The 115343-nt window shown below is 48.1% G+C and carries 85 protein-coding genes, 1 pseudogene and 1 CRISPR repeat array (1 of these 87 only partly in view); of the genes and pseudogenes, 59 read left to right on the top strand and 27 right to left on the bottom strand.

The genetic code is table 11. The features are described from left to right. The 6 genes from AOA63_RS09400 to AOA63_RS09375 all read right to left on the bottom strand — a co-directional run. On the bottom strand, positions 1–395 hold the beginning of the coding sequence (locus tag AOA63_RS09400) for an FAD-binding oxidoreductase (protein ID WP_139061548.1). The gene continues 2164 nt to the left of window position 1, outside the view; 395 of the gene's 2559 nt are visible here — the first part of the coding sequence; its start codon is at positions 393–395; the stop codon falls past the left edge of the window. A 5-nt stretch (positions 396–400) separates the two neighbouring features. Next, positions 401–829 (bottom strand): aconitase X swivel domain-containing protein, encoded by a 429-nt coding sequence (locus AOA63_RS09395; RefSeq protein WP_053959456.1) that lies wholly within the window; start codon positions 827–829, stop codon positions 401–403. After that, a complete protein-coding gene (locus AOA63_RS09390; protein WP_053959455.1) occupies positions 829–2031 on the bottom strand; it encodes an aconitase X catalytic domain-containing protein in 1203 nt (400 codons plus the stop codon). The genes AOA63_RS09395 and AOA63_RS09390 overlap by 1 nt, the downstream gene beginning before the upstream one ends. A 59-nt stretch (positions 2032–2090) precedes the next feature. After that, positions 2091–2867, bottom strand: coding sequence for an SDR family NAD(P)-dependent oxidoreductase (locus tag AOA63_RS09385; RefSeq protein WP_053959454.1), 777 nt, complete (start codon positions 2865–2867; stop codon positions 2091–2093). A 152-nt stretch (positions 2868–3019) separates the two neighbouring features. Then, the gene (hisD, locus tag AOA63_RS09380) at positions 3020–4999 is read right to left on the bottom strand and encodes a histidinol dehydrogenase (protein ID WP_139061547.1); all 1980 of its coding nucleotides are present in this window, start codon (positions 4997–4999) and stop codon (positions 3020–3022) included. Between the two features lie 79 nt (positions 5000–5078). Then, a complete protein-coding gene (locus AOA63_RS09375; protein WP_053959452.1) occupies positions 5079–6485 on the bottom strand; it encodes a purine-cytosine permease family protein in 1407 nt (468 codons plus the stop codon). A gap of 523 nt (positions 6486–7008) precedes the next feature. Between AOA63_RS09375 and AOA63_RS09370 the strand changes: the two genes are divergently transcribed. From AOA63_RS09370 to AOA63_RS09320, 11 genes are all read left to right on the top strand, one after another. Further along, positions 7009–7887: a MurR/RpiR family transcriptional regulator gene (locus tag AOA63_RS09370; protein ID WP_053959451.1), complete on the top strand. Its 879-nt coding sequence runs from the start codon at positions 7009–7011 to the stop codon at positions 7885–7887. 7 nt (positions 7888–7894) lie between these two features. Beyond that, positions 7895–9169 carry a Zn-dependent hydrolase gene (locus tag AOA63_RS09365; RefSeq protein WP_082343867.1) on the top strand — a complete coding sequence of 425 codons (1275 nt, stop codon included), beginning with the start codon at positions 7895–7897 and terminating at the stop codon, positions 9167–9169. Next, positions 9163–10488, top strand: coding sequence for an amidohydrolase family protein (locus AOA63_RS09360; protein ID WP_053959450.1), 1326 nt, complete (start codon positions 9163–9165; stop codon positions 10486–10488). The genes AOA63_RS09365 and AOA63_RS09360 overlap by 7 nt, the downstream gene beginning before the upstream one ends. Before the next feature lie 53 nt (positions 10489–10541). Beyond that, entirely contained in the window at positions 10542–12239 is a 1698-nt protein-coding gene (gene hutU, locus AOA63_RS09355; protein WP_053959449.1) for a urocanate hydratase, read from the top strand. A 776-nt stretch (positions 12240–13015) separates the two neighbouring features. Continuing rightward, positions 13016–14050: a BMP family lipoprotein gene (locus AOA63_RS09350; protein ID WP_053959448.1), complete on the top strand. Its 1035-nt coding sequence runs from the start codon at positions 13016–13018 to the stop codon at positions 14048–14050. A gap of 47 nt (positions 14051–14097) precedes the next feature. Then, positions 14098–15624 (top strand): ABC transporter ATP-binding protein, encoded by a 1527-nt coding sequence (locus tag AOA63_RS09345; protein WP_242848307.1) that lies wholly within the window; start codon positions 14098–14100, stop codon positions 15622–15624. Then, positions 15621–16736 carry an ABC transporter permease gene (locus AOA63_RS09340; RefSeq protein ID WP_053959446.1) on the top strand — a complete coding sequence of 372 codons (1116 nt, stop codon included), beginning with the start codon at positions 15621–15623 and terminating at the stop codon, positions 16734–16736. The genes AOA63_RS09345 and AOA63_RS09340 overlap by 4 nt, the downstream gene beginning before the upstream one ends. Beyond that, on the top strand, positions 16733–17656 hold the full coding sequence (locus AOA63_RS09335; protein ID WP_053959445.1) for an ABC transporter permease: 924 nt from the start codon (positions 16733–16735) through the stop codon (positions 17654–17656). The genes AOA63_RS09340 and AOA63_RS09335 overlap by 4 nt, the downstream gene beginning before the upstream one ends. A 9-nt stretch (positions 17657–17665) precedes the next feature. Further along, a complete protein-coding gene (locus tag AOA63_RS09330; RefSeq protein ID WP_053959444.1) occupies positions 17666–18562 on the top strand; it encodes a pseudouridine-5'-phosphate glycosidase in 897 nt (298 codons plus the stop codon). Further along, the gene (locus tag AOA63_RS09325; RefSeq protein WP_053959443.1) at positions 18555–19415 is read left to right on the top strand and encodes a carbohydrate kinase family protein; all 861 of its coding nucleotides are present in this window, start codon (positions 18555–18557) and stop codon (positions 19413–19415) included. Before AOA63_RS09330 ends, AOA63_RS09325 begins: the two co-directional genes overlap by 8 nt. A 436-nt stretch (positions 19416–19851) precedes the next feature. After that, a complete protein-coding gene (locus tag AOA63_RS09320) occupies positions 19852–21153 on the top strand; it encodes an acetamidase/formamidase family protein (RefSeq protein ID WP_197648384.1) in 1302 nt (433 codons plus the stop codon). 135 nt (positions 21154–21288) lie between these two features. Here the strand turns inward: AOA63_RS09320 and AOA63_RS09315 are convergent, their stop codons facing one another. The 3 genes from AOA63_RS09315 to AOA63_RS09305 all read right to left on the bottom strand — a co-directional run bounded on the left by AOA63_RS09315 (position 21289) and on the right by AOA63_RS09305 (position 25313). Beyond that, complete coding sequence (locus AOA63_RS09315) at positions 21289–22866, bottom strand: PucR family transcriptional regulator (RefSeq protein WP_053959441.1); 1578 nt, start codon at positions 22864–22866, stop codon at positions 21289–21291. Positions 22867–23025: 159 nt separating this feature from the next. Next, positions 23026–23847 carry an SDR family NAD(P)-dependent oxidoreductase gene (locus AOA63_RS09310; protein ID WP_053959440.1) on the bottom strand — a complete coding sequence of 274 codons (822 nt, stop codon included), beginning with the start codon at positions 23845–23847 and terminating at the stop codon, positions 23026–23028. Beyond that, positions 23847–25313, bottom strand: coding sequence for an NCS1 family nucleobase:cation symporter-1 (locus tag AOA63_RS09305; protein WP_053959439.1), 1467 nt, complete (start codon positions 25311–25313; stop codon positions 23847–23849). Before AOA63_RS09305 ends, AOA63_RS09310 begins: the two co-directional genes overlap by 1 nt. Positions 25314–25443: 130 nt before the next feature. On the opposite strand from AOA63_RS09305, the gene AOA63_RS09300 reads away from it, so the two are divergent. The 11 genes from AOA63_RS09300 (at position 25444) to AOA63_RS09250 (ending at position 38476) form a co-directional block, all read left to right on the top strand. Further along, positions 25444–26169, top strand: coding sequence for a maleate cis-trans isomerase family protein (locus AOA63_RS09300; protein ID WP_053959438.1), 726 nt, complete (start codon positions 25444–25446; stop codon positions 26167–26169). Between the two features lie 188 nt (positions 26170–26357). Beyond that, positions 26358–27680 carry an aspartate aminotransferase family protein gene (locus AOA63_RS09295; RefSeq protein ID WP_053960666.1) on the top strand — a complete coding sequence of 441 codons (1323 nt, stop codon included), beginning with the start codon at positions 26358–26360 and terminating at the stop codon, positions 27678–27680. Positions 27681–27951: 271 nt separating this feature from the next. Beyond that, complete coding sequence (locus AOA63_RS09290; protein WP_053959437.1) at positions 27952–28839, top strand: nitrilase-related carbon-nitrogen hydrolase; 888 nt, start codon at positions 27952–27954, stop codon at positions 28837–28839. 192 nt (positions 28840–29031) lie between these two features. After that, a complete protein-coding gene (locus tag AOA63_RS09285; protein WP_242848306.1) occupies positions 29032–30369 on the top strand; it encodes an NAD(P)-dependent oxidoreductase in 1338 nt (445 codons plus the stop codon). Further along, positions 30370–31626, top strand: coding sequence for an NAD-dependent dihydropyrimidine dehydrogenase subunit PreA (preA, locus tag AOA63_RS09280; protein ID WP_053959436.1), 1257 nt, complete (start codon positions 30370–30372; stop codon positions 31624–31626). 27 nt (positions 31627–31653) lie between these two features. Then, complete coding sequence (gene hydA / locus AOA63_RS09275) at positions 31654–33036, top strand: dihydropyrimidinase (RefSeq protein WP_053959435.1); 1383 nt, start codon at positions 31654–31656, stop codon at positions 33034–33036. A gap of 209 nt (positions 33037–33245) precedes the next feature. Then, positions 33246–35136: a CRISPR direct-repeat array (repeat unit 30 nt; unit sequence GTTTGTAGCCTACCTATGAGGAATTGAAAC). Positions 35137–35280: 144 nt separating this feature from the next. Continuing rightward, positions 35281–35520 carry a GNAT family N-acetyltransferase gene (locus tag AOA63_RS09270; RefSeq protein ID WP_171822671.1) on the top strand — a complete coding sequence of 80 codons (240 nt, stop codon included), beginning with the start codon at positions 35281–35283 and terminating at the stop codon, positions 35518–35520. A gap of 428 nt (positions 35521–35948) precedes the next feature. Further along, on the top strand, positions 35949–36593 hold the full coding sequence (locus AOA63_RS09265) for an FmdE family protein (RefSeq protein WP_053959433.1): 645 nt from the start codon (positions 35949–35951) through the stop codon (positions 36591–36593). A 14-nt stretch (positions 36594–36607) separates the two neighbouring features. Continuing rightward, the gene (locus tag AOA63_RS09260; protein ID WP_053959432.1) at positions 36608–37342 is read left to right on the top strand and encodes a sulfite exporter TauE/SafE family protein; all 735 of its coding nucleotides are present in this window, start codon (positions 36608–36610) and stop codon (positions 37340–37342) included. Between the two features lie 110 nt (positions 37343–37452). After that, positions 37453–37803, top strand: coding sequence for a DsrE family protein (locus AOA63_RS09255; RefSeq protein WP_053959431.1), 351 nt, complete (start codon positions 37453–37455; stop codon positions 37801–37803). A gap of 13 nt (positions 37804–37816) precedes the next feature. Beyond that, positions 37817–38476: a formylmethanofuran dehydrogenase subunit E family protein gene (locus tag AOA63_RS09250; protein WP_053959430.1), complete on the top strand. Its 660-nt coding sequence runs from the start codon at positions 37817–37819 to the stop codon at positions 38474–38476. A gap of 14 nt (positions 38477–38490) precedes the next feature. Here the strand turns inward: AOA63_RS09250 and AOA63_RS09245 are convergent, their stop codons facing one another. The 3 genes from AOA63_RS09245 to AOA63_RS09235 all read right to left on the bottom strand — a co-directional run bounded on the left by AOA63_RS09245 (position 38491) and on the right by AOA63_RS09235 (position 44104). Then, positions 38491–41898, bottom strand: a complete 3408-nt coding sequence (locus AOA63_RS09245; protein WP_053959429.1) for a TM0106 family RecB-like putative nuclease — start codon at positions 41896–41898, stop codon at positions 38491–38493. Positions 41899–42302: 404 nt separating this feature from the next. After that, positions 42303–42929 carry a response regulator gene (locus tag AOA63_RS09240; protein WP_053959428.1) on the bottom strand — a complete coding sequence of 209 codons (627 nt, stop codon included), beginning with the start codon at positions 42927–42929 and terminating at the stop codon, positions 42303–42305. Beyond that, a complete protein-coding gene (locus AOA63_RS09235; RefSeq protein WP_053959427.1) occupies positions 42917–44104 on the bottom strand; it encodes a GAF domain-containing sensor histidine kinase in 1188 nt (395 codons plus the stop codon). Before AOA63_RS09235 ends, AOA63_RS09240 begins: the two co-directional genes overlap by 13 nt. 251 nt (positions 44105–44355) lie before the next feature. Between AOA63_RS09235 and AOA63_RS09230 the strand changes: the two genes are divergently transcribed. The 12 genes from AOA63_RS09230 (at position 44356) to AOA63_RS09175 (ending at position 56121) form a co-directional block, all read left to right on the top strand. After that, complete coding sequence (locus tag AOA63_RS09230) at positions 44356–45243, top strand: FAD binding domain-containing protein (protein WP_053959426.1); 888 nt, start codon at positions 44356–44358, stop codon at positions 45241–45243. 36 nt (positions 45244–45279) lie between these two features. Further along, positions 45280–45786: a (2Fe-2S)-binding protein gene (locus AOA63_RS09225; protein ID WP_082343864.1), complete on the top strand. Its 507-nt coding sequence runs from the start codon at positions 45280–45282 to the stop codon at positions 45784–45786. Then, positions 45783–48137: an aerobic carbon-monoxide dehydrogenase large subunit gene (locus tag AOA63_RS09220; protein WP_053959425.1), complete on the top strand. Its 2355-nt coding sequence runs from the start codon at positions 45783–45785 to the stop codon at positions 48135–48137. The genes AOA63_RS09225 and AOA63_RS09220 overlap by 4 nt, the downstream gene beginning before the upstream one ends. Before the next feature lie 19 nt (positions 48138–48156). Next, positions 48157–49128, top strand: coding sequence for an XdhC family protein (locus AOA63_RS09215; protein ID WP_053959424.1), 972 nt, complete (start codon positions 48157–48159; stop codon positions 49126–49128). A 4-nt stretch (positions 49129–49132) separates the two neighbouring features. Next, positions 49133–49585 (top strand): CoxG family protein, encoded by a 453-nt coding sequence (locus AOA63_RS09210; protein WP_053959423.1) that lies wholly within the window; start codon positions 49133–49135, stop codon positions 49583–49585. Positions 49586–49604: 19 nt separating this feature from the next. Next, complete coding sequence (locus AOA63_RS09205) at positions 49605–50456, top strand: AAA family ATPase (RefSeq protein WP_139061546.1); 852 nt, start codon at positions 49605–49607, stop codon at positions 50454–50456. After that, positions 50444–51553: a VWA domain-containing protein gene (locus AOA63_RS09200; RefSeq protein WP_053959421.1), complete on the top strand. Its 1110-nt coding sequence runs from the start codon at positions 50444–50446 to the stop codon at positions 51551–51553. Before AOA63_RS09205 ends, AOA63_RS09200 begins: the two co-directional genes overlap by 13 nt. A gap of 18 nt (positions 51554–51571) precedes the next feature. Then, positions 51572–52594, top strand: a complete 1023-nt coding sequence (locus AOA63_RS09195) for an XdhC family protein (RefSeq protein WP_053959420.1) — start codon at positions 51572–51574, stop codon at positions 52592–52594. Further along, complete coding sequence (locus tag AOA63_RS09190) at positions 52569–53198, top strand: nucleotidyltransferase family protein (RefSeq protein WP_053959419.1); 630 nt, start codon at positions 52569–52571, stop codon at positions 53196–53198. Before AOA63_RS09195 ends, AOA63_RS09190 begins: the two co-directional genes overlap by 26 nt. A 246-nt stretch (positions 53199–53444) precedes the next feature. After that, the gene (locus AOA63_RS09185; RefSeq protein WP_171822670.1) at positions 53445–54263 is read left to right on the top strand and encodes a DUF4850 domain-containing protein; all 819 of its coding nucleotides are present in this window, start codon (positions 53445–53447) and stop codon (positions 54261–54263) included. A gap of 176 nt (positions 54264–54439) precedes the next feature. Further along, positions 54440–55675, top strand: coding sequence for an MFS transporter (locus AOA63_RS09180; protein ID WP_053959417.1), 1236 nt, complete (start codon positions 54440–54442; stop codon positions 55673–55675). Positions 55676–55782: 107 nt separating this feature from the next. Then, positions 55783–56121 carry a hypothetical protein gene (locus tag AOA63_RS09175; RefSeq protein ID WP_053959416.1) on the top strand — a complete coding sequence of 113 codons (339 nt, stop codon included), beginning with the start codon at positions 55783–55785 and terminating at the stop codon, positions 56119–56121. An 87-nt stretch (positions 56122–56208) separates the two neighbouring features. On the opposite strand, the gene AOA63_RS09170 is transcribed toward AOA63_RS09175, so the two are convergent. From AOA63_RS09170 to AOA63_RS09150, 5 genes are all read right to left on the bottom strand, one after another. Then, complete coding sequence (locus AOA63_RS09170; protein WP_053959415.1) at positions 56209–57429, bottom strand: MFS transporter; 1221 nt, start codon at positions 57427–57429, stop codon at positions 56209–56211. Next, positions 57422–60487 (bottom strand): WD40/YVTN/BNR-like repeat-containing protein, encoded by a 3066-nt coding sequence (locus AOA63_RS09165; RefSeq protein WP_053959414.1) that lies wholly within the window; start codon positions 60485–60487, stop codon positions 57422–57424. The genes AOA63_RS09170 and AOA63_RS09165 overlap by 8 nt, the downstream gene beginning before the upstream one ends. 32 nt (positions 60488–60519) lie before the next feature. Then, positions 60520–62169 carry a peptide ABC transporter substrate-binding protein gene (locus AOA63_RS09160; RefSeq protein ID WP_053959413.1) on the bottom strand — a complete coding sequence of 550 codons (1650 nt, stop codon included), beginning with the start codon at positions 62167–62169 and terminating at the stop codon, positions 60520–60522. An 83-nt stretch (positions 62170–62252) separates the two neighbouring features. Then, positions 62253–63143, bottom strand: a complete 891-nt coding sequence (locus tag AOA63_RS09155; protein WP_053959412.1) for an ABC transporter permease — start codon at positions 63141–63143, stop codon at positions 62253–62255. A gap of 16 nt (positions 63144–63159) precedes the next feature. Then, positions 63160–64119 (bottom strand): ABC transporter permease, encoded by a 960-nt coding sequence (locus AOA63_RS09150; RefSeq protein WP_053959411.1) that lies wholly within the window; start codon positions 64117–64119, stop codon positions 63160–63162. Between the two features lie 402 nt (positions 64120–64521). Here AOA63_RS09150 and AOA63_RS09145 point away from each other — a divergent pair, with 402 nt between their 5' ends. From AOA63_RS09145 to AOA63_RS09070, 16 genes are all read left to right on the top strand, one after another. After that, positions 64522–66447 carry a hypothetical protein gene (locus AOA63_RS09145; protein ID WP_053959410.1) on the top strand — a complete coding sequence of 642 codons (1926 nt, stop codon included), beginning with the start codon at positions 64522–64524 and terminating at the stop codon, positions 66445–66447. A gap of 77 nt (positions 66448–66524) precedes the next feature. After that, complete coding sequence (locus tag AOA63_RS09140; protein ID WP_242848305.1) at positions 66525–67142, top strand: OmpA family protein; 618 nt, start codon at positions 66525–66527, stop codon at positions 67140–67142. Further along, complete coding sequence (locus AOA63_RS09135; RefSeq protein ID WP_053959408.1) at positions 67139–68317, top strand: EH signature domain-containing protein; 1179 nt, start codon at positions 67139–67141, stop codon at positions 68315–68317. The genes AOA63_RS09140 and AOA63_RS09135 overlap by 4 nt, the downstream gene beginning before the upstream one ends. A gap of 15 nt (positions 68318–68332) precedes the next feature. Continuing rightward, positions 68333–71059, top strand: a complete 2727-nt coding sequence (locus AOA63_RS09130) for a DEAD/DEAH box helicase (RefSeq protein ID WP_082343863.1) — start codon at positions 68333–68335, stop codon at positions 71057–71059. Positions 71060–71344: 285 nt separating this feature from the next. Then, positions 71345–71821, top strand: a complete 477-nt coding sequence (gene brxF / locus AOA63_RS09125; RefSeq protein ID WP_053959406.1) for a BREX-3 system P-loop-containing protein BrxF — start codon at positions 71345–71347, stop codon at positions 71819–71821. Next, positions 71818–75528 (top strand): DUF6079 family protein, encoded by a 3711-nt coding sequence (locus AOA63_RS09120; protein ID WP_053959405.1) that lies wholly within the window; start codon positions 71818–71820, stop codon positions 75526–75528. The genes brxF and AOA63_RS09120 overlap by 4 nt, the downstream gene beginning before the upstream one ends. A 373-nt stretch (positions 75529–75901) precedes the next feature. Next, on the top strand, positions 75902–76585 hold the full coding sequence (locus tag AOA63_RS09115; RefSeq protein ID WP_082343862.1) for an IS66 family transposase: 684 nt from the start codon (positions 75902–75904) through the stop codon (positions 76583–76585). 53 nt (positions 76586–76638) lie between these two features. Further along, positions 76639–79476 (top strand): DNA methyltransferase, encoded by a 2838-nt coding sequence (locus AOA63_RS09110; protein WP_053959403.1) that lies wholly within the window; start codon positions 76639–76641, stop codon positions 79474–79476. After that, complete coding sequence (locus AOA63_RS09105; protein WP_053959402.1) at positions 79473–82199, top strand: DEAD/DEAH box helicase; 2727 nt, start codon at positions 79473–79475, stop codon at positions 82197–82199. Before AOA63_RS09110 ends, AOA63_RS09105 begins: the two co-directional genes overlap by 4 nt. After that, a complete protein-coding gene (gene pglZ / locus AOA63_RS09100; protein ID WP_053959401.1) occupies positions 82196–83992 on the top strand; it encodes a BREX-3 system phosphatase PglZ in 1797 nt (598 codons plus the stop codon). Before AOA63_RS09105 ends, pglZ begins: the two co-directional genes overlap by 4 nt. Then, positions 83986–84690 (top strand): hypothetical protein, encoded by a 705-nt coding sequence (locus AOA63_RS09095; protein ID WP_053959400.1) that lies wholly within the window; start codon positions 83986–83988, stop codon positions 84688–84690. Before pglZ ends, AOA63_RS09095 begins: the two co-directional genes overlap by 7 nt. 195 nt (positions 84691–84885) lie before the next feature. After that, positions 84886–86787 carry a WD40/YVTN/BNR-like repeat-containing protein gene (locus AOA63_RS09090; protein ID WP_053959399.1) on the top strand — a complete coding sequence of 634 codons (1902 nt, stop codon included), beginning with the start codon at positions 84886–84888 and terminating at the stop codon, positions 86785–86787. Positions 86788–87240: 453 nt separating this feature from the next. Further along, positions 87241–88329, top strand: a complete 1089-nt coding sequence (locus tag AOA63_RS09085; RefSeq protein ID WP_053959398.1) for an RNA polymerase sigma factor — start codon at positions 87241–87243, stop codon at positions 88327–88329. Between the two features lie 642 nt (positions 88330–88971). Then, positions 88972–90210, top strand: coding sequence for an MFS transporter (locus AOA63_RS09080; protein ID WP_053959397.1), 1239 nt, complete (start codon positions 88972–88974; stop codon positions 90208–90210). A gap of 956 nt (positions 90211–91166) precedes the next feature. Continuing rightward, a complete protein-coding gene (locus tag AOA63_RS09075) occupies positions 91167–92807 on the top strand; it encodes an APC family permease (protein WP_053959396.1) in 1641 nt (546 codons plus the stop codon). 288 nt (positions 92808–93095) lie between these two features. Next, positions 93096–93968 (top strand): phosphotransferase, encoded by an 873-nt coding sequence (locus tag AOA63_RS09070; protein ID WP_053959395.1) that lies wholly within the window; start codon positions 93096–93098, stop codon positions 93966–93968. A 247-nt stretch (positions 93969–94215) separates the two neighbouring features. On the opposite strand, the gene AOA63_RS09065 is transcribed toward AOA63_RS09070, so the two are convergent. The 3 genes from AOA63_RS09065 to AOA63_RS09055 form a co-directional block, all read right to left on the bottom strand. Next, positions 94216–95406, bottom strand: a complete 1191-nt coding sequence (locus AOA63_RS09065) for an MFS transporter (protein WP_171822667.1) — start codon at positions 95404–95406, stop codon at positions 94216–94218. Positions 95407–95678: 272 nt separating this feature from the next. Further along, positions 95679–96275, bottom strand: a complete 597-nt coding sequence (locus tag AOA63_RS09060; RefSeq protein ID WP_053959393.1) for a hypothetical protein — start codon at positions 96273–96275, stop codon at positions 95679–95681. A 222-nt stretch (positions 96276–96497) separates the two neighbouring features. Next, positions 96498–96854: a hypothetical protein gene (locus tag AOA63_RS09055; RefSeq protein ID WP_053959392.1), complete on the bottom strand. Its 357-nt coding sequence runs from the start codon at positions 96852–96854 to the stop codon at positions 96498–96500. 1108 nt (positions 96855–97962) lie between these two features. Between AOA63_RS09055 and AOA63_RS09050 the strand changes: the two genes are divergently transcribed. Both AOA63_RS09050 and AOA63_RS09045 read left to right on the top strand, forming a co-directional pair. Beyond that, positions 97963–98580 carry an MFS transporter gene (locus AOA63_RS09050; protein ID WP_139061542.1) on the top strand — a complete coding sequence of 206 codons (618 nt, stop codon included), beginning with the start codon at positions 97963–97965 and terminating at the stop codon, positions 98578–98580. Continuing rightward, a complete protein-coding gene (locus AOA63_RS09045; RefSeq protein ID WP_139061541.1) occupies positions 98511–99053 on the top strand; it encodes an MFS transporter in 543 nt (180 codons plus the stop codon). Before AOA63_RS09050 ends, AOA63_RS09045 begins: the two co-directional genes overlap by 70 nt. A gap of 553 nt (positions 99054–99606) precedes the next feature. On the opposite strand, the gene AOA63_RS09040 is transcribed toward AOA63_RS09045, so the two are convergent. Next, entirely contained in the window at positions 99607–100152 is a 546-nt protein-coding gene (locus tag AOA63_RS09040; RefSeq protein ID WP_053959389.1) for a GNAT family N-acetyltransferase, read from the bottom strand. Between the two features lie 499 nt (positions 100153–100651). Here AOA63_RS09040 and AOA63_RS09035 point away from each other — a divergent pair, with 499 nt between their 5' ends. Next, positions 100652–101095 (top strand): hypothetical protein, encoded by a 444-nt coding sequence (locus AOA63_RS09035; protein ID WP_053959388.1) that lies wholly within the window; start codon positions 100652–100654, stop codon positions 101093–101095. Positions 101096–101471: 376 nt separating this feature from the next. On the opposite strand, the gene AOA63_RS09030 is transcribed toward AOA63_RS09035, so the two are convergent. The 3 genes from AOA63_RS09030 to AOA63_RS09020 form a co-directional block, all read right to left on the bottom strand. Beyond that, the gene (locus AOA63_RS09030) at positions 101472–102881 is read right to left on the bottom strand and encodes a dihydrolipoyl dehydrogenase (RefSeq protein ID WP_053959387.1); all 1410 of its coding nucleotides are present in this window, start codon (positions 102879–102881) and stop codon (positions 101472–101474) included. 188 nt (positions 102882–103069) lie between these two features. Then, on the bottom strand, positions 103070–103321 hold the full coding sequence (locus AOA63_RS09025) for a hypothetical protein (RefSeq protein ID WP_053959386.1): 252 nt from the start codon (positions 103319–103321) through the stop codon (positions 103070–103072). Then, a complete protein-coding gene (locus AOA63_RS09020) occupies positions 103318–104574 on the bottom strand; it encodes a YeeE/YedE thiosulfate transporter family protein (protein ID WP_053959385.1) in 1257 nt (418 codons plus the stop codon). The genes AOA63_RS09025 and AOA63_RS09020 overlap by 4 nt, the downstream gene beginning before the upstream one ends. Before the next feature lie 197 nt (positions 104575–104771). Between AOA63_RS09020 and AOA63_RS09015 the strand changes: the two genes are divergently transcribed. Continuing rightward, positions 104772–105101: a hypothetical protein gene (locus AOA63_RS09015; protein ID WP_139061540.1), complete on the top strand. Its 330-nt coding sequence runs from the start codon at positions 104772–104774 to the stop codon at positions 105099–105101. 282 nt (positions 105102–105383) lie between these two features. Here AOA63_RS09015 and AOA63_RS09010 read toward each other — a convergent pair whose 3' ends face one another. Together AOA63_RS09010 and AOA63_RS09005 are read right to left on the bottom strand one after the other, a co-directional pair. Next, positions 105384–106022, bottom strand: coding sequence for a precorrin-2 dehydrogenase/sirohydrochlorin ferrochelatase family protein (locus AOA63_RS09010; protein ID WP_053959383.1), 639 nt, complete (start codon positions 106020–106022; stop codon positions 105384–105386). Further along, positions 106019–107563 carry a hypothetical protein gene (locus AOA63_RS09005; protein WP_053959382.1) on the bottom strand — a complete coding sequence of 515 codons (1545 nt, stop codon included), beginning with the start codon at positions 107561–107563 and terminating at the stop codon, positions 106019–106021. Before AOA63_RS09005 ends, AOA63_RS09010 begins: the two co-directional genes overlap by 4 nt. Positions 107564–107870: 307 nt before the next feature. Between AOA63_RS09005 and AOA63_RS09000 the strand changes: the two are divergent. Next, positions 107871–108353, top strand: a pseudogene (locus AOA63_RS09000) (nucleoside deaminase); the annotation flags it as partial. 249 nt (positions 108354–108602) lie between these two features. On the opposite strand, the gene AOA63_RS08995 reads toward AOA63_RS09000, so the two are convergent. Next, entirely contained in the window at positions 108603–110741 is a 2139-nt protein-coding gene (locus AOA63_RS08995; RefSeq protein ID WP_053959380.1) for an MMPL family transporter, read from the bottom strand. Between the two features lie 584 nt (positions 110742–111325). On the opposite strand from AOA63_RS08995, the gene AOA63_RS08990 reads away from it, so the two are divergent. The 4 genes from AOA63_RS08990 (at position 111326) to AOA63_RS08970 (ending at position 115184) form a co-directional block, all read left to right on the top strand. Beyond that, positions 111326–111805, top strand: a complete 480-nt coding sequence (locus tag AOA63_RS08990) for an NUDIX domain-containing protein (RefSeq protein WP_053959379.1) — start codon at positions 111326–111328, stop codon at positions 111803–111805. Between the two features lie 65 nt (positions 111806–111870). Beyond that, complete coding sequence (locus AOA63_RS08985; protein ID WP_053959378.1) at positions 111871–112542, top strand: HAD hydrolase-like protein; 672 nt, start codon at positions 111871–111873, stop codon at positions 112540–112542. Positions 112543–113308: 766 nt separating this feature from the next. Further along, the gene (locus AOA63_RS08975; protein ID WP_053959376.1) at positions 113309–114181 is read left to right on the top strand and encodes a DUF6671 family protein; all 873 of its coding nucleotides are present in this window, start codon (positions 113309–113311) and stop codon (positions 114179–114181) included. A gap of 79 nt (positions 114182–114260) precedes the next feature. After that, complete coding sequence (locus AOA63_RS08970; protein WP_053959375.1) at positions 114261–115184, top strand: LysR substrate-binding domain-containing protein; 924 nt, start codon at positions 114261–114263, stop codon at positions 115182–115184. The last annotated feature ends 159 nt before the right edge of the window (positions 115185–115343 follow it).

Here is a 115343-nt window from a genome sequence, read left to right as displayed (position 1 = left end):
AAAGGATTTAGGCGGTGGTTCACTGATGCGGTTAAGAGACCGGATTCCACGACAATATAGCGGTTTCTAAGATCGTGATAGAGCCAACTCTGAAGGCGGGTCAGGGCAATGACAACACCACCGGTTTTGGGGACCGTGCCACCGCACAAGTTCGTTCCCGAACCGCGAACGATGATAGGAAGGGATGAAAAAGATTCGAGGATTTTGAGAACCTGCCTTAAGGCGCTAGTTGAGGAGGGCAACACTACCAAGTCCGGATGTCCCGCCTGTCCCGTCGCATCATACCGGTAGGAAGTTAGGGCATCTGACTGAGCGATGAGAGCATCTTGGCCGACGATGGGCAAGAGCGCTTGCATAATCTTGCTTTTTTGTTCTGCCGAAATAGATGATGTCACAGAATTCAAGGCGCCATCACGCGGATTCTTTCCCTATCGGCATCGAGGTGGAGTGTTACGCCTGACTCGATCCAGTGGTAAAAGGCGGGATCGACGCGGTCGACCATCGGAATATCTAGAATAATACAACTGGCCACAAGTACTGTGTCGGGGTATTGCACGATAATAGCTTTGGGAGCATTCCCATTCATCGCTAACTGGAAGAGTCCGTCGGTTTGAACCACTGAGCTACCCTTGCCACTGGGGAAAATGACGATTTTGTCAGCGAGACTGCGGCCTTTCAAGGCATGACCTTCTTCTAAGACGATGCCTGTTTTGGGATCGCAGAGGTAAAAACAGATATCATCGGGAGAAATAATGCAAGGAGCCTCGGCTCTCCCACCAGAAATTTTGTGGCAAGAAAACTCTTTTGAATTGTTCACTGCGTTTACCATCAAATTTCCCCCTTTATTGCCGCAGCCACACACTCTTCGATACTGCGAATAACAAAATCCATCGACCGTCTGGCCGTATAATAAGCGCATTTGGGCGAGTCGGTGGCGCCGATTTTCCCGGCGAGATGAGCCCAAATGGGCTGGTCGACGCAGGAGTCTTGGAGAATGTGGCCACCCGCATCCTCAATAATTTGAGCAATACCGAGACGTTCGGCCAAAAGACGTGTATGGGCGGATGTGTTGATCCATAATTCGGTACGGAGTTTGTGTCCATGAATTAACTGGGCAATATTTTGAATTTGCCTGAGCGTGAGATGAGGACAACCGAGCATCACAAACTCAATAGGTCCTGGTTTCTTGGAAATCTGGTCATGGACCCGTTCTAAATCCTGATTGGTAATGACGACCGTATTCAGATTCTTTCGGTATCCGGTAGCTTGTTCCAGACTTTGGGCTTCGGGAGTCACGCCCAAAATGTGATACATGGGTACAGCTCCAGCGGTATTAAGTTCGGCCCCAAGATTCATCAGGGATTCGGGTGTAACGTCTTTGGGAATGCCCATAAAGACGGGAACTTCACCATGAATCTTTTTAGGAATAGCATAGCCAAGGAGTTGGTAGTCGAAATCAGACTGCAACCGCGCTTCGATTTGTACCAAGACCGTTCCATATCGGGCTTCGTCTAATAATAATCCGTATTCCGGAACACGTCCTGTAATGGCAGCACACAAGGCACTTTGAGCTGATTCACGGTTAGTCCTGGCTCCATAGACTGCATTTACGTAGGGGGTGGCACTGCTTTCCGAAAACGCGATGATTTCATGAAGACGGGGAATATTGTCAAACAAATAAGGCGTACAGCTGTAATTTAAAATGGCTCCGATATCCCGATAAGCTTGAGCTGTTCGCGCCATTTGCTCTAAATCCTGGGATTTCACCGTGGCCACAGTGGAAAAATAGGACAGATCAAATCCGGGATTGACGGTTGGAGAAACGCGGCATGCGGCTCCGAGATGGAGAAGCTTTTCGACAAACCACAAATCGGCTTCTTGGTTACTTAATGCGACATGTGCTCGGGAAATGGGTACCAGGCGTTGGGCGTCAAACGCTTCTCCAATGCCGACTTGTATCCGCATGGCTAAAGCGGTTCCTTCCCCGTACTTTCCCTCAAGCATGGCGATTTCTTCTTCGGTGAGAACCAATGTCAGGTCTCCTTCCTGTGGACGTTACAGTCGTCATTGCTGCTGTGGTTGGGCGAAGATTAGTGGCACAATCGCCCGCCATCAACCGGAAGTATGGTCCCGGTAATAAAAGATGCCGCGTCTGACGCTAAAAATGCGATGGCGTGCGCCACGTCAGTGGGTGTGCCTAAACGTCCTAACGGGATCATGTTAATCCACTGCCTCATTGCGTGCTCGGGATGACTAAAAAGCGCATCAAGCATGGGCGTCTCGACTAAAGTTGGGGCTATGGCATTGACACGGATGTGATGAGGAGCCCATTCTAGTGCCAATGTTTTGGTTAATTGGACAACAGCGCCTTTGCTAATGGCATAGACCGCATAGGGAACCATCCCTACAAAGCTCAATTCAGATGCCAAATTGATAATGACGCCCTGATTGCGGGGAATCATGAAGCGGGCTACCTGCTGGGCACAGAAGAAAACTCCCTTGACGTTGGTGTCCATGATGGTCGTCCACGTTTCTTCTGTCACGTCGAGAGCAGCCATAGGGATATCAACGCCCGCGTTGTTCACCAAAATACTGATGGGACCGATATGTTCTTCGATCTCTTGTACCATAAGGGCAATACTTCCGGGATTCTTGATATCACACAAAACTGTGTGGACGTGCTGACCTTGAGCTGCTAGACGTTTTTGCGCTGCTTTCAAACGATCTTCTGAACGCGAACAAATGACGACCTCGGCTCCGGATTCTGCTAATATTTTAGCTGTTTTCTCTCCAATGCCTTGACTTCCTCCTGTCACGAGAGCTATGTGATTTTTTAAAGACATAATCTCGGCTATCGCGTCATTCATGGAGTATTCTCTCTCCTATGCTAGACTTGATGGGAGTCCTTTAGTTTCTATCATCGTTTGTGACATCAAGAACTCGTCAATGATTTCATGGCGCTGAATTTATACCATAAGGTGGAAGCAGCTTTGGATAACCAATGACCAGTGGGCTCTCGTTAAATTCCCTTGACTCCCGGTGTCGTTCCTTGCCTGAACGCATTGGGCCGTAAGCAGGCATTCATGGCTTCACCGAGCGCACGGAAAACCGATTCCCACAGGTGGTGGGGATCGTGTCCCCGGCGGACCATGACATGAAGTGTAGCCAGAGCCCCTTGAGCGAAGCCGGACAAGACATTCTCCAAATCCGTGGTCAGCATATCTTCTACGTGTTCGAGCTGACGAACGGAAGGATCGTACTCGCATTGCAAGAAGGGGCGTCCTTCAAGACTGATAGCCACAAAAGACTCGGCTTCGTCGATGACGCCCACGGCAAACCCTGAGCCTTCAATGCCATAAAATAAATGTTCTTGAGCCATACGGTGGAAGGCAAGACCTAACGTAAGACCGACATCCTCGGCAATGACATGCATCAAGTGATATTCCTTGGCCTCTTGAGCGTGATATGTTACCGCCAGATTAAACTGTCCTCGCCAGGCAATCGTTTCAAGCATATGATTAAGGAATTGCAGTCCGGTTCGCACATGTTCTTTTAACGCCTCATCACGAGGTCCCCGGGATAGTTGCAGTTCAATAATTGATTCCCGTGTTCGTCTCTTGACATGGATCCGGTCCTTAGTGATTTCGTGCCAAAATATTCCTAGTTCTTGTTCGGGATGACTTGTATGTGTTGCTCCGCTCACCGCTAAGTCTCGACCGGTGACTGAGAGAGCGTGAGCCGTAAATCCTTCATATTCGGCTATCGTGACAATATCGGAAGCCATCTCGATAAGGGCATTTTTCGAAAGCCTTAGAACCGATGTGACATGTAAGAAATCACGAATGCTAAGAGCAGACATACTGCGAGCAAATCCTGCTGTGGGCAAGACGGCATTAGGTCCTACCATAAAGTTGCCTGCCGCAATGGGTGTAAAGGGTCCAATAAGAATTTCTCCGGCATGATGAATGTGGGGCACAACGCCATCAGGGTCGGCGACATGAAGCACCAGGTGTTCGGCGGCGAAATCGTTAACAAAGTCTAACGCTATGGAGAGATTTGGGGTGATGAGAATTCCTCCCTTTTGTGCAACCTGCTCGACAAATTGACGGCGGGGCTCGGGCAATCGTTCATAATATTCCTCAACAAAACGGGCTACTTGTTGGGCTAACGTGGCAGATGGCGTGACAAGAAATACGGTGGAGTCGGGTCCATGTTCAGCTTCATTCATCCAGTCCAGGGCGACCCATTTGGCATTGGCATGGTCATCGGCTATGATGAGAGCCTCGCTGGGTCCTGACTGCAAACCAATATCTATAAAACCAGCCAGTTGTTGTTTGGCGACGGCAACGAAGGCACTGCCGGGTCCCAAAATTTTAGCTACCTTAGGCACGGACATTGTCCCATACGCCATAGCTGCGATAGCTTGTGCGCCGCCTATACGAAAGACGTGGGAAATGCCCAATTGGCTTGCCACATAGAGTACAGCGGGGTCAATTGTCCCTTGAGGACCCGGAGGGGAAGCCACAATAATTTGAGGAACTCCGGCAAGGACCGCTGGCACGCCGAGCATTGCCATAACCGAGGGAAAAGAGCCCTTTCCGCGGGGAACATAGAGTCCAATTGAGGCAATGGGCTTCGTGATTTCTCCCACGTGGACTCCAGGAAGGATTTCCGTTGACCATGACAATGGGGGAACCTGCTTGAGATGAAACCGTTTGATATTGGCAATACTATGGTCTATTGCCGCTTTGAGATGCTCGGGTAATTGCTGTTCCGCGTTGATGAATTCAGCTTCGGTGACTTTCAGGCCACATGCCCGGAGATCCGCCTGGTCAAGTTCTTTTTCTAAACGCCATAACGCATCATCACCATACACTTTAACCTCTTGGAGAATGTTTTCCACGGTGGCTTGAATATCGGGATAATGCATTTCTCCACGTATGAGAAGATTCTGGCGTTCTGAATCTGTAAGTCTATCCCAATATCTGATGGTTATCACACAAATCCGGGATAATCCCGTTCCCTTCTTTCTTTATTGGGATTGTAAAATTTTAATAACTGTGATGGTTTGTTCAGAGCTATTCTACGATTTGGGGTTCTCTGTCTGTTAACACGGAACTAATCGCATCTTTTTTACCCCATTTACGGTCTGCCCAGTAGTACAGGGGCACCGCAACAATGAGGCCGACAATCCATGAAATGTCGGCTCCGCCTAAAGCTTTGGAAATAGGCCCCTGGTAGACGGTCGTGTTCATAAATGGAACTTCGACGAGAAAGGTCACGGTGTACACAATCAGTGCGGGCCATCCCCACCGTCCATAGACGCCCTTAGACGTGAATAAATCGGAGATTTTATAGTTACCATGGTGGATCCAATAGAAGTCGGTGAGATTGATGGCGGTCCATGGGATCAAGAAGTACATCAGGAAGAGTAGAAAATTTTCAACATTGGTCATGAAATGCCCGGAACCAGCAATTGCCATAAGTGCCGATAATATTCCTATCACGAGAGCCACGACACTTCGCAATATGCGAGTGGATTCAAACGGACGAATATTACTACCTGCGGAAAGCGTCACAATGGCTCCGCCATAAATATTGACGGCTCCGGGGATGAGTTGACCTATCCCGAGTAATAGGGCGATAATCGTTCCCCAACTGTGACCACCTAATCCCTGAATAGCAGAAAGAGTCTGAGCGGCGGGATTGAGAGCGGCTAAGGCGGCTCCTAAAATCATAAGCCAGATAGACCCGATGTTGGTACCCCAAAATGTTGCCCAGAACGTATGAGTGGCAAGATTCGGGCTCAAGTACCGGGAGTAATCCGATACATAGGGCGCATAAGAAATTTGCCAGGTTGCATAAATAGATAACGCTAAGAAAAAGTTGCCCCAAGTAAATTTCCCATGGGCGAGATCATGAGCGGGTAAACCGTGAACAAGCAACATGACCGTGAGCACAATAAAGACGATGGAATAAAGCCAGGTTGCATAGCGAAATCCATAATGGATCCAGTCATAGCCAAAAATCGCGATGAGAATCATGGGGATGGTCAAGATGGCCGCCCAGGAATTGACAGAACCATGGTAGACAGCTTGAAAAGCTTGTCCGGCCATCACAATATTAGTGGCTGCAAAAATGACATACATGGCCCACACAATAAATAGTGGCCACAGTGATCCATAAAAACCGAATTGAGCGCGGCTTTGAATCATCTGCGGTAAGCCCAATTTGGGCCCTTGAGCGGAATGGAGTGCCATAAAAATGCTACCGACAATATTCCCTACAACAATGGCCAACACCGTACCCCAAAAATTCAAGCCAATCAGTACACCTAGTGCCCCTGTAGCTACAACAAAAATTTGTGCGTTAATCCCATACCACATGAAAAATAACCATTTGGGCGTCCCGTGTCGTTCCGTGAGAGGAATGACGTCATAACTGTGACGCTCGATGGCCTTTTCGACGGCAGATAACTCGCTCATCTTGTTTCCTCCTATCATATTTTCAATCACTACCTTAACGACTGAAAAATGTTCCTCTAAGCGTAGGTGGCAGCCTAAGTCAGGGCGTCTTGAATGGGACCATCTTACGAACTGGAAAATTTGGGGCATAAGCACAGGGGCCGGCAACGACTACCATGAATCACGAAACAGATAGGTTAAGACAACACAGGATGAATGAAGTCATTTAAATATATTTCAAAGAGAATAGAGTGTTACACGTTTACAGTAAAAACAAACAGGAGATGATGTCAATGGGTTTAGAACATGTTCATTATTTTTATTCATGATTTGTGAGTTCAGCACAATGAATCATGTAAGATAGATGTCAAATATATACTGTAAGGCTGACGCAATTAGACGACAAATTAGCAGGATTCTGGGTAAATTGGTTTTTATACAAAAAATTGGCGGAATGAGCTTATTCAAATATTCTCTTTGTGCTAAAATTTTGTGGAACAACTGATTCACACACTATTCGTTTATGAATGAGGATACGCATTCGATGAAGCCACTACAGAGTATTGAAGGATTTATGGACCGGATTCGACTGGCATCAAGCGAGTCGATCACGCATCAGCAAATTGGCGATTACTTAGCGCTGCATTTACGGGAAGCGTCCTTTATGAGTTCAGGTGACTTAGCCAAAGCGGTCGGTGTGAGCCAAGCCTCCATCACGCGGTTTTGCCACAGCATGGGCTTTGGGGGATACAGTGAGTTTGTGCATGCCCTCCAAGAATTTGTCCGGGAAGAATGGCGCGCTCCCGAACGCACCGTCTACCTCCGTCCCAGTATTCCTGACGATGCGGATCCATTATTGGCGCAAGAGGTGGCGAATTTGGAATCGCTCCCCGAAATTTTAGACAGTGAACCCATGAACCGGTTGGTGAATTTGGTGGCGACCAAATCCCGCGTCATTTTGGCGGGGGCGCGCATTTCGAGTACGTTAATTCCCTATGCTGCATATTGTTTGGGCAAGATTCGCAATGGGGTGGAAGTGGCGACACCCGGCACGCCTTTATGGGATAACTGTGCCGGCTGGGATTCCGAGGACACGGTCATTGTGGGGTGGGTGTTTCCTCGCTATTCCCGAGTGTTGATGGAATGGCTTGAAGCGGCACATCACGATGGGGTGAGGGTGGCGGCGTTAACCGATCGCTGGATGTCGCCCGTCATGACCTTTGCCGATCCGGTTCTGGTCGTTCCGGTGGCCACGGCGTCGCTATTTGATTCGTATGTGGCCCCCATGTTTGTGATTAATTACCTTGTCCGTCAAGTGGCCCAAGAACTTCCTGGCGTCCGTTTGCGTTTGGAACAGTTAGAAGAACGGGACCAACGCTTGCAGGTCTACTGGTCGCGGACGAGCACAAAAAATAAGGAGTGACGACTCCATGCCGGATATCTTGGCGTTGTCTCGATTGCAAAGACGGTTTGATGCCCTTGCCGCGATCGGACAAGATGATGCGGGAGGCATTACCCGCCCCTTTGGCAGTGCAGCGGAACGGGCGGCACGACAATGGTTTTTGCGGGAAGCGGAACAGGCCGGATTTGTGACCCAAATCGATCCGGCTGGGAATCTATGGGCATTTTTGCCGGGAGCGTCGCAAGACATTATGGCCGTGGGATCCCACTTGGATACGGTGAGAAATGGTGGCGGTTATGATGGGGCACTGGGGGTCATTTTAGGCTTAGAAGCCCTCCAAACATTACAAGAAGAGGGATACAGACCGCGAAACACTCTCGCGGTTTTGGCCTTAACCGGTGAAGAACCCAATCCTTTTCGCCTTTCGACCTTAGGGAGCCGCTTGTTAACTGGTGTCCTGTCGTGGGATCGGGTACTGGATGTGACCGATGAGACGGGTTATTCGGTGCGGAAGGCGTTGGATCAAGCGGGAGCTCCTGGTCTTCACGATTCAGCATTTGCAATCGGCCCGTTAAAAGGTTTTTTGGAACCCCATATTGAACAAGGTCCCCGGCTTCATGAAGCGGGATGGCCTCTGGGAGTGGTGACCACCATTACCGGGATCACGCGGCAAATGATTACCCTTACCGGAGAACAAAACCATGCCGGCACGACACCCTATGAATCCCGTCGTGATGCGGTTCAAGGATTTGCCCAAGCCATGATGATCTTCCAACAATTGAGCCAGCGATTTGCCGACCGTGCGGTGGGCACGGTCGGCTATGTCCGCGTGTTTCCCAATTCCATCAACATTATCCCCTCGCACGTCGAATTTATTGTGGAATGGCGTTCTCCTGATCCCGACATCTTGGCGGAACTGACAGATAGCCTGTGGACACAGCTTCAGGCATTAAGCCAGCGCCTGCACTTATCCATCCGCCGCCACATGATCTTGGAACAGGAGCCGAGTTTCATGGATCAGGACGTGCAAGCCTTACTCCATGCCGTGATGGATGAGATGGGACTGCCGCATCCCGCTCTCGTCAGTTGGGCGGGGCATGATGCGGCTCATCTGGCCAAACGGGTGCCGACGGGCATGCTTTTCGTGCGCAGTAATGGCTACAGCCACTGTCCTGAAGAATCCGCCGAAATGGAGGATATCGTGCTGGCTGCCGAGGTTGTGCGCCGGGTCATCATACGGTGGGATCTGAATGCTCCGGGAACATCTTATACGATGTTCTCAAAGGATGTGAAAGAATGCTGAGCGTTTATGAACCCGCGTGGATGTGGGTGAATGAGCAGTTTATGGCGCATTATGGCGTCGTGGTTGACGAGGACGCGGGAACCATTGTCGGGGTGGGTCCCCGGGACGAGATGGCGCGTCTTTTTCCTCAGGCCCGATCCATTCACTGGGCGGATCAGGCCTTAGTGCCCGGCACGATTAACACCCATACCCACTCCTTTCAACATTTGTTGCGTGGAATAGCGGTCGATCAGCCGTTTTTGGTGTGGCGGGATATAGCGTTATATCGGATTACGCCTCATCTGAATGCGGAGGCTATTTATTGGGGAGCAAAATTGGCGTTTAGCGAAATGGTCTTACACGGCATTACGACGGTTGTCGACTTCTTCTATGTGCACAATCAAGGCCTTGAGAATGATTGGGCGGTCATTGAAGCCGCGCGGGATGTTGGTATCCGCCTGGTCATGGCCCGGACCTTTTATGACTGGGAGGGGGCGCCGGAGGCGTACCGTGAAACCCCTGATGACGCGGTATATCGAACACAAGAATTAGCCGCACGGTGTGCTCCGGATCCCGCTGTTTTCATCCATCCTGCTCCCCACAGTGTTCACGGGGCGTCGGATCCGATGATCCAAGCCGGAGTAGACTTAGCCCGGCGTCTTGGCACTCCCTATCATATCCATGTTGCTGAGGAACCGTTTGAAGTCAACGAGACTCTTTCCCGGACCGGAAAAACGCCGGTGCAGCATTTGGCCGATCTGGGGATTATCACGGATCAACTGATAGCGATTCATCTGACGTGGGTGAATTCCGATGATATTCATGTGCTGGGTGAGGCTCAATCCCATTTAGCTTATTGCCCCTCAAGCAACATGTTTTTAGCTGATGGGATTACTCCGCTCCCGCGACTGCGAGAAGCGGGGGTCCGGATAGGGCTAGGCACCGATGGGGGATGCAGCAATAACCGGGCCAGTATTTTTGAAGAAATGCGGATGGCTGCCCTGCTCCAAAAAGTGGGCACACTCGATGCGACCAGCGTGTCACACCGTGAGGTTTGGCATATGGGGACACAATCCGGGGCTGAGATGCTAGGGGTACCAGCGGGCCGAATTGCCGAAGGCTTCTGGGCCGATTTTGTCGGCATCGATCTCCATCATCTGTCGCTATTGCCGTGGAATCCCGAAACACTTTTGGCCAATATCGTCTATGCGATGACGCCGGAAGCCATTCGCCAGGTCGTGATTCAGGGTAAACCTGTGGTACGTGACGGCCAGTTGCCAAGCGAAAATCTTACGGATTTGACTCGAAGAATTCAAGATCTCACCCAGCGATGGGGGTAACGGCAAGCGGCTCAGTTGTTGGACAACCAGTGAATTAAAGGAGGACGAAATCGATGGACAGGGACTTTTTCCAGCATGTGGGGATTCAAGCCCCAACGGGGCCCACACGGCATTGTAAAGGATGGGGTCAGGAAGCGGCATTGCGCATGCTGATGAATAATCTTGATGCGCGCGTCGGAGAAAATCCGTCAGAGCGCATTGTCTATGGAGGACGCGGGCGGGCAGCAAGGTCATGGCCAGCGTATGACAAGATTGTGGAAAGTTTATTGACTTTGGAGAATGATGAAACCTTACTGATTCAATCGGGGAAGCCCGTAGGAATATTCAAGACCCAACCCCAGGCCCCGCGCGTTTTGATAGCGAATGCCAACCTGGTGGGAAAGTGGGCGACCTTGGAAGAGTTTGACCGATTGGAAAAACAAGGGCTCACCATGTTTGGACAAATGACGGCGGGTTCATGGATTTATATTGGCAGTCAAGGCGTCATTCAAGGCACCTTTGAAACATTAGCCGCTTTGGCCCGTAAACATTTTGATGGGACCTTGAAAGGACGTCTTTATGTCTCAGCCGGATTGGGCGGAATGGGCGGCGCTCAACCCTTAGCCGCCAAAATGTTGGATGGCGTGGCGTTAATCGCGGAAGTGGATGAGAACCGGATTCAGAAACGTCTCGATACCGGATATCTTGATGTGGCGTACGACAGTATCGAAACCGCTGTTAACCGCGCTCTGTCGGCAAAACAGGCCGGCGAGTCTTTATCGATTGGTGTTCACTGTCATGCCAATGAGCTATTACAGTATTTCATTACGCAAAAGATTATTCCCGATGTGCTCTCAGACCAGACGGCCGCGCATGATCCCCTGATCGGGTATATTCCTGATGAACTCAGCGTACACGAGGCGGTGTCTTGGCGCCAAAAAGATCCTGGAGATTATTTACAACGAGCGCGACGTTCGATTGCGCATCATGTTCGGAACCTCCTGCAACTTCAAAAAGCGGGAGCGCATACGTTTGATTATGGTAATAACATACGACGAGAAGCGTTCGATCAGGGCGTAACCGATGCGTTTGATATTCCCGGATATGTTCCCGCGTATATTCGTGATTTGTTTAACCAGGGCAAGGGCCCGTTTCGCTGGGCCGTTCTTTCCGGAAAGCCGGAAGAAATTTATCAATTGGACGCCTTAGCCCTTCAGATGTTTGGCGATAATCCGCTGCTAACCCGGTGGTTTACGCTGGCTCAGAAATATATTCACTTTCAAGGGCTTCCCGCGCGTATCGCCTATATGGGGCTGGGGGAACGGGACGCGTTCGCGACAAAGGTGAATGAGTGGGTGGCGCAAGGCGTGCTGTCAGCCCCCGTCGTCTTTGGCCGCGACCATCATGATACGGGTTCTGTGGCCTCGCCCTATCGGGAAACAGAGGCTATGCGAGACGGTTCTGATGCGATTGCCGATTGGCCGATTCTTAACGCCTTATTGAATACCGCCTCGGGGGCCCATTGGGTGTCGTTTCATCATGGAGGAGGCACCGGGATTGGCTATGCGTTGCATGCGGGCGCTGTGGTGGTGGCAGACGGGAGTGAGGATAGTGCCGGTCGCTTATCGCGCGTATTCTTTAATGATCCGGGCATCGGCGTGATCCGACACGCCGATGCGGGGTATGAATTAGCTGCCCAAACCATGAAGGCCCATGAAGACCGCATGCGCGCACCGTTTGTGGGACCTGAGACCAATATTCCCATGACTTAGGTCATGGGATAGTCCTGTCCACAGGGTCACAAATATGGCTGTGAAGTCGCTACTTAATTAACGTATGTGATGTGAGCATTCTGTATTTACAACCTGGGTGGCTGCCAGAATGATTTGGGCCTTAAAATTTAAGAATCGGGAAATTGCTGCAGTCACCCTGCAACCGACAATTTTGCTGGTGACACATATCAACCAAGCCATCTTGTGGTGACGATCCATGATCTGGTGTGGTGTGTTTTAAAAAGAACATGGGCGTATATTGAATGGCATCTTTAGTCGTGAAGACGGGGAATTGGACCGAACAACTATTCCATGGCTCTGTTCCTTGTACAAAAGGTCAGACCGTATGAGACGGGACGATTATTTAGGGCGCGATGATGACAGTCCCTATGGAGCTCTTCGGTATGGGTTTGATCGAAATCGTATTGCCATAGCCTAAATTAACACAGCACTCAATGCTATAGCCATTTAACCGTATTAATAACAGGTGAGGATGTTATATCTTCATTTAACAAAGCCGTGTAACAAAGAAATCCTGTTTCCTTATTTTTGTCAGTTTCTATCGACTTTAGGTCACCTGCACAAAAACTTGTCCGCTGATTGCACCCTCCGGTAATTTTCTTTACTATTAATGTTGTTCTATGACATCTGATGTCTGCTCTCTTTACGTCCAAAAATAACCCGCCGATATCTAGAGCAGAAAATCATATTCGAGGTATTCATTTCTTCCTATTCCCTGATTGTCGAGTCTTTCAAATCCAATTGAGGAGGACAATATGAGAAAATCAAGTGCACTCGCCTTGATTACGACCGCGATATTTTCGGGAGGGTTATTAGCTGCATGTGGAGCATCGTCCGCTGCCTCATCCCCTAGTGGCACAACGGCAAAAGCCAAGTATAAAGTTGGATTGGTTACGGATACGGGTGGGCTGAATGATCATGGATTTAATCATCTGGCATATCTCGGTTTGATGCAAGCGAAAAATCAACTTGGTGTCACAACTTCAGTGGTACAGTCAGAAACCGAATCGGATTATGTGCCATTTCTGACCAACTATGCCAAGCAAGGTTACAACTTGGTCATCGCCGTAGGCTTTTTAATGGCGCAAGCCGTCCAGCAAGTATCTAAAGAATTTCCGCATACCAAATTTATGATTATTGATGATGAAGTGCCAGGGCCCAATGTTACTTCCTCATTATTTGAAACGCAGCAGTGTGGTTATCTCGTTGGGGAATTGGCCGGTTTGGTGCAAAAAGATCACGCCCTGCCCCATATTAATTCCTATAATACACTGGGCGTCGTGGGCGGTGAATCAATTCCTCCTGTGAATACCTATATCGCAGGATTTTATGCTGGGGTTCATGCCGTAGATCCTTCCGCCAAGATTATCTTGAAATATACCAATGACTTCAACAATCCCAATAACGGGCAAACTTATGCGCAATCAGAAATTGCTCAGCATGCCGATATTATCTTTCAGGTTGCCGGAGGCTCCGGACTCGGGGTGATTACTGCAGCCAAACAGGCTCATGTTTATGCGATTGGAGTCGATGCCAATCAAAATTATCTTGCTCCCAACACCGTGATTACCAGTGCGGAAAAAGGCATTCAAGTCGCCACATTTGACACGATAAAAGACGGTTTGCAGGGTACGTTAAAAGCGGGCGTTCAATATTACAGTTTATCGAATAATGGGGTTGGCATGGCCCCGCCAATTTCAGCTATTCCGGCAAGTATTGTGCAACAAGTTTTACAGTCGGAAAAAGCTATTCGCGCAGGAAAGATTATTCCTCCCACCACAATACCGTAGACTCCTGAGAATTGTCCGATTTCGGCGGTCTGCACTAAGGAGGACGAATGATGGCCCAACTTGATGTGAAAGACGTGACCAAACATTTTGGATCCCTGATGGCTAATGACCACATTTCCTTTTCCGTGGAATCCGGGGAAGTTTTGGCCATCCTTGGGGAGAATGGTGCGGGCAAATCAACCCTGATGAAAATTGTGTCGGGCTTCCTGCGACCGGACACAGGCACGGTAAGGGTCGATGGCCAAAACCTTCGGTTAGGGGATCCCCAGGAAGCTATTGCCGCTGGTATCGGGATGATCCACCAACATTTTATGTTGATCAATCGGATGAGTGTAGTCGAAAACCTAATTTTAGGGCATGAACCTAAAACCCTTTGGGGTCAATTGGATAAACGACGGGCTGAGCGCGAAGTCCGCGAACTGGCCGACAAATTTGGGCTTCATATTAATCCCGGAAGTCTCGTGGAAAATTTAACGGTGGGCGAGCAACAACGGGTAGAAATCTTGAAAGCTTTCTACCGCGGCGCCAAAATTCTTATTCTCGACGAACCGACAGCGCTTTTAACGCCACAAGAAACGCTCGGATTATTTAAATCGATTCGCGAATTTGCCCAAATGGGATTGTCCGTGGTGTTTATCAGTCACAAGTTGGACGAAGTGTTAACCATTTCAGACCGGGTTCTCGTTATCCGCCGAGGGCGGGTTGTTGAGCAGACTCTCACCAAAGACACGGATGCACACAGTTTGGCACGGATGATGGTTGGCCGGGATGTGAATCTTACCATGAGCCGCACGGTTAAAGCTACAAGCGACGAAGTATTACGCCTTGAACGGCTATGGATTCGTGCAACACGATCAAGCCATGCCTTGGGTCCGATGAGTCTTCGGCTCAACAAAGGGGAAATTTTGGGTGTAGCCGGTATCGAAGGCAATGGCCAGCAAGAATTAGCAGAAAGTGTCGTGGGCTTAAGAGAGCCAGATGGCGGTCACGTCGTGTTGAATGGAACAACGATCGAAAAATTTTCCGTGAGAAAGCGGCTCGAAGCGGGCATTGGCTATGTGCCAGCAGACCGGCAAGAAGAAGGGTTAGTGCTTGATCTAAAGATTTGGGAGAACTTTATTTTGCGTGACTATTACCGCTATCCCTATCGACGGGGCATGGGCATTGATCACCAAGTGGCCAAAGAGCATGCTGAGGCGGCTATCAAGGCGTTTGATATCCGTCCGGGAAATATTGAACTGCCATGCCGTGCATTATCCGGCGGCAATCAACAAAAGTTGTTATTAGCGCGGGAAATCAGTCGAAATCCGCATGTCCTTGTGATTTCCCAACCAACGCGCGGACTCGATGTGGGAGCTATCGAATATGTTCACCAGCAATTAATAGCCTTGGCAGCGGGCGGAACCGCTATTCTGCTTATTTCATTGGAATTAGATGAATTAATCCGGTTGTCTAATCGCATTGTCGTTCTCTTCCGTGGCCAAATTTCCGGACAGGCTGAACGTCGTGCGTTTAATCGCCAACAATTTGGGCTGTGGATGGCTGGACAACAGTCCAAGGAGCTTCTCTTATGAGCCGAAGTCGTATGATTTTGCGTCCATGGCTGAAGCCTTTATTTACGGTAATCATGGGCCTTGTGATTAGCGCTCTGATTGCCCAAGTTACGGGGTATCCTGCGTGGACCGTGCTCTCGGCACTATGGGCCGGTTCAGTAGGAAATTTGAGTAATCTCGCGAGCACCCTAGTGATTTTTGTTCCCTTGTCATTAATGGGCTTGGGCATTGCTATCGCATTTCGCGCAGGGTTATTCAATATTGGCGCCGAGGGTCAATATTGGATGGGAGCCATTGCTGCCGCGTGGGTAGGAGCGATGGGAGGGCGATGGGTTCCGGGTCTTCATCTTGTGGCCTTGATTATGGCTGCTGTGGCGGCTGGCGGACTTTATGCTTTAATTCCGGGTGTTTTGAAAGCATACCGGGGAGCCCACGAAGTTATTACTACAATGATGCTCAGTTATGCCGCCATTGAATTTGGGCATTATCTTATTGAAAAGGGACCCTTAATGCTGCCTGGCAGTATTCCCGAATCGCCACCCATTGCCGCTTCTGCCACTCTTCCTATCTTGGTGCCCACAACGGAACTCTCGGCGGCATTGTTTTTTGCCTTCCTCGGGATTATTGTGGCCGCATGGCTTTTGTTCCGGACTCGTTTGGGATTCGAAATTCAAATGACCGGACAAAATTCTAAAGCGGCCCGGTTGGCTGGGATATCGGTACCCCGACTCACTATGATGAGCATGATGCTATCAGGAATGTTTGCCGGACTGGCGGGAGGGTTACAAATTAGTGGGGTATCGCATCAACTCTTTGATTCTTTTGCCAATCAATATGGTTATACGGCCATTGTTGTAGCCTTACTGGCCCGTAACAATCCCTGGGCGATTATTCCCTCTGCATTTTTGTTTGCAGCATTGCAAAGTGGCGCCGGTTACATGCAAATGAATGCCAATATTCCCGCCCAGATTGCTTATGTGATTCAAGGCACCATTGTGTTTATGGTGGCCATTGATCGGTTGTTTGACTGGATAGGACAGAAAATGGGATGGTTTCGGAAAGATGACAACCCACCAGCAGAGTCAGTTCCATCAATAACCCATGTGATGGTCGAGGAGGAAGGAACACTGTGAGTTTTTTTACAAATCCGGAGCTCTGGACATTGACCGTGACGATCTCTGTTCCCCTAATTTATGCGGCATTGGGCGGGATGTTTTCGGAACGGGGTGGGGTTATCAACATTAGTATGGAAGGAATGATGTTGACCGCAGCGTTCGTCTCGGTAGTCTTCGCTAATATTGGGCATAACCCCTGGATTGGCTTGGCTATGGGGGTTTTAAGTAGTGTGGTCATGGCTATGTTATTCGGTTGGGCTACATTGCGGTTGCAGGCGGACCAAGTTGTCGTCGGGATGGCCATAAATTTATTGGCCTTAGGCATTACGGGTTACCTCTTAGATGCTTTTTATGGATATAATGGCACACCTACCAATACTCCCTCATTGCCAACGATTGATATTCACTGGCTCGGTGGGATTCCTGTAATCGGACCAGCTTTGGCCCAAGAGAATGTGTTGGCGTTTTTATTGATTCCTGTCCTGTTAGCGGCACAATATCTGCTGTTTTATACACCATGGGGTCTTCGCTTGCGATCAATGGGAGAAAAACCGCAGGCCGGGCGCAGCGCAGGGCTCAATGTGACTCGTTACCGGCTGTCTGGGATTATTTTATCGGGCATTTTATCCGGTATAGCAGGAGCCTACCTCTCGATTGGGGTGTTAAACAGTTTTAATGTCGACATGACGGCAGGCCGCGGTTATATTGCTTTAGCGGCGATGATTTTTGGTAATTGGCGTCCCAAAGGCGTATTATTGGCAGCTTTGATGTTTGGGTTTTTGTCGGCTGCTAGTATTCAACTTCAAGGCACACTCATTCCGTCGGACATTGTTCTCATGGTACCCTATTTATTAACCGTGATTGCCGTAGGGGGATTTGTTGGCCGTACGACGCCGCCGGCAGCGGACGGTGTTCCCTATCAAGATGAGTCCTTATAGGGGTGAGGCATGATGGAACATATGAGGGTTCATCCCGAGGTTCAAGAGGCATTGGCACACAATAGAGCAGTGGTGGCATTGGAAACCGCGGTATTAACCCATGGCCTGCCCTATCCGGCCAATGTTGAAACGGTCCGGGATATGGCGTACGCGGTGCGCTCGTCTGGGTCCGTTCCCGCGGTCATCGGTCTTCTTCATGGGGACGTGGTTGTGGGATTGGAGCCCTCCGAATGGGAAGAAATCTTGGTGGATGCGGAAAAGTGCTCGATTCGTGATTTAGCTCCGGCCATCATCCATCATAAAAATGGGGGCACCACGGTGGCCGCAACCGCCTATATCGCCCAAAAGGCGGGCATCGATGTCTTTGCCACGGGGGGCATTGGTGGTGTGCACCGCGGGGCTAGTCACACATGGGATATTTCTGCCGATCTTTATGCGATGGCGTCTTGCCCTATCGTGATTGTATCTTCGGGAGCCAAAAGTATATTGGATTTACCAAAAACAATGGAATTTCTTGAGTCTATGGGAATTCCCGTGATTGGCTACCAAACTCGAGATTTCCCCGGATTTTATGTGGCCTCTACGGGCCTTGCGCTGCCCCACTTTGTCGAAGATGTCCACGAAGTGGGCTCCATGGTCCGCACTATGCGAGATTTGGCATTGCCACAAGCCTTACTTCTAGTGCAGCCTGGACCTTTGCCAGTCGATCCCGATTTGGTGGAGAATCTTGTGCGTGACGCCTTGGAACATGCCGCCGCCCAGGGAATTTCGGGGAAGCTCCTTACTCCCTTCTTGTTGAACTATTTGAATAGTGTGGCCGGAGATCATTTACAACGGGCTAATATTGCATTATTGAAAGCCAATGCAGCCCTAGCGGGAAAAGTTGCTGGAGCACTTCATGGCTGATATCGATGTCCTCGTTTTGGGCGATACGGCATGGGATACCGTTGTGCGCACGAACAAACCGTTGAGATTCGGCCACGATATGCCCGCACAGATTTTTGCAGGACCCGGGGGTCAGGGATTAAACATGGCGGTGAGTGCGAACAAAGAGAACGCGAAGACCGCCTTAATAACCCAAATCGGGTGCGATGATCGAAGCCAATTTTTACGGAATTGGATACTCCAACAAGGGATTGCCCTGCCTCTTTTGACTGAAGAAGAGCCCTTGACGCAAGTGGTGGCCGTGGTCAGAAATGATGGGGAACGGGCTTTGTTAACCGATCCCGGGAAAGGCCCTTTGGCTTGGCCCCCATCGCCCATACAACCGCGTATTTTGCTCATCTCCGGATATCTGCTAGACCGGAATGATGGTGCGGAGCGGGTGACCGCTTGGATGAAATGGGCCCGCGAACAGGAGGCGACGATCCTGCTTGATGCCGCGCATCTTCGCCTTGCCCCTCAACTCGCTGTGATGTTGGAATATGCCGATTGGCTCTTAGCCAATGAAGAAGAGTGGAAGGCCTTAGGATCCCCTCGTTCTTCTGCTGTATTATTAAAACGCGGAGCATCCGGAATTGTTGTGATGCAGGCGAATGAGAAGCTGCAGATTCCTTCCCCACCCGGCAATATTATCGATACCACCGGAGCCGGTGATGCTGTGGCCGGAAGCTTTGCCGCAATGTTGGCGAAAAATCGCAATCCTCTTGAAGCAGCCACTCGCGCGGTCTTGCGCGGGGTCGAAACTTGTGGCCATTTGGGAGCGGTTTGTTGGGAAAATGTTAATCACCCAACCTGGCCTGAAGGCCGGAGTTTGTGACTCCGGCGATTGACCAGCCCTAACCAGCGCAACTGATAGCTCCGGGGAGGGAGGGGATCGAGCATCTCCCATTGCGAGGTGATGACACTTCGACGGCTGAGGATATATAATGAGTAAATTCTACCAACCCGGTTGTCCGCATAATATATCAAGAAGCTAGCATGCCGTAATGTGACGTGTCAAAAGATAACCTGCTGTTATCTTCTGGCGATTCATCAAGCGATTTGGCATGGGGTGGCTTTACTGCCCATGGTGAACTTTTTGGGCCCATTACACAAGATTTCTTCCCTAATATAATTAGTCAAATAATATAATTAGTCAAATTGTATAATGTTCAGTAAAGTTAGTAATATCATATAACCTCTTTTTCCTGTTTCTCGTTCTCTTCGTTGATCTTATTTGACCTTCTTTGACCATCGCTGAAAGGAGAATGAGTATGTCCCAGACAGAGACCACGTTATTCGTTAACCGCTTTACCCACGGACTAATTGGGCCAGATACCGGTTTTTTTGCGACGGTTCAAAGTGGTAGCCGGATTCGTGCCATTACGCCGCCCGGTTGTTGGGGACCCATGATTACGCCAGATTTTCGTGGGGGTCATGAGGTCACCCAACCCGTCTATATTGAAAATGCGGAAATTGGGGATGCGGTGGCGCTGTATATCGAAGACGTTCGGGTGCTGTCGCTTGCGGCTAGTACCGGGACGATGCGTGTAAACGACAAAGCCTGTGAAGGCGACGCCTTTGTTGCGAAAAAATGTCCGGGATGTGGACGACCCTGGCCCCAAACACAGTTACAAGGCATTGGTGAAGAATCGATTCGCTGTGTCCACTGTGGAGCGGAAGCCAGTCCCTTTCATTTTCGCCAGGGATATACTGTGGTCTTTGATCGTGACCATAATGCGGCTATAGCGGTTGACCAAACCCATGCGGAACAGTTTGCTGCTGAGGCTAAGCGCTTCGCCTCGTTGCCTGAACAAAGTGAGCAATACCCGATTTTGGTGTTCGCCGCACATGAACTGACGGGCCTTCCCATCCGCGTCCGTCCATGCATTGGAAATATTGGGACCATGCCCGCCAAAACGATTCCTGACTCGCATAATGCCGGTGACTTTGGCGCCTTTTTAGTCGATGCGCCTCATGAATATGGCTTAAGTGAAGAGGAGTTAGACGCTGTGCGCACCGATGCCCATTTAGACTGCACGGACGTTCGCCCGGGCGCGGTATTGCTTTGTCCTGTAAAGGTTCCAGGTGCTGGGGTTTATATGGGAGATGCCCATTCGATTATGGGCCGGGGTGAGCTGGCTGTGCATAGCATTGATATTACGGCCGACATTACCATCCGGGTGGACGTGTTAAAAGGCGTTAATTTGCCAGGTCCCATTCTCTTACCCAATGGGGAAGATTTGCCGCGCATTGCCAAACCCTATACAGTGGAAGAACGTCAATCTTTTGCCGCCTTAGCCAAGCAATATGACATCTTTGCCGATACCGACATGGGACCCGTCCAATTTATCGGAACCGGCAAAGATTTGAACGCGGCGGTCGATAACGCGATTGAGAGGGCCCACCAATTTCTTGGGATATCACGCGATGAAGTGATGAATCGTGCGACAGTGACCGGCGAAGTACAAATTACCCGGTTACCGGGGACTGTTCAACTCTCCTTATTATTACCGCGCACCTTGCTTGAGGACAAAGGACTTTGGCCGCTTGTGAAAACACAATATACGTTATAGGTTTTAGGTGAACTCATTCAGCCGATGACATATCCGGTCTCCCACGTCGTGACCGGGTATGTCTTTTTATGGATTTACCGAAACTTTTGGTCGTCATCCATCAACTCGCAGACTTCGTTATCTAGGTACCGGAAATTAGAGGAACTGGCGAACGAGGGTAGGAGAAGAAGAATTACTGTGCTTATACAGACGTACATAACGGTGAGCCAAAATCGCATTTTCCAAGGCCACACGGCGTTCAAAGACCATAAAGTCATCCCCCAGCAACATTTTGAGGGAGCGTATGCGGGCGTAAAGAGTTTGGCGATGAATCCCTAAGACTTGGGAGACATCGACCTTTGAGCCTTGCAGCATGAGGAGTGCTTCCAGGGTTTCTAATAGTCCATGAGTATGTTTCTTCGAGGAGTTTAACAACGGATCAAGTTCTGGATGAATCACACGCTCTTCAAGCTCGGTAATGGGAGTCGACAAAATCCAGCGGTACGCGCCTAATTTTTCATAACACCGAATGGCTGGGCCAGGCGGACTTAGCCGCGCTATGGTGGCCGCATCATGTGCTTCCCCGAAGGCTTGATGAATCTCTTCGACCGGATAATGACTGTTTGATATGCCCATTGGAGCCACAGGCACGGTGGGATGAATGGCAAAAAAAGCCCGAATACGGTCTGGTAATCGCTCAATGTCCCTAGGACGTCCCATGACGACGGTGGCCATGCGCTCATCGTGTTCCATCACCGCGGTGGTAAACAGGGTGGATAAGTCTCGCAGCAACATTCCCAAGGTGTTTGCTGCCTGATGGACGGTACTCTCCATAAGCATGACACGAAAGCTTTTGTGATGTCCATAATTATAACGCGAACGAAACCGCCTGATGAGTTCGGGTGCCGGGTTTTGATTAAATAGCAACTGTTCGAGTAACACACCTTCTTCGTGCCGTTTACGTTTTTCTAGGGTGTCGGCGCGAATGACTTCTTGGGCAGCAGCTGTTGTGACCCGATCAAGAGCTAGGTACCAGTATTCATCAACCTGTAAAGATGGCAGGAGAAATAACACGTCGCCCACGGGGTGGCCAAAAACTGTGATCGATTGGCGTAAGTGGGGAAGGGGATGAGGGCAGAAAATGGGGTGCGGGGCTTCATCTTGATAAGGGAGGACGGCAAAGGGCCATTCGCCCCACAGCATAGGTGTACCATGATCGCGGGGAACATAAGCGATGGGGCGTTTTAGGGTGTCATAACTGGTGCCAAATAAGCTGGGAAGTCCTTCGGTATTCAAGAGCACTTTACGAAGACAACTCGACAACGCATCGAGATCTTCTAAAATCTTATGATGCTGACTCAATAAGAGACTATTCACTTCTTGAGATAGGTCTAGAAAACGCACGGAATGAGGAAAGACGATTAAGGGAAAATCATGCTGGTTACCCATTTCGAGCAGATCGGGAGGAAGTTCCTGAAAGTAGGTGCCAAGTTCAACGACGAGGCCAGCGGCTAGCGCCTCAATGAGCCCATCCATAAACATTTTCCGATTTTCAGGGGTACCAAGACCTAATCCCGTGGTTAAAACCAATTCCCCGCCCCGGAGATAATCGCCGATGTTGGGAATTTCGCCGACATGCACCCATTTGACAGGCCTCTCAAGCCCCTGATGACCTGCGACCACCTGCGCGGGAACAAAGAGATTCCTTGCTAACACATCCCGAACACGTAACATCCTATGAACCCCCTCTCGCAAAACGACTTGTGTTCCGTTTTGAACATGGGACATGATGGATATGAGACATTATAGGCATGCCGGAAGATAAACAGGGGCTAAAACCTATCATGTCTGAGGAATTTGGCTCACAGCACAAAAGCGTTCATTAAAAATATTTCACGGCTTTTTGTGATAAGACAGCCAATCAATCACGCTTTTATCTTGATCGCCATCGACGGCAATTATCGCACCGTGAACAAAACTGGCCCGCGGTGATGCCAGAAACAGAACCACGTCGGCCACTTCTTTGGGCGTGGCAATACGGCCTATGGGAATCGACTGGCAAAACAGCGCATGAGCTTCTTGAGGGGTCATGATATGATCACGGGCAAAGTCCGCCATCAAGTTCCACCAGCGATCGGTTTCGACCGGTCCTGGATTGACGGAATTAATGCGGATGTGATAGCGCCCGTACTGTTTGGCGAGAGCCTGGCTTACGGCTAAATCAGCGGCATTAGCGGCTGTGCCACTAATTTCCCAATAGGGGTATTTTGTACCGTCATTGCCTACGACATTGACAATCACGCCGTGTTTTTGTTCTTGGAAGATGGGAAGCACTTGGCGCATCATGCGCACATAACCTAAAAACTTCACTGAGAGAGCTTTTTCCCACATATCATCCGTCAAATCCTCAAGGAGTCGCCCCGGAGCATTGCCTGCATTATTGATTAGCACATCGATATGCTCAAAGTGAGACAGAATTTGAGAAATAGCTTGAGCGGCTTGATCTTCAGTAGATAAATCGGCGGCCACGGCCAAAATCTCTTGATGAGGAAATTGTTCATGTAAGCGTTTTTGGGCCGTTTTTAGCCGGTCGGCGTTTTGAGCGATTAACGCGACGTGGGCTCCTTCCTGCAAAAAGCCTTCGGCAACCGCGTAGCCAATCCCGCGGCTGCCTCCAGTAATCACAACAATTTGATTGGTGAGTTCCAGATCCATTACGGCCCCCTTCGATCTAAAGCGATGACTGGGGGACTCTCCGTTCCCGCCAAGGACGCCTGTGAGCGGTTCATCAGAATCAAATAGACAATAAAAGAGACGGCAAATCCCGAAAACCAGGCGTAGCTGAAAAGCCATTTCAAAGGAGGAACGGCAAGCCCAATAAGGGCGATCAGAATCCCTGCCCCCAGCGCAATCATCCCATTTGGGTTATAGCCCCCACGATAGGTATAATCGCCATGGGTGTGGTACAGATCGGCCACATTAAGGACTTTTTTGCGGTAAACCCAGTAATCGGCGATTAATATGGCGGCAATGGGTCCGAGAAATCCAGAATAAATCCCTAACCAGCTAAAAATGTAGATGTGGGGATTAGAAAGCAAAAGCCAGGGAAACATCAAGATTCCAATAATGGCAGTAATCAATCCTCCGCGCTCAAATGTCATCCGGGGGAAGATTTGCGATAAGTCATACGCCGGCGCCACAATGTTCGCGGCGACATTGACGGATAAGGTGGCAATAATGACAGCGCCAAGTCCAATCACTTCAGTGAAGGGATTCTTAAACATCATGATTAAGGACACAGGATCCCAAATGGCTTTGCCGTAAATGACAATAGATGCCGAGGTGACTAAGATCCCGATTAACGAAAAGAGCGTCATCGTTGTGGGGAGGCCTAAGGTTTGTCCCCAGAGCTGGTCTTTTTGCGAGCGGCTAAAGCGGGTAAAGTCCGGAATATTCAGCGACAATGTCGACCAAAACGCTATGACCCCCGTCAATGAAGGAATAAAGACCACAAAGAATTGGGAGAACGTATGCAAACTGCCTTTTTGATTAATCATTGGCCCCCAGCCATGGGCGGCATGATGGGCCCAAAATAATAAGACAAGCCCTAAGACCAGCACCAAAGGTCCAGCCCAATTTTCGAAACGGCGAACCGCGTCCATGCCGTGATAGATGACCCAGACATTAAGAAACCAGAATAACAGGAAGGCTATCCAGCCACCCAAAGTTAATCCTACGAACGTACCATGTTGGGCCCAATGATTCCATCCCGGAATGATGAGGCCAAATAGGGAGTTGACCGCTGAACCGCCAATGGCGGCGTTAATCCCGAACCATCCTGCCGCCACCAATCCTCGCAGGATGGAAGGAATGGTCGCACCATAAACGCCAAACGAGGCCCGGGCTAAAACCGGAAACGGGATACGGTATTTGGTACCGGGATTGGAATTCAGGAGAATCGGGATCAAGACAATGAGATTCCCCAGCACGATGGTTAAAATGGCTTCCCACCAGGTCATGCCGAGGGCAATGAAGCCTGCGGCCAGAAGATATGTCGCCACGTTGTGCGACATGCCAATCCACAAGGCTGCGTAATTATACATATTCCACGTTTGTTGCGCCGGGGGAACCGGCAGTAAATCGGGATTCATTAACCGCGAATCATTTTCCATCGCCGCCATCAATCATCGCTCCTTTCACGTTTGCACGTTTGATGTGAGAAATGTGTTAGAATCAATTCCACAATAATCGAAAATATGTCCGAAGATCATGGACAAAATGTCAGAAATTTAGGAGGAATATCCGTACACTGTGTCAGATATACAACAAAAAATTGGAATAATGCTGCCATCTTCGAATACCATTGTGGAACCGCGCAGCTATGAGCTCATATCCAGCATACCGGGAGTGAGTCTTCATTTTGCCAGACTGCCCGTGGTTCGCATCGAGGCAACCGAGGCATCTTTTCGCCAGTTTGAATGGGACGCCTTTGACCAGGCCTGCGATCAACTTGTGAGTGCGGAGGTTGATGAATTGATTTGGAATGGAACCAGCGGAGGATGGCTAGGAATCGATTGGGACCGTGCGCTTGCCGAACATTTATCATCTCGCGCCCAGGTTCCGGTGACTACGGCGCTTGAGGCGACACGAGAAGCGACCAAGGCTTTAGGAGTGGGATCGATCAGTCTAGTGACGCCATACATTGAAGAACTGAATCAACGTATTGTGAGAAATTTTGCTGCAATGGGAATTGGCGTCGTCAAAGATTGTCATTTGGGTTTGACCCAAAATACTGATTTTGCCCGTATTACGCCTGACACAATTCTTAAGTGCCTTCAAGACGTTGCCGATGACCGCGCCCAGGCTTCCATGATTTTTTGCACCAACATGAATGGGAGTGTGGTGGTGAGACCGTGGGAAAAGAAGAACCATAAGCCCGTGATTGACTCGGTACAGGCGGCGTTGTGGTGGGCTTTAAAGCGGCTAAATGTTTCGACCATGCCCTTAACATCTTATGGGCAGCTATTTGGGTTGTGATCACATTCATAGAGAAATGTCATAACGAAAGAGGGAGAAATCATGACAGATTGTCTAATGTTTTAAACAGAGCTGTTTGTTAGCATGATCTCAGCTTCATTGATTAGATGATGACATGAAAGGCAGGGACCAAAGAGATGACCTACGACGCGTCCAAGATGGCTGAGAATTCCATATCTGTGGATTCGATGGATCTCATTGAGCGGCAAAAACGTTATTTAGTGCCAGGAATCAGTTTATATTACCAAAACCCGCTTACCATTGTGCGCGGGCAAGAACGGTATGTCTTTGGTGCCAACGGAGAGCGCTATTTGGATTTTTTTGGAGGAATATTGACGGTCTCTGTGGGCCATAGTCATCCGAAAGTGGTGCAAGCGATTGTCGAGCAAGCCCAGCAATTTCTTCATACCTCCACGCTTTATTTAACTGAGCCGATGGTGCGGTTAGCTGAGCGTCTGGCGCAGATCACGCCCGGTTTTTTAACCCAAAGCTTTTTCACCACCAGTGGTACCGAAGCTAACGAAACCGCACTGGTGATGGCGCAATTAGCCACCGGCCAGCACGATATCATCGCCTTGCGCCACAGTTATTCAGGCCGTTCGCACATGACCATGGGCCTGACGGGACAGGCTGATTGGAAACTGGCCGGAGGCGGGATGCATTTGCCTATACGCCATACGCACAATGCCTATTGTTACCGCTGTCCCTTTGGCAAAACCCCGGATCGCTGTGCTATCGATTGCGCCCAGGATCTTGAGGAGTTTATTCAAACCAGCACATCAGGACGAATTGCCGCATTCATTGCGGAACCCATTCAGGGCGTGGGCGGATTTATTACCCCGCCAGTGGGTTTCTTTGAGAAAACCGTGGAGATAACGCGGAGGCACGGGGGACTCTTTATCGACGATGAAGTGCAAACAGGTTTTGGGCGAACGGGTAAGCCCTTTGGCATTGAACATTACGGGGTGACCCCGGATATTATGACTTTTGCTAAAGGATTAGCCAATGGCATGCCCATTGGGGCTACGATTACAACCCCAGATGTTGCGCAAAGTTACCGGGGACCCACAATTTCCACCTTTGGCGGCAATCCCGTCTCCATGCAAGCAGCGCTAGCCACCTTAGATGTCATCGATGAAGAACATTTAGTGGAAAATGCCAAAGAATTGGGTGCCGTGCTTCGGGCAGGACTTGAGGAGTTATCGGATCAGTATCCTGTAATCGGTGACGTGCGGGGAATGGGGCTTATGCAAGGAATTGAAATTGTGCGGGAAAACAAAATTCCTGCGCCAGAATTGGCGTCATCCATCCATGAATTAGCCCGCCAAGAAGGATTATTGCTGGGACTCGGTGGCTTATATCACAATGTGCTCCGTATTGCCCCCCCTTTATCGGTCACTCGCACAGAAGTGGATGACGCCCTTCTTATGTTGAAAACGGCATTGATCCGCTTAATGGAACAACATCCTGAGATCAAAACTCTTTCGCCCACGCGCATTCATTATCGTTAGACAGCATTTTGTGCAAACTGCCCAGACAAAATGTCACGTTTTATCCTGAAAAATTCGTTCCCGTGTCGGCTGTTATTCGCATGATGAGTTCGTATAGTGAAAGAAGAGTATGGCCTTCTTAAGAGAATCAGTGATTGTCCTGCCTAGATTACCTGTCCGGATGTTTGCATGCTCCTAAAAATCTCTAACCAATCCCTATTTATTCTTGTAATCGAGGGCAAGAGGTTTGAGAGCAAAAAATTTGACAATCGTCGATGGAGGGAATCAGATTATGAGTCATATCGTGCGCGTGGGTCTCATTCAATCCCACCACGAAGTACCCGGAGAAGAACCGGTCTCAGTGCATAAAGCTTATGCGGTGGATAAACACCTGGGCATGATTTATGAAGCCAAGGCACGCGGCGCACAAATTGTGTGCCTACAAGAATTATTTGTCGGGCCCTATTTCTGTGCCGAACAGAACCCGAAGTGGTATGAGCTGACCGAAAAGATTCCGGATGGTCCGACGACAAAGATGATGCAAAGTGTGGCCAAAGAGACGCAAATGGTGTTAATTGTGCCCCTCTACGAAGAGGAGCAGCCAGGGGTCTATTATAATGCGGCAGCCGTCATCGATGCAGATGGTCAATATCTTGGCAAATACCGAAAGAGTCATATTCCTCAGGTGCAGGCGGGACCACATCCCGATACTGGGTTCTGGGAGAAATTTTATTTCCGTCCTGGCAATTTGGGCTATCCCGTATTTGAGACAGCGGTAGGACGCATTGGGGTTTATATCTGTTATGATCGTCATTTTCCGGAAGGGGCCCGGGCTCTAGGACTTCATGGTGCCGAAATTGTCTTTAACCCTTCCGCGACTGTGGCGGGTCTCTCCAAGTATTTGTGGAAGTTAGAACAGCCTGCCCATGCTGTGGCTAATGGCTATTTCGTGGGAGCGATTAATCGGGTAGGAGTCGAAGCGCCATGGAACATGGGGGAATTTTATGGCGAAAGTTATTTGGTGGATCCCAGAGGACAATTTGTGGCGGTCGGAAGCTCAGATCAGTCCGAAGTCGTGATTGGGGATGCCGATTTAGATATGATTCGTGAAGTGCGCAATACCTGGCAATTTTTCCGCGATCGCCGTCCCGAAACCTATGATCCCTTAACCGCCTTGTAATGCGGCCGAAGGCATGCAGGGTAGTGATCTGGGATAGCATTTGAACTCTTCACGTCTTCACGGGAATTCCTTTGGTGCGCGCTTGAAACATGACAAAATCCCCATATTTGGCTGGATGCGTAATGGACAGAAAAGTTCCCGGTCACGCCCGTAAGAAGAAAGGTCAACATCTTGGGAGAGGAGGATTGTGAATTGATACCGACCCATTTGGGTTTTGAGGAAGTCATGGCACCCATGTCGTGGCAAGAAGCCCGTGATGAAGCTTTACGCTGTTATTACTGTTATGATGCGCCGTGTATGTCACATTGTCCGACGGGAATTAATGTTCCTGAATTTATCCGGCATATAGCCGAAGGGCATCTACAAGGGGCGGCCCGGGTAATTTTCGATGACAACATTTTGGGTAGTACCTGTGCCCGCATTTGCCCAACTGAAGTGTTATGTGAAGGGGCTTGCGTCAGAACCAAAGATTCGCGAGCGGTCAGTATTGGGCGTTTGCAGCGGGTGGCCACCGATTATGCCATGAACCAAGGATTTCCCGTGTTGCCAGCGAAATCGGTCAAGGTGCACGCTAATGTCGGCATTGTCGGATCGGGACCGGCGGCATTAGCCGCCGCGGCGGAATTACGGCGGTATGGATGTGAGGTCATGATTTATGAAGCGCGTGAACAGGCAGGAGGTCTTGATACCTACGGTATTGTGGAATTCCGGGAACCCTTAGCGGTGAGCCAATGGGAAGTTCAGCAAGTTCAGGCGTTAGGGGTTCAGTTCCACTACGGCATAAATGTGGGCCGCGATGTGAGCTGGGAAGAAGTGAAATCCCGCCACGATGTCCTGATTATTGCGGTGGGACTTGGGCCGGTACCCGCTTTGGGGATTCCCGGAGAAGAGTTGAGAGGTGTATATAATGCGCTGGAGCTGATTGCTTTAACGAAAATGGGTGATTATGAGGCCATCGATCTGGGCTCGCGGGTCGTGGTGATTGGTGCCGGAAATACGGCAGTGGATGCTGCCACCTGTGCCAAACGTCTCGGCGCTACCGAGGTCACGATTTTGTACCGGCGCGGTGAAGAGGCCATGCCGGCCTATGCCTATGAATACGAGTTTGCGAAACATGAGGGTGTGAATTATAAATGGTGGACAGTTGTTACCGCGATTCTTGGAGATAACCGGGTCAAAGGGGTGCACTGTAAGCAGTCGGCTTTAGCCCCAAGTGACGTACCAGGCAGATCGTTACGCCATCAGCCCTTAGTAATCAAAGAGAACAGTGATTTTGAAATGCCGTGTGATAGTGTGATTATCGCCACCGGACAAAGCCGTTTCAGTAGTCCTTGGCTAGCCTTAGGCATTCAGCAAGAAAACCATGTGCCCACCGTTAATCCCCTCACTTTTGAAACCTCTGTTTCCCGTGTGTACGCCATTGGGGACTGCTTGGCGCCTCAAGAGGCCACTGTGGTGAGCGCTGTCCAACAAGGGAAGCAAGCTGCACAGGACATTGTCAAGCGCTACGCAAAGGAGGGAAATGTCTAAATGGCTGACTTATCTGTCAATGTGGCCGGAATCTCGGCGCCCAATCCCTTTTGGTTGGCATCCGGACCGTTAACTAATACGGCATATCAAGTGATGAAAGCTTTTGATGAGGGTTGGGGCGGAGCCGTGTGGAAAACCGTCGGGGAACCGGTCATTAATGTGAGTTCCCGTCTGGCGTCTATTGATTATGGCAATCGCCGCATGATGGGTCTCAATAACGTGGAGTTAATTTCTGATCGACCGATCGAAGATAACTTGCGGGAAATTGCCGAAGTGAAACGGCGCTTTCCCGAGCATGCCGTTGTTGTCTCCTTGATGCTGCCTTCAATCCCGGAGATGTGGAAAGACATGATGCACCGCGTTGAAGATACCGGAGCGGACGGCGTAGAACTAAATTTTGGCTGTCCGCACGGCATGAATGAGCGCGGTATGGGTTCCGTTATTGGTCAAGTCCCAGAATATACCGAACAAATTACGGCCTATGCTAAGGCGGATTCACGTTTGCCTGTGATCGTAAAATTGACTCCCAATGTGACGGATATTCGAAATCCCGGACGGGCCGCGGTGCAAGGTGGGGCTGATGCCCTTTCCCTTATCAATACCATAAACAGTGTCATGGGGGTTGATCTGGACACATGGTTGCCCCGCCCTCAAATTGATGGCCGAGGGTCCCATGGGGGATATTGCGGACCGGCTGTTAAACCTATTGGTCTTTATATGGTATCGGCTTTGGCCAATGACCGGAAAGTGAAAGTTCCTTTGGTGGGAATTGGGGGCATTGAGTCGTGGCAAGACGCTGTGGAATATTTGCTTTTGGGGGCACAAGCGGTCCAGGTTTGTACAGCGGCGATGCATTATGGGTTTCGCATTATTCGCTCGATGACAGAGGGGCTTAACGATTATTTGAATGCTAAAGGGGTGGCCCGGGTCGAGGATATTGTCGGACGGTCTGCCAATAAAGTGGGCGATTGGAATGATTTACGCCTGTCCTATTCCTATAAAGTAGTGGCCAAAATCCACGAGGATAAGTGTATTGGGTGCAATCTTTGTTATGTGGCGTGTGATGACGGGGGACATCAATGTATCGATAAGGGACCGGAGATGAAGTCTCCTGTGGTACGAGAAGAAGACTGTGTAGGCTGTAATCTTTGTGCCTTAGTTTGTCCTGTTCCTGGCTGTATTGAGATGCAAGAACATGATTTGGGCATTGTGGAAACCTGGCGACAACGCCAAGACCGACTTACATCGTTGTCTTAACCACTTAAGGAATGGAGGGCATGAAGGATGAAAACGTTAATCAAAAACGGTCATATTGTCACCGCCGTCGATGACTATCATGCGGATCTGTTGATAGAAGATGGCGTCATTACGCAGATCGGCAAGGGCTTAGCCATTACAGCCGATGAGGAACTGGATGCTCACGGATTATTGATTTTGCCCGGTGGTATTGATGTGCACACGCACTTTGATATGCCATTTGGCGGAACGACATCTTCGGATGATTTTGAAACGGGCACACGGGCTGCCGCTTTTGGCGGCACCACCACAATCATCGATTTTGCTATTCAACAGCGGGGGCATAGTGCCCAAGAAGCATTTGAAACTTGGCTGGGCAAGGCCGAAGGCAAAGCGTCCATTGATTATGGATTTCACATGATTTTAAGCGAAGTCACCCCCACGACACTTAAGGATATGGGGTGGCTTGTAGACCGAGGAGTGACGAGCTTTAAGCTGTTCACCGCCTATCCCGGGGTTTTTATGGTGACAGATGGTGAAATTTTTCAAGCCTTGCAACGAGCCGGAGAACTTGGGGCACTAATTGCTATGCATGCGGAAAACGGCAGTGTGATTGATGTCTTAGTGCAACAAGCATTAGCGAAGGGACATGTTGAACCCAAATATCATGCCTTAACCAGACCTCCTCAAGCGGAAGCGGAAGCCACACACCGCGTGATCGCGTTGGCGGAGATGGCGGACAGTCCTGTATATTTTGTTCATTTGTCCGCGCTTCAGGCACTAGATGAAGTGACAATGGCCCGAGACAAGGGACAGGCGGTTTTCGCAGAGACTTGCCCACAATATCTGTTTTTAGATTACACCAATTATGAAGAAGAGGGATTTAATGGGGCAAAGTATGTTATGTCTCCTCCCTTACGGACACATGAACATGCTCCGCATTTATGGCGTGGCTTAGCGGGAAATGATTTGCAAGTTGTATCGACTGACCATTGCCCATTTTGTATGAAAGAACAAAAAATCTTAGGTCGCAATGATTTTTCCAAAATTCCCAATGGCGCGCCTGGAGTGGAAACACGGATGAGTCTTCTTTATGATGCAACGGTTCGCCAGTCACGCATGTCCTTGAATCGCTTTGTGGAGATAACTTCGACCTCACCCGCAAAAATCTTTGGATTGTTTCCTCGAAAAGGCACGATTGCTGTAGGCTCTGATGCGGATCTGGTGATATTCGATCCCGAAGGCAGTATGCTCTGGAGTGCAAAAACTCATCATATGCGCGTAGATTATAATCCCTATGAGGGACGAGTAACCCAAGGCGCTATCCGCTATGTCTATTCCCGCGGTGAAAAAATTGTGGACAACGGGCAATATTACGGAAAACCAGGGCGCGGTCAATTTCTCGTGCGTAAACACTTTGTCAAGCCTTAAGGACTATGAATAGCTTTGTTGGCATTGCATGGGCACCCCTTATTTTTGTCGTCGATCGCCAGTAGCGCAAAAACCCCCGGGGATCGACGACACTTCCGAAAATCCCGAAATCCTTATGGCATAAGCATTTTGGGATTTTTTCTTTGTTAAATTCCAATTCTTTCCACAAATTATTCGATTGACAACCCAAGTCCCGAGCCGCAAAATGGGTTTGTAGCCTACCTATGAGGAATTGAAACATCCAACAATTGCCTGTCTAACTGCGGAATTTGCAGTTTGTAGCCTACCTATGAGGAATTGAAACTATCAATTTCCCGCGATACGAAACCGGGCCGACTGGCGGTTTGTAGCCTACCTATGAGGAATTGAAACTGCGGTGGGCCGGGATGGTGCATCTTTCCGAGGAATTTAGTTTGTAGCCTACCTATGAGGAATTGAAACTTGTTATCATTACGCCAGTACTTTTCACCCTTTTTGTTTGTAGCCTACCTATGAGGAATTGAAACTTGGTTCCACTACAATATCAGAATCAATCCAAAATGGTTTGTAGCCTACCTATGAGGAATTGAAACTTGAGTGGTTAGAAGGCAGGAAAGAGTCCTTTGGCGGGGTTTGTAGCCTACCTATGAGGAATTGAAACGCACTCGTCATCCTGGGGCTTGGGTATCCGTGGAAGGAGTTTGTAGCCTACCTATGAGGAATTGAAACCGGCGTTGTATCGTGTTCGCCGGGGTTTGGTTTTCTTGTTTGTAGCCTACCTATGAGGAATTGAAACAGAGGATTTCTAAGCTTTCTTCTGGTGTAGCTGGGGTTTGTAGCCTACCTATGAGGAATTGAAACATGATAGCCACATAGCCAAAAAAAGAGTAGCCACAGTTTGTAGCCTACCTATGAGGAATTGAAACAAAGCCCATAAACCAACCTTCTTTCCAGCGAATTTTGGGTTTGTAGCCTACCTATGAGGAATTGAAACGAGTTAGATACAGGACATGATACAATGACTATGAGGGGTTTGTAGCCTACCTATGAGGAATTGAAACGCCATATCGAGAGTAACAAATCCAACAACATCGAAGTTTGTAGCCTACCTATGAGGAATTGAAACACAAATTCCAATTGCTCTTTTAGGACTGCAAACAATGGTTTGTAGCCTACCTATGAGGAATTGAAACAATCCACTCGGATTTTTCCAAGCGGATGCTACGATAGTTTGTAGCCTACCTATGAGGAATTGAAACTTTGAGATAGATAAAACTAAAAAGTCCTGTATATTCGCTGTTTGTAGCCTACCTATGAGGAATTGAAACAGCTTTACGGATTCGATAATTATCATAATCCGTTATCGGTTTGTAGCCTACCTATGAGGAATTGAAACTATGACTGTTCCGAGAACACGCGGAACAAAAATAACGTTTGTAGCCTACCTATGAGGAATTGAAACCCAAATCCCCTGCTCTCCATTGAACCAATCTTTTTAAGTTTGTAGCCTACCTATGAGGAATTGAAACAAAAAAACGCACGCGCAGACAGCGCATGCTATAATGTTTGTAGCCTACCTATGAGGAATTGAAACCGCCTTCCGGGAGACGAGGACCCTGGTACTGTCCTGTTTGTAGCCTACCTATGAGGAATTGAAACCCTGCCTGGAGACAGTCCAGACACGACTCTTCACCGTTTGTAGCCTACCTATGAGGAATTGAAACGTGAGTGTGATATTATTGAATTGTTCCGAAACACGGTTTGTAGCCTACCTATGAGGAATTGAAACCCCAGGGCGGCGTCCCCCAAACCGGGGTCGGCGCCTGTTTGTAGCCTACCTATGAGGAATTGAAACCGGGTTTCACCGCTTCGCGGACTTTTTCATATTTCGGTTTGTAGCCTACCTATGAGGAATTGAAACTTGGGACAGACTCATAAAAGTCTGTACCTCTTAAACGTTTGTAGCCTACCTATGAGGAATTGAAACGTGGTGGCACCGGGGTCTCACATGGCAGGAAGTGGTGGGTTTGTAGCCTACCTATGAGGAATTGAAACGCACTGGATCCCGCAATCGCTCCGGTCACCTCACGGGTTTGTAGCCTACCTATGAGGAATTGAAACTCATCTTACTGCTGCCCATGCTCACACACCGACATGGACCGTCGAATTCTCTGAGACAGGACTGTGCAGTCCATCCATCTATACCCTTTATTGGGCGTTATGCTTGCTGAAGGGTTCCCGAACCACGCCGTCCGTAACTTTGTGTTGCCCACCATACTAGTCCAGTTAAGACGTGATCCCAGTTATGGATTGTGGAGCGGCATGATTATCCATACTGCGGATGGGCTCGCCATTGGCTCCATGGACTGCAAAGCTCTACCCGATGATGACGGTCACGTAGAAATCGGATACGACATTGTGCCGACTTACCAGAATAAGGGGTATGCCACGGAGATCGGAAATGTCTTCGTCAGCTGGGTATGGGAGAAACCATCCGTCAGATAGATTACCGCCGAATGTCTGCCAGACAAGTTCGCATCCATTCGGATATTAGAGAAACTGGGCCTACAAAGGACAGCCGAACAGCAAGATATGCTCTTCTGGGAATTTCCGATGTCTAAATAAGACAAAAACACGAAGGCTGGCAATGTCATCCCGTCTTTCGTTCTCGATATCCTAAGCCGCGGCCCGGTCGTAAGAGTCTAAGCGCCTTGAGGAACGATTGCCCCTATTACATTATTACGATGGGTTCCTCAGTATTTTTGGCCCAGTTGCTTACGCATCTCCCATACAAATCGCTAATCGTGCTATGTTCGTTAATTTGCTGACCTTATTTCAATAACGACAAAACATTGAATAAATACATTGTAAAGGGCCAAAAGTGATCTATAATATGATTGATCAATCAATCTATCTATAAGGAGATGTTTTTAATGATTGTTAATGAAACAGCGATTTCCGCTCAGGAATTAAAGGATGCTCAATATTTTCATGGTCACAAATGTCCCGCGATGCCGCAAGGGCTGCGTGCCGGACATTTAGCGATGGATATTCTAGGGGTTGAACGAGCACAGGGCGGGGGAGAACTTATTGCCATTGTGGAAACAGGCGATCATCATTTTTCTGGCTGCTTTGCCGACGGGGTCATGTTTGCCACAGGATGTACTGTTGGAAAAGGCAATTTTGTTCGTAAACCTGTTGGCAAGTTTGCGTTAACCTTGCTTAATCCAAAGACCCGTAAAGCTGTTCGAGTAGTTCCTCGGTACGAACGCATGAGCCAATGCTTGGATATGGATTTCTTCAAGTTGCGAGCTCAAGGCGTGCCTCCCTATGAACTCGATCCGGATGTCGTGGCACCCTTAATTGAGGATGTGCTAACTCGTCCGTGGGAAGAAATTTTTTCAATACAGACATTTGAAAATTATCCTTACGAAAAAGTTCCTGAAGTCTTTGATGCGGTTCAGTGTCATTCTTGCAAAGAGTTAGTGGTTACAAGTTATGCCAAACAATTTGATGGCAAATGGTATTGCGAGCCTTGTCTTGACGCAATAATTCACGCCAATACTGCCACGAAATAAAGTGGGTGATGGGTATGTTAACAGCTGCTGTTGTGTTAATTTTCTTCGTCTCGGTATTGTTTGCCATGTTGGGGATGGGTGGAGGAATGTTGCATGTGCCCATCTTATTATGGTTGGGCTTCGACCTCAAGACCGTGGCCCAACCTTTAGGAATTCTCTTGAACGGGTTAACCAGTTTAATGGCGCTCATAACGTATTGGCGGCATGGATTAGTCGATTGGAAAGGCAGCCTGCCTATGGCATTGGCTGCCTTGGTCCTTGCTCCCGTCGGAGCGTTGGTAGCTCGTTTTATTCCCGATCATGTTCTTCTTGTTTTGCTTTTCATTGTTATTATTCTTGCTGCTTTTCGAACCTTGCAAAGCTTGCGCAAACCGGAACCTGTTGACTCTCCAGGTCGTGATCGCTGGATTTGGGCGACGTTGGGGGCAGGATTAGCTGCTTTAGCTGGTGGAATGTTGGGACTTGGTGGAGGCACTTTTATCAGTCCGTTGCTGATTTGGATGGGATATCCTACCAAAAAGGCCGTGGCGACAACGGCATACATTGTAACGTTTTCAAGCTTCTCGGGATTTTTAGGACGTGTTGAATATTTTCAAGCGCCATGGACATTCACCATTATCCTCTCAATTACGGTAATCGTGGCCGCTGCCATTGGCAGTCGTCTCATGGCGACAAAAGCGAAACCTCAGTGGATTAAAGTGGCTTATTCGCTTCTTCTGGTTGGAGTGGGAATTAAATTGGTGTGGTAAGGTTATAGTTGTAAAAGACTCCCCACAACGGGCGAGTCTTTTTTCTATATATAGATAACTATATGGTTATGTTATAATCTTAGAAAGCGCCATAAGAAGGACAGAATAATATGGCAAAAATGGCGATCGTGATTTTATCGGAATCAGAGCAAAAAGACCGGGCCTTAGCCGGTTTACATGTTTCCCAGCGGATTTTTGATGCACGCATAGAAAATGGTATTGACGCTATTGAGGTTTTTTTGTTTACACAAGGGATTCGTCTTTTAGGGGAACACGATAAACAAGTGGCTTCTTTATTATCAAAACTGATGGCAAACGGCATTGTAGTGGGGGCTTGCTCTAACCAACTTCAGCAATGGGGCTTACAGGATGAAGCAGACAGGTTGGGTGTGCAAGCCGAATTTGCCAGGGATGCCTTCTCACGGTATGCCCGCGATGGATATACTGTCATGACGTTTTAAAAAGGGTGAGCGAATGCAAATGGATAATATTGTGGAATGGTACTGGCCAAGATGGGCTGCCGAGGCAAAGCTTCCCATATTTAGTGTACGAGATACCGAATCCAGTCACGGGCGATATGCCAATGATGTGAAATGGATTACGGTGAAGGATTTGGTTAAGTTTCATGGACATGCCTGTGACGGCTTATTTCGTGGAGCTTTTGCCCTGTCGGTCGCATTTACAGTTTTGTTTGATGATGAACCCATTGACCGAACGGATTTGCGTGTGATTTCCCGCAACAGCCCTTGTTTAGGGGACGTGGCAGCCTATTTGAGCGGAGGGCGGATTCGTTTTAACACCCAAGATGTAAGGGACGAGCCGCCCGGAGTATGGTATATCATACAACGGATCTCCCATGATCGCACGGTCCGAGTTTCGGAAGATCCCGAGCTTTATCCTGCTTCGTTACAAAAAATGGAATCTCAGCTTATCTCCCATGCAGATGCGGACCCAGAGCATATAGACCGTCTACGAGAAGCGCAGTGGCAGTGGGTACAACGTGTATTGTTTACCAAACCGCCTGAAGCTAGTTATCACCTCGAAGTGCTTAACGAAACCGCGTGGCAAGATGTTCCTTATGGTCACCGGGGGCTTCGCACAGATGTCCTATTTAAAAATGTCCCCAAAGCTTAAGGGAAAACTCCCTGTTAAATAGCAGTCACGGCTTTGGCAAAGATCGAAGAGGGAACCGGTGAATGATTTGCTAAGGGAACGATTTCACTCTGTTCAACAAACACGCAAAGCGCATTAATCAAATTCAAATGCTCAATATGAAGGGGCTTATGGAATAGCAATAGAGGACTCGCAATCAAAATGGCGACACCTTGGGCCCGTGAAATGGCGACATTGAGCCGGTTTAAGCTATAGAGAAACTCCAATCCGTGAGAAATGTCATCGGGATTTGACGCGGCTGTACTGTAAATGACAACTGGTGCTTCTTGCCCCTGAAATTTATCCACCGTGCCGACCCGAACGTCTTTGGGCAAAGCCGATCGAAGTCTGGTGACTTGGGCGTTATAAGGGGCGACGATGAGGATATCGTGAGCTGTCAAAGGGCGGATGTGTCCTTCTTGATCAGTCCAGGTCGCTGCTAATAGCTCGACAACAAGCCGCCGCGTCACCCCCACTTCTTCTTCCGAGGAAGTCCGGTTTCCGTCATGCCATACGGGAACATAATAGAGACCGGGGTGAGGCCAGGAAGTATTGCCGCTGAGATTTTGCCGGGCACAGTTGGGATGTGAAGTGAGTTTGTCATCATAGGCAATGTGCGAAATATAGCGAGTGATAGCTGGATGCATGCGGCGGGTGATGTCTAAAAATATGCCGTAGCGGGGATCGATAGTTTGAGCCCCTTGCAGAATGTATTCTAACACTGAGACGTCTACGCCCGGTGGATGATGGCCTTGACTGGGCTGACGGAGTTGTTGGGGATCTCCTAAGAGAATGAGAGATTTGGCGGCTTGGCCTGCGGCCAGCGCGTTGGCCAAGGACATTTGCCCCGCTTCATCGATCACGAGGGCATCTAACATTTCACGCCATTCGGGACGGGCAAAGAGCCAGGCGGTGCCTGCGACAATCTGGGCTCCATTGCGAAATGCCGTAAAAACTTTGTCATTATCGTTTAAGAGCTGTAATGATGGCGACAACACGCCGCCCTTATCTGGGGCTTTTTGCACAGCTTGAATGGGAATTCCCCGCTCCTTTGCCCTAAGAACAACGGCCTCAAGCAAATGGCGAATGACTTGGTGGCTTGGAGCCGTGATCCCAACGGTTTTTCCCGCACTTACCAAATCAACGATGATGTGAGAGGCTGTATAACTTTTTCCCGAACCGGGTGGTCCTTGAATGGCCAAATATTGGTGATCTAATGCCAAAGCGCAGCGTCTGGCTGCAGCACTGGCCTCTTCACCGGGAAGACGCAGGCTACCATCTGAGGAACATCCCGGGATTTCAGGACGTTTGCGCATTAAAAGCCGCCTCAAAGCCATAAATTGGCCCGTTCCCTCCATCCCTTGTTTCAAAACGGCAGAAGCCAAATCTTTAAGTGCGCGCTTCAAAACCTTATTGGGAACAGGGCCTGGGGGTATAAGGGCTTGAAAGTGCTCGCCATGTGTCTTAAGAGCAATAAGACCTTGAGCAGGATCGACATCTACTACTTCTCCCGCCGTCTTTCCAGTCGCAGGATTTACGGGTTTATCTCCCACATTGATTTTATGTTCTTGCATAGGATAGCGGTATAGATCACTCCCGTCTGGACGCGTGCCCACAAATTCCAAACCGCCGAGACTGTCGGGATCTTCTATCAACTCTTCCAACGACATATCCCGGTGTGCAAAATATTGCCACCACACCGCTTTATCTTCACGCCGGTGCCAATTGAGCAGATGGGCAAGCATCCACTGGGCGTATTCTGGGGCTTTCGGACTGGGTTCTTGGTCAAGAGAATTGAGAAGAGCCGCGACCAAGGTTTGGGTGTCGTCCTCTATCCGTTGAAAAGCCGGCGGAGGTGTATTCGGAGCGGGTTTTTGTGTGATGCTCCCAAGGTGTTGAGCCATAAATTCCTGTTTTCGAGCCACAAGCCAGGTATGAAGACGCCACGTTGACAGACAATCATCTTGGTTATACGCTTCAATGTCTTTGAGGATTTTGTCATCATGTGATTGTTTCCACTGATCATAAGCGATAATACTGGCTCCGGCATTGGTGATTTCTCCATCACGTTTTTCCATATATAAGGGCTCTAAATATTTGATGGAATAAGATTCTTGGGAAACCATTAAGCTATGGCGGACTATATGATATAAATCGACGAGAATATGTTGAGCAAGAAGATGATCGACTTCTGCTTCCTTGGTGCTATAACGTCCCATCAACCGCTTCAAGGCGGTGGGTTCATAGGGAGCATAATGATAAATATGCATATGAGGGAAGCGGGCGAGACGATCCATCATCCGGTCCATAAAGGTTTCGAAATTATGACGTTCACGAACGCGGTCATGAGCCCACAATGCGTGAAAGGATGGCTTGCCCAGATTATCCACTTCGACCCATCCAAAAAGATACTCGAGAGGCCCTCCGTCGGCTAAAGGATCTCCTTCCAAGTCAAAATAGACATCCCCGGGCTGCGGGTCTGGAAGCCGGTGAAATCCGTGCTCCGCATGAGGTGGGAGTATCTCGAAAATCACCTGATTAGAAGTGCGTTGTTCCCACTGCAGATGGGCTTGCTTGATTAATCGTCGTAACGTGTCATTACTCATGCCCTTGATATGCCAGGAAGGATCGGTATGGGCTAAAGCACTCAGTGTGTGGATGCCGTGTTGCTGTAATTTTTTCATTTGAGATTTGGTAATGTTGGCGACATACCAGAGATGATCATCCTCGCGTCTTTTAGCTTCGCAGATATTAAGCCACATACAGGATTCACAGGCAGGCTTTGGATCGGGATATGAAGGGACAGGATCCTTTATCCAGTGTTTGAGCCGAGAAGCGGCTAATTTGACATAAGAACGGGCAAATGCGGAAGGAAAATCCATCCGTTCATTTTGTCCCAAGATCAAAGTGATGGGTGCCGCTTGCCCTTGTATGGCCTCTAATAAAAGGCTATAGAAGGTGGCTTGCACGAGTGCTGAAACGCGGGCATGATGGGCTAATTTGACTTCTTCGACATGATAAGAAAAAGAACCGAGCTTTGAGGAACCCTCATGTCGGACCAGAAAATCCGGCGTCCCAATCCAGATATCTTGCTGCAAGGTGCCTTGATAGATAACCGGTTCACCTCGACGCAAAGCGAAGCGTGTTAAATGGACCCTTTCTGTAAGAGGAAGTTCATGGGTTCCGTCCCATACTGACAAACCTTGGGAGAGAAGTTCTTTCCGGTATTGGTGTTCCCTATCGTTCCCCATGCGGCTTAACATTTGTTGCTGGGGATCGTCAAGGGCAGGGGGTTCCATCTCGCCTTGCACGACTTGCAGGTTAAGCCAACTTCTTTGAGGGCATTCGAGATGGTCGACCACATCGGAGGCAGTTAATAGGAATTGGCCATGAATGAGTTGCATCGGGATCTCCTTTTCCATGACAACTATAATAGAGAAATAACGGGCGTCATAAGTTATTCAATTCTTTCACAACATTCTTGCCATATATCGGCAATTGTAACACGAATCATCTTTGGGCTCTAGAAAGATACAACTCACTTCTCCGTCTCGAGAAAATCGAGTCGGAATTCGGTGAGATATTTTGAACACCTTGGAAAAATTTGTCCCTAAGGCAAAGAGGTTTCCATAATCCCCATTGACTTGACAAATAAATAAGATATGCATACAGGGAAGGGAAATTGGGCTAAAACCCATCATTCTTAACAGCGTAACAGGTTAAGAATCCTTTTCGGCGTCGGCAGTTCGTTGGGAGAGAGGATCTGAACAGATAGAGTTAAAAGGGAGGCGGTAAAGCACTAAGTCTTTTATATCAAACCGTAGCGGTAGGCAATGATGGCGGCTTCTACACGGTTCTTGGCACCAAGAGTTTCGACTATCGCGTTGATATGCGCCTTAACTGTGTTTTCAGAGAGATTTAGGGTCATACCAATTTCTTTATTTGTAAAGCCTTCAGCGACGAGAGATAAAATACGGATATCTAAGGGTTTGAGCGGGTCTGGGAATTTGAGATGATCCTCTTCAACCCATCGTATGACATGTGCTGTCAATTTGGGGTCTAACACAGCTCCCTGAGTTAAAACCTGCCGAATGTTGTCAATCAGTTCCAGACTTGTAACATCTTTAATGATATAACCGCGGGCACCATTGACCAGCGCAGACCGTAATAAGATTTCATCCGTATAACTGGTCAGGATAATGCAAGCCGTAGGTAGACCGGCGTCCTTCACTAAACGGCAGACTGCCGGTCCTTGGAGTCCATCCATGCGAATGTCTAACAAGGCGATTTCGGGATGAAATTTCTGGATGAGATCCCATGCTGTATTCCCGTCGGCTGCCTCACCAACTACGCGAAATTCATGGGTATCTGATAAGACTTGTCGTAGACCTCGTCGGGTCAGTTCGTGGTCATCGGCTATGATTACTCGATACATGGTGAGGTCCTCGATTTAGTCGGTTTAGCATTATTAGGGAGAATAACGCGGACTGTCGTGCCACCTTCGTCATGACCGAATATCGCAAAATGGCCTCCAATTCGGCGGGCCAAGGTATCCATAGATCGGATGCCATAGCTAAGGGGAGTCTGCCATGATGGGGGCAGTCCTATTCCCATATCGTGAATAGCGAGGATAGTTTCATTAGCTTTTATCGATAATGTTATTATCGCTATGTCACTTTGACTATGTTTCCGAATATTGGTTAACGCTTCACGCACAATATCACGAGCAACAGATATTGGGGCCGGGCCAATTTTTTGGTCGTTGCCCGTGCATAAGAACTTAGTTTTGATCCCGGTTTCTTTCTCGAATTCTATCAACATCTGTGAAATTAATGGGACTAATCCCCGGGAGGGGGCATTATCAGTCAAAGAAAAAATTGCCGTTTTCACGTCTCGCAGTCCTTTTTCAGCAAGTTCTTGCATGGCGGTTAATCTAGTTAGTAATTCTTCGTTGCTTTGAGGGAGATGTTGTTGGCATCGGCTTATTTCCACTTTCAACAAAAATAAGGTTTGGGCCACTGAGGAATGCAGGGCCATGCTAATTCTCTCTCGTTCTTCCAGCACTAAAATTCTAGCCAACTGATCACGACTGCGAACACTTTCAAGAGCAATGGCTGCTTGCGTGGCGAAGGCAGATAGCAAATCTTGATCTCGTTGGGTAAAATGTCGACCACACGGACTTTCAGCCAAAAATAAGCTGCCTAGTAACGCCTCGAAGGATTTCAAAGGGACTCCTAGAAACGACCCCAACTGAGGATGATTGGGAGGTTTATTGACATGATGCGACAAGGGGATTTGATCAAGCCGAACGGCTTGTCCAGTGCGATAAGGAACCATAAACAATCCATGACCTCTCGGCAGTTCCTTGGCGGGTGGGACACCAGAAACTTTGAAATGCCGAAGTTGGCGCGGATTATTCTCGTCTACGACGACGAGCCCACCCATCTTAGCCCCAATGAGATCACGAGCGCAATCAACGATGGTTTGTAAGAGACTGTCGAGGTCGACCTGCATGGCAATTTTTTGGTTAAGCATGATTAACGTTTCGAGTTCACGAACCTGTCTAGTTAAATCGGACGGAATGGCGGTATGTCCCTTTTTGAGCGCCATGAGTGTAACCTTTCTTTCGCAACAACACCACCAGTTTGCTACTTACGATGTCTTCGATTTATTTAAGGTAGTTCTATATTACCACTTATGATTTAAGTTTTTACGGGTAATTTTTAAAAAATACCAAAAAGGATACGAGAATATACCTTTTTAGGTATCGCTTATGAATGCTCCAATTGCCACAATGACAATAGAATTTACACAAGCCTTGTTAGATGACAAGCATTCTTAGATAAGTAAGGAGGATAAGAATGTTTCCTAATTCCTTTGAGTATTATGCACCCCGATCAGTAGAAGAAATATTCGGATTATTAGAGCAATACGGAGATGAAACTAAAATTCTAGCAGGGGGACAAAGCTTGTTACCCATGATGAAGCTACGTTTGGTAGCCCCTTCTATTCTTATTGACATCAATGGAATTTCCTCGTGGGATAATGTCACGGAACAGGCTCACCTGCTTCATATCGGAGCCCTTGTTCGTCATCGCAAGTGGGAGTATGTGCTAGATTCTCGCGTTCCCTTACTACACCAAACGGCGAGGCATATTGCGGATCCTCTTGTCAGAAATCGGGGAACTATGGGGGGGTCGCTAGCTCACGCTGATCCCGCAGCTGATTGGGGGGCCGCATTATTGGCTCTCAAAGCATCGGTATCCATCCAAAGTGCACATCGTTCCCGGGAAGTGCCTCTTCGCGAGTTCTTTGTGGATACATTTACGACCGTTCTTGAACCGCAAGAATTGGTCACCGGTATACGTATTCCCTTGCATTACGATTCTGGATTTGTGGGCGCGCGTTATTTGAAGCTTGAGCGAAAAGTCGGGGACTTTGCGGTTGTTGGGGTTGCCGTCACACTGGTATTAGATCCCCACGGGGTTGTTTTGGATGCTGGTATTGGATTAGCCGCCGTGGGAGCGACTCCCCTGGCTGCGGTGAAGGCGGAATCCTTATTGCAGGGTCATCCTTTAACGCCCGAACTCATTCGACATGTCGCCTCTGAGGCGGCCAAGGAATCTGATCCGGTGACGGATCGGCGTGGCAGTGAAGAGTACAAACGGGCTATGGTTAATGTTTTTGTAGAACGTGGTCTAACGGCCGTACATCACGACTGGCAACGGCTGATGGATGTGTCTGCCTAATATCGTCTGAACCAACGAAGGACTGGAGGTAACATGATGGGTCGAACGGTTATAAATGATCAAATTATGGTTCACGTCACCATTAATGGGGAGTCGCGCCATGCCTTGGCGGAACCTCGAACGTTACTAGCTTATTTCATTCGGGATAATCTTGGATTAACGGGAACTCATGTGGGTTGTGATACCACAAGTTGTGGGGTTTGTACTGTACTCTTAGATGGCGTTCCAGTTAAATCGTGTACGGTTTTGGCTGTGCAAGCCGACGGTCATGATATTGAAACGGTAGAAGGTCTGGGACACAATGGCCAACTTCATCCCTTGCAACAAGCGTTTTGGGACAATCACGGCTTGCAATGCGGGTTTTGTACCCCGGGCATGCTAATGACAACCACAGCCCTCCTACGAAATTCTGTAGATCTCACCGAGCATGAGGTACGTCGGGCGATTTCTGGGAATCTCTGCCGATGCACTGGATACGTCAATATTGTCAAAGCGGTACTAGAAGCCAAACGCCGGATGGGAGAGGAGACTAGAAAAGTATGAGTATGGATGTTACGGAAACGCAACCTTTAGGTAAGGCTATAAAACGCAAGGAAGATCCACGGTTTATTCGAGGGCAGGGGCGATATTTAGACGATATTGTTCTGCCGCATATGCTTTATATGGCACTGGTTCGCAGTCCTTATGCCCATGCCCGCATTAAATCTGTTCGCACTGAGGATGCTTATGCCGTTAAAGGGGTTAAGGCCGTTCTCACGGGGGAAGATTTAGCTGCGATGAACTTGGCGTGGATGCCGACATTAGCTGGAGATCAGCAAATGGTTTTAGCGACCGGAAAGGTCTTATTTCAGTATCAAGAAGTTGCGGCCGTTGTGGCTGAAACCAGGGAAGCAGCTGAAGACGGCGTGTCCCGCGTTGATGTTGAGTATGAGCCTCTCACCCCGGTTATGGATCCGTTTTTTGCTTTAAGTAGTGACGCTCCCATACTCCGGGAAGACCGCGAACAGACAAATAATCATATTTTTCATTGGGAAGTGGGGAACAAAGAAGACACGGATGCGGCATTGGCTTCCTCACCGGTGGTAGTGAAGGAACAGATTCGGATGCCTAGAGTCCATCCAGCTCCGCTGGAACCATGCGGTTGTATCGCCGATTATCAGAATTCTACAGGCAAACTCACGTGGTATGTTACTTCACAAGCACCACATGCGCATCGAACTGTCTTGGCTATGGTGTCTGGACTTCCGGAGCATATGATTCATGTTGTGTCACCCGACATTGGTGGAGGATTTGGTAATAAAGTACCCGTATATCCCGGTTATGTCTGTGCTGTGGTTATGTCGATAAAATTAGGGCAGCCCATCAAATGGATAGAAACGCGGACAGAAAATCTTACCACTACCAATTTTGCCCGTGATTATCATATGACAGCAGAGATCGGAGCCACAGAAGATGGTCATGTGACGGTTTTAAAGGTCACGACCATTGCCGATCATGGAGCCTTTGATGCCGCTGCTGACCCTTCCAAGTTTCCTGCAGGATTATTTTCCATTGTTACCGGATCCTACCGTTTTCCTGTTGCCTTCGCCGAAGTTGATGGGGTTTATACGAATAAAGCGCCAGGAGGTGTGGCTTATCGTTGTTCGTTTCGAGTGACAGAAGCATCGTTCTTGATTGAACGGGTGATGAATACTCTGGCTTACCGACTCAGCCTCGATCCCGTCGAATTGCGGCGGCGCAATTTTATTGCGCCTGAAGAGTTTCCTTATCAATCTCCATTGGGTTGGGTTTATGACAGCGGAAACTATGCTAAAACCTTAGATACCGCTCTTGCTATCATTGATTATTCTCAGATGCGAAGGGAGCAAGAAAAACGGCGCGAACAAGGCGAATTAGTCGGCATTGGGATATCGACGTTTACCGAAATTGTTGGAGCAGGTCCTAGCCATACTTTTGATATTCTTGGCATCAAAATGTTCGATAGCTGTGAAATTCGGATCCATCCTACAGGCAAAGTCATTGCCCGACTCGGCGCGCGTCATCAAGGACAAGGACATGAAACCACGTTTGCCCAACTCATTGCGCAAGAACTAGGACTATCGGCGGCAGATGTACTCATTGAAGAAGGTGACACCGATACTGCACCTTACGGATTAGGAACCTATGCTAGTCGTAGTACGCCAACCGCAGGGGGAGCCGCGGCACTGGCAGCCAGGCGCGTCCGAAAGAAGGCCGAACAAATTGCCGCTCATTTGCTCGAGGTATCCCAGGATGATGTGCAATGGGACGGGACACGATTTTCCGCAAAAGGATTAAGTTCTCGCAGTGTGACCATGGCAGATGTGGCCTTGGCAGCCTATACCAATTTGCCCGAAGGCATGGAACCGGGGTTGGAAGCAACCTATTATTATGATCCGCCGAATCTGACATTCCCCAATGGTGCTTATATTGCTGTTGTCTCAATTGATCGGGGGACGGGACAAGTGCATGTGGAACGGTTTGTTGCAGTAGATGATTGTGGAACAGTCATCAATCCGATGGTGGTCGAAGGACAAATCCATGGAGGACTTACTGAAGGCTTTGGCATTGCCTTCATGCAAGAAATTGCCTTTGATTCTGATGGTAACAATCTAGCCCCTAATTTCATGGATTACTTGGTGCCAACCGCTGTAGAAACTCCGCACTGGGAAACGGGTCGTACCGTCACTCCCTCACCACACCATCCTATAGGGGCCAAAGGCGTAGGTGAATCTCCCAATGTTGGATCTCCTGCTGCATTTGTTAACGCAGTAGTCGACGCCTTGGCTCCGTATGGTGTCACCAATCTTGAGATTCCCTTGTTCCCGTGGAAAATCTGGGAAGTATTGAAACAACATGGGCTAACAGTATCCTAGGTGAAGGAGGAAGAAGCGCATGGATCCGGTCTTGCAAGAGGCAGCGCGACGCGATTTAGCGGGGGAACCCTATGTCTTAGTAACTGTGGTACGAACACGGCCCCCGACTTCAGCCATCCTCGGAGCACATGCAATTGTTAGCCAAGATCACCAGTTGACAGGATATGTGGGCGGTGAATGCACGCGTCGGATTTTACTAGAAGTCGCCGAAGGCGCTTTGACTGATGGACAACCGCGGTTGTTGTTGTTATCCCCGCATCCGGAAGACGATGATGAGTGGATTCGCCAGAAAAATGTTGAAGACAGGGGCGTCTTGATTAAACCGATGACGTGTCACTCGGGGGGAACGGTGGAACTATTTGTGGAGCCGCATCTTGCTAGTCCCTTGCTCTTAGTCATCGGTGATTCACCAGTGGCGCGGTATGTACTGCAAATTGCGTCTCATTTGAATTTTCGGGTGCAAGGTGCCGCCATGACACCCGATGCCAACTGGGAAACTTTCAAACAACAGATTCGTCAATTGAGCCAAGATGGCGGTTTCGCTGTCTTGGCTACCATGGGACAATATGACGATTGGGCAATCGACGCGCTACAAGATGCTCCGCTTTCCTACTTGGGCGTCGTGGCTTCACATCGGCGCGGAGCATTGTTGCGAGAGCGGTTCTCGCAAGGACGAAAGTTTGACAATGCCTGCATTCTCTCAATCCCGGCCGGCTTAGATGTGCATTCGCGACTTCCCGAAGAAATCGCCGTAAGTATTGTGGCAGAAATTATTCAGATTCGGCGGCAGACTAAGCCCACCTCCGTAGAGGTCTCATCTCTTCTAACTAAGACTGTGGTAATCGATCCCGTCTGTCATATGACGGTAAATCTTTCCGAGACGCCCTATCAAGCAGTATATGCCGATCAAACCTGGGGATTTTGTGCTTCATCGTGTCGAGACGCATTTTTAGAAGATCCAGAACGTTATGTTCGAAGTAAGGAGGCATGAATCGATGAAAACTTATCAAGGTGTTGTCGTGATGGATGCTCCCCGGAATGTAGTGTGGGATTTTGTCCAAGACCCTGATGCGATAGGCCGTTGCATGCCGGACGTTATCGAATATGAGGTATTGGATGAACGTCATTTGCACGCGAAAGTGCGGGTCGGTGTGGGCCCTATTCGCGCGGTTTTTGATATGAATGCCAAAATTGAATTATTGCCTGAACCCTATAAGGCTTGCTTAGATGCCCAAGGGGGAGGTATGGGCAGTGGTTTTCATCTCCTGAGCACGATGCATATTGCGCAAGAGCAGGACCACGTATCGCTCAACTGGGTCGCGGAAGTCAGTGTGAGTGGGCCCTTGGCGACCCTAGGCGGGCGGCTGTTAGATAATCAAGTTAAAAAGATTACGGAACAAGTTTTTGAAAATATTCGGCAAGGGATTGCGGCTCAGTTAGCCGAATAGCCGGATAAGGAGAATGCGGGTGAATGGGTGCGAGCTCTGGATTCAACAATTGAATCAAGCGGGATATATTGCGGATGAGATGCTGTCCGCGGTGTGTTATGCCGTAGATCGTTTACGCCGTCCTCTACTCGTGGAGGGACCAGCGGGAGTAGGAAAAACCTTTCTGGCGAAAGCGCTTGCCCAATGCCTTAACAAGCCTTTGGTACGTCTTCAATGCTACCAAGGACTGGATGCGTCCCAAGCACTGTACGATTGGAATTATGCTAAGCAACTGTTAGCAGCACATAGTACTGAAACAGGAAACGTCGTCGACGATTTTTATCGCTGGGAATATTTATTGGAACGGCCACTGCTCAAAGCTATTCGTCTTCGCCCGTCGCCTGTCCTGCTTATTGATGAAGTGGAACGGGCCGATGAAGAGTTTGAAGCGCTCTTACTGGAAATCTTGGGTGAGTTTCAAATAACTATTCCTGAAATTGGAACTATTGCTGCACAGGAACCTCCTTGGGTTGTGTTGACGTCTAATCGTACTCGAGATTTGTCTGATGCGTTAAGACGGCGTTGCCTTTATCTATGGTTAGATTACCCGACACCAGACCGCGAATTGGCGATTATACATCAGCATGTGCCACACTTGCCCTTAGATATAGCCAAGCGTGTAGTGGCAGCGGTAAAAACTTTACGAGGATGGAATTTGCTTAAACCCCCGGGTCTGGCGGAATCGATTGACTGGGCTCGGATGTTGGCGGAATTTGATGAGGACGGTTATTCGGAGACAACGGTGCGGTGGACTTTGTCGAGTGTTCTAAAGACCCAAGATGATTGGGCTGTAATAGAAAAACGGGGGATTCGTGCATTATGGGTGGACTAACGGTTGATCAGTTTTCTCGGCGTCTGGAAATGCAAGTAACTGAGTTTTCGCATTTTCTGCGGCACCATGGATTTCGTCCTGCAGTCAGCGAGACGCAGGAGGCTCTTCAATTACTTGCTGACTCACCTGTAGAGCATGCTGAAAATCTTCTGAGGATGTGGCGCCCCGTGTATGCCAAGACGGCCGACCAATGGGAAATATTTCCGAACTTGTTTCTACGTTTCTTTTATCCCGAAAGGCCTCGGTTGATGGTTCCAGAACGTATCCAAGATAGCACTGATGGGATGTTCTCAACACCTGGTCAAACGCGGATGCAAGCGCAATCAAAAAATCCCTCTCCGGCTCTTTTTGCCTATAGTCCCATGTGGGGAAGTCCCTGCACATTGGCTCCAGGCCAGGATGTTCCCTATCATGAAATGAAACGCTGGACGCGCTATATGGCCCGGCATTGGGCAGCGAATACCGGGCCATGGCGAGGAAAAAGTTCATGCGGCCGTAGCCTGAATTGGCGCAGTACGGTCCAAGCTGCTTTCCGCCATGGCGGAGACCCCGTACAGTGGCTTTGGCACCCTCGTCATCAAGAACACGCACGGATCGTCGTGTTAGTAGACGTTTCCGGTTCGATGCAGACCTATGTGCCATTCTATTTGGGTTTGGCATGGCAATTGATGCATGAGACCAATCGAGTGGAATGTATTTTGTCGAGCAATCAAGTCAAGCGAGTGACGCCGTTTTTACGCCGTAGTGGACCAGGCAGCCCGCCCGTAGCTGATGCGCAACAAATGGGAGGAGGAACTCGGTTAGGATGGGCTTTCTCGTGGCTATTGCATGAGTATGCTCAGTTGTTTACGAGGCAAACAACCTTTCTTATTGCCTCAGATGGTTTTGACACAGGAGATTTGTGGTTGCTATCCCAATCGTTTCCTGTTCTGGTTCGCCTTGCTCAGCGTGTGGTATGGTTGAATCCATTATTATTATTGCCAGATTATACTCCGCAATCGGCTGCTTTAAAAGTTATTTTGGCTTACAATCCGGAACATGTTGGGGTATCCGACAGCCTCTCGTGGATTCATTATGTGCGTACGTGTTTGCAATGACTAAGGGAGGGATGAACATTGTCGTCGATTAAAGAGGCGCGGAATTTGTGGCAGCTGGTTAAAGATGCAGAATTATCGGGGCACGAAGTGGTCTTAGCTACCTTGGTAACGGTGAACGGATCTGCATATCGCCGTCCCGGCGCGAAAATGGTGATGCGAGAGGATGGCCGAATGCAAGGGACCTTGAGTGGGGGATGTCTTGAAGGCGATTTATTTCTTCACGCCCAACGTGTCATGAAAACGCATGAACCGTGCCTGCAGCATTATGATTTGACCGAAGATGATATGTGGGGACTAGGTATTGGATGCAAAGGTAGTGTCGATGTATGGCTGGAACCGATTAGTTCATCTGACCCCTTTTGGACCGCATTTAATGAATGTCTGCACGGTGAAGAACCCGTTATTTGGGGAGCTGAACTGCCTATCGGACGCCGATTCCTTTTCTCTCACGCTACAGAGTGCGGAGAAGTTCCTTCGTGGGCTGCGGCATTCTTAGCATCATCAGAGAACAAGAGGGACTCGGGGTTTTTCAACGGATTTTGGTGGGATATCATGAAGCCGCCTGCTCAGCTGATTATTGCCGGTGCGGGACATGATGCCGAGCCTGTTGCGCGTTTGGCCCATCAGGTCGGATTTTCTGTGATGATTATGGATTCTCGGCCTCATATCAATAACGATCATCATTTTCCGCATACCACACATTGTCTCACCCCGATTGCACAAATTAAACCGGCTACCTTGATGGGGGCTTATTGGGTTATTATGAATCATCATCAGCGCCGTGATGAAGAGGCGGTGGCTCTTGCAGCGGCTTCCCATCCTCAATTTATCGGAGTGTTGGGACCGTTGGAAAGGACGTTGGAGATGTTGACAAACGTTGGACTCTCCTCTCAACAACTGCCCTTACACGCACCAGTAGGACTAGACGTCGGGGGCGAGACGCCCGAAGAAGTGGCGGTCAGTATCGTGGGAGAGTTAATGGCTTGTCGGAAAGGCACCAAAGGAGGAACGCTACATGGACGTAAGCACGTCCATTCATGACGCCGTCGCACTGATTTTAGCCGCAGGGTTCAGTACAAGAATGGGACAGCCCAAAGCGTTATTGCCTTGGGGACAGGGTACAGTGCTTGATCACGTGATTGGTCAAGCGCAGCAAACTGGCTGTGAGACTCTGGCGGTTCTGGGATTTGATCCTTCTTTTCCCCTGGCCGGAGACTGGGTGACGAATGTTCACGCATCCCAGGGGATTGCGACTTCCATTCAACGAGGATTAACGTGGATTCGAAACCATAAAGGCATGGTTCCTGTTCTCATTCTTTTAGCTGATCAACCTTTTGTGACGTCAGATGATATTTTGTGGACATGGGAGCAGTTTGCAAAGCGTCCTGCAGATGTTCACGCAATAAGACCTCTTTACAATAATCATATCGGCCATCCCGTGATTTTTGATGCCCAATTTGACCCCGTTATTTTTCAATTGCAGGGAGACGTCGGGCTCGGTCAAGTTTGGCATAAACGCCCCGATACCTTAAGCATCTCAGCACCCCCTGTGCTTTCACGTCCCCATCCCAATTTTGATTTGGATACCGCAAGCGATTATGCTCAGGCTTTGTCCCTGAAAAGACTCTATCAAGAATATGACTAGCTTATTGTAGAAACATAAATGTGAGCCTAAAATAGCACCCAACGCGATTTGCTTCCTCCCCGAATTTCGTCTTTCCCCTTCCGTTTTCTCTCGTAATAATCTTCACTCCAAAATTCTTTAAGGACCCTGCATACGAAAACGAATGATTTTATAGTGGAAAGTAATCGGGGTTCTTAAGTTTGGACCATAAACTTGCGCGCGGAGGCAAAAGGGAAAATGAAGGGCACAGGATGGATGCGGAGAGTCGTGATTTTGGTCATAATGCTCGTGATTACGGCTTGTGGGGATCATCCAACGAGCATAGGTGGCCCGAAACCGACGACGGGTGGGTTTTCAAGTCATTCAGCTGCCCATTCTTTTTCTCCTTCTTCCTCTCCGCTTTCTGTGTCTATCTCATCTCCCTCGCCGTCTTCGCCTTCTTCGATTCCCCATCAGCCATCGCCGTCTGCAAATCCTGTATCTTTAATGCAAGTTGTGACACTTCCTGTTTCCATAGTGACACCGAGTTTTGGAGGCGAGGTGGTGACTTTTCATTATCCTAAGACTGTGAGCGTGACGGTTCCTGTTGAGTGGGCTTCTCAATTGCAAGCCGTGGGGGCTTTGGGTTTTGTCATTCTCACTCCCAAAGGATGGTCAGGTACGGCACAAGAAGGGGCTGATGGCTCTAAGCGGGTGATTTTATATCCTTCCGGAGGCTCCGCTCAACATGGCCCCCGCATCCTTTTGAATACGTCAAGCGCGTGTGTGGGTTGTGCGTGGTTTGCTGCTGCTCCATATTTTTCGTGGGTACGACAGCATTTTGCTAGCGCAGGATGGGGAACCTATCACGGTCCTGTGATTTCGGGCTATGCCCTCTCGGCCGATTTAAGAGCTTACCATGCTCCTAATACTCCCATGGGCTATCATGTAAACGGGATCGCCTACGCACCCTTTATCGAAAATCCTAATGGTCATGACCAGATCCTGTTTCGCCAAGCCGAAACCATATTGCCCCCGGGTGAACATTCTTTAGCCACGGTAATTTTAAATAATCTCTTGCCGCAATTAGAAAATCCCTATGTTTGAGAAAGATCGGGTATGTCGATGTAAATATCGCATTTTGAAGTAGACGTCTTGGGATTCGCGTGCCCATATTTCTTCCTATCATTTTTTCAAATTTACATTAATGTTGTAGAAAATATAAATCTAAAGATCTATATTAGTAAAAAGTTAATAAATAAAATTAAGGTTGGGGTGCTAAGATGATTGCTTCCCTCAGAGCCACCGGGTTTCGTTGGTTGTGGTTAGGTCAGTTACTGTCCCAATTTGGCAATGCAGTGTTTTTAATTATGGGATTTTGGATAATCCAGCTTAAGAGTCCTTTTTTATTAGGGATTGCCGGGCTGGCAATGGTGATTCCCCAGTTATTAGCGGTAATTGGGGGAGCGGTAGTGGATCAGTTTGATGCCAAGCGCATCATGTTGTGGACAGATTTGTTGCGCGGGATAGCGGTCGGCCTCGGACTTTTGGTGCTTGCCCTGGATCCGCCGGCCAGTCCTTATATCATTATCGGAGTTATTGGAGTGAACGCCTTCGGCACCGCATTTTTTGGTCCGGCTGAAGCGGTTGTGCTGCCCCTTCTGGTTCCGGATAAGGACTTGTCCGCCGCCAATGGTCTCTATTCGTTAACCTCTCAGATGACTTCGGCCATTGGCGCAGGCATTGGAGGGGCAGCGATTGCAACAGTTGGCATTTTTGCCGTATTTGGTTTTGATCTTGTCTCATTTTGGTTTAGTGCCATTGCCATTTTCATCATGATGCGGTTCTCGAGGCCTTTAGAACCCAAGCCCGAGACATCGGCTGAGATCAAGCGGCCCTTTGCCGGATTTAAAGAAGGCTGGAAAATGATTACGACCATGCGTTGGTTTGTGATATTGCTCCCCCTTATTTTGCTAACCAACTTTACGTTTGCGGGAGGCTTGATTCTTCTGCCCTATTGGATCCATCATGACCTGCATTCGACGGCATTTTGGTATGGGCTCACTGATGGAGCTTGGTCATTAGGGATGATGATTGGAAGTCTTAACGCGGGGTGGCTCGGCCGTTTTTCTTTAGAAAAAACGATAAGTGTTTCCGGTATTCTTCAAGGGAGCGTGATGGCAGCTTTTGCTTTTACGCATGCGCCATGGGCTGACATTTTATGGCTCTTAGTTGGCGGTATTTGTAATGGGGCCACCAATGCTTTGATATTTACGATGTTGCAGCGTTTGATTCCCGAGGCGATTCGGGGACGTACTTTCGGGATGCTCATTACGATTGTCACCGCGGCAACGCCGTTAGCGGTGTTTTTGGCTGGGATATCCGTCAATATCATCCCCACAATCAGCTGGTATGTGGCTATGGCTATCAGCGATGTCGCTTTTGGTCTGTCGTTATGGCGAATAATGCCGAGGCATTTAGACGGCTCATCGGGAACAGTTCTGGCACCGGAATCCTAAGGTCTGCCGAGTCGACCGCAACAAGTGCATAATGGCACTTGCGCACACGGCGCGTCACCCCATAGGGTAAAAGCAGACTCTGAGAAGAATCATAGGGAGGCCGAACAATGACGGAGGAGTTTTGGACAATTCAAAAAGAGGACATTATCGCCATTTTGAAGGCTAATCGCGAATTAGGACCGGACTATGATGAACATACAGCTGAGCAATTACTAAACCTCATCCACAAAGGCAACAAGCCAACGACTCTAACGGAAAACGATTTAACCACACCGGTTCGCATTAAGCCGCGGCATAAGGAGCGCGGGCCGGTAGCGACAGTGCCATCTGTTTTGGCCTTATCTATTCCTTTGTTGGCTGTGGCTCATGGTTCGACCATTGGGATGGTGGGAGTGCTGGGATTAGATGCCTTAATTATTACAGGAATTTTTTACCGCAAACATTAGTGCATGTGGGTGGCCAAAGAGAGATGCCAAGCGAAAGATTACTTAATGATGTATTGACCTGTTTTGAGAAATCCGCCAATTAAGGCTCTAATCTTGGGACAGGGAGGAAGTATGTAATTTTTGGCGGCGGATGAAAACAGTGGGGAATTGGGTAGTTAAAAGACTGAGGCTGACAACGGCGCCCAAAAAATCCGTTAATGCAAATCCGCTGAGAGCGGTAACTGTATGACCCGTGATCGCGAGAGATCCGAATATAAGCACGCCGACCAGACTTCCCAATCGTCCCATCAATTCAGCCATTCCTTGACCTGAAGTATGAATCCTTGGACCAAAGAGAAGAGCCGGAATAAGGACGGTCGTCTTATCGGGCCCCGCTGATCCCCAGAATAAGGCTGATGTGAGCATGACTATGGTGAGCCACGGGGACCCATGAACCAATAAGGTGACAACTGCCGCGACAAAGCTAAGAGCTCGCAAGCAAAAGCCTATAATCTGCCACTTGACGGGTCCTATCAATGGCACAATCTGCAAGGCGACGATAAAAGCGGGCAACACCAATAACTTGATAATCGAAGAGCCCCAGTGGACGGTCGTTGCCATGACTTTTAACAAGATTGATGGTAAAAACAAGGCTAATCCTTGTCCGCTGATTTGGTGAAGAGCCCAGGGCACGCCAGTTTGGATGATGTGGGTGCGCGTGCTTGGTGTGATCAGAGACCGAGCCCACTGGGTATAACTTGTTACGCGTTGTTGTTGCCACACACGGCTTTCTGGCAATTGATGGCGCCATAAGGCTAAAGGAATCCCCCACAAGAGGCTGAGAGCAAAGGGCATACGGTACCAGTGCAGGTGCCGGCTCAACGCATCTATGGCATAGGCTAGCCATTGGCCGACGTCACCCAATCCTAACACGGCGATAACCATCCGTGAGGTGTTTCCTAATTCCACAATGTAGGGAAAGACAATGGCAAAATCGCTGCCAAGACCTATTCCTAAGAGTATCCGGGCGCCAATGATAGTGCTAGGTGAATAGAGCACCAAAGCTGCAGCACTGCTTAGCAAAATGATGAGCCAATTCCACTGGAGGATCGTAACACGTCCAACGCGGTCACTAAGCAGTCCTAAAACCAGTCCGCCCCCTGCCATTCCTAATAAGGGAGCGGCGTTGATTAAGGACAATGTAGCTGGTTCCAGATGCCATACCTCGCGAAAATGGTGAAGAAGACCGGATGTAAGAGTTAAATTATAGGTTGCTACGAAGATGCTAATCAGGGAAAAGATAAAAATAACCTGTCGTGAATTAGTCATCGGCTTGTATCCGAACCCCTATGGGAGTATATCCTTCCGTATATAGCAACTGATTCAACTCCTGCACCTGTTTAATCAGGCTCTCCCAGGAACTCTGAATCTCAAGAACACGGCGATGGAGGTCGGCAAAAGCTTGGTGCATCGCCGTAGTGGGACTGCCATAAGTGGCGGCCACCCAGCGCGCCAAAGACGTTAATTTGCCATTGAGTTGAATTGGATAATTTAACAGGTCTTTGGGACTGACGGCTTTGGACTGGTTTAGCTGGTTACTGAGTAAATCAATCTGTTCTAAAATATGCTGGGATAACTTGGCGGAATCCGATTCAATGATAAAGTCATTATTCTTTTGCCATCGATCCAGGGTATCTCTGATGGTCACCATGTCTTTGAACAAATGATGCACTTCGCTTAAGGTATCTCTGATATCCATTAACAGCTTCCATCGTTGTTGCAGATCAGAAGCGCTGGTGTGGGGAAGAGGAACCGTTTGAAAGGTTGCATTAATCGTGTCTTTACCCGTGGCCAATTCTACAATGTACGTCCCCGGAGGTGCCAATGGTCCTTTCATTCGGCCCCCACGAAAGACAGCCCCGTCAAGATTTTCTGCTTCAGGATAACGCCCGGACCATCGCCAGCAGTGAAGTCCTTTGCAAACGGCAAGACTGTCTCGTTCGCTGACCGTGGTGATGGGCACTCCTTCACTATCTTTTATGGTGATTGTGAGATGTTCGACATCGTCAGGTAACTGATAATAGATGGGAATTCCCTCCGGAGGATTTTGGCCCGCATCAACAAATTCTACGCGTTGATTCGCTAGTTTCCATCGTGTTGTATAAGGTCCGGTGGAAACAAAGCCTTCGCGTTTATCCTCTGTGGATAAACGGGCCGGCTCTGGCCATATCATTTGTGTAGGCGCGACCGCTACCGCTAACCCATCAATGTTAGATGCTGAAAATACCCGTAAAGGCGTCAGATCGTCGAGAACCCAAAATGATCGGCCATGTGTGGCAGCCACCAAGGAATTTCCGCTCACCATTAAATCATGCACGGGTACGAGCGGTAATTCGTAATTTAGGGTGAACCAATGATGACCCATATCAGGAGAATAGAAGACGCCAATTTCTGTTCCTGAGAAGAGCAAATGGGGATTGACTGTATCTTCTCGCACGATACGGACCACCGCGTCCACGGGAAAATCGGAATGACAAGATGTCCAGGTATGCCCATAATCATCCGAGCGCCACAAATATGGGCTGAGATCATCCAGCTTGTACCGGTTAGCCGCAACGTAAACACGGCCGGGCACATGATGGGAGGGTTCAATGCCGCTAATAAAGGTCCAAGGAGGGGTTCCCTCGGGAGTCACGTCATGCCAAGTTTGTCCTCCATCCCGGGAGCAGTGTACCCGGCCATCATCTGATCCTGTCCAAATCTCTTCTCCTGTCAACGGGCTGATGGCAATGACACTAAGTGTCCCAAAATATTCCACACTGGTGTTATCTTTGGTTATAGGACCTCCTGATGGTTCCATTTTGTTGGGATCAGCCCGTGTCAGGTCGGGACTCATGACGTCCCAAGATTGTCCTTCATCAAGACTGCGGAAGACAACTTGGGCCCCCGCATAAAGGGCATAGGGGGGGTGAGGGTCTATAGCTATAGGGAAGGTCCAGTTAAACCGGTAGCGAAGACTGCCCGCTCCATGCCCCGCTTGATCTTCAGGCCAGGGAGTAATCACCCGAGTGGTGCCCTCATGTTGGTTGTAACGCGTTAACAAACCATAGTTGCCAGCAAAGACGATGTGATTGTGGGCTGGATGGACGACAATATACCCGCTTTCTCCGCCCCCAACTTCACCCAATTCCGCCACCGTGATTGCGGATTTAAAGCTGCGAAGAGGGACGGAAATACTGCTGTTGTCTTGCTGAGTGCCGTAAACACGGGGCGGAACCTGGTGATCCACAGCTAGATGATAAAATTGGGCAGTGGGTTGGTTCAAAATCGTCGACCAGGACTGGCCCCCGTCTAGACTAACGGCAGCACCTCCATCGTGGCCATTAATCATGCGTTGCGAATTGTGGGGATCGATCCACAGATCATGATGGTCGACATGCGGGGTCGGGATGCTTTCAAAATGCCGTCCATAATCGGTTGAACGCAGAAATTCAAAATTGAGCACATAAACCGTACCAGACACTTTGGGATCAGCAAAAATGTGACTAAAATACCAGGGGCGTTGGCGAACTTCCGGATCTTGGGTAGCCAGTTCCCAATGATCACCCCCATCACGGGACATAAAGATTCCGCCCTCAGGGGCTTCAAGGGACATGTACAAAAGATCTTCCTGGGCGCCTGAGGCACTGATTCCTATGCGGCCGAAGGGACCGTGGGGAAGGCCTGGGGACTGGCTAAGATTAGTCCATGTGTTACCCCCGTCTTCGCTTCGCCACAATCCACTTCCGGGACCGCCTGAGGTGAAATTCCAAGGTTCGCGTTTAACCTGGTACATGGCTGCCCACAGACGCCGTGGATTAAAAGGATCCAACACTAGGTCAGTCGCACCGGTTTCTGGATTTAAATACAATACGCGTTCCCAAGTTTTTCCGCCGTCGCGGGTTCGAAACACTCCCCGTTCGGTATTTGGGCCAAAAGCATGGCCGACAGCCGCCACGTAAACCCAATTGGGTTGAGAAGGGTGGATGCGAATGCGAGCAATGTGACGGGAATCCTTTAAACCCTGGAATTCCCAATGCCGACCGCCGTCAAGCGTGCGAAACACTCCTTGACCGTGGGTCACATTACCGCGAAGACATCCTTCTCCGGTTGCCGCATAGAGAATATTTGGGTCTGTAAGAGAGATGTCCAAGGCTCCGATAGACCAGGCGTGTAAACGCTGATCGGAAATATTATGCCAGCTTATGCCAGCATCTGTCGTTTTCCAGACACCGCCTGCAACAGCCCCGAAATAAAAGGTTTGAGAATGCCACGGATGACCGGTTACGGCGACAACCCGCCCTCCACGAAAAGGACCAATCAACCGCCATGACATCAAGTCTTTCACAGCGTTTACACCTCCTAATCATCAAATGGGAATTATTTGGTTAACTGCCAATCCCAACAATTCCATGTGTCTACTGACCAAGGATTAGGCTGATATCCAGACATATTGATTGATGCGGAAACTCCTTGAGGACTGTAATAGAAAAGATCGGGGAGATCGTTGTGCAAGATTTGTTCAACACGGAACAGGTAGGGACGGCGTTGGGACTCGGTCACCAGTGTGCTTTGGGCTTGAAGCAAGGACGTTACGGTTGGGTTATTATAAGCTCCAAAGTTTTCCGCACCACCCGGCTCATACATGACTTGGGGCCGGACACCGGGATCAAGTCCCTGGCCATATTCATACTCGGCCAAGTCCCATGGCTTGCCATCAGGAAGTATCGTGCCGAAAAATTCGTTGGCGGGGTAATTGCGGATGACTAAATTAATCCCGACTTGCTTGAGCCAAAATTGCAACAAGCGCTCTGTCGCATCGCGGTAAGGGTTCCCGGCTGTCGTGGAGTAAATTAGACTCAGTTCTTGACCGTTTTTGGTGCGAAACCCATTGGAGCCCATTTTCCATCCCGCTGCTGTCAACAACGCATCCGCTTTTTGGGGGTTATACGGGTAGGGTTTGACTTGGGGGTCATAGGCCCAAGCATCAGGAGGTTGATCGGCCCCAACCAGTGTTGCATGGCCCATCCAGACCTTTGAGACCAAAGCCGGCCGATCGATGGCATATTCTAACGCTTGCCGTACCTTGACATTGTCTAAAACTGGATCGCGCATATTCACCACCGCCATCTCTTCGTTGGGTGCAGAGGTAAAGAAGACTTTGGCGCCGGAGATAGCGGATAAGGGTTGTGCTTGCTCGATAGGAGCAAAATAGTAGACATTGATCGCATGGGACTGGGCATCAGCCAACAAGGTGTTTTCATTCGGAATGACCTTGAAGATAATTTGGCTGGCTTTGGGCTTGGGTCCCCACCAGTAGGGATTGCGCTCGACAGTAATAGCAACCCCGGGAATCCAGCTTTTGAACATGAAAGGTCCATCACTCACTGATGGATCGACATTAAAATGAGCGGTGTTCACTTGGCTGGCAGGAATATTTTTGAAGACTGAGTACGGCAAAATGCCAGGACTACTGCCTGTAAACACGGTGTCGATTAGAGGAGCAAATGGCGCGTTTAGAATCAGTTGGAAGCTATAAGGACTCAATATCTTGAACGTTTTGACGTCAGACCAGCCTAGTTTGGTAACAGCATTGACCGCTGGATTGGTGATTAATTTATACGTTTCCCATACATCTTTACTCGTGATAGGTTGTCCATTTGACCATTTCAGCCCTTGTTTGAGGTGAAATGTATACACTAAACCGTTAGCGGAAATCCCGCCATTGGCGACAGTCGGTACGACGGTGGCAATATCGGGTTCTAAGGTACCGTTGGGTAACACTTGAAACAGATTGTGAAACATGGATGTTTTAACAATTGCTGCGAAAGTCATATTGGGACCGAGGATCGGGTTTAAGTTATCAGGCTCTTCAAAAATCCCGTCGACGACAGTACCGTTGGCAACAGCCGTAGTTTTCGTTGTGGTTGTTCCTTGGGATGTCGGGGTGGAGGGGGATCCGCACCCAGCGGCAATCGCCGTTAAAGTCAGAGTAGTCGCTAACCATGTTAGTGGACGTTGTATAGACAACCTCTATTCACTCCTTGAGTTAAGATGATAGGAAATAAAGAACAGAATATTCTCGATTTTGTGGAAATCATATCTTATATGAACTAACGCACGTCTAATGCGTGACGCAGTCCATCACCCACCAGGTTTACGGACAAAATGACAATAAATATCATGAGCCCGGGAAAAAAGGCCATCCAGGGAGCGGTTGTCAAATAGGTTTGGGCCTGGTTCAATAAATATCCCCAGGAAATATTGGGCGGCTGCAAACCCGCGCCGAGAAAACTCATTGTAGACTCCGTCAATATGGCTTGACCCACGAGTAGGGTGGCATTCACAATAAGCGGCGGCAGGGCGTTGGGAAGAATATGGCGAATGATAATGCGGGTGTCTGTCATTCCCATGGCCCGGGCAGCTTCCACGAAGTCGCGTGATTTGAACGTGAGAAATTGGCTGCGCAAGATGCGCGCTGGAAACATCCATGCCGTGAGCCCAATGACGAGAACCACCGTGACAGGATGGGGACCGGTCAGCGCGGTGACGAGAAGAATAATAAAGAGCACCGGAGTGGATAAGGCGATATCCGTTAACCGCATGAGGATGCCGTCAATGATGCCGCCATAATAACCAGCGGTCGAACCAATGGCGGTCCCTACGGTAATCGCCACAATGGCACTAAAAATGCCGACTGCTATCGAAACGCGCCCTCCGTAGAGCACTTCGGTAAACAAATCGATTCCCACATCATCTGTACCCATGAGGTGATGGAAACTCGGCGGGGCGAGAAGGGCATTGAGATCGGGTGCGTTTAAAGGGTAAGGGGCAATAACGGGTGCGAGAATCGAGGCCAATGTGACGATGGTCAACAACACTAAACCTAGTAATGCAGGTCGATGTGATTTGAATCGCCCGATAAAGCGATTGGATTGCACCTTGGTCTCAGGCAGAGAATCTTTCACATCCTCAAGAGAGGCATCAAAGAGGGGCAGTGACATGATAAGAATCCTCCGGTTATTGGTATAGGATACGAATTCGTGGGTCCAAGACGGCATATAAAATGTCGGCCACAATATTGGCAAACACAATCACAACGGACAAAAATGAGACGATGACCAGAAGAACGGGGTAATCGCCTTGTGAGAGTGCTTGAATAAACAAGCGGCCCATGCCGGGCCACGAAAAAATCGTTTCCACTACAACTGACCCTCCAAACAAGTAGGCGGTATCTAATACCATGACGGTAATAACGGGTAACAAGGCATTGCGCAAGGCGTGTTTCCAAATCACGACATGCTCTCCAACCCCTTTGGCTCGAGCGGTGCGGACATAGTCCTGGTTTAGCACATCTAACATCGCAGCGCGCACATAACGGCTTTCTTGCGCGACAATGTAAAACGCAAGGACTGTGGCCGGAAGAATCAAGTGGCGCAAAGCATCCCCTATGGAAAATGGCTGACCGGCAGTGAGAATGCCTCCCGAGGGTAGCCAATGGAGGTCGACCGAAAAAAGTATGATCAAAAGCAATCCGAACCAAAATGCCGGAACGGCAATGCCAATATAACTCAGTGTGGTAAAAAGGTGATCCCACTTCGAACGATAGTGGACAGCACTATACACGCCGATGACAAATGCCGTCGACGTCGCTAACAGAAATGCGGCGCCCATGAGTTCTAATGTAGCTGGCAAACGTTGAAGCATCATCTGGGTTGCGGGAAGCCCGTAAATATAGGAATAACCAAAGTTGCCACGCAGCGCTCCACTAAGCCAATGCCAATATTGGACATATAAAGGTGCGGTCAACCCTAAGTTCACCGCCACTTGGTGGAGCTGGGCAGCACTGACCCCTGGTTGATTTCTGTAGAGGGCTAGAGGACCTCCGGGCAACACGTGAACGAGTATAAACATTAGAACGCTAATGCCAAATAGCACAGGAATGGACTGCATTAAGCGCCGCACTAAGAAACTTCCCATGGTGTTTCTCCCTCACGACGATGTGTGAAGACTTGGTTGTTCTGGAAAGAATGATTGTCAGAGATTTTTGATAGAGAGAGAAAAGTTGACGATAAATGTGTTCATTAGAAGAAAATCATAAGGATTGTAGCGAAATTATGACATATCCTCCGAAAAAAATGAATAGATATACCATGCTTTTGGTCATTTCACCAATTTGTAAGGGCATATTCATTAAGACATGACACGGTATGGGCATGAAACGATGTAACGTGGGCCTCTTTGGCAATACATTGTATAAAAGAAAAATTTTACCTTATCTGACAAGATTAGAGAGGATTTTGGGGCATTGTCGTCGAATTTGCCTCACCATCATGCCTTGCTTTGCTCAATCAGTCACATAATAAAGAAAGAGGATTAGAGATGTGGAATCCTGGGGAACTCATATTTGGGTTGATTCATTTAGCCCAAGGTATAAATAACTTTGGCGCTTTATATATTTGGATTTTAATTTTATTTACTGTAGGGGTGGGAACTTGGCGTTTCGTGGTAGAAAGAGCAGTGTTTCATGAAGTTCGAAACTTAACCCAGGATTTGGTCGACATTCCGGGAGAGGATCCTCGGATTCAGTTACAAGAGTGGTTCACCAAGCAACCGAAGACTCCTAAGCTAAACCCTTTGTGGGAACAATACCGCAAGGCCCTTCAGATGCATGACGCTAACGGTGAACCCGCAGTGGTCGATCCTCTTCGCTATTTTTCTGAGTATGCGATTTTATATCATATTGCCCATCGCCGCATCACCGAGATTATTCCTTCGTTGTTAACGATGGCAGGGATTTTGGGAACCTTTTTGGGTTTGGTAGCGGGTCTTCATGGGCTTAATATCAATTCCCCTAATGAGTTGAATTCGGGAATTGGCCAACTTGTGGAGGGACTAAGTCTAAAATTTACCTCGTCAGTATTTGGGATTTTGTTTGCACTGTCATGGATTTTAGTCGATAGAATGTTTTGGAGTCCCAAACTTGAGAAAGCGGTCATCGATCTCTTGGATCGTTTAGAAAAATTGTTTGAGGTGCCGCCGGAAGAATTTTTGTTGCACCAACTCACGCTGCTACAAAAAGCCCAACGCGATGATTTATCGACACTCGTCACTGACGCGCTAATTCCCCAGTTAATCGGGGGGTTTCAAGACGCCCTGTCTAAGATCCTGGTTCCCGAAATTCACCAGTTGGGCGTAAAAGAAGAAGAGACCGTCGCCCATTTAAATGCCTTAGGCGAAGAACTGACCAAAATGGCAGAAAAAACGACGCAGACTCAAATGAGTGGGCTTGAGCAGATTGCCCATACCTTTATAGATCAAGTCAGCATGCAAACCGTTGAATTAACGCGTTCGTTACATGAAGCCTTTGCGCGAACGGTAGAGGTCCAACATGAAATATTAGATATCGCACGTCAAGCATTTCAAGAAGCTCAGCGCAGTATGGAACAAGCAGAACAAGTGAACCAAGTTCAGCTTGAACTCTGGAACCAAAGTGCAACGATTCACCGTCAACTTCTCGAAAGTGCTGGGTACTGGTCGCAATTTGTAGAATCCTTAAAAGAGGTGACACAAGGGTTAGAAAGTCGGTTGGATCATTTCTTTAGCCAGATGGAAACACAATCGGTGGGTTTTGTCGAACGTTTTCAACTTATTGAACAAGCCATGTTAAGAGATCTGCAAAGTTTGGTTTCCGAGATGAAAGATGTTATGGAGGTCATTGAATCAGAAAAGCTGATGCTGTCGACTGCCCAGGAGCATTTTCATGATGAACAGTTGCGCTTTGCCGATCACATGTCCTCGGCCATAAACCGTTTTCCCGCATTGGTTCAAGAGTTGACAACATCGGTGCGGGATACAGAGGAAAAAGCGAGTCAGGCCTTGACGCAGTGGGCAACAGCCATGACGCACTACGGGGAGTCGATGAATCAAGTCTTATCCAATCATATGACGGAATTGCAAGGGCTTCAGACCGCAATGGCTGAGGAAATGTTGCGGTTAACCGCAACTTTCACTTCCACCGCCCAGACGCTTCAGAACCATATGGGGAAAGCCATGGATACCCTTCAGGAAAATCTTCACACAGGCCTTCAATATACCTTTTCACAATTTGACAACGAACTGGCTCAAGCTGTGGATTATCTGTCCAATGGGGTGAAAGTGGTCGAACATGGTGTAAAAACTCTTGCGATTCCCGTTCAACAGGTGGACGAAGCGGCAAAAACATTACACTACCATATGAATGCCCTCTCACAACTAATGAGTAGGTTTCAGTACCCGATTCCGCAAGATGAGGTGAACCGCTCATGATGGTACGGCGGCATAGGGGCAGGCATGGTGAGCGATCTCCAAGTGAATTTGATCACTGGATAATGTATTCGGATCTTATGGCCGGTTTGGTTATGATGTTCATATTGTTTTTGGCAGCGAGTGTTTTAACCTATCACCATTTATTACAGCAAAAAGAAGCCCGCATTAATGCTTTGTTAGGAGTTCAAACAGCGATTGTGCATTCATTGGAACAGGAATTTCAAAAATCTCATCTGCATATGACGATAAATCCGAAGACCGGCGATATACAATTTGCCAGCGATGTGTTTTTTGCCTTTAATTCCTACAAAGTCTCTCCAGCCGGGGTCAAAAGCCTCAAATCCTTCATTCCGGCCTATATTTCTGTGTTGTTGAGTCCAAAATACCGACAGGATATTTCGGCGATCGTTGTCGAGGGTTATACGGATCGGCAAGGAAGTTACCTGTACAATTTAAATCTCTCTCAAGAACGGGCGTTGGCAGTGGTGAACACCATTTTTAGTCCGGCTGTTGGCCCATTTCCTTATCAGGAAGAATTGCAGAAATATATTACCGCAGAAGGCCGTTCCTATAATGATCCGGTGTATATTCATGGCCGTTACAGTGCTAGTGCGTCCAGACGTGTAGTATTTTCTTTTAAACTGAATGACACGCAAATTATGGATGCTGTGCAAAGCACGGTGAATGGCCCATGACAACGGCGAATGGGTTTCGCTACGTGCCTGAAAAACTTCAGCAAAAGAGGCAAAACCTCGCAAAAGTGTATCCTCATGACCAAGACAATCCTCGATTTCTTGCGGCATTGCATAAGGGCCGTTTACCGCGTTTGTTAGAAATTCTTGAGGGTATGTCTGATATGCAAATTTTGCAATGGGCTGATACGATGGACCGTATCGACTTATATGTTCTCATTGTGTTTTATACAACACACGTGCCTGCATCACTGCATGCAAAGGTTCAACAACTCGCCAAAACACGGTGGGATGATTTGGTACTATCTTTGATTTGGGACATGTTTGTCGAATCTCCTGAAAGTGCTTATATCGAACTGATGCGTCTGATTCTTCATACCGTTGAACAATTCCCGTGGTGGTCAAAGACACCGCCGGCGATGGTGGAAGCCGTTCGTTTGGCGTTTTTAGAAAATGAGCCGTTAATAACCTGGGCAAACAGTTTGCGCCCGGGGGCGCTTGAATATGATCTGCAGGCTTTAGGTTTGTCGCGGCAACACACTTTGGCGCATGTTTTGGTGAGCCATGTTTTAGTTGCGGCGACCCCACTAATTTGGCAAGAAATCTTGGCGACGAAGAACTTTTCATGGTCTTCTTGGAGTGTCCAAATAGATGACAAATCACGGGGACGAGCCCAACAGGTGATGCGGTCGTATTTGTTAAAGGTTCCGGTAGATCAATACGATACGACAGTGATTCAGAGCTTTCTTGGAAAATGGGGCAATCCCGAACTTCCCACGGAAGCGTGGCGGAAAGTGGGTGATGATGCCCGTGAACGGGTCCGGCAATGGTTGCGTCTTCAACGCCTCAAACAATTTTTTAGCCAAGACAATGCCCGCTTCCAGTTTTGGAAAGGATACTTGGATCGTTGCCGCCACGTTGAAATTTGGGAGGAACTGACGGCACACTCTGCGGTGGTTCTGTATTTCGATAAGATTGTGGCTGTGGAATATTCCTATGTGGGAAATGCGTGTTACCTCTATTTACCTCAAGACATAGACATCGTTCGCCGTCATGCCCATAATTCGCTGCATTTAAAAGATCAGGAAAAAGCTCAAAGACGTTTATTGCACAGTGGGGCATGGCAGGAAAATTTTAAATGGGAGTTAGAATCCTATTTGGGCTTCCCCCATCGGTAGGTGAAAAGAAAAGATATGAAGCATAGCATACGAAGATTTTACACCGAGGACCATCCGCTGCCTGAGGGACTCGCAATTCGGTTGATGTATGGCGATAAGAGGCTGGAACTTCCATTAGTGGGCTTAGCCGTTTCCATGCGGCAATTAGTTCATGACGCGTCTTGGCCTAAATTAGCTCTGCTTGATGACTTATGGCATCAACAACTCCTCATATCTCACGGTGATAATGGTTATCTCGTGCCATGGTCCGTGTATTTCAACTTAGAGAAAGACGATTTGGAAGGCACAAATTGGCCTTTACCCGTGACGCCTCACGTCTCTTTATATTCAACGGGGAGTATTGTGCATCCCGGGTTTCGCATCCGTGCGGACGTCCGTTATCCAGGCTATGATGGAAACCTTTTATTATGGGGACGTCGCACAGGACCATGGATTGTAACAAGTAAAGGACCCCTCATGATGGATGCGGTAACCTACCGTCTGCTTACTTTATTAGAACAACCCGCGCCGACGGCATTGGAAGAAAAAATGGCATGGATGGCCGAAATTAAGGAAGTAGCCCAGAGTATTGAGGCAAAACTCGATGACTATTTAAACCGTGAAAACTATGTGCTGGTGGATGACATTGAAATACAGCCCGTCCTTGATGATCCGGAACACTTGCATTGTGAAATTCAGTACCGACATGAAGGTCTTGATGAAGGGGTATTGCGCGAGTTATCGGCGAATACGGCAGGATATATTGAAATTCGACATGGAACACAACGACAGCGTGTTGTTGCCAAGAGAGTGACAAAAGAACGCGTGCAGCAAATAAGAAGGCAGTTGCCATCTCTTTATGGAAGTCAAGTGCCCCAATTTCTCAAAAATCCGGAGGCTTTCATTCCGGAGAACTTAGCCATAGACCTGGCACAATTCTCACAGCGGGTACGGGGTTTGAAACTACGAGTTTACCGGGCACAGCCTTTTGTCAATGGGCAAGCGAACGATCGTGGGTGGTTCGAACTCGATGCAGGCGTGCGCGTAGAATTTTCGGGTGATGGGGAAGACCAAGCAGAACCGAAAATTTTGTCTTCTGAAATGATGCGGGATTTGGCCAATCACGCAACGGACGAGGACCGGTTTGTCCGTTTTGAAGATGGCTGGATTGAATTGCCGCATCATTACCGCGAAACGGTCAAAGCCATTGAGGAGATAACCCAACAAGGGCCAATTGCGCCTCACCGGCTTCCTTATGTACTAGATATTTTTACCAATCTCGATGTCATTGATTTTAATCAGCCGCTGCATGAACAGCTATCTCTAGATGATGAGGATATTCATACCGATATTCCTTCCAATTTTTGTGGACAGCTTTTACCTCATCAGTGGGAAGGATTTCAATTTTTGATTCGCCGGCACCGTCGCCAGTGGGGGGTGCTTTTGGCAGACGAAATGGGTTTAGGTAAGACCATTCAGGCTATCGCTTTCTTAACTTATCTCCAGCAAGATAATAAACGGCCGAACTTGATTGTGGCGCCACTGTCTGTATTAGACAATTGGAAAAGCGAAATTCATCGATTTGCACCGAGTTTACAGGTTTTGCATTACTACGGCCCGAACCGCCACGAAATGCGGCCCAAAATTGAGCATTACGATGTGGTGGTATCAACTTATGAGACTGTGACACGCGATCAATTGGAACTCGGCAAGATAAATTGGCATGGTGTCATTCTGGATGAAGCACAAAATATTAAGAATGTCTCGACGGCTCGTACTGAAGCGGTTAAAGCCTTAAAAAATCACTGTCGTATAGCAATGACGGGAACCCCGGTTGAAAATAGTTTGCGTGATTTATGGTCGCTCATTGATTTTGTGCAACCGGGATTTTTGGGGAGCCTTAAGGAATTTCGTGATCAATTTGAAAAGCCCACACGAGAAAACTCGCTGACTTCCGAGGTGGCAGCGCTATTGGAAAAACGCCTGACTCAAACTATCCGACCCATTTACCTGCGCCGAACCAAAAGTGAAGTCCAGTTAGACCTGCCGGAAAAGAAAATCCAAAAACATTGTGTGCCTCTCGGACCAGAACAAAAAGAGCTGTACCAGAAAATTGTTATGCAAGTGAAACAAGGAGAACTGAGTCGTCTGGCAGCGTTAGATTATTTACGCAATATTTTAGGCCATCCATGGGCATTAAGACCCCATGCCACATGGACAGCGCTGCCTTTTGAGAGAGTCCCCAAATTACATGAGACTTTGAAAATTCTTGAATCGGTAAAAACTCGTCATGAAAAAGCATTAATCTTCACGACTAGTCTGAGTTTGCAGCGGATGTTGCAAGAGTGGATCATGAAGGAATTCGATAAAATGGCTTACATCGTGAATGGTGAAACTTTCGATCGGCAAAATCTTGTTCAGCGATTTAATGCTGATGAAGGATTTGGTGTCATGATTTTAACTCCGCGTGCTGGTGGAGTAGGACTTACCATAACCGGAGCGAATCACGTGATCCACTATACCCGTTGGTGGAACCCTGCTGTGGAAAATCAGGCCACAGACCGGGTGCACCGTTTGGGGCAAAATCGCACGGTCACCGTTTATTATCCGCTGGCCGTGGACAGGGACTCCTTTACGCAACAGGGAACTGTAGATGAAATCGTGGACCGGCTCTTATCGGAGAAACAACTCTTAGCGGATTATGTTGTTGTGCCTTCTAGTGATCTGGATTTGGAACAAGAAATTTTACGTCAAACCTTTTAGGCTCACTTCGAGGTCAGTAATATCTAAACCCTATCTGCAAGTTGCTCTAGAGAAAATTATCATTGGTTAATAACAGAGAATAGAGTGATTTGATCGCTCCTTGATTTTGATGATTAGTTATCATCTGGAAAATTCATAATGGTTGCAGCACTCGTGAAGGATTATGCGTCCTTATGACGAATCTTATAAAATAGATATTGGCAAGGTATGAGTGTTTTACAGGGATCATGAATATGGGGAATGCTCTCTTCGCATAGGCAAGCCCAAGGAAATAGGAAGGGTGTCATGCAAGAAAGTTGGGATGTCATCAGCCAACAGGTCAAACAACTGCCTACCCAATTGCATCCTTTTTATGTCATTGCTGGAAAACCAGGGACGGGAAAAACTGCAATGGCTCGGCGGATCGCGGACGAGGGATTGGGTGTCTACGTTAACTTAAGTTTCGCGTTGGCCCAATATCTTCTGCGGCAGCAAGATATCGATTTGGTGAGTGTTCACGATCTGTTGATGTGTTGCGAGGAAATTTACTCATCGGGACTTTTCGTATTTGACAACATTGAATTGTTAATGACGTTAAAGCTTCAGGTCGTCCCCTTATTTCAGGAATTTTCCCGCTATCATCCTGCCGTCGTGATTTGGCCGGGCACCGTTGAGGACGGGATTTTTCAATATTCTATGCCGAATTTGGATGATTATTACTATTTTCGCGATATGTCAGTCTTGGTGACAACTCTGGAACACAAAAGTGGTGGGAATTTATGAAATATCATGATTTAATCCATTTTCAGCCGATTGAATCGGTGATTAAAGTACAAGAAGCCAATGAAAAAACGAAAGCTATGGAACTCGTTGGGAACTATGTGATCTCCGAGCGAATGGAAGAAGAAATTCGCGATCACATAGTTCCCAATCTTCAATTTGATGCGCCCTTTGATAATAAAGGGTTGTTGATTGTCGGAAATTACGGGACGGGTAAATCCCACTTGATGGCGGTCATCTCAACTATTGCTGAAAATGCCGAGGCCTTGACGGTTCTGCAAAATCAACGGGTGGCGAAATCATTCGAAGCAATAGCGGGAAAGTTTCATGTTGTACGGATGGAACTGGGAAGTACCAAAATTGATTTGCGCGATGCCATTTGCCTCGAGCTTGAGAAAGCGCTCAAACGGGAAGGAATTGATTACCAATTTCCTCCCGTCAACCGCATTATTAATAACAAGGAAAGTTTTGTGGACATGATGGGGATTTTTCATGAACACTTTCCGGAACAGGGTCTTTTGATTGTTGTGGATGAATTACTAGATTTTTTAAGAGCGCGTAACGAACAAGAAATTGTTCTAGATTTGGGATTTTTGCGGGAAATCGGTGAACTCGCTACGTCTACCCGTTTGAGGCTTATGGCTGGGATTCAAGAAATGCTCTTTGGTAATCCCCATTTTCAATTTGTGGCTGAGTCCATTAAACATGTGCAAGCCCGTTTCTTACAATTCCACATTGTGCGTCAAGATGTGGCGTATGTTGTTAGCCAACGGATTTTAGCCAAAACGGCTGAGCAAAAAACTTGGATTCGGCAATATCTCAAGCCTTTTATGCCCCTCTACCAGAGTTTGTCTACAGATATAGAGCGTTTTGTTGAGCTCTTTCCGGTTCACCCTCAATTTTTAACAACATTTGAACAGGTTTTGCTGGGAGAAAAACGCGAAATTCTGCGTACGATTAGTGATGAGATTCGGAGCTTATTGGACCAGGATGTTGACGAATCGACGCTTCGTCTATTAAGTTACGATAGTTACTGGGATTACTTGGATGCCAATACGGCACTGACTGCAGATCCCACCTTTGACAAGCTAAAGCGACGCACTCATTTAGCCTTAGAACGTGTTGAAAAGGGATTGGAATCTCCGCAATATTGGCCTGTGGCTCAACGCATTATTCGTGCCTTGGCCATTTCGCGTTTGACCACAGATGATTATGATTTACCCTTGGGCTTAACACCAGCCAATTTGCGCGATGACCTATGCTTGTATCTGCCCATGATGGTGATGGACATGAGTTTCCTCACCATTACGATTAACACGATTTGTGAACAAATATCCAGCATTTTAGGCCATCAGGTGATTCTTCACAACGAGACCAATGATCAGTACTACCTGGATATGGGGACTATGGTCGACTATGATGGGATGTTGAAAGATAAGGCCTCGGTTCTCAGTCCTGATACTCTCAACCGTCACTATTTTGAAGCATTGACGCGCATCTTGCAGCGGACAGACCTGCCTTATAAGCCTAATACGAGAATTTGGCGCTATGATGTGCCGTGGTTATCGCACAATGTGGAGCGCCCCGGTTATTTATTTCTGGGGACTCCTAATGAGCGCTCCACAGCACAACCGCCACGGGAGTTTTATGTCTATTTTCTTCCGCCTTTCAAAACGAGCCGTTTTGAGGATGAAGGGCGTGACGATGACGTGTTTTTCCGTCTTGCTGAAATGAATGACGAGTTGACAGATATGTTGCGTTATTATGCCGCTGCGAGAGAACTCGCCAATGATTCTCCAAGCAATAGTCCTGCGAGAAGGGAATATACAATCCGCAGCGACCGGGCGCTTAAGAATTTCAATGACTGGTTAGGTCAGCATTTTATAACGCATTTTGAAGTGGTGTATGAACGTCAACCCAGACGTCTTGCTGGTGTCGTCAAAAACCTCAATTTGCCGTCAGATACGCTGATTCATGAGATGGTGCCTAAGATTGCGGGCTATTTTTTGGAAAAAGCATTTGAACGACAATGTGCTGGGTATCCATCATTTACTCCATTTAAAATGCCTGTCACTCAGTCTAGCCTCGAATCCTATGCCAAAGAAGCGATAGACCGCATAGCCGGAAAGTCGACTTCGGCAGCGACAGGGATGTTGCTTGAATCTTTAGGATTATTGGAAGACAACAAGATTCATCCCCGGCGTTCGCCCTATGCCAAGTGGGTTCTGGAACTCATGGAACAACAGCCAGCGCCGGCCCATCTGGTCAACCGGGGATTGTTGATTGAGGAGAAATTTACGCGCAACGGTGTAGAGGATGTGGCCTATACTCCCCAATTCCATTTGGAACCGGTTCTCCTCTTAGTGGTTTTGACTGCGCTCGTCTATAATGGCGATTTAGTGATTGCTGCGGGCAAAGTTAAACATGATGCGAGCCGCTTGAGCGACTGGGCAAAATTACCCCTTGTGGACAAGATTCATTTTAGTCATATTGAACGGCCTAAAGAAATGCCGTTGGCGGCGTTAATCGCGTTATTTGACATGTTCGATCTCAAACCGGTACTGATTCAGCAAGAGAACCAGCGAGAAACAGGTTTGCAAAATTTACAAGAACAACGCTACCGGGTCTTGGATGAGATCATACATTGGGAAAAGATTGCACAAGAAGGGATTAGGGTATGGGGCAAATCTTTATGGTCTGCCGAGGAGCAACAAATTTGGGCGGAATGGCTTCATACATTGCATCGGTTTCTTGATGAACTGAATAAATATAATACGGTCGGAAAACTGGTGGCATTTTCTTATACCTCTGAACAAATTAACGAATATGATAACATGTTACGGCGTTTGAAAAGGGAGTTCGAGCCCATTATCAAACGGGTTCAGGAAGTTCAGCCAATGTTGACCTACCTGGATAAGGCATCACAGGTCTTACCCTCAGACGATCCCTGGCAAAACGATGCTTTGCATCTTAAAGAGCGTGTGGTGGAGGATCTGAAGGGGGATGGAAGCATCACCCACATAAAACAACAGATCGCACCATTAATCGATCATTATCAGGAGATTTATTTCACTCTGCATAGGGAGCACCGATTGAACAAGGCGGATGATGAGCGCAAAGCCCAACTCGTCTCATCCCCCGAATGGCAAGCACTGGCTTCTTTGAAATTATTACCTGTAATCAGTGGAGAGCCGTTTGATCATCTTCAAAAGGAGTTAATGACTCTAAAGATGTGCAGCCGTTTGACCTCCACCGATCTTGTCCGTGACCCTGTATGTCCTCACTGTCATTTCAAACCTCTGGAAGAACAGCGAACCGTGCGGGATCTCAACTGGTTCGAAATGAAGATACAAGAGTTACTGGATCAGTGGACGCAAACTCTGTATGAATCGCTTCAAGATCCTTATTGCCAAGAGAGTTTGATCTATGTCGATAATGCATCGCGACCCTTCATTGAGGACTTTCTAAAGTCGGGAAAATTGCCTCTGCCTTTACCCCGCGGATTTGTTGAAGACATAAAGATTGTCCTTGGAGGAATCGAAGCTAAGGAAGTGACCATAGATATCTTGCGTAAACACTTGACTAACGCTAAGGCGTTAACAGCCGAAGAGGCTAAGGCTGCCTTGGTCAAAGTTATCGATGACGTGATTCGAGGGAGTGATGACCGCAGTAAAGTGCGGCTGGTGTTTAAACTCCCGGATGTTGACTAAGTAAGGCGTTTGGACAGTAAACCGTCGAGTTCTACACAGAGGGAACCCCTAATATTTAGACAAATTACCATATTGGTTAAGTATTCTCCGCGCGGCGTAGAGGACATCATCCGGAGCGGCTAGTTTCCGGGCGGCCGCAAGGTTTGTCATTGCCAGAGGTCGGCTGCGCAAGGAGTCTCCCCACCCTCGATTCCACATCTCAATTTTATACATTCGTGATCTCTGTAACGCTGAGAGGAATCGTGACGCGATTTTTCAGATTCAGCAACTGGACCTGGGGAAAGGAATTAAGGCCCCCAGTCAGATCAAACATTATTAATGAAATTTTTAGTCGAACAAGGAATTGGACCTATTCATGGCGAATTAATGATAGATGAAGATGTCATCCGAACGAACCTCTGGAAAATGGCTGACCGAAGTCATCCGGCTGGAACACAAAAGTGCGGAACGGCAGCAATATGTACCGTGGGGTGAAGATTCGTTTCACTTACTGAAGCATTGCCCATTGGGGGTATCCCAAGAACGGCACGTTGCCCGACGGTGGCAACACTTTAACGAAGCGGAACCCCTTGAAACGCTCAAGAATAAGATGCGGGAGCAGCCGGAACTGTCCTCAGTCCATTCGCCTGTCGGGCGAAGGAATACCGTGCATCAATTGCGGAGTTGCGCAGTCCTCGGCGACTTCTCCCGATGGTTGCGAGCGGAAAAATGTCACACCTTGCCTCGGAGGCCCATGGTCCAGGCAGTCACCTATTGCCTGAATCGATGGCAACCGCTTACGCAGTTTCTCGAAAATGGGCGGCTGCAGGTGGACGCTAATCGGAGTGACAGGGCCATCAAATCCCTTTGTGACGGCTCGCAAAATTGGCGTTTTGCCAACACGTTCTGGGCACATTGGGCACATTTAGAGACGCACTCTTATTTACAATATCTATTTGAGCCGTGGCCACAATACAACCTGGCCGATGTCGCAATCTGGGCCGATTGCTTACCCCGCTCACCCACGTTATCGACTTACATCTTTCACCGAAAACTCTCAAACATAACCAATTCCTAATGAAAATATTGAGATTATTCACGCTTACACCAATGAAAGGATGAATAAAGCAGATGACATGGGGTTTAGAATTCGACCAATCCAAAAAGAAAAAGGGTCCAGTGACCTGCCTTGGCATTGTGTTTGAAAGCGATGAAGAGAGACGTGCCTATTTTACAGAAGAGCTCCGGAAGAAATTACCGGAATTGAAACACATCGAAGGGTTTCCCAAAGCGCGCGACGAGGATATTTTAGCGTTATCCGATCCTCCTTATTACACCGCCTGTCCCAATCCCTTTCTACCACAAATTGTGGAAGAATGGGAAAAAGAGAGTCCCCAAGACGACGAACCCTATCTCCGGGAACCCTATGCGTCCGATGTGTCTGAGGGTAAGAATGACCCAATTTACAATGCCCATTCTTATCACACCAAAGTGCCTCATAAGGCAATTATGCGCTATATCCTTCATTACACGAATCCTGGGGATATTGTCTTTGACGGATTTGCGGGAACGGGAATGACGGGAGTGGCGGCTCAGTTGTGTGGAGACCGAAAAACAGTGGAATCTTTAGGCTACCGCGTCGAGAAAGATGGCACCATTTTGTCAAATGAAGAAGATGAATCAGTGTGGAAGCCGATTTCCAAATTAGGTGTACGCCATGCCATATTGAATGACTTGAGTCCTGCTGCGTCCTTCATTGCATATAATTACAATACCCCCACTGACCCTCACCTTTTTCAAGAGCAAGCCGAGCACGTTTTACATGATGTGGAAAAAGAGTGTGGCTGGATGTATGCCACATTACCCAGTTATGCCACCCAGGAGCAACGCGAGAAAGCGTTAGCAGCATTGCGGCAAAATCCTCAAACCATTTTAGAAGATACATCATTACCATGGGCCAAAATTAACTACACCGTATGGTCTGATGTTTTTGTTTGCCCTAACTGTTCGCATGAAATCATTTTCTGGGATGCAGCAGTTAACAAAGAGCAAGGAAAGGTCCTCGATGAATTTCCCTGTCCGTCGTGCGGTGTTGAATTAACGAAAAAGAAACTTGAACGAGCATGGGTGACGGAATACGATGATGCAATTCATGAAACCGTTCGCCATGCCAAACAAGTACCAGTCTTGATTAATTATTCCATAGGGAAAAGACGAGAAGACAAGACTCCAGATGATTTTGATATGGCGTTATTAGAGGCTATTAACAACCAACCGATACCATATTGGTTTCCAACTGATAGGATGCCGGAGGGAGAAGAAAGTAGACGAAATGATCCACTAGGGATAACGCATGTGCATCAGTTTTATACGAAGAGGAATTTGTTATTACTGATGGCCACCGCAACACCATGTCAAGGTAATAAAATTAATCCTACGATTCCGTGCTTTTGGATAACCTCATCAATGATTCGAACTTCGAAATTATATAAATTCACTCTTGATAGAAAGATGGGCACGGTAAGTGGCACCCTATATCTACCATCATTATGGACTGAAAATTCATCTTTAAAACTACTTTATTCTAAGATTAATGATCTTTCTCTTTCTGTTCCCATAAGAAAATGGGACGTTGCGCATTCTACTGCACCATTTAGTAGTTTTACGGATTTTTCCAATATTCTCGATTACATCTTTCTTGATCCTCCTTTTGGTTCCAATATTATGTATTCAGAGTTGAACTTTTTGTGGGAAGCATGGTTGAAGGTTTTTACCAATAATGGACCAGAAGCCGTTGTTAACAAAGCTCAAAAGAAGACTTTAGAGGATTATCAACTACTCATGACAAAAAGTTTCGAGGCGGCATACCGGATGTTAAAGCCCGGTCGCTGGATGACGGTAGAATTTAGCAATACACAAACGGCGGTGTGGAATGCGATTACTCAAGCTATTCAACAAGCAGGGTTTGTCATTGCCAATGTTTCCGCGTTAGATAAACAGCAAGGCAGTTTTAAAGCGGTCACAACAACTACCGCAGTCAGGCAAGATCTTGTCATCTCTGCCTATAAGCCGTCTGAGACCATGAATGAACAGATGACAGTGACTGCAGGACAGAATGCTGGGATCTGGACCTTTGTAGATGAACATCTGCGTCATTTGCCAGTATTTTTAGGCAAACGCGGTCAAGCGCAGATTATTGAGGAACGCAAACCTCGCCAAATCTATGACCGGCTTGTAGCATATTACGTGTCCCGGGGTTGGCCTTTGCCCATTCTCACATCAGGAGACTTCCAATCAGAATTGATTCGGCGTTATCCCGTGCGCGATGGCATGGTGTTTATGGAGGATCAAGTGGCAGAATATGATCAGAAGAAGATGTTGGTGAAGGAATTACTTCAAGCAGATCTTTTTGTCTCGAATGAATCAACAGCCATTGAATGGATTCGCCAACGGCTTATGAGCAAACCTCAGTCCTATCAAAATTTGCAACCGGATTTCATGAAAGCCATTCAACATCTGGAGAAATACGAGAGCTTGCCCGAGTTAATGGAACTCCTAGAACAAAATTTCTTGAAATATGACGGAGAAGAGGAAATGCCGGAACAAATCGTGAGCTATTTACGAGCTAACTACCACAATTTTAGGGGAACAGAGGTTACCAGCGAAATGCGCCAAAAGGCCAAAGGATTTTGGTATGTGCCTGATCCCCGCAAAGCGGCAGACCTCGAGAAATTGCGTGAACGGGACTTGTGGCGAGAATTTGAGCATTATCTTGAGGATGCCAAAACCAGCAGCAAACGCCTGAAAACATGCCGGAGTGAGGCGCTGAAGGTGGGATTTAAGCGATTGTGGACCGAGCAAAAATATGCGGACATTATTTTGGTTGGCGATAAATTACCACCTGGTTTAGTTCACGATGATATCTTTTTGTCGCAGTTTGTTAATAATGCCAAGTCGTTGATGCGATGAATACCTGGCGATATCTTCCCTCATATCGGCAAATGGTGCGTATCTTAGACTGCCATACCGTGTTCGGCCAAAAAACGTGTCAGATATGGTTACCTAACGAAGAGCGGGTCATCACCGTCCGCGAAGAGGATTTTGGTGATGCGCCACATCTCTCGTTAGCAGAAATTTGCTACCGCGCTTTGGCTGGCCGAATTATACAGGCCTTAAATCAAGACGTGCTGTTAGCGCCCTTGGAAGGACAAATTGAACCGATGCCTCACCAGTTCGCGGTGTTAGAGCGCGTGATTTATGGAGGGCAGGGGCGGCTTCTGTTGGCCGATGAAGTGGGTTTGGGGAAAACCATTGAAGCGGGACTTGTGATTCGCGAACTGAAGTTGCGTGGACTAATCCAGCGGATCTTAATTGTCACGCCCAAAGGCCTTATGCAGCAATGGAAAAGTGAACTCTGGATGCATTTTGATGAGACCTTTTGGCTCATTACCGGAGAGGACATCAAACGGGTAGATGGGAATCAGCCCGAAGAATTGTGGCTCAGTCACGATCAGGTGATTGTGTCTCACGATAGCATCAAACCGCTGGCGAAACGCGCGGGATGGGAAACAACACGGATTGTGGAATATAACCGAAAACACTTTGATGCTGTCACTCATGTGCCATGGGACCTGATTATTATCGATGAAGCGCATAGGCTTGGCGGGAGTACGGATTACGTGGCTCGCTTTCGCCTGGGGCAAGCACTGGCTATGGCCTCGCCGTATCTGCTTCTGCTTTCAGCAACACCGCATCAAGGGAAATCGGATCAATTTGTACGGCTCTTGTCCTTGCTTGATGCCGAACGCTTTATTGACGCAGAACACATGACGCCGGAGGATGTCAGACCGTATGTGATTCGCACAGCTAAACGCCAAGCATTGGCATTAGACGGGACGCCTCTGTTTAAGCCGCGAATCGTGGAACTGATTTTGGTTGACTGGAGCGATTCCCAATATCACGCGCAAAGAGCCGTGTATGAGGCTGTGAGCGACTACGTTCGGAACCGTTATCAAAAGGCTATGCGAGCCAAACAATTTTCTCAAGCCTTTCTCTTGATTCTCATGCAGCGTTTAGTGACATCATCACCGGCAGCGATTTTGCGCGCTATTGAAAGGCGGCTTCAAGTCTTAGAGGGGCGCGAAGAGGACGAGGACGAGACTCCCATAATCAGCGAGTATGAAGAAGATAATAAGGAGATCATGGCCGGATCGGTTCTCAGTGGCGAACGGCAGCATTTGTTAAGTCTCAAGGATTTAGCTCTGACGGCCTTAAATCATGCGGATGCTCGTTTGGATCGTTTACTACGGTTAATCGATCAATTGCGGGAGAAGGAAACGAGCGAAATTAAATTGCTCATTTTTACCGAATTTCTCCCTACTCAAGCCATGCTCGAGCGAATGCTGAAAGAAGCGGGATACCGGGTTAGTATACTGAATGGGCAAATGAGTCTGGAGGAACGGATCTTGGTTCAAGAAGAGTTTCGCGATGCCAGTCAAATTTTGATATCGACCGATGCCGGCGGAGAGGGACTAAACCTACAATTTGCTCATGTTGTCATTAATTATGACTTACCATGGAATCCCATGAAAATCGAACAGCGCATCGGCCGAGTCGATCGAATCGGACAAACCCACGATGTTTGGGCATTCAACTTTGTCCTGCAAGATACCGTCGAAGCCCGGGTACATCAAGTTTTATTAGAAAAACTGCAGAGAATATTAGATGAAATGGGAATTGATAAACTGGGGGATGTATTAGATTCCTCTGGTATGGATGTGAATTATCCGAATCTCTTTATGGAATCTTTAATGGCTCCAGAACGGACGGACCAGTATCTTAACGAATTTGTGGAAAGCGTTGAGATGCAAGCCAAGAACAGCCGAAACTTCGTGGATGTGATTAGTGCCTTGCCACCCGATTTGGAAAAAGTGTCGAAGGCGTTAGGGCATCCTTTTCCGGAATGGGTAGAGGCCATGACTGAGCAGTATGTGATGGCCCGGGGCGGTATGGTTGAACGGCGTCTGTTTGGCATCGATATTCATTTCCCTGATGGCGAAGTGATATCCCAAGCTGTGTTCCGCAAACGGGACCGGGCGGCTCAGAGCCACTACGTCGGTATTCACCATCCCCGCATTGCTTCACTTATTGACAAAGTGCCTCGGGTGACACCCGGTGAAGCGTTTGTGATTCTTGTCTCGTCCCAATTTCCACAAGGTCTAAAAGGGCTGTGGAGCCTATGGAAATTGACCTTGCAGACTCGAGAGAAGAATCGCTCCCGGCTCATCCCCGTATTTGTTTCAGAAGATGGCAAACGCTACAGGACAACAGCGCAAAAGATATGGGAACAGATATGCCAACCCGAGTTTCAGGGAGAAATAACTTTCCGCGAAGGTCTGAGCGATGCGGATTACGATGCGCTTCGCCAAGTGGCCGAAGAAGAAGCCCGCCCTTTGTACCAAGAACTCACCGCCTCTCATCAGGCCTTTTTGCAGCGAGAAAGAGACAAAGCGCGCAAAGCATTTCGTATCCGCGCACAAATGGCAGAGCATGTTGGCTTGCCGGAAGTGCGCGAGTTCCGTCTGAAGCGGTTGCGACAAGAATTAGACAAACGGCAAGTGCAACTTGACCACATGGCAAAAACAATCCCCCAATTTACCCCTTTATTGATTGTGGAGGTTAAAAGCCTATGACGTGGCGCCAACGCATTGTCGATTTCATTTGTGCGTCCAGCACAAGGGTACGGGTTGTCTCTGATCCTGCTAGCCTGTTATTAGATGAAGCATTACTGGCGCTGTTGCAGGAGCAAGGCATTGTGCTCCTCACCTACGAGGATCCCCTGCGGTTTCGTTTAGTTTATGAAGAGGATTTTCGTATGAAGTGGGATCAGCATCAGAGCACTCCGGATTTGGTGGTACGAACAGATGATTTCGATTTCCATCATCTGCCCTATGACCTGGTGAGCCGCGGGTTCCGGCTCTATTTGTCCTTGGGACAGATATTTCCCCATTTGGATCTGAACGCACTACAGGATCTTGATTCCCGCGCTTTCGACCTGATTCTGGAATCACCCCGTTATCCGCGACGGAGCTTGAGTTATGAAGAAAGTCTCGTATTCATTATGCGTACTTTATACCGGGTCGATCCTGAATTAGTGGGCAACGAAGAAGACCTTCTTGCCTTGATTTTCCGGATTCATTCCATGGGCTTTGGGTTACCATCTCGATTGGCGACGTGGCTGAGTGCTTCTTTGAGCCAGCATTGGCATAATGACATCATGTTATCAGAAGTGCTGACATCCAAGGAAAAATGGCAACAATGTCTTGCCAATTGGTCTCAAAGAAACGACCTATTATCCTTGCAAGGCAGATATTGGTTGAAACGCTTAGGCGGCGATGATCAGATTGGCGAACAGAAGGTGATTGTTGGCGAGGAAACCTATCAAGGCATTGAAGAGTTTTTGCACCGGGAGCATATCGTCGGTCTGGATTGGATTGATAAAGCGTATGACATGGCACGTATTTACCTGGCTGCCTATTTAGGAGATGATTCGCGTTCTGAGATCACCAAAGACATTGACCGCATCTTTTATGAATGGGTGCTGCATCAGTACGCACTGATGGCATCTTTACCCTCTCAGCCCCGTCCTAAAATGGTTCATCATATTCCCCAATGGATAAGCCGTCAGGATCCTAGTGTCCACAACCGGTGGGCTCTGGTGGTGCTTGACGGACTTAGTTTGCCGGAATGGATTTATCTGCGCCAGTTTCTTCCATTGAGATGGGATGGGTGCGATCAATGGGCAGCGATGGCGTGGGTGCCGAGCATAACCAGTGTTTCGCGCCAAGCAATATTTTCAGGACGCATTCCTCGGGCCTTTGCCGGATCCATTTATACAACCCAAGGGGAAGAGAAGGCATGGAAAACCTTTTGGAAGGAACAGGGCATGGATTTATACCGTGTTCTTTACCGAAATACTGTAGATACAATGACAGTGACAGACTTCATGCAGGAAATAGACAGCCGCGATGCGATCGTGGTAGGATGTGTCGCGAACATGGTCGATGATTTAGCGCATCATGCTCAAATGGGCATGAAGCAAATTCTCATTGATTTAAAACAGTGGATGAAAGACGTGGGTTGGTTGTCTCAATTTATCAAAGCACTTCAGGATCGACACTTCCATATTGTCATTACGAGCGACCACGGGCATACCCCGGTGCGGGGGATTGGCAAACCTCCTACCGGATCATTAAGTGCGACTAAAGGGGAACGCGTTCAAATTTTTGGATCGGACACGCTCCGCCGGGGGATTAATCATGATAATCGGTGGGGTATTGACTGGCCCTTTACCCATACCTTGCCACCCGGAACGTATCCCTTATTAGCGCGCGCGCATGAAGCATTCAATACGGATGCGCAAGGTGTGAGTCATGGCAGTATTTCTTGGGAGGAACTCATGGTGCCGGTGGTGATCATATGGTGAGATATGGGCCGCGTGTGGGGATCGATCATAAGATTCGCTGGGCCGATTTAGACATGGTGTATCACTGGTGGTTAAAGGGAGAGCCTATTTCCCCCGCGACTATTATACCCCAGTGGCAGCATATTCAAGGACAGGCAGCACGCAAAAAGGCGGCTACCATCATGACGCGGCTGTGGAATCAGCCTTTTTGGCAAGATTCTTTAAATCACAAAGTTTTAGGACAGACCTTGGCTGTAAACCGACTTTTAGGATATTGGGGCTTATTTATCACCGCTTATCCATTTTTCTACAACACCGTCAGCGCCATAGGCCGATTATTAGCGTTGTCAGATGGATTTACCACCCGTCAACTTTACTCGCAAATTGCGGGGATTTATGGGGATAGGGAACGGGTCCGTGTTGGGGTGCGGATGATTTTGGGATCACTGACCGAATGGCAGGTATTAAGACGAGAAAAAATCGGCCACTATGTTGTGCATTCTTCTCCCCTGCAGATATCGGATGGCGAGACACTAACCTTTGTGCTTTTCGCGACACTGCAGGCACTCGGCCAAGACCGCGTTGCGCTTGAAACAGTAAGCCATTTGCCATGGTGGTTCCCCTTTAAGATTGAGATGTCGCGGTGGGCCTTAAAAGACGCCAATTTGATTATTGAGCCTTCTGGCGGAGAGCATTTAATGGTGGGAAGGGAATGCTAGCACATTAAGCTGCGACGGACATCAAAAGTCTAATCAAGAACAATGAATAAATGAGAAATCAACAATTTCGCAGTCGGTTCTGACCCAAAGCCAGTTTGTTGGTGAAGTTTTCATGATTTCAGGAAGTAACCAGTCTGCGCTTTCTGGCGTTATTTGCAGGGATGTAATTTCTGCATAACCTCAGGAGGCATTTTAATGAAATCACCGAAAATGCCACTTATGGCACTGACACTGATTATTTCTATAACCGGGTGTGGTGTGAGTGTTAATACCACACCTTCTTCTTCGCTTCCGACATCACGCTCATCACCTTCATCATCTCCGTCTTCAAAGGCTCCTGTGACACCTACGACGTCCTCTGCTGTGCACGCTTTACAACCTATTTCCTGGGCCACGGCCGATCAAACCCGTATGCAGGCCATTGATTTTCTCAGTGGTTCTAAAGGATTTTTGGCCGGACCAGGAGGTATTTGGGAAACGACTGACGGGGGGAATACGTGGGACTCGGTATCTTCTTCCAAAGCAAATTTTTGGGGAATTCAATTTCCTAATAAGCAAACCGGATGGGTATGGAGCTACCACACTTTGATGGCTACCACCGATGGAGGCGAAACATGGCAGATTCGCGACCACAGCACGTCTTCGTTTATTTCCGTAAGTTTTGAGGGAAATCATACCGGTTATGCCGTAATGGGAACTTCAAGTGCTCTATTAGGAAATGGCGGACCCGGGTATGGTCTTTATCAAACCGATGACGGAGGATATCATTGGCATGTGTTATCCACCCCATTTCATCCTCTTGCCGTGGCTTTTAGGGGACGGAAATTAGGCTGGGTGGCTGGTGACAGCCGTATATGGCATACCACAGATGGGGGAAAACAATGGCAACCCATTTACATTTATGGATCGACCGTTCCTATGGCGGCACATATCACGGTTGAGTCTCCCAATAGTATTTGGGTCATATTGCAAGGAATGTCGGGTATGAACCAGACCTCTTATACGGTCATTCATTATAGCCCTTCAACAGGATGGCGTGTAGTGGCCGCCAAATCGACGGCGGGCGCAGGCCCAGCACCCGATGCTCCGAGTTCGGCACCCTTAGCCCCAGAATTGGCACCGGGACCTTTTGCTGCGGTTACAGGGACGACCGCATTTTTAGGGGGAGTCAGTGCAGCCAGAAATTTCGGTACGACAGCCATTTGGTCGACAAGCAATGGCGGACAGAAATGGAATACCTATCCCCCTATTTACGGTGCTAATGGTGTACCAGGATACTTTGCCTTGAGCTTTATCTCACCGGACAAGGGCTGGCTAGTGGATGGGCTTGATAATACGCAAGTGCTGAGTACCAACGATGGCGGGAGAACCTGGCATCAAATTTTTCCCCCGCCAGATCCAGTAAAGTCTATCAGTTTTGTGTCCCGCCATATAGGCTATGGATTAGGTCTCCCTGGTCATCCCAATGATATTGTCATGACAAAAAATGGGGGAAACACCTGGCAGGTTGTTGGAAAACTTCCTTTATCATCACAGTGGGAATTTGATGGAAGTGGCAGTGCGATGGATTTTATGAATGCTACGACCGGATGGGTTGTACGCCAAAGTCATTTATTCAAGACGACGAATGGCGGGAAAACCTGGTCAATGGTGACGTTAGGGGGATGGGCTCCTAAAGACGGGTTAACTGAGGTGAGTTTCATTGGGAAACATGGGGTGGTCGGCTCACCCTATGCCAATACCTGTTGGTGGACGGCAAATGGGGGACAAACATGGAATGAGGATCAGCACGAAAGTTTTTCCCAAGCCTTAACCGATATAAATCCGGCTGTTAATCAGGAAGTGCAACGCGTTGGGCAACCCTTAGAAATAGCGGGATCGCATGGAGAAATTGTGTGGATTGCCTTTCAGGATCAGAGCTGGGCATTATCAGGGAATGATGGTGCATTGTGGACCATACACTCATTTCCGAATGCATTGGGTTATATTTGGGGAGATTTCGGTTTTACCAGCGCGACAGATGGATGGCTTCAAAGTGCTCCGGGAACGTTGTACCATACCACCAATGCGGGCATGAGTTGGGTTCCGGTAAGATAGCCGTTGTAACGGCTAAGAGCGTGACAATTTGTTTTTTCTTAAGGGGCAAATTTCCCCAGAGGAGAGAAACCGTGACCATAGTACGTCTTTTGGGGAATGACCCTTGAGATTTCTTTTTATAAGAGGGTCACAGGGCTCTAAGCATTTAGCGAATGGGATGCCAGGAAAAAAGAACACTGTTGGTTGGGGAGCATCAGCTTCGGTCACAAACAACGGGGTTGACTGGACGTCTTAGCAGATACCAGCGTATCTCTCTTTAACAATCTAAACACTTTGTGCGCTACACACAACTTTCCCAAATGATTTAATGTAACATAAACAGCAATGAACACCGTCACCACGACCGAGTCTTAAAAGCGGAACAGTAAAAAGCGTTTGAAAGAGATTCATCTGATGGTGTTGGTCTATAGGGGAGGAGTCATGCGGGAGGGGAAAGAGCTTGGAGGAGAGAGGATGCATCACTGGGATGGTTGGTGTACTGCCGTCGATGCATCGATTAGGCGGTATTGCCAACAAAGGATTCCGGAACAAGATGTTGAGGATGTGGTGCAAGAGATATGGGTCAAACTCTTTGACAGATCGGTAGCTCACTTGAACGCCATCTTAGAGGGAAACGGCCAAGGTTATGTGATGGGTATTGCTAAGCATACCGTAGCGGATTATTGGAGAAAGCAAAGAACGGAAAACCGTTTTGGAGAAGAATTAGCCTTGAGTCCTGCAAATGATGTGGTGGATAAAGAATTTGAGCAGGAAATCCGTCTGTTGGTTACGCAATTGCCAGACTCGTTACAAGCATTGACACGAGAATGGCTATTTGCGGACGTGACGCTTGAGGACTTGGCGCGTGTCTATCATCTACCCGTGGGCACCGTGAAATCGCGATTACATCAAGCACGCCAATTATTACAACGGCGGGTGTTGTCTTTTCCGAATAACGAGGGACCGTCATTGTTCTCTGCACCGTCTCGTATTCTGTCTGATAGAGAACGGGCCCTTTGGCAATGGTTGATCGCTAAGGACGCCGACATCCGAATCACTTGGGCTGTTCGTGTCAATCCACAGGGATCAATATGGCTTGATATCCGCGTTGTGACCACTAAAATGACCGCAGTGCCACAATTGTTTATGCGCTGGCCCAATTTGGGTTGGCCCAGGCGATTGGTGACGAACACTCGGATTTACCGAAGTGAGCCCACATCTTCGGAGGCGGTTTGGCATGAATATCAAGTGAACGCCTTAAATCGTCCGGTGGATTTAGAGTTGTCATTCTTTCTTCCTCCACAAAAAGCTCAACAACTTGATCTGGTTACAATGACACGATCTGGATTTTATGTGGGATTTGAAACCATTCCCGTATCGTCTCCTCCCCATAATCTCCGTATTTCCTCACACATTGCTTTAGTTTTGCCGTCCCGGTGGCGCGCCAAAAGTCGGATACGAAAGCCTGAGCAACATCTTGTGGTCAATGACAGACAATATCTTGTCTATCAGGTGGAGAAATCGGAGCGGTTATTTCGTACCGAGTGTGAGGCGAAAATTTAAATCCCTAGACATAGGGGAATATGAATTCTGGAACGGTTTCTACTGTAAGTGCCGAGTCATTATTTAAGGAATCCTCAATACTCGTGCTAAAGTTTCAATCGAGAAGCTCAGATGACCTCAGCGTTTTTCTCAAGCGGTTATGCATGAGATATGGGAAGGAGGGCCTGGCGTTTCTTTCTTTCCTAAATGGTACCCTCCAAACCCCGATTACGTGCTGACAATTTTTCTTGGGAACACGAGGCAACAGGGCTGGATAAACCAGCTGAGAGAGACGATCGCGAAGTGAGGGACAAGAAAGAAATCTATGGTGGATCTAGTTGGCGCCTATGATGGGAGGGTTGGTGCCAGCCCTGCGGTGTAATCAGATGGACGGCGATGCTGGCAGTTTGAGGTTATCTTTGTTTTCTTATAATCCCGACTCAGTCAAGTTACTAAGTCCATAGGGTGCCCGGCGGCTTCGGCACTCTTAGCTTGATGATGATGTTTACAGATTTGCGCGATACCGTTGGACTCCATTTGCTGTTTTTTACTAAGTCGTGGTGGTAAATTTCGTTCCATGATTAAGTAAAAATGCCGAACCTTAAGACAGTTATTTCCGACATCCTTCTTAGAACACCACATACACATAAGGAGGAGTCGGCGATGGCACAACCGCGTTTATGGAAGCATCCACCATTCGTCATCTTAATTTCAGGTCAATGGATTTCACAAGTGGGAAATGCCCTCTTTTTGATGGGCGTATCATGGTTTATTTTGAGCAGCACCCATAACCGCACTGATTTAGGTTATGTCCTTGGTATCGCAGGCATTGCCGGACTTATGGGAATTGTTTCGGGTGTTTTTGCCGATCGCTGGAATCACCGGCGCACATTGGTATTCACGGACTTGATTCGGGCCGTTTTAAGTCTAGGTTTGGTGGCCTTGTTGAGCTTTCATGATCTGCATCTCATTGTGCTTGCAGTCATCCTGTTTTTACTCAATTTACTTGAAACATTATTCAATGCGACCGAGATGGCATATTTGCCCGAAGTCACAGGAAAAGACCTCTATCCGGCCGCTAATAGCGTGAATCAAAGCAGTAGCGCCCTGTCACAACTTGTGGGGCTTGGAACGGGAGGTTGGCTGTTAACGCTTGGGGGACCGGTTTTGCTGTTTTTACTCAATGGCATAAGTTTTTTCATTTCCGCCTTGAGCTTGTTTATGACCCGTCCGGAAACTATGCCCGTCCAAAACACGGCATCCCACCGGAGGATTAGGGAGGATTTGACAGAGGGACTATCGATCATTGTTGACAGTGCATTTCTTCGCCGGATAATTCCCTTGGTCGTCGCGATTAATTTTGTGCTAACTCCCCTTAGTATTATGGATGTGGCTTGGGTTCGACAGATACTCCACCAAGGAGCAGTGGCTTATGGGTTCTTCAGCGTGGCGATCCTTGTCGGCATAATCGTCGGGAGTCTAATGAGTCCGGTCGTACAGAAACAATGGGCGATGTCCAAGACGATTATTGGCAGCTTTCTCATCCTAGGCACAGCGTTCGTGAGTATCACCTTGTACCCGCATCTTTGGGCAAATATCATATGTTTGGTCATTGCGGGAACTGCATTGGGTACCATCAATACCTTATTATCGACTCAGATCGTTCTTATGACGGCAGCCGATGTGCGAGGCCGTATTGGAGGTATTGTCGCGGCTGGTATGAGTATGGCCACGCCGCTGGGAGAAATTTTGGTGGGATGGGTTAGTGGTATGTTGGGCTTGAATTGGCTTTTTCGTTTTGCAGGATTCGTGATAATGGCACTATCCTCGGGTTTTATCGGACTTCCCTTGCCAAAGCCTCTCCAAATGGAACCATCATCCGAGGAAGTATCTTCTCCATGAAAACTTTTTTTGAGACTCATGCAGGTTAATCGGTTACTGGGTGTGTAGATTTATTTTGTGGCGAAGTTAACGAGTTCTCTTGTTGGACAATGCTCATGGACAGCGGAATCAATTGCCCTGCCATTGAACCGGGCGTGATAGCGACCTCAAGGACGAAGTGTCCGGCTGCGTTAACTTGTCTTCAGCAGCAATCATTATGGGAAAATATCATTGGCTAGGCGTCATTGCTTCTCTAGTCTTACTGCCCGTAAGACGAAATGGCGTTTCGCTTAACAAAGTCTCTGAATACGTTTCAGCATGAAGAAAGAACCGAATAACAGTAATAGATATATGTCGTATGACCGACTCAAGGCCCTATCGACAAGCGGACCATCGTCGTTTGGGCCCTCGGGCCCGTCTTCGTTCCATTTATCCTGATTTCCCTAGTGTCGTGGCGATAATCGTTGCCGTCGGATATATGGGACGTGTCTCATACATTGCGATGAAGGAGATTACTGAGTCCGGCATTCACTTAATGCCGCTGGTATCGCACAGAACCTTTGATTAAAGTCATCCTCGCAATTATTCTCTCGCCTCTTTGGAACCACCATGAATGGACTCGGCACGGCGAAGCAATTAACAAAGGCTTTCGACCTTCAGCGTGACTCGTCCTTCGAGGCATGAGATCCTAAAGCTCATAATTTGATGCGCAAACCATCATACCTATTTTATGTAAGATATTAAGATTTACTCGCTGAAACATAACATTTTATTGTTATTGTTAATGAAATATCGTTGTATATACGACAAATTTGTGACATTTTACGAGGTTTGTCTCAGATTTATTCGTCATTACATGTTAGAGTTGAAATATGAGAGTTATTTAATTTCGATAATTTTCTTTGATCGCTTCTTAATCTGTGGTGAGAAATCCTGCATGGTTTGCAATTTCCCTAAAGAAAGGACGGATGATTGATATGGTTAAAGAATCACCTGTCACTACCATGTCTTTAGATCCTGATGTGGCGCCATATCGCCGTGAATTGACTTTTTGGGATCTTGTTTTTGTCTCTATTACTGGTGTAGTGGGATCGGGATGGTTATTTGGTTCTTATAATGCGGCAAAAATTGCGGGGCCTGCATCGCTGATAGCATGGGTTATCGGAGGGATCGTGGTTTTATTAGGGGCTTTAATTAATGGTGAATTAGTGGGGATGTTTCCGCGTGCTGGCGGTGCCATGCGCTATCCTTTGTACTCTCATGGTTCTTTGGTTGCGTTTTTGATTGGGTGGGGCAGCTGGATTCCTGGAGCAGCCGGGGCGGCTACGGAGGCCGCAGCCGTCATTCAGTATGCTAGTTCTTATCTTCCCGGATTGTTTAATGGGACCACCATGACGCCTGAAGGGGTGCTGGTTGCGGCGGCGTTAGTGGTATTGTTTACGTATATTAATTGGCTTGGCATCCGAGTTTTTGCCAAGATTAATGGTCCGATTACGGTCATTAAGTTAGCGGTGCCAGTGGCGACGATTATCATCTTATTTGCTACGAGTTTTCATGCGAGTAATCTTACCTCCCATGGCTTTATGCCTTATCATGCGAAGAGTATCTTTCTAGCTCTCGCAACATCCGGGATTGTTTATGCCTATTTGGGTTCGAGCGGTCCTTTGGAGTTAGCCGCCGAAGCAAAAAATCCGAGCCAACAAATTCCGCGCGTCTTATTGATGGTGGTGGGCTTCTCCTTTTTGCTCTACACATTGCTGCAGCTTGTTTTCTTGGCAGCAGTGCCGCCTTCTTTGCTCAATCATGTTAGCTGGAGTGGTTTGTCGTTTAATGCGCCATTTGCCAATTTGTTAATTGCCGTAAATCTCGTATGGTTTTCCTATTTTCTTTATGCGGATGCCATATTGTCTCCTTCGGGCACGGCGTTATCGGGAACCGCGGTTGTTTCCCGCATCGTTTATGCTTTAGGACTAGAAGGATGGGCACCAAAATTTCTGGCGTACGTGAGTGAGAAAACGGGTGTGCCGACCAGGGCTTTATTGATCAACTTGCTCTTTAGTGTGTTGTTCTTGTTGCCCTTTCCCAGTTGGCAAGCGTTGGTCGGAGTTATTGTGACCTGTGCCTTATTTATCAGACTCGTCATTCCCATATCGCATATGGTGATGCGAAAGACATTGCCTGACCAACCCAGGCCTTTTCGCACGCCCTGGGCGATGGTAGTCAGCCCGCTGGCTACCATGATCTCGGCTCTCATCATTTATTGGGTAGGATGGCCAATCAATGGTCAGGTGATTTTGTTTTTTGCGATTGGCATTGTGTTTTATGCGGTATCGTTTAAGAAGCAAAAATGGCCGACAAGTCATATTACACATGGTATATGGTTTTTAGTCTTTATGGGATTTTTAGCAGGGATGTCGTGGCTTGGAACCTACGGGGGTCGTCACGTGATTCCTGCACCTTGGGATTCCTTAGCAGTAGCTGTCGGGTCCCTGTTGCTGTGGGGCTGGGGCTATGCGTCAGGACTGCCTATTGATCAAGCTCTCATGGGCGGACGACAAACGTCCGTAGAAGTGCGAGTACAAGAACCTGAGCTGAGTAGCTTTGATCAGAATTTTTAAAATCACACTCATGACAAGAATTCCTTGTACTGTTTAATCTAGATGAGAGCGGGAGTGTCCTCCGTTATCTTATGCCCTAGAACACCGATAGACAGCATGACAATCCAGCAGAAGTAGAGCCGTAAGTGACACGTCGGTTGCGTTTTGAAGCATTAAAATTGACCTTTCTCTGTTCTTTATGTTCACACGATGGGTTTAACATCATATGATTGATGTACCCTGATAAGAAAATCTTTGTGGTGTAAAGAACAGAGGTGTGCCAAGACGAATAACCCGTTAATTTCGGGCGTGTTAGCGGTAGCAGAACATCTCGGATTTCACAACATTCATCCCGTCGTCTTAGGAAATGCGGGAAACTTAGTTATTTATCTTGCACCGTATCAAATTGTGGCCCGAGTGGCTATATTGTTCCCGGACGATGATTCCTTATTGTGGAAAGATGTCTGGGTTCGAGAGATAAAAGTTGCAAAGCACCTAATCGCGCATGGGATACCCGTGGTTCCCTATGCGCGTGAGGTGTCTCCTGGACCCTATCTTGTTTCGGATACTTGGATGACGCTTTGGGAATATGCAGAACCCGCCCCGATTTCTGGGTTAACAACCCAACAAGCCATGAAAATGGTTCATGATTTGGATACGGCCTTGGCAAAGTATAAAGATCCTCTCCCGCTGCTTGGGGCTTGGCGTAACGTTGCTCAAGCAGCCGACGATTTATCAACAGTGCACGATGACAGTAGAGTTGTTACATTGCTCATGCGTTACAACAACGTGAATGAGAGGATACATCACGAAGTGCTTTATCCGGCCCATGGAGATGCGCACCCGGGAAACCTGCTCGCTACCAAAATGGGGTGGCAATGGATTGATTTTGAGGATGTATCGTTAATGCCGAAATTCTGGGACCTGGCCAGTTTCATTGGGAACACGGCATTATTTCAAGGGTTGAAACACCCTCTTGTCCAATCTGTCGCAGCACTTCCGGAGGTATTAGAAGACCGTGTCATGTTTCAATATGTTCTTCAAGCACGGGTCATCATGTCGACAATCATCAACTTGGCATTATCCTTGCGCGGTTATGTCAACCTAGATTTTGCACAAACACAACTCGCACGGATCGATGATTTTTTGTGCTGTGTCGATCAGGGGACGATGTGGCGCTGAGTGGGCGTTGATCTTCTCAAACATAACCTTGAAAACCATTGTGCTGCATCCATGATCGACGCCGCTAGCTCATCGCATCTGCGAAGCGCAACCCATTTAAAAGAATTTAGACATCGCCAGTATTCCACGAACCTTGTCCATGATACCACATTAACAAAGAAGTCGATCCCCGCAAAACAAAGGTGCCGAAACTTCTGATTGGCCCTCCTATCCAAGAAATATCCCTTTGCGTTTTTAAGGATTTAAGTCATCCCGTTGTTGTGATAGCTTCTTCTTGTACTGTCCGAAGACGGGAAGCGTTTCGGTAAGAGATGATGGCGAATAAGGTTAAGGGAATGGTCAGTAAAAACATCCCCAGGGGATGCAATATATTGTAACCGATTCCAGCGAATGCGTAGGCAGCAAATGTTCCTAAACCTTGAACCATGCTTAATAGACTAAAATATAACCCGTGTTGACCCGCTTTAGGCAGCACGCCGACTAAAGAAAAAATTTGACCGAAAGCAAAGACGTCACCTACACTGAGGCAAATGATGGCCAGAGTCCATCCCCATACTGTTTGCCAGAGCGCACCAATGACCAATCCACTGAGCAATAACATGGCCAATGATCCGAACCACGACGAGGGATGATTATCGACCCAGTGGGCAACAAGTGGTTGCAGCAAAAAGACGAGAGTCATATCAATAGCGCCAAGAACACCATATAGTTTGGCGCCTTGAACAAAATGAAAAGACAAGTCGAGAGGAACGCCGGATTCAAACTGCATTTCAACGACGACAACTAAAGCAAAAGCGAGGAGAAGCCAGGAAAATGCTCGGTCATATTGAAGGATTTTCCATGGTGAAAAAGATGGCCGTGAATTATCCGCGGCAGCGACAGGTTTCGGCTTTGATGGGCGAAAAGTGATAAAAAGAGCACCTGCTGCTAATGCGTAACCGGATGCAGCCACGAAATATGGCCAACGGGAATACCCCCCACCTAACAAGAGAGCGGAAAAGGGTAAAGCAGCGGCCATACCAATATTATTAAGCCAATGAATGTAGTTCTGAATGACACCACGGTATTCATCTAGGATATGTTCATTAGCTAAACCCCGGGCCATGGCATTGACCGTTGACGCGGCGAGTCCTAAGATGGCCAAAACGATAACGAGAAATACCGCTCCTGGCGTAAAAGCCAGGGCCATAATGGATACGGCACTAATGACTGCAGATATAACGTAGGTGCGCATGGTACCAATTCTCGCCGATACCAATCCTCCGACAAATCCTAATAAGCCACTGGATAAGAAGCGCACAGATAACAGCAGTCCAGCTTCCCACGGCTGATAGTGCAAGACGTGCGTGAGATAAATGATCAGGAAAGGATAGAGCATAAAAGCGGAAAAAGGCACAACAAAGGACATGAAAAAGAGAACGAGAACGGGTCTCGTCATGGCGGAGCGAAACTTCTGAAAATCTTTTGACATCAGCTTTTAATCCTTTCCCCTGGGGTTTTGCAAACAGGCAATAACGTTTAGGATTCACAAACCATTTCGGCGGTTATCCATTTGAATTCATGATAATTTTGGGTTTATTATGACATAACTCTTTTGAGGGATTTTCAATAAATTACTGGGTTTTTTTGTTTTTACCCAAGAATTTTAACTCGCGCTGCTCCAAAGAAGTTTTCTATTATAGACAACGCCTGCCGGCTTAAAAATCTCTATCAAGGGGCAATGGTTAAGTAAACCATGATAATGATGATGGTCACCTGAAGAAGACCTTGAACCGCCGCTAAACGGCGATTTCGGAAGATAAGACGGGTTAATCGGGTGGGATCAGGGGAGGTTTTTTCCATTTCTTTGAGCATGGAAAGACTGGTGGGGAGCATAATGCCTAGACCCACGATGGTTAATGTTATGGTCACAAGACCTGCTGCGATAATCCAAGGAAACATTGCGCTATGGGTGGTGGCAAACCCGTTATATTGCGCCACATACCAACCGGCAGTGCCCGTGGTGAGACCTAAGACGGGCATATAGAGTAAGGTTTTGGGAATAAGGCGGGATTGCACAGCTTTTCGTTCGGAAGGCGACAGATGTTTCCAAATAGGGCCGAGGATAAAGCCTAGAAAAATGTCTGCGCCAGTCCATAGACTTCCTGCCATAACGTGGCTGAACAAAAGCAGATAAAAATTATGAACGATCAGAGCCAGAATCATTAACAATGGAAGTGACAAAATCCACCAGGTGAGATACCGCCAAGGAATCAAGAAACGCGATAAGGAATGGGATGGATGGTTGGAAGATATTTGAGACGGCATGACCTCTCCCCATTTCGTGAGGGAATCCGCATAAGTTTTTGGCATTCACCTTTAATTATAATGGGTAATCGGCTTTTATACGGCATTCCCAATTTTTTACGTGAATCTGCTTGACTCGCTATCCATGGATGAGAGGTGAATGGGTGCTTTTTTGTTCATCCTTGTGCTGTGCTACGCTTGACATAATGAACGCTCCCATAAACGTCTTACGCTCAGAGCGTGTTATTTAGGTTCGCTGATTTGTGTCAGATTTTCTAACGGTACCCATCCTTCTTCACTCTGGGAATTTTTGCTCCAGACCCATCCCCCTACAATCTGCGTTCCTGTGACCAAGTCCCCGGGACTTACGGTCAATTCGGTAGAATCGTAATCCGTCGTGACAACGGCCCGGTTGTCATCCCATACATGGAGAAATTGTTCGGGTACCCATGCACCCTGGCCCGACTCGGTAGTGCACCACAGCCACGACGACCAGTCGGTATCCCGTCTTCCGACCGACACCATCTCTCCGGAATACAATCGAAGTCCTTTAACATCACTACGACTGTGCTCTCGCACAACACGATATCGAACGCACATAAGCTTCTCCTCAGTAATTTGATGAGGCTACATTGACATTTTGGTCAGGAAGTACACGAGCAGTTTCTACCATTTACTTGGTTGAGATCGCACGAACATGTCCCAAGAATGCTGATTTCTAAAAATTATACGAGGAACTCGATGATTTTCACATCATGTTGTCTTTCTAAAAAAACGAATTTAACCCATTTATTTTGACGAGGATTCCGCGGAAGCCCATGGTTAACAGATTTGGTATCAATTACTTGGTCGACATGTCATGACCCGGCATTACGTAGAACAGATATTTGAAGTTATCCGTACCATCACGACATCGGCGAATCCCGCGATGGTTAAATTATTACATCATAAGCTTGCTAGGGATCGCAGATGAACAAAGGGTTGAAGATGAGGAGAGATCATCCATATGAGTCTCGGATTGGTTGGATGCAAGGGGTTTCGCTACGGGTTCATAACGTGCCTTAACGTTTTGGCCGCAGATAAGGTCATGATGAACACCTTCCTCATCCTGAGCGCAGGATCTTTTGATTCGACGTCGAATACGTGTACATATTTTTGAAATGTGTACCAAGCAAGCAATAACTCACAGGGCGATGGCAACGATGACATATAATGGGGTTGAGTTATCCTGGTTTATCGGTTTTTGGAATACCCAATCTTTACATGAGACTCTCACATTGCAAATGCCTTGTAGACAAAGGTTGACACGGAAGAAGACTTTCGTGAGTCAACGCCAGCACGCATGGAATCCTCTCATTCGACGAGAGATAGGGTATATGCAATGTCTCAAGAGATGCGTGATGGCGGTCCTCGTTTTTGTCCTTGCATCAAGCCTGTACAAAAGGTCATGCATTGGTATTGACATATTTAAGAGGGATTTCTGAACCATGGTTTTCCATGGGTACACGAGTTTTCCGTGAGCATCATCCTCATGTGTCTGAAAAAGGCTAATGGATCGCTTCGTCCGGAGGGGGGATCCGTGTCACTCATGTCCAAGGCATTCTTCCGTACAATAAAAATGTCACCACATAGTGTGTTCGTCTATGCAGTTTTAATGATATTGCTGTCGGTCATCGACAGGATTTTCGGATCTCTCTATATCATCGATATGACGAGAAACGGACTGTCAGTCGAATCCATAGGGATTATCGCCTCACTGGCGTTAGCTATTACGACGTTGGTCGATTTCCCTTCGGGAATTGCCGCGGATGTGCATGGTCGAACCAAGGTCTTGGCAATCGGATTGGCCGTGTGGTCGTTAGGATTGTTGTTCTTTGGATTATCGGGTACCGTTCTAGATTTCGCGCTATCTATGGCGGTGTGGGCAGCCGGCATGGGCACCGTGAGGAGATTGCCCCAAACGTGGGTCGTCGACACATTGGCTGCACACGGAAGAGCAGAAGACAAGAAGATTGTTCTCCCACAAGTCTCCAGTGTGTCCCAACTATCCGGGGCGGTCGCAGCCGGTGCGTCGGTGACTTTAATGGGAATCAGCATGGCTTGGCTATTCGGGGCACAGGCGTTGTTCGCGGCTCTAGCGTGTTGTATTGCCCTGTTCGGTATGGCGGAGAACTATGGCACTAAAACCCGGACGCGGGTTGCTGTGGGCAGCCTTGTTAAGCTGCTCACCGAGACAACCCCAATGCGACTTGTTGTGTGGCGCGGGCGATGGTGTCCAATGGAACTCTGTCGCTCTTTCTGTCATTTTGGCAGGTTTATTGGCTGAGACAGTTGCATGCGTCGGCTCGGTGGGTTGGCCCCCTGCTCGGATTACTGATTCTGGAATTGAGTTTCGGCCTGTGGGTCTCGCGCTTCATCGGCACGAAAGTCCCAGGGGTACTTTCTTCAGGGATTGGAGCCCTTCTCATCGGCCTGGGAGCCATCACCATCGCCTGCGGCACCGAAACTGCGTTTTTTCTGGGACAGATTATCCTGGAGGTGGGACTCGGCATTGAATCCGGGTCCGCCATGGTGTGGATACACGATTGGATTCCTCCGTCTCTTAGAGCCAGCGGACTGTCAGCGATAGGAACCGTTGGCGGATTGGCAGCGATCGTTACCCCCACTATGGGAGGCTGGGTTATCACGCATGGCGGGTATGGGGAGTATTGGGTGGTTATGGCGATTCTGGCCTTCGGAAACGCGATCCTCCTAGGCTTCATCGAACGCACTCGGCATCGCGAGAACCGTGCTGACTAGTGCAAGACAGATCCTTTGAGTTTCGGACAGTAACGGACACAGAAGGATGACCCATTGGGTCGTTGTCTGAAAGCAACAAAAAACTTCTGCGACGGATATAAGAGACCACCATGCGGCCAATGTTTGACCGATGCCCAAGACGATGTTTTCGCCTATATGCAGTTGCCACATGAACTTTGGGAGCAAATCGCGTCCACCCAACCCCTTAGAACGCATCGGTCGCAAAGTGGACCGACGTGTCGCTTGGACGATAATTAATAACTCAAAATGGGCTTGCGTCTTGCCGAGGAGATCTGCCAGCCACAGCCAGTACGACACGCATCTTTATGCTTTGTCGTGAAAAGTTAAGACATAACAATTGATATCTTCGATGGAAAATGTGTCACCAAAGGGATTCGGAGTGATTTTCTGAATAATTTTTACGCCTTTTTTCACTCGGGTTGGAAGCCATCACTTCGTCTGAATGAGAAGTTGTCTCTCTATAAAAACAATGAATCGTGGTTGGAATAAGTTGGTGATGTGAAAAGTTTGGGATTTGTGGCTCGGCGCCGAATCATGCGAGGAAAGAAATCAAATGGTGAAGATTTTCCCATCCATAAGAAACTTCGTCAAATGTTTGTGTTCCCAACGTGATGGAGCGTTCACTAAGTTGTGAGCCGCCTAACTTTTCGTAAAACCTTCGGAAGGGATTTTCTTTTAAAGCCCAGACTTTGAGTGCCTGATAGTGATGCGTGATGAGCCAGTGCGTCGCGGCTTCTACAAGCTGTCGTCCGCCGCCTAACCTCTGCCAACCCTTGAGCAGATATATGGCATAAAGTTCCGCATCATAGTGGACATCGTCATCGCGATTGGGACCGACGTCAATAAATCCTACGACATGATTACCTGGAGAAACAAGGACAAAGATCGCCATATTGGGATTGTTAAAGCGTTGTTGTCGCGACTCAACGCGTTCATCAAGATGCTGTTCTAAATGATCAAGAAACGTATCCGAAACAATTCCAGTATAGGTACTGCGCCAACTGGCGATCTGCACTCGGGCAATAGCTTCGGTGTCATCGGCTGTGCTAGGGCGTACACGAAACCATAAAGAATTCACGAGTTGCTCCTTTCCTTCGGGTCTTCGGGCTAACGATCCGTTGAATCTGCCGACATCTAATATTTTGACTTTACCGATTGAACAACTCCGCAACGATTTCCCATCTCGGTAATGTGATGTCGAACAAGTGTGAATCTGCATTGACATTCTCTATAGGCAGTGCACCACGGTTTCTGCCGTTTTCTTGAGGGAGAATCTGTGAACATTGCTAAAGAACTGATTTCTAAAATTATACGACGAGCTCAACAATCAGAACAATCATGGTGCCATCGACCCACGGTCCAGGGAGGGCATTCATTAGGCCGTGAAAACGCTTAAGGATTCTTCAGGATTTTGAGAGTCACATGACATTACATGGCCAAACCAATCGGGATCAGAAGTCGATAGCCTTTCACCAAAATAACTAGAGGATATTCCTAGTACAATAAAAGGATTGTACTATAGTTTGTTCTAGAATATCCTCTAAACGCTTAGAAATATCACACAGAGGTGAAAGGCAATGCAACCCATTTATGTTGGCTGGGATCCTGCCAAAGCTCATGATCAAGAAATTGGCCATCAATTATTTGATCGACATGCCACCACAACACAGCGTCACGTAGAAAAAACGGCTGAAGGAATTCGTACCGTAACAACATCTCACGATGCGGTGACAGTCCAATTATTACAAGATCATGTGTTGGCGATGGAATCCCGGATGAAGAAAGGGTTGGTGATGAGGAGATGGGATCCCTTTTTCCCCGAATTGTTTCGTTATGCTGATGAAATTGATCAAACCATCATCACACACAGTAACGGGGTGGAAGTTCGAGCTCAATCCTCTAATCCTTACGTTGTTAAGTTGTTACACATTCATGCAGACGCTGTTTCCGATTTCGCCGAAAGAGGTTGGGACGCAGCGCATGATGTCCACGGTTTACCGTCCTCTCGTGACGGAAGTTGATGCGTCCCAATGAATTAGGCCCCATGGGTTTTAGTGGGACAAAAAGCCACTCGCAAGAAGTTAGAGCAAGAGCTGTCAACTAAAAATAAACAGTAGCGAAGGGTCCACTTTTTGGTTTAGGATGAAAAATATGTGATCCGACGACCTAGGCACCCTGTAGGGTTTGTTACAACAATAGGGTAGCGTCATTGCGAGTTGTCTGTTCGATCCAGATATGCGGTGATGATAGCGGGTTGACAAGAAATCTCCGTGGACCTTTTAGGACTTAAAGAATCTTGCCAACCCGGAAACCTAGGGGCAACTACCGATTTCTTGGAGATACGGCGGTTATGAGGTCTTCTTCGGTCTGAGCCTAAAAAACTTCCCGTAACTTCGCTTAAATTGAGCGCGCCAAACGGTCAATAATTTCAAATTGCGTGGGATGAGGAAATGTCATTTGGGCCAGTTGCCGTGGTGTCAAGCCCATATGAACGGCCATATGCAGCGCAGCCGACAAAGCCGCGCTGCATGTGCCGACACTGTGGGCGCCGATGATTTGACCCGTGGAACGGCTGACAACCAATTTGAAAAATCCTTCTAGCTCACCGGCAATCTGTGCCCACGCCTCCTTTCCCATCGCCTTGGTATATTCATCAACTTTGAGCCCACGTGACAGAGCTTGCTCTGCTGTCAGGCCTACAGACATGCCTTCGGGCCGGGAAAAAACGGTGGTGGGCATTTCTTCGGGATGGAATCCGATCAACAAATCATGCGGATTCAAAATATGTTCCGCTACCATTTCGCTCATACGGACGGCAGAATGGAACAGCATGGATTGGCCATTCACGTCTCCGGCGGCATAGATATGAGGAATATTGGTGCGCATATAAGGATCCGTGACAATGCCATGTTTGTCATAAGCCACGCCAACGTGATCCAGCCCTAAGGTTTGCGGCAGATGGGGAATGCGTCCGACGGCGGCTAACACGCGCGATGTTTGCCATTCCCGTAATTGCCCATCCTCTTGGTGAGCTTGGACAATGAATTGATTTTTGTCTTGTTTTTGTATCGCGGTGACCTGAACCCCCGTGACGAGCGTGACGCGCTTCGATAAATTGGCGGTGATGGCACGAATGAGGTCGGGATCCATGCCGGAGAGAATGGTCGGAGCCATTTCTAATAAGGTGATACGAATGCCTAAATCAGAGAGCATAGACGCGGTTTCGACCCCGATATATCCTCCCCCCAAAATGAGCATATCATCTGGCAGCGCTTCTTGCGTTTTCTGCCAGGCAAAAAGGTCATGAGAATTCCACGTATATTCAAATCCGGTAATGGGCAGCGATTGCGGTTCCGACCCGGTGGCAATTAGAATGTGTTTGCCAAACACTGTTCGGATATCGCTGTGCTCGACATCTGTGATTTCCACGGATTGAGCACTAAGGAGTCTTCCGGTTCCATGGACAAATGTTAAAGCCGGGGCGGCCTCCGCAATCTCTTGTTGATGTTGCAGGTAGCGGCGAGCTTGGACCCCGTCTTTGTAATTCCGGATTGCCGACCACGCGGCCGTGACGGAGGGAATATCCACGCCAAAAAACGGAGCCTGACGGGCCTCATGGATCCGTAATGTGGCCAGACGCACGGACTTCGAAGGGACACAGCCTTCATACAGACAATTGCCACCTAAATTTCCCAGTGTATCGACTAATAAAACCTTTTTCTGCGCTTGAGCAAGGCGAAACGCGGCGGGATATCCTCCGCCACCACCCCCAATAACAATCAGATCGTATGTGTCATTTGTGACCATTTTTGTTCTTCCCTTCTTTTAGCGAATCATTTTGATAATCGTGATCAGAACGCGACAAAACCTTAACGTTGGTAAGCGGTATCGACTTATCCACTGAGCCCGGTGTATCGTCAAATCCGTTAATTAGCATAGGGACCTCCCTTCATCAGGAAGGGAGGTCCCCTCAACGATGAGTGAGAAACACGAGTTCAGTGGGGTGTAACATGAGAAGAACGGTGGACACGGTCTGAAGAATGCGATGACGATGCATCTTTGTGATCTTGTCCATAATAAAGAGTCGCCAAGCCCAGTAACCCTAAGGGAATCAATGAAACGGTGATCACTTGTGCAAATGTTAAGGGTTTACTGGCGGAATTATGGGTGATTATGGCGGCAATGATGAGCGTTAAGACAAAACCTAAACCGAACATCCAGCCCATGAAACGAGATGATGTGTTCATTGTACCGCACTCCTTTGATCAGAAACGACTTCTTCGGCATGAACTTTTTCACTACTGTTGCCATACACCCATTTCGCGGTAATTAACATGGAAATTAACACCGCAATGGTAAAAATCCACGCACTGATGGCCATTTGCACACCACCGCTTAAGATGTGACCGCTGGCACAGCCATCAGCCATACGGGCGCCAAATAAGACCAAAAACGATCCGCCAAACGCCCCCACGGCGCGGGTCAATGGGTTGTGACCAAAACGGTTGCGCCAAGATGGCGGAATGACAGGGCGAAAAGCATTAAACCGTCGACTGACAAAGACGGCGGATATAAAGGCCCCAAAAAATGTGCCAATGTCAGATAAAGGCTCCCAACCAATCTTGGTAAAGACAATGTGACTATACGCATAATGCGGCAACAGTAATTGTCCTGCCAGCCAGGAAAAGGTGGTCGACTCACCAAAAATTTGGTGGAGAAAAATGCCCAACACCACGGTAATCCCAATGACAGCACCGACAAATAACATAACCGGGGAGTAGAAGTTCGAATTGGGAACATCTTGTTCGACAATTTCCTTATTCCAACTTCCGGTATTCACTTCCATGCCGCCTTCAGACAGATAGGCGAGGGTGTCGGCTTTATATTCTCTGTCGACATCATCAACTGTTTTGCTCATTGATTGCCGGAGACAACTTTTGCGGCCTCCTTGATAACGGGGAAGAAAATATGCAATCAGTAATAACACCGCCGCATAGAGAAGCGAGACAATAAATGTTTCTGTGGGATGAATATGCTTAATCGATCCCGTTAAAATCAAATCGCCAAAATTTAATGTGTGAACCAACCATTGACCCCACGAGGTTTGATACAACAAGGTCCAGGTCGCCGCTCCTAAAATTCCTCCGGGAATCGCGTATAACACATCACGCCGTCCTTCGCCTAAAGCCATCCATTCAGAACCCGGCACATATCCTGAGATGGCCATGCCTGTACCAAACAACAATCCACCAATGATGATTCCCACAATATACACTGGTTTCGGGCCGAAATGCATATCCACCCCACTGGCATAGAGTCCATATAAAACAATCGCCCCGACGGCGGAACCAATGGCGATACAGCCAATAAATAAACGATCTTTCCAACGAGCCAACCGAATTAAGGTTTCTGGGTTGGCAATACCCCATAATTCCGCGAATCCGCCTATGATAGCACCAATAATGATCCCTATCCATAATGGAGCATCGGCTTTAATCATCGTTACTCACCTCATTTGGCTCTCATGATTTCAATGTTTGAAGCGTTTATTCACGCTCTCAAAACCTATTCATTATGGCCGGTGATACCAAGATCTGGTACGGCATTAAGATCATCTTTCCTTACCCAATTTGGTCCAGCCCAAAGACGTCCAATAGGGTCAAGTCATCTGGTTACAAGGGACCATCTTGCCGGAATGTGAATGCGCCCTTCAACAACAAGAATGAGCTGACGCTAATAAGTCCCAATAATCAAGACATGGGATATCGCAAAGAGATGGCTGGGCAAGTCGTTGTGGTCCTCAAAGACATCCTCGAAGATGTAGCCCAAAAATTCCTTTTTACACAGCATCAAGGGATAAAAGACACACCAAACACTGCAAGGTTAAAGGGGCATCTTCGCGGTTACCGACGGAGTATCGGGGGAATTAGCGAAGGAAGTTCAGGTCAGAAATTGCAAGATGGCTTTTTACGGGGTGAGACGAGCTTTTTCACAAAACCTCGTGATTTCTATCCAACTCGGTATTAAATGAAGATATAGATGCTGATGCCAGCAGATTGTTAGGATTCTGCACAGAAAACCGGCAATCTCTATAGTGATTTGAATAGGTTGAATGGGAACAGCAACTTAATGCTGTCCCTTGGCTTATGCATCAGAAGATCACATGCCCTTTGCGTATCAAGAAATACCCCCGGCCAGCCAATGGCCCATTGCAGACAATGGTTTACGAAATCTAAGGTTCTAGGAGAATACTAAGTCCATGTTGGCGAAACGTGCGTCATCACTTCAGTATTCGTATGCTTTTGTTGTTCATAACCGTTTCTCTTGCCATGCCATGTGTTCTTGATGCGTTGCGTGTGCTTCTGTGGGTGTCGACGAGATGTGGGGCATTAGGTGGGTTTTGATATAGTGTTGGGCTAATTGATTTAATGATACCGTATCCCATGGACTCGAGTGGTGACGGCGGTGATGACTTAACGCTCTAACAATATCGCCCCATGATGAATCAAAAAGCGGTTCTAAAGCCATGCGGACGCGTCGAGCCAAACTTGGCGCGAGTCCACTTGTCGAAACCCCGATGACCAAATCACCTCGCCGTAATTGACTGACAGCATAAAAGTCACAAGATGAAGGTACATCTGCGACATGAATCCACGCATGGTGTTGATGGCACCACTGCTGAATCATATTCAAATTGAACGGATGCACATCGGTAACAAAGACCAGTTTGACATCGCAGAAGTCTGATTCAGTAATCTCTCTATCGTAATATGTCACTTGGCCTGTGTGCATGAAGTCTAAAATTTCCTGAACAGGATAGGGACCATAAACATGAATGATGGCCCCCGTATTGATGAGACTGTTAATGCGTTGGGCGGCAAGTGTACCAGACCCAAGAATGATGACTTTTTGCTTCTCTAATTCAATGGCTACAGGGAATGCACTCATGATGAGGCCTCTTTAGGCACCGGTTCAACATGACCCAGGGGAGATATCGCCGGTAAAATCCGATCAGCAAAATAGGACGTTAAAATATCTTGCAGAGTACCAGTGAGTTGACTAAAAGGGATTTGCCGGTAGACGCGTTCGGCAATGCGGGCTTGAGGACCGGGCTGTCCCCCAATTAAAATATCAGCCCCTTCTTCCCATTGATCCCCCACTTTGACTTTGACTCCCGTAAGCGCAATATCCGCTAGTCCTTGTTGGGTGCAGGCATTGGTGCATCCGGAAAAGGAGATGGTGACGCTTTGCCGCAAATGAATGTTCTCCGACAGCGTCGATAAGATTTGGGATAACGGTTCTTTAGTGTGGGTAATGGCTAATGGACAATGCGGTTTCCCTGTACACGCTACAGCATTTCGCTCGAGCAATGGCGGATTGATAGAATAGCGAGCCAGTAAGGGATGATGGGAAATGGCCGACACATTGGTGATGTTGAGCAGTACCACATCTTGACTCGGTAAGAGGTTTAATTCGCCGGAACCCGCTCGCATGGCAAGTTCTCCTAGGCCCTCAAAATCATCGGCTGAAATGCTGCCGTAGGGAATGTGCACTCCCACATGCACCGCTTGAGGTTCAGTGGAAGGACTGAGACCCAAATGATCGTGATGATCTAAGCGCCTGAGATCAGTGCCTGCCCGATTTAACGAATGTCCTAATTTATGCTCGAGGTCCATTCGCAGTTGATCGGCGCCGCGTTCTAAAACCAGTGTCCGTAAGCGGGACTTGGAGCGGTTCGTCCGTAAACCTTCATCACGGTAAATATCTAAAAGCGCCATGGTCAATGCGGTGACGTCTTGAGGTGTGACGAAAACGTCCAAAGGAATCCCTATGCCCCGGTATTGATGTGCCAAAGCACCGCCGACAAACACGTTAAATCCCTTGGTGCCGTCAAAATCTGCGGGAATGAACCCAATATCATTGGCTTCGGCATGAACACAGTTCGAGGGACATCCGGTTATGGCGATGTTAACCTTCCGGGGAAGATTAGAATAACGGGGATTATATTCAAAGAGACGCGATAATTCGCGAACCACCGGGCGGGTATCGATGATTTCTTCGGCCAGGTGACCAGCTAAGGCACAAGTTAAAATGTTGCGCCCGCTGTCCATTCCCGTTTGCCAGCTTGAAAGTCCGACCTCTCTCAGGGCTGAAAAAATTGCAGGGACCGTTTCGAGCGCAATATAGCGGAGTTGTATGGATTGCCTGGTGGTTAAATCCATATGTCCTTTCCCGTAACGCCGGGACAAATCCGCGATAGTGCGCCAGTGGTGTGGCAAAAGATGACCCCCGGGAATACGAAGACGCAACATAAACAACCCCGGGGTTGATTCGCGGTAAAATAATCCGAGCCATTTAAGCCGCACGAGATCCTCGGGGCTGATCGATGAGATCCCCTGTTCGATCCAGGTAGGAATCTCATTTAAAACAGCTAACCCGTCTTTTTCGTGTTTTATGCGTTCAATATCGGCAGGAGTGACCTTGGCCATGCACATCACCTTTCCTAACAACCGTGACCACAATCGGCAATGACACTATCCAAATAGATAACATAATATATTTATATTGAGCCTAATAATTAACATAAGTATAAAAATAATATAACATATATAATAACGAGTTTTGAAATATATAACAAGACTATGAAATGCATTCGGGTTTCCGTCAGTATCGAAAGAAACAGGATAATCATGGAGAATGGCGAAATTAAGCTCAATAAAAAATGCTTTTTGGATGGAGGACAGTATGGAAAATGTGCGACACCGTCAGTTTTTACTATAAGCTTTTGCACAGGCAGAACAAGCATTAACGGAAGGGAGTATTCCCATTGGAGCTGTTCTTGTAACAGATCAGGGGGAGGTGATAGGCCGGGGAAGAAATCGGGTCTTTACGGCGGGTGATACCACCCTTCATGCCGAGATTATGGCACTCCAGGATGCGGCTTTTCATTTGATCGATTCGAAGACGAAGCAATATCGTCCATGGGGTCATATTCTTTATACCACGATGGAGCCCTGTCTCCTTTGTACAGGGGCCCTAATTATGTCACATATTAAGGCTGTGGTGTGGGCATTGACCGATCCGGCCAATGGTGCCCTCAACGTTTTGCAGGCCATGCCATGGCCGGCTTCCGCGCATCATTTATCGGGAAAAATCGCGCGGATTGATATGACCCCTGAGCCTTATCCGGATTTAGCCGCCAGACAAATTATGTTAATGAAACAGTGGAATGCCTCAAGAGGTCGCCCGGGCATTGTCTTTAGTCAAGATGTATGGTAAAGGATTGGTCCAAACTGGCCCTCAACAGAGGCGAAAGGCTGATAAGAGATGGACTTCGGGGATCATATCATCCCTGCGTTTGGATTAAGATCCTGATGTTAAGTGGACAGCGAAAATTCCGGTAACAAGATTAGGGTACGGATAAAAAGAGTCTTGATGACTCATGATCTCTCGATGACAAGAGTTATCCCGCACACTCTCAAGAATGAATGCCATTTAGGCGGCGGCGCACTAAAAGTGCTGAAGGATTTATGCGCCGGGCCACCAATTCCATGATCCTAATAAGCGCATAATGGAAGGGACGAGAATTAACCGCACAAGGGTAGCATCAAGTAAAATGGCAATACCCAGTCCGATTCCCAGTTCTTGCATAAATTCAAGACCAATGACACCAAAGGCAATAAAAACCGTCACCATAATGAGCGCAGCCCCTGTGATAATGCGGCCGGTATCGGCCAGTCCCTGGGCAATGGCTTCAGCGTCTGGATAATGTTCATGATGATAATCCATAATCCGGGTTAACAAAAACACTTCGTAATCCGTCGATAATCCGAACAGAACGGAGAACAAGATTAAGGGCGTGGTCCAGTCAATGGCTCTGGCGCCCGCGATGCCTGTCAGCGGCCGGGTTAAACCATCTTGGAAAACCAGTACCAGAAGACCCGAAGCTGCTGAAACCGATAACAAGTTCATGATGACCGCTTTTATGGCTAAAGCCACCGAATGAAAGAGTCGAAACAGCAAGATCATGGTGGTAACTGCGATGAGGACAGCTACAATGGGGAGCCAGTGTAAGATGAGCGCGATGACATCCACGGTATAGGCGACTCCCCCACCGATTAGGACGGTTCCGGAAAATGGATAGGACAACGATCGCAAGTGACGGACTAAGGCTTGGGTGGCCTGAGATTCGCCGTGAGAATTGGGGAATACCGTGAATAAAAAGATGCGATGAGACGGCGACAAGGCGTCATCGAAAATAGTTGGAGGCGGCGCATTAAAGGCGGAAATGGGCAAGTTAGGCAGGGGAGGAAGCACTTCATGGACATCGGATTGGCGGAGAATTTTTGCTCTGACCGCTTGAATTTGCTTATAGCTCGAAGGCGTATAAAGACTCGAGGATTTTTCCAAGACTACCCATAAGGGACTGCCTACGCCGGAAAACGTGTGCTTTAACCACAAATCATAGGTTTGTCGGGTTTGCGACGAAGCCGGCAAAGTATCGACACCAGGATTCCAAAAATGCATGGAAGTCACGGGCCATGCAAGCAATAACAATAATGTACCTGAGGTAAAAAGACCCCATAACGGCCGTTTCATGACTCGTTTTGCCCAGGACTGCCACCAGGGGCTGGGTTTTTCCATCGATTGCCGGTAGGGCCAGTCTAACCAGCGATCCAAGACTACTAAAATGGCTGGTAATAGCGTCAGGGCAGCAATGACCGTGGCTAACACCGCAGCCAATGACCCGAGCGCCATCGACCGCATTAAGGGCTGGTGAACCAAGAGCACAACAGCAAAAGCCGCGGCCACGATACTGCCTGAGAATAACACGGCGCGTCCTGCCGTTGCGGCAGCGATATTGGCGGCATCAGCAGCTGGATGCATCTTTCTCGCTAGACGGTACCGATGAACCATCAATAACGCATAATCAATTCCTACGCCGAGTCCAATCATAGCGGCAGCATCTTCCACTTCGGGGGCAATCGCAATGACGCGGGCAATGAGATCGATTCCTGCCAGGCCCACGGTAATGCCCCCAAATCCAATGGCGAGGGGACCAATCGGTGCAATGACACTCCGAAAAATCCAGACCAGGGCAATGAGCGTTAATGGGAAACTCCAGATTTCCGCGGTTTTGAGATCTTTGTCGACCTGATCGGTAAACGAGCGTTCAAGAGGAACGAGACCCGTTAACCCTCCTTGAAGTCCTGAAGGCGTTTTTTTTAAAAGGTGGCGCAACGGAACGACCGCCTTGGTATCGGCAAGTGAATTGGTGGTCACATGATTAAAAAAGATGGTGCCATACATCACATGGCCATCAGGTGAGATGGCGAGTTGATGGACGGAAGGAACCGAGGCCACTGCGGGAATCTTTTGCATGGCACGCAATATACGCTGCATCGCTTCAAGATACTGAGGCTGATTGACACGGGAGGGTGAATAGAACACAACGGTTGCCGTGGAATTGGCCAAGGTGCCAAAATTCTTTTGAACAATATCTTGGACATGCTGGGAAGGACTTCCTGGCACACCGAGCCCGTCGGTTTTGAACTGGTGGGTTAAATTTAGCATAAATGGCAGGGATCCGATAAAAATCACGGTCCATAAAACTATCGTATGCCAAGGATGTTTGACAATCCATGAAGTGATCGTTTTTCTGTTCACACGAATCCTCTACCTGCACCTATGACATGGTTCTCTATGATTGGGTATCTCCTGACTCATCCCATTTTACGGCAAGAGAACGAAGTCTAATACCTGCTAACACATCGTTTTCAGTCTACCTTATTTATTCGCGGTGTCAATTTTTAAAAGAGAAGTACACCGGACCTATCAAGCCCTAGACAGCGAGTTGAGCATGGAATAAAGTCCGCCGCGATCATTCGGCGGACACAGTTGTTTATGCTGTCATTAGCATTTTGCATCAAGGGTTAGAATTGCTAAAGCCAATCGGCTGATTCTTCTGTACCATATGGGCAAGGCGTCTTGTAGAGTAACGTTTGTAAGGATTATGTAAGACATGGGACAGCTGGCGATAGTTATAACTATGAAACCCTTAAAAACAAGCGATTCGTCACTCAGTCACGGGCAGGGTATTTTCCAAGACAATCGTTTAACATCATGAGGAACGAGCGGAATCTCAGGCTTGTGCCGTAAATCCAAACATTTTTACAAAATATTTTAGGGTGCACACAAATCCTACGAGCACAAAAGACTCGCATGAAACGCGAGAGAAGGAGAGATGGTCCATGCCAATGTCTCCGTATTACCAGCAGCTACGAAAGAAAATAGGCAACGATCTGATATTTAATCCTGCCGTAGCTGCTGTGATTCACGACAAGGAAGGCCGGGTCTTGTGTGTCAAAGTGAAACATGGCGCGTGGGGACTGCCAGCGGGGGCGATTGAAATGGGTGAGACCCCTGCACAAGCTGTGATTCGTGAAGTTGCTGAAGAGACCGGGCTTTTGGTAGAGCCGATTACATTATTAGCGGTTTTAGGCGGAGAAAAATTTCGTTGGACATATCAAGATGGCAATGCTGTCGAATACGTCATCATGGTATTTCGGTGCCAAGTTAAAGAGGGGATATTACGCGCAGTGGACGGCGAAGTTACCGCCTTCGAATACCGGGAAACTGAAAGCCTCAATACGCTTTCCTTGCCCTATCCTTTAGAGATTTTTGATAGGAACTACGAAGGTAGCTCGTATTTTGACCACCGCAGTTTATGATTTCCGTCAAAAGGGTTCAGTTCCACCTGGCGCTGGCTCCTGTTTTGTAATGAGAGGAGACGTTCATGCCCGGATATTCGGTTGTGTTGTGTGATTTGGACGGGACTCTTAGTGATCCCAAAGAAGGAATTACCCATTCCGTTCAGTATGCCTTGCGAAAAATGGCGGTGGCATCCGTTCCCCAATCTGATGAACTCACCGCATTTATTGGCCCGCCTCTTCACGAATCCTTTATGTGCTGGGGATTGACGGAATCAGAGGCATGGCGCGCGGTGACATATTACCGGGAATATTTTTCCGTGCACGGACTTTATGAAAACTATTTATACCCGCGGGTGAGGGAGACCTTGGAAAGGCTTGCCCATAACCAGATTGCCCTATGGCTCGCTACCTCTAAGCCAACAGGATTTAGTGAACAAATTTTAGAGTTTTTTGGGTTGCGATCGTTGTTTACTGGCGTCGTTGGAAGTGATTTTGATGGGACAGGCGCGCATAAAGTTGATGTGTTGCAAAAGATTGTCGAGAAAAATTCTGGGCTCGGCCGCGAGCATTTTCTTATGGTAGGCGATCATGAACAGGACATCCTTGCTGCCTCAAGATGGGAGATAGATTGCGCGGCGGTAGAATACGGTTATGGGTTACGTACGGCTCTTCATGAGGCCCATCCGACTTATTGGATAAAACGGTTTGATGAAATTTATCCTATTGTAATGGGCAACATTAAGCCCGGGCAATAAAATTAATATCCTATTGTTATCATAAATTTCTTTAGGGCTTGTATGGTCATAACGTCGGAAAGATAGAGCATTTACGTCACAGACATTGATCGCGATCCAATGAGGATGCTGTACTGTGAGGACAAAGATCACCTCTGATTTTTGGTGATTTACATGCCCAAAGATTCTTTCCTGGGCTAAACCCCGTAACAATTGTCCTAATGAATTTGTCGTGTGTTGGTGACCTACGGCACTCATCCTCAGGTGGAGATTTTGAACGCGTCGTGTTTTCGTGAGAACACATGTTTTCGTAACTGGTTTTGAGGAGAATGGTCGGTCGCTATGGCACAACAACTGATACACCGTCCGCTAAGCACGTTTAGCATGCTGTGAATGGGTCAGAGTATTTCATTTTTAGGGTCTGAAGTCACGGCGTTTGCGTTACCCTTGGTTATTGGCACTATCTTGTCTGGCATGAGTCAGTGGGTTGTGGCTTTGGCCGGCGGTTCTCTACTGCGCGCCCCGAAGAGCAAAGGGCATCATCTCCGGTTTATCGTCGCAAACAGAATGCTCTGGGCTCTCGTGGCGGCCGCAGCCAGTTTCAATTTTTTCGCCGGTAGTATTATTCGAGTCTTATTGCCTGCATGGCACACAGTCAAGTTTGGGGCATGCACTCTCTGTAAGGGCTGCCTCTTGATATATGACATAAAATTCATGATAATATTAGCGTAATTTGTTGTTTCGCTGTGCGTTTGTATGCCAGTACGCTGAACAAGGGAGAAGGTCAATGACGCTCGGACCAAAATGGGACCACCCCTATCGTGGTCAGAAGGTGGCTTTGGCCACGAAACATGAAAAAGAACAAGTGGTGGGACCTCCTTTACGGGAGACGGTAGGGCTTGAAGTTTGTGTTCCTCCATACCTGGATACTGATGTCTTGGGCACTTTTAGTGGTGAAATTCCTCGTAATGGGACGCCACAGGAGGTGGTGATTCGCAAAGCCAGAATGGGAATGGCTGCGTTAGATCTTCCGTTGGGACTGGCCAGTGAAGGAAGTTTTGGTCCCCATCCCCAATTGTTATTTGTGCCGGGGCATCATGAACTTCTGGCATTCGTCGATGATCAACTCGGCATTGAAATAACGGAACAGATAATCAGTACAGAGACGAATTATGCACATATCGAAGCCCGTAGTCTCGATGATGTCGGTGATTTTCTTAAGCGGGCACAATTTCCCTCACACGGCTTAATTGTCCGGCCTAACTCGGGATTTTCCTCGGGCTTATTGTTCAAGGGCATTATCAATTCTGATGATCTGAAAAAAGCTATCGAACAATGTGCGGCGGTGTCCGAAGATCACTTAGCCCACGTCGAAACCGATATGCGCGCCCATATGAATCCTAGCAGGCAGCGCGTACTCTATGAACTCGCCATGAAACTGGGTCACCGGCTTGCTGCTCAATGCCCTCAATGTGGAACACCCGGCTGGGGAATGGTCGATGTAATTCGCGGATTACCTTGTGCCTGGTGCGGGGAAGAGACCTCGTTGGTGAAAGCTGAAGTTTACGGATGTGCCTTATGTGACTACCGCGAAACGCATCCGCGGTCGGACGGATTAGAAGTGGCGGCGCCCGCTAACTGTCCATGGTGCAATCCCTAATTATGCGGCCTAACGCGCGGGGAGGAACCGGTGGGGAATGGCCTGTTTAGAAAGAATGACTATGTCAGGAGGAAGGCGTTTGAGAGAAGATGAGGTGTTCATCAACCTGCATCAATTACGGGTATTCCGCACGGTAGCCCGCCATATGAGTTTTTCGCGTGCGGCGGAAGACATGATTTTAAGTCAACCCGCTGTGTCCATGCACATCAAACATCTGGAAGAAACTCTAGGGATGCCGCTCTTTGAAAAAGTGGGACGACAGATCTATTTGACTGACGCAGGTACACAGCTGCTGGAACATAGTCAGCGCGTGTTCACGGCCCTACAAGAAACTCGTGAAGCGATCGCAGCATTACAAGATGGCGATGCGGGACGTCTTAGGGTGGCTGCCGATACCACCGCGGGAGCCTACGTTGTGCCGGAGTACTTAGGAATATTTCGGCAAAAGTTTCCCCGTGTGGAAATTAGTCTTGATGTCACCAATCGCCGGACCGTTATCGAACGACTGTTGTCGCGGGATACGGATTTGGCGGTGATTGGACAATTTCCCCGTGAAGAGGAATTAGAGGCCACACCTTTTCTGATCAACGAACTGGTTGTCATAGCATGGCACGGACACAAATTGGCGAATCGTCAACAAATTCCTTTGAGTGCGTTGGCTCAGGAATCCTTTCTGATGCGGGAAGAAGGGTCGGGAACACGGGCTACCACCGAACAGTTTTTTGCGGAATCGGGAATCCGACCACGTATGGGAATGGAACTGGCCAGTAACAGTGCAATCAAACAAGCCGTAGCGCATGGTTTAGGATTAGCGGTAGTACCGCGCCGGGCCATTGAGCTGGAACTACGCACTAATCAGCTAGTTATTTTAGACGTCCAAGGCTTTCCGCGGGTACGGTACTGGCATGTTGTTCAGCTCCGGGATCGATTTTTGGCACCGCCCGCTACGCATTTTAAGAATCTTCTTCTCACCTATTCCAATTATCCATTAAGACCATCCTAGGCAAGGCGGCCCCGCCAAGAATATCATGACAATTTTTTATTAGATGCCCACCAGCATCTGATTTGAGGATCGTTTGCTAAAGAATCACAAATATTAAGTAATGCTGGCTGAACTTTAGAACATACCTAGGAGCACGCAGATGGCCAGATTGCCATGTGT

The organism is Sulfobacillus thermosulfidooxidans (assembly GCF_001280565.1).
Classification (GTDB): domain Bacteria; phylum Bacillota; class Sulfobacillia; order Sulfobacillales; family Sulfobacillaceae; genus Sulfobacillus; species Sulfobacillus thermosulfidooxidans_A.
This window is presented reverse-complemented; position numbering and strand designations above follow the sequence as displayed.

Bases quoted from the DNA above. Each gene is read 5' to 3' on its own strand.
- AOA63_RS09310 (WP_053959440.1), bottom strand. From the start codon at position 23,847: ATGGATCTGGAACTCACCAATCAAATTGTTGTGATTACTGGAGGCAGC.
- hydA (WP_053959435.1), top strand. From the start codon at position 31,654: ATGAAAACGTTAATCAAAAACGGTCATATTGTCACCGCCGTCGATGAC.
- AOA63_RS09140 (WP_242848305.1), top strand. From the start codon at position 66,525: ATGGCCGGTTTGGTTATGATGTTCATATTGTTTTTGGCAGCGAGTGTT.
- AOA63_RS09080 (WP_053959397.1), top strand. From the start codon at position 88,972: ATGGCACAACCGCGTTTATGGAAGCATCCACCATTCGTCATCTTAATT.
- AOA63_RS08990 (WP_053959379.1), top strand. From the start codon at position 111,326: ATGCCAATGTCTCCGTATTACCAGCAGCTACGAAAGAAAATAGGCAAC.
- AOA63_RS09315 (WP_053959441.1), bottom strand. From the start codon at position 22,866: ATGTTACGTGTTCGGGATGTGTTAGCAAGGAATCTCTTTGTTCCCGCG.
- AOA63_RS09360 (WP_053959450.1), top strand. From the start codon at position 9,163: ATGCTGAGCGTTTATGAACCCGCGTGGATGTGGGTGAATGAGCAGTTT.
- AOA63_RS09075 (WP_053959396.1), top strand. From the start codon at position 91,167: ATGGTTAAAGAATCACCTGTCACTACCATGTCTTTAGATCCTGATGTG.
- AOA63_RS09250 (WP_053959430.1), top strand. From the start codon at position 37,817: ATGCAAATGGATAATATTGTGGAATGGTACTGGCCAAGATGGGCTGCC.
- AOA63_RS09175 (WP_053959416.1), top strand. From the start codon at position 55,783: ATGACGGAGGAGTTTTGGACAATTCAAAAAGAGGACATTATCGCCATT.
- AOA63_RS09110 (WP_053959403.1), top strand. From the start codon at position 76,639: ATGACATGGGGTTTAGAATTCGACCAATCCAAAAAGAAAAAGGGTCCA.
- AOA63_RS09320 (WP_197648384.1), top strand. From the start codon at position 19,852: ATGTCCCAGACAGAGACCACGTTATTCGTTAACCGCTTTACCCACGGA.
- AOA63_RS09305 (WP_053959439.1), bottom strand. From the start codon at position 25,313: ATGGCGGCGATGGAAAATGATTCGCGGTTAATGAATCCCGATTTACTG.
- AOA63_RS09095 (WP_053959400.1), top strand. From the start codon at position 83,986: ATGGTGAGATATGGGCCGCGTGTGGGGATCGATCATAAGATTCGCTGG.
- AOA63_RS09050 (WP_139061542.1), top strand. From the start codon at position 97,963: ATGACGAGAAACGGACTGTCAGTCGAATCCATAGGGATTATCGCCTCA.
- AOA63_RS09180 (WP_053959417.1), top strand. From the start codon at position 54,440: ATGATTGCTTCCCTCAGAGCCACCGGGTTTCGTTGGTTGTGGTTAGGT.
- AOA63_RS09370 (WP_053959451.1), top strand. From the start codon at position 7,009: ATGAAGCCACTACAGAGTATTGAAGGATTTATGGACCGGATTCGACTG.
- AOA63_RS09290 (WP_053959437.1), top strand. From the start codon at position 27,952: ATGAGTCATATCGTGCGCGTGGGTCTCATTCAATCCCACCACGAAGTA.
- AOA63_RS09255 (WP_053959431.1), top strand. From the start codon at position 37,453: ATGGCAAAAATGGCGATCGTGATTTTATCGGAATCAGAGCAAAAAGAC.
- AOA63_RS09385 (WP_053959454.1), bottom strand. From the start codon at position 2,867: ATGAATGACGCGATAGCCGAGATTATGTCTTTAAAAAATCACATAGCT.
- AOA63_RS09020 (WP_053959385.1), bottom strand. From the start codon at position 104,574: ATGATTAAAGCCGATGCTCCATTATGGATAGGGATCATTATTGGTGCT.
- AOA63_RS09115 (WP_082343862.1), top strand. From the start codon at position 75,902: ATGAAGATGTCATCCGAACGAACCTCTGGAAAATGGCTGACCGAAGTC.
- AOA63_RS09155 (WP_053959412.1), bottom strand. From the start codon at position 63,143: ATGTCACTGCCCCTCTTTGATGCCTCTCTTGAGGATGTGAAAGATTCT.
- AOA63_RS09120 (WP_053959405.1), top strand. From the start codon at position 71,818: ATGAAATATCATGATTTAATCCATTTTCAGCCGATTGAATCGGTGATT.
- AOA63_RS09065 (WP_171822667.1), bottom strand. From the start codon at position 95,406: ATGACGAGACCCGTTCTCGTTCTCTTTTTCATGTCCTTTGTTGTGCCT.
- AOA63_RS09325 (WP_053959443.1), top strand. From the start codon at position 18,555: ATGGCTGATATCGATGTCCTCGTTTTGGGCGATACGGCATGGGATACC.
- AOA63_RS09215 (WP_053959424.1), top strand. From the start codon at position 48,157: ATGGATCCGGTCTTGCAAGAGGCAGCGCGACGCGATTTAGCGGGGGAA.
- AOA63_RS09130 (WP_082343863.1), top strand. From the start codon at position 68,333: ATGAAGCATAGCATACGAAGATTTTACACCGAGGACCATCCGCTGCCT.
- preA (WP_053959436.1), top strand. From the start codon at position 30,370: ATGGCTGACTTATCTGTCAATGTGGCCGGAATCTCGGCGCCCAATCCC.
- AOA63_RS09010 (WP_053959383.1), bottom strand. From the start codon at position 106,022: ATGAGTGCATTCCCTGTAGCCATTGAATTAGAGAAGCAAAAAGTCATC.
- AOA63_RS09145 (WP_053959410.1), top strand. From the start codon at position 64,522: ATGTGGAATCCTGGGGAACTCATATTTGGGTTGATTCATTTAGCCCAA.
- AOA63_RS09060 (WP_053959393.1), bottom strand. From the start codon at position 96,275: ATGCCGTCTCAAATATCTTCCAACCATCCATCCCATTCCTTATCGCGT.
- AOA63_RS09170 (WP_053959415.1), bottom strand. From the start codon at position 57,429: ATGACTAATTCACGACAGGTTATTTTTATCTTTTCCCTGATTAGCATC.
- AOA63_RS09330 (WP_053959444.1), top strand. From the start codon at position 17,666: ATGATGGAACATATGAGGGTTCATCCCGAGGTTCAAGAGGCATTGGCA.
- AOA63_RS09235 (WP_053959427.1), bottom strand. From the start codon at position 44,104: ATGGCGCTCAAAAAGGGACATACCGCCATTCCGTCCGATTTAACTAGA.
- AOA63_RS09260 (WP_053959432.1), top strand. From the start codon at position 36,608: ATGTTAACAGCTGCTGTTGTGTTAATTTTCTTCGTCTCGGTATTGTTT.
- AOA63_RS09220 (WP_053959425.1), top strand. From the start codon at position 45,783: ATGAGTATGGATGTTACGGAAACGCAACCTTTAGGTAAGGCTATAAAA.
- AOA63_RS09150 (WP_053959411.1), bottom strand. From the start codon at position 64,119: ATGGGAAGTTTCTTAGTGCGGCGCTTAATGCAGTCCATTCCTGTGCTA.
- AOA63_RS09340 (WP_053959446.1), top strand. From the start codon at position 15,621: ATGAGCCGAAGTCGTATGATTTTGCGTCCATGGCTGAAGCCTTTATTT.
- pglZ (WP_053959401.1), top strand. From the start codon at position 82,196: ATGACGTGGCGCCAACGCATTGTCGATTTCATTTGTGCGTCCAGCACA.
- AOA63_RS09035 (WP_053959388.1), top strand. From the start codon at position 100,652: ATGCAACCCATTTATGTTGGCTGGGATCCTGCCAAAGCTCATGATCAA.
- AOA63_RS09085 (WP_053959398.1), top strand. From the start codon at position 87,241: ATGCATCACTGGGATGGTTGGTGTACTGCCGTCGATGCATCGATTAGG.
- AOA63_RS09265 (WP_053959433.1), top strand. From the start codon at position 35,949: ATGATTGTTAATGAAACAGCGATTTCCGCTCAGGAATTAAAGGATGCT.
- AOA63_RS09105 (WP_053959402.1), top strand. From the start codon at position 79,473: ATGAATACCTGGCGATATCTTCCCTCATATCGGCAAATGGTGCGTATC.
- AOA63_RS09090 (WP_053959399.1), top strand. From the start codon at position 84,886: ATGAAATCACCGAAAATGCCACTTATGGCACTGACACTGATTATTTCT.
- AOA63_RS09230 (WP_053959426.1), top strand. From the start codon at position 44,356: ATGTTTCCTAATTCCTTTGAGTATTATGCACCCCGATCAGTAGAAGAA.
- AOA63_RS09225 (WP_082343864.1), top strand. From the start codon at position 45,280: ATGGGTCGAACGGTTATAAATGATCAAATTATGGTTCACGTCACCATT.
- AOA63_RS09350 (WP_053959448.1), top strand. From the start codon at position 13,016: ATGAGAAAATCAAGTGCACTCGCCTTGATTACGACCGCGATATTTTCG.
- AOA63_RS09030 (WP_053959387.1), bottom strand. From the start codon at position 102,881: ATGGTCACAAATGACACATACGATCTGATTGTTATTGGGGGTGGTGGC.
- AOA63_RS09345 (WP_242848307.1), top strand. From the start codon at position 14,098: ATGATGGCCCAACTTGATGTGAAAGACGTGACCAAACATTTTGGATCC.
- AOA63_RS09210 (WP_053959423.1), top strand. From the start codon at position 49,133: ATGAAAACTTATCAAGGTGTTGTCGTGATGGATGCTCCCCGGAATGTA.
- AOA63_RS08975 (WP_053959376.1), top strand. From the start codon at position 113,309: ATGACGCTCGGACCAAAATGGGACCACCCCTATCGTGGTCAGAAGGTG.
- AOA63_RS09200 (WP_053959421.1), top strand. From the start codon at position 50,444: ATGGGTGGACTAACGGTTGATCAGTTTTCTCGGCGTCTGGAAATGCAA.
- AOA63_RS09005 (WP_053959382.1), bottom strand. From the start codon at position 107,563: ATGGCCAAGGTCACTCCTGCCGATATTGAACGCATAAAACACGAAAAA.
- AOA63_RS09025 (WP_053959386.1), bottom strand. From the start codon at position 103,321: ATGAACACATCATCTCGTTTCATGGGCTGGATGTTCGGTTTAGGTTTT.
- AOA63_RS09295 (WP_053960666.1), top strand. From the start codon at position 26,358: ATGGATCTCATTGAGCGGCAAAAACGTTATTTAGTGCCAGGAATCAGT.
- AOA63_RS09245 (WP_053959429.1), bottom strand. From the start codon at position 41,898: ATGCAACTCATTCATGGCCAATTCCTATTAACTGCCTCCGATGTGGTC.
- AOA63_RS09135 (WP_053959408.1), top strand. From the start codon at position 67,139: ATGACAACGGCGAATGGGTTTCGCTACGTGCCTGAAAAACTTCAGCAA.
- AOA63_RS09240 (WP_053959428.1), bottom strand. From the start codon at position 42,929: ATGTATCGAGTAATCATAGCCGATGACCACGAACTGACCCGACGAGGT.
- brxF (WP_053959406.1), top strand. From the start codon at position 71,345: ATGCAAGAAAGTTGGGATGTCATCAGCCAACAGGTCAAACAACTGCCT.
- AOA63_RS09365 (WP_082343867.1), top strand. From the start codon at position 7,895: ATGCCGGATATCTTGGCGTTGTCTCGATTGCAAAGACGGTTTGATGCC.
- AOA63_RS09395 (WP_053959456.1), bottom strand. From the start codon at position 829: ATGGTAAACGCAGTGAACAATTCAAAAGAGTTTTCTTGCCACAAAATT.
- AOA63_RS09375 (WP_053959452.1), bottom strand. From the start codon at position 6,485: ATGAGCGAGTTATCTGCCGTCGAAAAGGCCATCGAGCGTCACAGTTAT.
- AOA63_RS09190 (WP_053959419.1), top strand. From the start codon at position 52,569: ATGGACGTAAGCACGTCCATTCATGACGCCGTCGCACTGATTTTAGCC.
- AOA63_RS09055 (WP_053959392.1), bottom strand. From the start codon at position 96,854: ATGTGCGTTCGATATCGTGTTGTGCGAGAGCACAGTCGTAGTGATGTT.
- AOA63_RS08985 (WP_053959378.1), top strand. From the start codon at position 111,871: ATGCCCGGATATTCGGTTGTGTTGTGTGATTTGGACGGGACTCTTAGT.
- hutU (WP_053959449.1), top strand. From the start codon at position 10,542: ATGGACAGGGACTTTTTCCAGCATGTGGGGATTCAAGCCCCAACGGGG.